General features: G+C 72.5%; 92 protein-coding genes, 1 tRNA gene and 2 pseudogenes (2 of these 95 cut by a window edge). 58 read left to right on the forward strand and 37 right to left on the reverse strand.

Going from position 1 to position 115,343, the window contains the following annotated elements; all coding sequences use genetic code 11:
* Both ABZ822_RS11515 and ABZ822_RS11520 read left to right on the forward strand, forming a co-directional pair.
* Positions 1–2,300, forward strand: the 3' portion of a protein-coding gene (locus tag ABZ822_RS11515; RefSeq protein ID WP_360850661.1) for a collagenase. Its footprint begins 73 nt before the window's first position; the window shows 2,300 of its 2,373 coding nt (coding positions 74–2,373); its start codon lies beyond the left edge, outside the window; it ends in the stop codon at positions 2,298–2,300.
* A gap of 250 nt (positions 2,301–2,550) precedes the next feature.
* Complete coding sequence (locus tag ABZ822_RS11520; protein WP_360850664.1) at positions 2,551–2,811, forward strand: hypothetical protein; 261 nt, start codon at positions 2,551–2,553, stop codon at positions 2,809–2,811.
* Between the two features lie 76 nt (positions 2,812–2,887).
* On the opposite strand, the gene ABZ822_RS11525 is transcribed toward ABZ822_RS11520, so the two are convergent.
* A complete protein-coding gene (locus ABZ822_RS11525; protein ID WP_360850667.1) occupies positions 2,888–4,093 on the reverse strand; it encodes a CaiB/BaiF CoA-transferase family protein in 1,206 nt (401 codons plus the stop codon).
* Positions 4,094–4,164: 71 nt separating this feature from the next.
* A complete protein-coding gene (locus ABZ822_RS11530; protein WP_360851415.1) occupies positions 4,165–5,358 on the reverse strand; it encodes a type ISP restriction/modification enzyme in 1,194 nt (397 codons plus the stop codon).
* 559 nt (positions 5,359–5,917) lie between these two features.
* Between ABZ822_RS11530 and ABZ822_RS11535 the strand changes: the two genes are divergently transcribed.
* Positions 5,918–7,816: a propionyl-CoA synthetase gene (locus tag ABZ822_RS11535; protein ID WP_360850670.1), complete on the forward strand. Its 1,899-nt coding sequence runs from the start codon at positions 5,918–5,920 to the stop codon at positions 7,814–7,816.
* 35 nt (positions 7,817–7,851) lie between these two features.
* Here ABZ822_RS11535 and ABZ822_RS11540 read toward each other — a convergent pair whose 3' ends face one another.
* Both ABZ822_RS11540 and hmgA read right to left on the reverse strand, forming a co-directional pair.
* Positions 7,852–8,598 (reverse strand): GntR family transcriptional regulator, encoded by a 747-nt coding sequence (locus ABZ822_RS11540; RefSeq protein ID WP_360850673.1) that lies wholly within the window; start codon positions 8,596–8,598, stop codon positions 7,852–7,854.
* A gap of 30 nt (positions 8,599–8,628) precedes the next feature.
* Entirely contained in the window at positions 8,629–9,972 is a 1,344-nt protein-coding gene (hmgA, locus tag ABZ822_RS11545; RefSeq protein WP_360850676.1) for a homogentisate 1,2-dioxygenase, read from the reverse strand.
* 143 nt (positions 9,973–10,115) lie between these two features.
* Between hmgA and ABZ822_RS11550 the strand changes: the two genes are divergently transcribed.
* The 4 genes from ABZ822_RS11550 (at position 10,116) to ABZ822_RS11565 (ending at position 16,527) form a co-directional block, all read left to right on the forward strand.
* Complete coding sequence (locus tag ABZ822_RS11550) at positions 10,116–10,700, forward strand: TetR/AcrR family transcriptional regulator (protein WP_360851418.1); 585 nt, start codon at positions 10,116–10,118, stop codon at positions 10,698–10,700.
* 180 nt (positions 10,701–10,880) lie between these two features.
* Entirely contained in the window at positions 10,881–13,175 is a 2,295-nt protein-coding gene (locus tag ABZ822_RS11555; protein WP_360850678.1) for a molybdopterin oxidoreductase family protein, read from the forward strand.
* A gap of 195 nt (positions 13,176–13,370) precedes the next feature.
* Positions 13,371–14,885, forward strand: a complete 1,515-nt coding sequence (locus ABZ822_RS11560) for a citrate:proton symporter (RefSeq protein ID WP_360850681.1) — start codon at positions 13,371–13,373, stop codon at positions 14,883–14,885.
* Positions 14,886–15,207: 322 nt separating this feature from the next.
* Positions 15,208–16,527: an MFS transporter gene (locus ABZ822_RS11565; protein ID WP_360851421.1), complete on the forward strand. Its 1,320-nt coding sequence runs from the start codon at positions 15,208–15,210 to the stop codon at positions 16,525–16,527.
* Here the strand turns inward: ABZ822_RS11565 and ABZ822_RS11570 are convergent.
* Positions 16,505–17,452, reverse strand: coding sequence for a cyclase family protein (locus ABZ822_RS11570; protein WP_360850683.1), 948 nt, complete (start codon positions 17,450–17,452; stop codon positions 16,505–16,507). The two genes, ABZ822_RS11565 and ABZ822_RS11570, sit on opposite strands and share 23 nt — an antisense overlap.
* Before the next feature lie 265 nt (positions 17,453–17,717).
* Here ABZ822_RS11570 and ABZ822_RS11575 point away from each other — a divergent pair, with 265 nt between their 5' ends.
* On the forward strand, positions 17,718–20,408 hold the full coding sequence (locus ABZ822_RS11575) for an FUSC family protein (protein ID WP_360850685.1): 2,691 nt from the start codon (positions 17,718–17,720) through the stop codon (positions 20,406–20,408).
* 30 nt (positions 20,409–20,438) lie between these two features.
* Here the strand turns inward: ABZ822_RS11575 and ABZ822_RS11580 are convergent, their stop codons facing one another.
* Positions 20,439–20,693 carry a hypothetical protein gene (locus tag ABZ822_RS11580; protein WP_360850688.1) on the reverse strand — a complete coding sequence of 85 codons (255 nt, stop codon included), beginning with the start codon at positions 20,691–20,693 and terminating at the stop codon, positions 20,439–20,441.
* A gap of 367 nt (positions 20,694–21,060) precedes the next feature.
* Between ABZ822_RS11580 and ABZ822_RS11585 the strand changes: the two genes are divergently transcribed.
* Positions 21,061–22,479, forward strand: coding sequence for an aldehyde dehydrogenase family protein (locus ABZ822_RS11585; RefSeq protein ID WP_360850691.1), 1,419 nt, complete (start codon positions 21,061–21,063; stop codon positions 22,477–22,479).
* A gap of 57 nt (positions 22,480–22,536) precedes the next feature.
* The gene (locus tag ABZ822_RS11590; RefSeq protein ID WP_360850694.1) at positions 22,537–23,616 is read left to right on the forward strand and encodes a Zn-dependent alcohol dehydrogenase; all 1,080 of its coding nucleotides are present in this window, start codon (positions 22,537–22,539) and stop codon (positions 23,614–23,616) included.
* Positions 23,617–23,865: 249 nt separating this feature from the next.
* Here ABZ822_RS11590 and ABZ822_RS11595 read toward each other — a convergent pair whose 3' ends face one another.
* Entirely contained in the window at positions 23,866–24,522 is a 657-nt protein-coding gene (locus ABZ822_RS11595) for a TetR/AcrR family transcriptional regulator (protein WP_360850697.1), read from the reverse strand.
* A gap of 99 nt (positions 24,523–24,621) precedes the next feature.
* On the opposite strand from ABZ822_RS11595, the gene ABZ822_RS11600 reads away from it, so the two are divergent.
* A complete protein-coding gene (locus tag ABZ822_RS11600; RefSeq protein WP_360850700.1) occupies positions 24,622–25,773 on the forward strand; it encodes an acyl-CoA dehydrogenase family protein in 1,152 nt (383 codons plus the stop codon).
* Between the two features lie 193 nt (positions 25,774–25,966).
* Complete coding sequence (locus tag ABZ822_RS11605; protein WP_360851424.1) at positions 25,967–26,602, forward strand: TetR/AcrR family transcriptional regulator; 636 nt, start codon at positions 25,967–25,969, stop codon at positions 26,600–26,602.
* 73 nt (positions 26,603–26,675) lie between these two features.
* Here the strand turns inward: ABZ822_RS11605 and ABZ822_RS11610 are convergent, their stop codons facing one another.
* On the reverse strand, positions 26,676–27,137 hold the full coding sequence (locus tag ABZ822_RS11610; RefSeq protein ID WP_360850703.1) for a MaoC family dehydratase: 462 nt from the start codon (positions 27,135–27,137) through the stop codon (positions 26,676–26,678).
* Between the two features lie 109 nt (positions 27,138–27,246).
* Between ABZ822_RS11610 and soxR the strand changes: the two genes are divergently transcribed.
* Positions 27,247–27,708, forward strand: a complete 462-nt coding sequence (gene soxR, locus ABZ822_RS11615; RefSeq protein WP_360850706.1) for a redox-sensitive transcriptional activator SoxR — start codon at positions 27,247–27,249, stop codon at positions 27,706–27,708.
* A 102-nt stretch (positions 27,709–27,810) separates the two neighbouring features.
* Here soxR and ABZ822_RS11620 read toward each other — a convergent pair whose 3' ends face one another.
* The 4 genes from ABZ822_RS11620 to ABZ822_RS11635 form a co-directional block, all read right to left on the reverse strand.
* Positions 27,811–29,256, reverse strand: coding sequence for an amidase (locus ABZ822_RS11620; protein WP_360850709.1), 1,446 nt, complete (start codon positions 29,254–29,256; stop codon positions 27,811–27,813).
* 156 nt (positions 29,257–29,412) lie between these two features.
* Positions 29,413–29,547 (reverse strand): hypothetical protein, encoded by a 135-nt coding sequence (locus ABZ822_RS11625; RefSeq protein ID WP_360850711.1) that lies wholly within the window; start codon positions 29,545–29,547, stop codon positions 29,413–29,415.
* Positions 29,544–30,935, reverse strand: coding sequence for an OFA family MFS transporter (locus tag ABZ822_RS11630; RefSeq protein ID WP_360850714.1), 1,392 nt, complete (start codon positions 30,933–30,935; stop codon positions 29,544–29,546). The genes ABZ822_RS11625 and ABZ822_RS11630 overlap by 4 nt, the downstream gene beginning before the upstream one ends.
* 265 nt (positions 30,936–31,200) lie before the next feature.
* Positions 31,201–31,806, reverse strand: coding sequence for a hypothetical protein (locus ABZ822_RS11635; protein ID WP_360850717.1), 606 nt, complete (start codon positions 31,804–31,806; stop codon positions 31,201–31,203).
* 289 nt (positions 31,807–32,095) lie between these two features.
* Between ABZ822_RS11635 and ABZ822_RS11640 the strand changes: the two genes are divergently transcribed.
* From ABZ822_RS11640 to ABZ822_RS11665, 6 genes are all read left to right on the forward strand, one after another.
* Positions 32,096–34,942, forward strand: a complete 2,847-nt coding sequence (locus ABZ822_RS11640) for a penicillin acylase family protein (RefSeq protein WP_360850720.1) — start codon at positions 32,096–32,098, stop codon at positions 34,940–34,942.
* Between the two features lie 387 nt (positions 34,943–35,329).
* Entirely contained in the window at positions 35,330–35,920 is a 591-nt protein-coding gene (locus ABZ822_RS11645; protein ID WP_360850723.1) for a sigma-70 family RNA polymerase sigma factor, read from the forward strand.
* A gap of 193 nt (positions 35,921–36,113) precedes the next feature.
* Entirely contained in the window at positions 36,114–36,581 is a 468-nt protein-coding gene (locus ABZ822_RS11650) for a hypothetical protein (protein WP_360850726.1), read from the forward strand.
* A 158-nt stretch (positions 36,582–36,739) separates the two neighbouring features.
* Positions 36,740–37,486 (forward strand): zf-HC2 domain-containing protein, encoded by a 747-nt coding sequence (locus tag ABZ822_RS11655; protein WP_360850729.1) that lies wholly within the window; start codon positions 36,740–36,742, stop codon positions 37,484–37,486.
* Positions 37,487–37,606: 120 nt separating this feature from the next.
* Entirely contained in the window at positions 37,607–38,515 is a 909-nt protein-coding gene (locus ABZ822_RS11660) for a TIGR01777 family oxidoreductase (RefSeq protein ID WP_360850732.1), read from the forward strand.
* Between the two features lie 111 nt (positions 38,516–38,626).
* Positions 38,627–39,970: a CAP domain-containing protein gene (locus ABZ822_RS11665; protein WP_360850735.1), complete on the forward strand. Its 1,344-nt coding sequence runs from the start codon at positions 38,627–38,629 to the stop codon at positions 39,968–39,970.
* Positions 39,971–40,090: 120 nt separating this feature from the next.
* Here ABZ822_RS11665 and ABZ822_RS11670 read toward each other — a convergent pair whose 3' ends face one another.
* Positions 40,091–41,398 carry a DUF1343 domain-containing protein gene (locus tag ABZ822_RS11670; protein WP_360850738.1) on the reverse strand — a complete coding sequence of 436 codons (1,308 nt, stop codon included), beginning with the start codon at positions 41,396–41,398 and terminating at the stop codon, positions 40,091–40,093.
* Between the two features lie 155 nt (positions 41,399–41,553).
* On the opposite strand from ABZ822_RS11670, the gene ABZ822_RS11675 reads away from it, so the two are divergent.
* From ABZ822_RS11675 to ABZ822_RS11685, 3 genes are read left to right on the forward strand one after another with little or no spacing between them, the layout of a single operon-like run.
* Positions 41,554–42,306, forward strand: coding sequence for an SDR family oxidoreductase (locus ABZ822_RS11675; RefSeq protein ID WP_360851427.1), 753 nt, complete (start codon positions 41,554–41,556; stop codon positions 42,304–42,306).
* The gene (locus tag ABZ822_RS11680) at positions 42,303–43,958 is read left to right on the forward strand and encodes an AMP-binding protein (RefSeq protein ID WP_360850740.1); all 1,656 of its coding nucleotides are present in this window, start codon (positions 42,303–42,305) and stop codon (positions 43,956–43,958) included. The genes ABZ822_RS11675 and ABZ822_RS11680 overlap by 4 nt, the downstream gene beginning before the upstream one ends.
* A gap of 53 nt (positions 43,959–44,011) precedes the next feature.
* Positions 44,012–44,605 (forward strand): TetR/AcrR family transcriptional regulator, encoded by a 594-nt coding sequence (locus ABZ822_RS11685; protein ID WP_360850743.1) that lies wholly within the window; start codon positions 44,012–44,014, stop codon positions 44,603–44,605.
* Between the two features lie 146 nt (positions 44,606–44,751).
* Here the strand turns inward: ABZ822_RS11685 and ABZ822_RS11690 are convergent, their stop codons facing one another.
* From ABZ822_RS11690 to ABZ822_RS11715, 6 genes are all read right to left on the reverse strand, one after another.
* Entirely contained in the window at positions 44,752–45,966 is a 1,215-nt protein-coding gene (locus ABZ822_RS11690) for an acyl-CoA dehydrogenase family protein (RefSeq protein ID WP_360850747.1), read from the reverse strand.
* 6 nt (positions 45,967–45,972) lie between these two features.
* On the reverse strand, positions 45,973–46,995 hold the full coding sequence (locus ABZ822_RS11695; RefSeq protein ID WP_360850749.1) for a phosphotransferase family protein: 1,023 nt from the start codon (positions 46,993–46,995) through the stop codon (positions 45,973–45,975).
* Between the two features lie 187 nt (positions 46,996–47,182).
* Positions 47,183–47,707 carry a gluconokinase gene (locus ABZ822_RS11700; RefSeq protein WP_360850752.1) on the reverse strand — a complete coding sequence of 175 codons (525 nt, stop codon included), beginning with the start codon at positions 47,705–47,707 and terminating at the stop codon, positions 47,183–47,185.
* A gap of 218 nt (positions 47,708–47,925) precedes the next feature.
* The gene (locus ABZ822_RS11705; RefSeq protein ID WP_360850755.1) at positions 47,926–48,291 is read right to left on the reverse strand and encodes a DUF202 domain-containing protein; all 366 of its coding nucleotides are present in this window, start codon (positions 48,289–48,291) and stop codon (positions 47,926–47,928) included.
* Entirely contained in the window at positions 48,291–48,710 is a 420-nt protein-coding gene (locus ABZ822_RS11710) for a DUF202 domain-containing protein (protein WP_360851430.1), read from the reverse strand. The genes ABZ822_RS11705 and ABZ822_RS11710 overlap by 1 nt, the downstream gene beginning before the upstream one ends.
* A 99-nt stretch (positions 48,711–48,809) precedes the next feature.
* Positions 48,810–49,334 carry an NUDIX domain-containing protein gene (locus tag ABZ822_RS11715; RefSeq protein ID WP_360850758.1) on the reverse strand — a complete coding sequence of 175 codons (525 nt, stop codon included), beginning with the start codon at positions 49,332–49,334 and terminating at the stop codon, positions 48,810–48,812.
* A gap of 173 nt (positions 49,335–49,507) precedes the next feature.
* On the opposite strand from ABZ822_RS11715, the gene ABZ822_RS11720 reads away from it, so the two are divergent.
* The 6 genes and pseudogenes from ABZ822_RS11720 (at position 49,508) to ABZ822_RS11745 (ending at position 57,813) form a co-directional block, all read left to right on the forward strand.
* Complete coding sequence (locus ABZ822_RS11720; RefSeq protein ID WP_360850760.1) at positions 49,508–51,184, forward strand: FAD-binding dehydrogenase; 1,677 nt, start codon at positions 49,508–49,510, stop codon at positions 51,182–51,184.
* A gap of 346 nt (positions 51,185–51,530) precedes the next feature.
* On the forward strand, positions 51,531–52,481 hold the full coding sequence (locus ABZ822_RS11725) for a hypothetical protein (protein ID WP_360850763.1): 951 nt from the start codon (positions 51,531–51,533) through the stop codon (positions 52,479–52,481).
* Between the two features lie 69 nt (positions 52,482–52,550).
* The gene (locus tag ABZ822_RS11730) at positions 52,551–54,098 is read left to right on the forward strand and encodes an APC family permease (protein WP_360850766.1); all 1,548 of its coding nucleotides are present in this window, start codon (positions 52,551–52,553) and stop codon (positions 54,096–54,098) included.
* Between the two features lie 220 nt (positions 54,099–54,318).
* Positions 54,319–54,984 (forward strand): molybdopterin-dependent oxidoreductase, encoded by a 666-nt coding sequence (locus ABZ822_RS11735; protein WP_360851433.1) that lies wholly within the window; start codon positions 54,319–54,321, stop codon positions 54,982–54,984.
* Positions 54,968–55,648 (forward strand): annotated as a pseudogene (locus ABZ822_RS11740) (cytochrome b/b6 domain-containing protein); the annotation flags it as partial. The gene ABZ822_RS11735 and the pseudogene ABZ822_RS11740, both read left to right, overlap by 17 nt.
* A gap of 326 nt (positions 55,649–55,974) precedes the next feature.
* Positions 55,975–57,813 (forward strand): AMP-dependent synthetase/ligase, encoded by a 1,839-nt coding sequence (locus ABZ822_RS11745; RefSeq protein ID WP_360850769.1) that lies wholly within the window; start codon positions 55,975–55,977, stop codon positions 57,811–57,813.
* A gap of 72 nt (positions 57,814–57,885) precedes the next feature.
* On the opposite strand, the gene ABZ822_RS11750 is transcribed toward ABZ822_RS11745, so the two are convergent.
* The gene (locus tag ABZ822_RS11750) at positions 57,886–60,258 is read right to left on the reverse strand and encodes a phosphoketolase family protein (RefSeq protein WP_360850772.1); all 2,373 of its coding nucleotides are present in this window, start codon (positions 60,256–60,258) and stop codon (positions 57,886–57,888) included.
* A gap of 136 nt (positions 60,259–60,394) precedes the next feature.
* Entirely contained in the window at positions 60,395–60,715 is a 321-nt protein-coding gene (locus tag ABZ822_RS11755) for a chaplin (RefSeq protein ID WP_360850775.1), read from the reverse strand.
* Between the two features lie 619 nt (positions 60,716–61,334).
* Between ABZ822_RS11755 and ABZ822_RS11760 the strand changes: the two genes are divergently transcribed.
* The 9 genes and pseudogenes from ABZ822_RS11760 (at position 61,335) to ABZ822_RS11800 (ending at position 72,652) form a co-directional block, all read left to right on the forward strand.
* Positions 61,335–62,333 carry a DUF3344 domain-containing protein gene (locus ABZ822_RS11760; RefSeq protein WP_360850778.1) on the forward strand — a complete coding sequence of 333 codons (999 nt, stop codon included), beginning with the start codon at positions 61,335–61,337 and terminating at the stop codon, positions 62,331–62,333.
* Between the two features lie 115 nt (positions 62,334–62,448).
* Complete coding sequence (locus ABZ822_RS11765; protein WP_360850781.1) at positions 62,449–63,699, forward strand: glycosyltransferase; 1,251 nt, start codon at positions 62,449–62,451, stop codon at positions 63,697–63,699.
* Positions 63,696–65,309 (forward strand): exopolysaccharide biosynthesis polyprenyl glycosylphosphotransferase, encoded by a 1,614-nt coding sequence (locus tag ABZ822_RS11770; RefSeq protein WP_360850784.1) that lies wholly within the window; start codon positions 63,696–63,698, stop codon positions 65,307–65,309. The genes ABZ822_RS11765 and ABZ822_RS11770 overlap by 4 nt, the downstream gene beginning before the upstream one ends.
* Before the next feature lie 2 nt (positions 65,310–65,311).
* Positions 65,312–66,607 (forward strand): annotated as a pseudogene (locus ABZ822_RS11775) (O-antigen ligase family protein); the annotation flags it as partial.
* Positions 66,608–66,930: 323 nt separating this feature from the next.
* Entirely contained in the window at positions 66,931–68,790 is a 1,860-nt protein-coding gene (locus ABZ822_RS11780) for a lipid II flippase MurJ (RefSeq protein WP_360850787.1), read from the forward strand.
* Positions 68,780–69,526: a polysaccharide deacetylase family protein gene (locus ABZ822_RS11785; RefSeq protein ID WP_360850790.1), complete on the forward strand. Its 747-nt coding sequence runs from the start codon at positions 68,780–68,782 to the stop codon at positions 69,524–69,526. Before ABZ822_RS11780 ends, ABZ822_RS11785 begins: the two co-directional genes overlap by 11 nt.
* Positions 69,527–69,546: 20 nt before the next feature.
* Entirely contained in the window at positions 69,547–70,749 is a 1,203-nt protein-coding gene (locus ABZ822_RS11790; protein ID WP_360851436.1) for a glycosyltransferase, read from the forward strand.
* Between the two features lie 8 nt (positions 70,750–70,757).
* A complete protein-coding gene (locus ABZ822_RS11795) occupies positions 70,758–71,450 on the forward strand; it encodes a lipopolysaccharide biosynthesis protein (RefSeq protein ID WP_360850793.1) in 693 nt (230 codons plus the stop codon).
* Positions 71,447–72,652: a GNAT family N-acetyltransferase gene (locus ABZ822_RS11800; protein ID WP_360850796.1), complete on the forward strand. Its 1,206-nt coding sequence runs from the start codon at positions 71,447–71,449 to the stop codon at positions 72,650–72,652. The genes ABZ822_RS11795 and ABZ822_RS11800 overlap by 4 nt, the downstream gene beginning before the upstream one ends.
* Positions 72,653–72,809: 157 nt before the next feature.
* Here the strand turns inward: ABZ822_RS11800 and ABZ822_RS11805 are convergent, their stop codons facing one another.
* On the reverse strand, positions 72,810–73,982 hold the full coding sequence (locus tag ABZ822_RS11805; protein ID WP_360850800.1) for a glycosyl hydrolase: 1,173 nt from the start codon (positions 73,980–73,982) through the stop codon (positions 72,810–72,812).
* Between the two features lie 114 nt (positions 73,983–74,096).
* Here ABZ822_RS11805 and ABZ822_RS11810 point away from each other — a divergent pair, with 114 nt between their 5' ends.
* From ABZ822_RS11810 to ABZ822_RS11825, 4 genes are all read left to right on the forward strand, one after another.
* Positions 74,097–75,380, forward strand: a complete 1,284-nt coding sequence (locus tag ABZ822_RS11810) for an ATP-grasp domain-containing protein (protein ID WP_360850803.1) — start codon at positions 74,097–74,099, stop codon at positions 75,378–75,380.
* A gap of 89 nt (positions 75,381–75,469) precedes the next feature.
* Positions 75,470–76,666 carry an NAD(P)-binding domain-containing protein gene (locus tag ABZ822_RS11815; RefSeq protein ID WP_360850806.1) on the forward strand — a complete coding sequence of 399 codons (1,197 nt, stop codon included), beginning with the start codon at positions 75,470–75,472 and terminating at the stop codon, positions 76,664–76,666.
* A 174-nt stretch (positions 76,667–76,840) separates the two neighbouring features.
* Positions 76,841–77,758 carry an MBL fold metallo-hydrolase gene (locus ABZ822_RS11820; RefSeq protein WP_360850809.1) on the forward strand — a complete coding sequence of 306 codons (918 nt, stop codon included), beginning with the start codon at positions 76,841–76,843 and terminating at the stop codon, positions 77,756–77,758.
* A 39-nt stretch (positions 77,759–77,797) separates the two neighbouring features.
* Positions 77,798–78,526: a GPP34 family phosphoprotein gene (locus ABZ822_RS11825; protein ID WP_360850812.1), complete on the forward strand. Its 729-nt coding sequence runs from the start codon at positions 77,798–77,800 to the stop codon at positions 78,524–78,526.
* A 113-nt stretch (positions 78,527–78,639) separates the two neighbouring features.
* On the opposite strand, the gene ABZ822_RS11830 is transcribed toward ABZ822_RS11825, so the two are convergent.
* Positions 78,640–78,727 (reverse strand) — tRNA-Leu (locus ABZ822_RS11830).
* Positions 78,728–79,062: 335 nt separating this feature from the next.
* On the opposite strand from ABZ822_RS11830, the gene ABZ822_RS11835 reads away from it, so the two are divergent.
* The 3 genes from ABZ822_RS11835 to ABZ822_RS11845 all read left to right on the forward strand — a co-directional run bounded on the left by ABZ822_RS11835 (position 79,063) and on the right by ABZ822_RS11845 (position 81,765).
* On the forward strand, positions 79,063–80,382 hold the full coding sequence (locus ABZ822_RS11835; protein ID WP_360850815.1) for a M20/M25/M40 family metallo-hydrolase: 1,320 nt from the start codon (positions 79,063–79,065) through the stop codon (positions 80,380–80,382).
* Positions 80,383–80,667: 285 nt separating this feature from the next.
* The gene (chpH, locus tag ABZ822_RS11840) at positions 80,668–80,901 is read left to right on the forward strand and encodes a chaplin ChpH (RefSeq protein WP_360850818.1); all 234 of its coding nucleotides are present in this window, start codon (positions 80,668–80,670) and stop codon (positions 80,899–80,901) included.
* 135 nt (positions 80,902–81,036) lie between these two features.
* A complete protein-coding gene (locus ABZ822_RS11845; protein WP_360850821.1) occupies positions 81,037–81,765 on the forward strand; it encodes a chaplin in 729 nt (242 codons plus the stop codon).
* 93 nt (positions 81,766–81,858) lie between these two features.
* On the opposite strand, the gene ABZ822_RS11850 is transcribed toward ABZ822_RS11845, so the two are convergent.
* Positions 81,859–82,047 carry a DUF5703 family protein gene (locus tag ABZ822_RS11850; protein WP_360850825.1) on the reverse strand — a complete coding sequence of 63 codons (189 nt, stop codon included), beginning with the start codon at positions 82,045–82,047 and terminating at the stop codon, positions 81,859–81,861.
* Between the two features lie 47 nt (positions 82,048–82,094).
* On the opposite strand from ABZ822_RS11850, the gene ABZ822_RS11855 reads away from it, so the two are divergent.
* On the forward strand, positions 82,095–82,805 hold the full coding sequence (locus ABZ822_RS11855; protein WP_360850827.1) for a hypothetical protein: 711 nt from the start codon (positions 82,095–82,097) through the stop codon (positions 82,803–82,805).
* Between the two features lie 313 nt (positions 82,806–83,118).
* Here ABZ822_RS11855 and ABZ822_RS11860 read toward each other — a convergent pair whose 3' ends face one another.
* Positions 83,119–85,569 (reverse strand): helix-hairpin-helix domain-containing protein, encoded by a 2,451-nt coding sequence (locus tag ABZ822_RS11860; protein ID WP_360850830.1) that lies wholly within the window; start codon positions 85,567–85,569, stop codon positions 83,119–83,121.
* Entirely contained in the window at positions 85,566–86,549 is a 984-nt protein-coding gene (locus tag ABZ822_RS11865) for an aldo/keto reductase (RefSeq protein WP_360850833.1), read from the reverse strand. The genes ABZ822_RS11860 and ABZ822_RS11865 overlap by 4 nt, the downstream gene beginning before the upstream one ends.
* 139 nt (positions 86,550–86,688) lie before the next feature.
* Here ABZ822_RS11865 and ABZ822_RS11870 point away from each other — a divergent pair, with 139 nt between their 5' ends.
* The gene (locus ABZ822_RS11870) at positions 86,689–87,741 is read left to right on the forward strand and encodes an LLM class F420-dependent oxidoreductase (RefSeq protein WP_360850835.1); all 1,053 of its coding nucleotides are present in this window, start codon (positions 86,689–86,691) and stop codon (positions 87,739–87,741) included.
* Positions 87,742–87,907: 166 nt separating this feature from the next.
* Here the strand turns inward: ABZ822_RS11870 and ABZ822_RS11875 are convergent, their stop codons facing one another.
* On the reverse strand, positions 87,908–88,531 hold the full coding sequence (locus tag ABZ822_RS11875) for a hypothetical protein (protein WP_360850838.1): 624 nt from the start codon (positions 88,529–88,531) through the stop codon (positions 87,908–87,910).
* A 260-nt stretch (positions 88,532–88,791) separates the two neighbouring features.
* Between ABZ822_RS11875 and ABZ822_RS11880 the strand changes: the two genes are divergently transcribed.
* Positions 88,792–89,580, forward strand: coding sequence for a ferritin-like domain-containing protein (locus tag ABZ822_RS11880; RefSeq protein WP_360850841.1), 789 nt, complete (start codon positions 88,792–88,794; stop codon positions 89,578–89,580).
* 79 nt (positions 89,581–89,659) lie between these two features.
* On the opposite strand, the gene corA is transcribed toward ABZ822_RS11880, so the two are convergent.
* Positions 89,660–90,655 carry a magnesium/cobalt transporter CorA gene (gene corA / locus ABZ822_RS11885; protein ID WP_360851439.1) on the reverse strand — a complete coding sequence of 332 codons (996 nt, stop codon included), beginning with the start codon at positions 90,653–90,655 and terminating at the stop codon, positions 89,660–89,662.
* A gap of 64 nt (positions 90,656–90,719) precedes the next feature.
* On the opposite strand from corA, the gene ABZ822_RS11890 reads away from it, so the two are divergent.
* From ABZ822_RS11890 to mshC, 4 genes are all read left to right on the forward strand, one after another.
* Positions 90,720–91,421, forward strand: coding sequence for a histidine phosphatase family protein (locus tag ABZ822_RS11890; protein ID WP_360850844.1), 702 nt, complete (start codon positions 90,720–90,722; stop codon positions 91,419–91,421).
* Between the two features lie 175 nt (positions 91,422–91,596).
* Positions 91,597–92,190: a DUF3090 domain-containing protein gene (locus tag ABZ822_RS11895; protein WP_360850846.1), complete on the forward strand. Its 594-nt coding sequence runs from the start codon at positions 91,597–91,599 to the stop codon at positions 92,188–92,190.
* Positions 92,151–92,984: an SCO1664 family protein gene (locus tag ABZ822_RS11900; RefSeq protein WP_360850849.1), complete on the forward strand. Its 834-nt coding sequence runs from the start codon at positions 92,151–92,153 to the stop codon at positions 92,982–92,984. The genes ABZ822_RS11895 and ABZ822_RS11900 overlap by 40 nt, the downstream gene beginning before the upstream one ends.
* Positions 92,985–93,249: 265 nt before the next feature.
* The gene (mshC, locus tag ABZ822_RS11905; RefSeq protein WP_360850852.1) at positions 93,250–94,479 is read left to right on the forward strand and encodes a cysteine--1-D-myo-inosityl 2-amino-2-deoxy-alpha-D-glucopyranoside ligase; all 1,230 of its coding nucleotides are present in this window, start codon (positions 93,250–93,252) and stop codon (positions 94,477–94,479) included.
* Positions 94,480–94,655: 176 nt separating this feature from the next.
* Here the strand turns inward: mshC and ABZ822_RS11910 are convergent, their stop codons facing one another.
* From ABZ822_RS11910 to ABZ822_RS11935, 6 genes are all read right to left on the reverse strand, one after another.
* The gene (locus ABZ822_RS11910) at positions 94,656–95,780 is read right to left on the reverse strand and encodes a PAC2 family protein (protein WP_360850854.1); all 1,125 of its coding nucleotides are present in this window, start codon (positions 95,778–95,780) and stop codon (positions 94,656–94,658) included.
* A 289-nt stretch (positions 95,781–96,069) separates the two neighbouring features.
* Entirely contained in the window at positions 96,070–96,738 is a 669-nt protein-coding gene (locus ABZ822_RS11915; RefSeq protein WP_360850857.1) for a FadR/GntR family transcriptional regulator, read from the reverse strand.
* A 291-nt stretch (positions 96,739–97,029) separates the two neighbouring features.
* Positions 97,030–98,640 (reverse strand): glycerol-3-phosphate dehydrogenase/oxidase, encoded by a 1,611-nt coding sequence (locus ABZ822_RS11920; protein ID WP_360850860.1) that lies wholly within the window; start codon positions 98,638–98,640, stop codon positions 97,030–97,032.
* A gap of 3 nt (positions 98,641–98,643) precedes the next feature.
* Positions 98,644–100,167 (reverse strand): glycerol kinase GlpK, encoded by a 1,524-nt coding sequence (gene glpK, locus ABZ822_RS11925; protein ID WP_360850863.1) that lies wholly within the window; start codon positions 100,165–100,167, stop codon positions 98,644–98,646.
* 44 nt (positions 100,168–100,211) lie between these two features.
* On the reverse strand, positions 100,212–100,994 hold the full coding sequence (locus ABZ822_RS11930) for an MIP/aquaporin family protein (RefSeq protein WP_360850866.1): 783 nt from the start codon (positions 100,992–100,994) through the stop codon (positions 100,212–100,214).
* Positions 100,995–101,330: 336 nt separating this feature from the next.
* A complete protein-coding gene (locus ABZ822_RS11935) occupies positions 101,331–102,095 on the reverse strand; it encodes an IclR family transcriptional regulator (RefSeq protein WP_360850869.1) in 765 nt (254 codons plus the stop codon).
* A gap of 243 nt (positions 102,096–102,338) precedes the next feature.
* On the opposite strand from ABZ822_RS11935, the gene metH reads away from it, so the two are divergent.
* The 3 genes from metH (at position 102,339) to ABZ822_RS11950 (ending at position 108,812) form a co-directional block, all read left to right on the forward strand.
* Positions 102,339–105,848: a methionine synthase gene (metH, locus tag ABZ822_RS11940; protein ID WP_360850872.1), complete on the forward strand. Its 3,510-nt coding sequence runs from the start codon at positions 102,339–102,341 to the stop codon at positions 105,846–105,848.
* A 256-nt stretch (positions 105,849–106,104) separates the two neighbouring features.
* A complete protein-coding gene (locus tag ABZ822_RS11945; RefSeq protein WP_360850875.1) occupies positions 106,105–106,809 on the forward strand; it encodes an HAD family phosphatase in 705 nt (234 codons plus the stop codon).
* A 398-nt stretch (positions 106,810–107,207) separates the two neighbouring features.
* Positions 107,208–108,812 carry an ABC transporter substrate-binding protein gene (locus tag ABZ822_RS11950; protein WP_360850878.1) on the forward strand — a complete coding sequence of 535 codons (1,605 nt, stop codon included), beginning with the start codon at positions 107,208–107,210 and terminating at the stop codon, positions 108,810–108,812.
* A gap of 210 nt (positions 108,813–109,022) precedes the next feature.
* Here ABZ822_RS11950 and ABZ822_RS11955 read toward each other — a convergent pair whose 3' ends face one another.
* Both ABZ822_RS11955 and ABZ822_RS11960 read right to left on the reverse strand, forming a co-directional pair.
* A complete protein-coding gene (locus ABZ822_RS11955; protein ID WP_360850881.1) occupies positions 109,023–109,694 on the reverse strand; it encodes a response regulator transcription factor in 672 nt (223 codons plus the stop codon).
* A gap of 29 nt (positions 109,695–109,723) precedes the next feature.
* The gene (locus tag ABZ822_RS11960) at positions 109,724–110,890 is read right to left on the reverse strand and encodes a PD-(D/E)XK nuclease family protein (RefSeq protein ID WP_360850883.1); all 1,167 of its coding nucleotides are present in this window, start codon (positions 110,888–110,890) and stop codon (positions 109,724–109,726) included.
* Positions 110,891–111,044: 154 nt separating this feature from the next.
* Here ABZ822_RS11960 and ABZ822_RS11965 point away from each other — a divergent pair, with 154 nt between their 5' ends.
* The 3 genes from ABZ822_RS11965 to ABZ822_RS11975 all read left to right on the forward strand — a co-directional run bounded on the left by ABZ822_RS11965 (position 111,045) and on the right by ABZ822_RS11975 (position 114,065).
* A complete protein-coding gene (locus ABZ822_RS11965; protein WP_360850886.1) occupies positions 111,045–112,241 on the forward strand; it encodes a site-2 protease family protein in 1,197 nt (398 codons plus the stop codon).
* 101 nt (positions 112,242–112,342) lie between these two features.
* The gene (locus ABZ822_RS11970; protein WP_360850889.1) at positions 112,343–113,248 is read left to right on the forward strand and encodes a tRNA (adenine-N1)-methyltransferase; all 906 of its coding nucleotides are present in this window, start codon (positions 112,343–112,345) and stop codon (positions 113,246–113,248) included.
* Between the two features lie 226 nt (positions 113,249–113,474).
* The gene (locus ABZ822_RS11975) at positions 113,475–114,065 is read left to right on the forward strand and encodes a hypothetical protein (RefSeq protein WP_360850892.1); all 591 of its coding nucleotides are present in this window, start codon (positions 113,475–113,477) and stop codon (positions 114,063–114,065) included.
* 22 nt (positions 114,066–114,087) lie between these two features.
* Here the strand turns inward: ABZ822_RS11975 and ABZ822_RS11980 are convergent, their stop codons facing one another.
* Positions 114,088–114,390, reverse strand: a complete 303-nt coding sequence (locus ABZ822_RS11980) for a ferredoxin (protein ID WP_360850894.1) — start codon at positions 114,388–114,390, stop codon at positions 114,088–114,090.
* Between the two features lie 243 nt (positions 114,391–114,633).
* On the opposite strand from ABZ822_RS11980, the gene arc reads away from it, so the two are divergent.
* On the forward strand, positions 114,634–115,343 hold the 5' end (the start) of the coding sequence (gene arc, locus ABZ822_RS11985; RefSeq protein ID WP_360850897.1) for a proteasome ATPase. The gene runs 1,057 nt beyond the window's last position; 710 of the gene's 1,767 nt are visible here — the first part of the coding sequence; the start codon lies at positions 114,634–114,636; its stop codon lies beyond the right edge, outside the window.

A 115,343-nucleotide genomic window follows, 5' to 3' on the forward strand; every position in this document is an offset into this window, starting at 1 on the left:
AGACCTCACAGGCCGTCACCCCGCAGGCTCGCCCGCGGACCGGCCCTCAGGAACCGTCGCGGACCGCACCCGGCGATGCCGGCGGACGGACGGGAGCCCCTGACACCGGAGCCCCCGGCGCCAACCGGTTCGACGAAGTCGAACGCCTCGCCAAGGCCCCCGGAACCAGCGCCCGTTCAGCCCCCGCCCCCAGCGGCATCACCGAGAAGGGCCGCATCCCCGGCCCGCGGACACCGAAGACACCCAAGGGCGCCGCACACGCCGCGTCGGCCGTCGCGCCCTGCACCCTCGACGGCATCACCGGGCTCGGCCCCGAACAGCTCGCCGACTTCCTCGCCGATCCCGCCGTCACCGCCGACGGCTGTCTCCGCGACCTCATCTGGACCTGGGACGCGCGGCTCGCGCCCGTCATGTCCGACGCCCACGTCCAGGCCGTCGCACGCCGCATCTCCACGCTCGCCCCGGCCCACAACGGGAAGAACGGCAGCCACCTGTACGAGATGTTCACCTATCTCCACGCGGTGGCCTACCACGACTTCTCACGCGACGAGATCGACGTCACGGACCCGCCAACCGTCGACGCGATGCGCAAGGCGGTGCAGGCATTCGGGACCGCCGCCCGGACCTTCGACGTGACGCGCACCAACGCCGACACCCTGCGCGAGGCGCTCTACGCCGCCAGCTCGCCCGGGCTGCGCCAGCACCAACTCGCCCTGATCAAAAAGGTGCTGGCCACCATGGACAGCTACCACACCGACACCAACCGGGACCCGGCGTGGGCCGGCGCCGCTCTGGCCGGGCTCTCCGTCAACTACCTGGGCGTCTACCCGGGCAACAACGACACGGCCTTCCACACCGCCGTCGCGGGCGACGCCTCGTACCGCGGCGCCTTCAAGGCGTTCGCCGGCTACACCCACCTCAAGGGCACCGACAACGCCTGGGTGGTGCGCGACGCGCTGGGCGAGTACGGCCGCTTCGGCCAGGTCGAGGCGCTGAAGGACGGTGTCGTCCGCGACCTCGGCCCCCTCCTGGCCGCGGCGAAGCGGAACTTCGGCGAGGGCAGCGAGCCGTGGGGGAAGGTCGTCTCCTGGCTCATCTTCTTCGAGGCCTGCAAGCCGTACAGCGTGTGCAAGGAGGACATCGAGAAGCGGATCTTCCCGCACACCTACGTCTACGACAACGGCGCCATCAAGGTCCGCACCGCCCTCGACCGGGCCACCGTCGACCAGCTCTACTACGCGAGCAAGCAGGTCAAGGCGCAGTTCCACCGCGTCGTCGGCAGCCAGGAGCCGCTGGCCGGCGACACCAACACCACCCTCACCATCGTGCTGTACGCCTCCCGCAAGGACTACGAGATCTACCAGCCGCTGCTCACCGGGCTGAGCACCGAGAACGGCGGCATGTACATCGAGCGCGGCGCGACCTTCTACACCTATCAGCGGCGCGTGCCCCAGGACTCCAGCCTCACCCTGGAGGAGCTGTTCCGCCACGAGTACGTGCACTACCTCAACGGCCGTTTCGCCGTACCCGGCTACTTCGGCGAGGGGCCCTGGTACACCGGCGACCGCACCACCGCGATGGACGAGGGCACCGCCGAGTTCTTCGACGGCTCCACCCGCGAAGACGGCATAGCCGTCCGCAAGTCCCTGGTGCGCAGCATCATCGAGGACACCGCGGACGGCGGCCCGCGCATGACGGTCGACCAGCTCCTGCACGCCACCTACGACGGGGACGGCTTCCGCTTCTACGCCTACGCCGGCACGTTCTACGAGTTCGTCTGGCGCGAACACCCCTCGCTGCTCCAGGAGATGTACCGCCACCTGCGCGCGGACGACCCCACGGCCTTCGACGCCTGGCGCGACCGTCTCGGCCGGGACGCCGCCCTGCAGCAGGGCTACGACGCCTTCCTCGACGAGCACATCCCCAAGGTCGACGACCTCTTCGTCCCGGACACCCGTTTCATCCCGAACGACGCGCTGCGCTTCGCCCGCCCCGACGAGGTCCGGACGGCCTTCGCCGCCGCGACCGCGAACACCCCCGTCTGCAAGGACGACAGCGGCGCGGACAAGCCCCGCTTCACCTGTACGGGCCGGATCACCGCCAACCTCTCCGACTCGGGCGATCCGAGTCAGGTCTTCACGGACATGTCCGAAACCGTGGACCACTTCATCCTCGACCGCACCAGACCATCGGCAACCAACTTCGAGGACATGAACTGCTCCTTCGGGCCCGTTGAGATCTGGGACACAGGGAAGGCCGGCAGTTCCGCCTTCAGCTGCGAGGGGCCGCTGCGCCGCTGAGCCGCCGCGTGCGCCCGTCCTCGTGACGGTGCCCCGGAGCGGGGCCCTCTCTCACAAGGGCAGGGCCCCGCTCGACCGTGCATGATCGGGTCCGCGCCGAACTGGTCGTTCCCGTACGGCGGTTCGGTCCTGAAGCGTCAACACCCTTGCCGGGAAGGTGAATCCGTGCGCCGTGGATGCGCGGGTGACGTGACGGGACGGTAGGGTTAATCTGCCCGGGCCGGGTGCCCTCGTTTGGGTGGGGAGTCTCATGGAACAGATAGCAATGCACAGCAGGGCCCGCGTACCTGCGATCAAATGCGGAAGCAGCGCGTCCAGTACGCGTCTCGACCGCCATCTCGCCGTGCTGTCCGGCCCTGCCGTGCCGCAGCGCGAGGCGGAGGAAGCCACGCTGCTGATGCGCGAGATAGCGTCGCACGACGTGCAGCGCTCCCGGACGAGCCGGAGTGCGCGGGTGAAGCTGTTCGCGCCGCTGCGCCGGCTGCGCCGCTCGCTGTTCGGCAACCACTGACGCTCTTCGCTCCCCACCCAGGCCGCCGGCAGCCGTACCCGTCGGCCTGGGTCCCGCGGTGGTCGCCCCGAGGCCCTCAGGCGACCACACCGTCCCGGCGCAGCGCGCTGACCTGAGCGTCCGTCATCCCCAGGGCGCGCAGCAGCGCGTCGGTGTGCTCCCCGAGGCCCGGCACGCCACCCTCTCGCGGATCCTCACCCCCGGGCAGGGTGATCGGCGGCACCAGCGTCTTCAGCGGCCCCGCCGGTGATCCCGTCTCCTGCCACCGGTTCCGGGCGGCGAGCTGCGGATGCCCGGCCAGTTCCGCCACCCCGTTCAGCCGGGCGCAGGCGATGCCCGCCCGTTCCAGCCGTCCGATCGCCTCCTGGGCCGTCAGCCGGGCCAGTGCCTCCCCGACGGCCGCGTCCGTCCCCGACCGGTTGCGGGTGCGGGCCACATTGGTCGCGAAGTCCGGATGCTCCGCCAATTCCGGCCGCTCCAGCACCTGTTGCGCCAGGCGGGCCCACTCGCGGTCGTTCTGCACCGACAGCAGCACCAGCGGTCCGTCCGCCGTCGGATAGGCGTCGTACGGGGCGATGACGGCGTGCGCCACCCCCGTACGCGCGGGCGGGCGGCCCCCGTACATCCCGAAGTACAGCGGATGGCCCATCCATTCGGCGAGCGCGTCGAACATCGAGACCTCGACCGGGCCGCCGCGGCCGGTGGTGCCGCGCCGCAGCAGCGCCGCGAGCACCCCGGAGAAGGCGTACATCGCCGCGGCGATGTCGGCGGCCGGGATCCCCGCCTTGACGGGCTGCTCGGGCGTTCCGGTGACCGACACGAGCCCGGCCTCGCACTGCACGAGCATGTCGTACGCCCGCTTGTGCGCGTAGGGGCCGTCGGGCCCGTAGCCGGAGACGTCGACGGCGACGAGCCGGGGGTGGCGGGCGCAGAGCGAGGCCGCGTCCAGACCGAGCCGGGCCGCCGCGCCCTGGGCGAGGTTCTGCACGAAGGCGTCGGCATCAGCGAGAAGGCTGCGGAGGATGTTCAGGCCGCGCTCGTCCTTGAGGTCGAGCGCGATCGACTCCTTGCCGCGGTTGGCCCACACGAAGTGCGAGGCGAGTCCGTGCACGGCGGTGTCGTAGGCCCGCGCGAAGTCACCGCCGTCCGGCCGTTCCACCTTGATCACCCTGGCCCCCAGGTCGGCGAGCTGCCGGGTGGCGAACGGGGCGGAGACGGCCTGTTCGACGGCGACGACGGTGATCCCGTCCAGGGGGAGCGGCTGGGGCGCGGTGTTGTTCATGACCACGGTCCTACCCTTTCGGGCCCCGCGCCCGCCACGGGGCACCGCCCGGCGCGGCGGCCGGCCGGCTCTCAGAGCAGCGCGAACTGGCCGTTCGGGCCTTCCTCGTGGTGGTCCAGGACCGACGCCGGGCGGTGGGCCGCGGCGGGTGCAGGGAGGACACCCGCGCGGCGCAGGTCCACCGCCGTCGTCCGCGGACCGCCCGCCAGCCGGGCGGCCAGCGCGGCGCGCTCCGGCCGCAGTTCGGCGATCAGCGCCAGCACCGTGATCAGCTCCAGCAGCTCGGAGGTCCACTCCTGCGGCCAGGCGGCGGGCCGTACGGTGTCCAGCGAGCCGGGCGTCGCGGGCGCGGTCCGCAGGTCGAACCACCGCTCCAGCACGCGGACCCCGCCGGCGTGGAACTCCCATGCGGCGGCCGGCACGGGGGAGATCCGGCCCGAGCCGAGGTGGAGCGCCTCCTCCTCCGGGTCGTGGGTGAGGGTGCCGGGAAGGGCCCGCAGATCCGGTGGGACGGCGGCCCGGACGTACGGCCGTCTGCCGCCCGGGAGTTTGGGCCGCTCACCCGCCGATGCCGCGCACCGCGCGCCGTAGGTGTGCAGCCACAGCAGCCGGCGGCCGAGGGCGACACCGGAGCGCCACACGTCCGGGTCGGCCGTCAGCGGCACGGCGACGCCTTCGGGGCGGCGGCCGGAGACGGCGGCCACCCACGCGAGGACGTCCTCCGGCGAGACCGGGAGGCCGAGGCCGTCGGCTAGATGGTCCAGCAGGCCCGGGGCCAGATTGGGTTCGCGGCCGCCCGGACGGCGGTGGAGCGGGCGGATGCGGCCGGGACGGCCCGCGGGCGACCGCCCGTCGGGCAGCAGTGCGGAGAAGACCAGCGACGGGCCCGCATCGTGCGGCACATGGCCCGGTTCCACGGCGAAGATCTGGTGCTCGTCGGCGACCCGCCACAGTTCGGGCCGCGCCACGTCGATCAGCCGGTGGTCGGGGATCAGCCACTGCCGGTCGAACGGGCCGTGCAGGACCCGGACCGGCTCGGGGCAGGCGCCGCTCTCCGCGGCGACCGGCCCGGTCGGGGCGGTGTGGCCCGGGAGTTGGGGCACGGCGACATGCACCGTACGGGCGCGGGTCCGCTGGAACAGCGCCTCGCGCGCGGCCGCGTCCGGGGCGCGCAGCAGCGCGTTCCACCGGGCCTTGAGGGAGGCGGGGTCGGGGGCGAGAGGCCACCCGCGCCCGGTGCGCAGCGGCGCGACCGACCACGGCATGAGGTCCGCGAGGAGCGGCGCGTCGTGCGGCGGTGTGACGTCATGGGCCGACGCGGCGGCCCGGGCGGGCGGTGCCTGCCGGGCCCGCGGGACGTGGCGGGCCGGTGTGCCGTCGGGAGCCGGTGCGTTGTCGCGGTCAGGTGACATGCCGGGAGCGTCGGGGTCCTGCGGGGCGCCGGGGGTGGTGTCGCTGCCGGGGGACGGTGTGAGGTCCCGTGTCCCGTCCCGCTCCGCCATCACGCGGTCGTCCTCCCCGGTGGCGGCCGATCCGGCCACCGCCTCGCCCCGTCGCGTCGTCCGCATCGTACCCGTGGCCCCGCGCCTCCGAGGCCGTGTCTTCTGGGGTAGCCGGGGTGGGGCACCTCCCAGCGGTAGCTGGGGTGGGGTACCTCCCGGCGGCCCACGACCTGGTCGCGCCGAGCCTCCGGGACCGTTCTCCCCGGCGGCGTGCCCGAGTCGTGCCCGAGTGGGACCGGAAACGGATCGAGCGGTGCGCGTCACGGTCCCGGACGACCGAGGTGGGCCACACTGAGGGAAACCGATGGATCAGGAGCTTGACGTGGCACGTTACGAGGACGCCCACCGCACCAGCCTGAGCGACCCCGACGGGTTCTGGCTCCGGGCCGCGGAGGCGATCGACTGGGAGCGGCCGCCGACACGGGCGCTGGACGCCTCGAACCCGCCCTTCCACCGCTGGTTCTCCGACGGCCGCCTCAACACCTGCCACAACGCGCTCGACCGCCACATCGACGCCGGCCACGGCGACCGTACGGCCCTGATCCACGACTCGGCCTACACCGGCGAGCGGCGTTCCTTCACCTACGCCGAACTCCGGGACGAGGTCGCCCGGTTCGCCGGGGCGCTGCGCGGTCTGGGCGTCGGTGCCGGCGACCGTGTCGTGATCTATCTGCCGATGGTGCCGCAGGCCGTCGTCGCGATGCTCGCCTGCGCACGGCTCGGGGCGGTGCACTCCGTGGTCTTCGGCGGGTTCGCGCCCAAGGAGCTGGCCGCGCGCATCGACGACGCCCGGCCCAAGGTCGTCCTCTCCGCCTCCTGCGGGATCGAGCCGGGCCGCATCGTCGAGTACAAGCCCATCGTCGACGAGGCGCTCCGGCTGTCCGCGCACCGGCCGGACGCCGTCGTCGTCCTGCAGCGCGAGCAGGCCCACGCGGACGTCGGCACGCAGGAGACGAGCTGGGAGGAGCTGGACTGGGACGAGCTGACGGCCGGCGCCGAACCGGCCGACTGCGTGCCCGTGGCGGCCACCGACCCGCTCTACGTCCTCTACACCTCCGGAACGACCGGCCGCCCCAAGGGAGTCGTGCGTGACAACGGCGGCCATGCCGTCGCCCTGGCCTGGTCGATGTCCGCGATCTACGACATCGGCCCGGGCGACGTGTGGTGGACGGCCTCGGACGTCGGCTGGGTCGTCGGCCACTCCTACATCGTCTACGCGCCCCTGCTGATCGGCGCGACCACCGTGCTCTACGAGGGCAAGCCCGTCGGCACCCCGGACGCGGGGGCGTTCTGGCGGGTGATCGCCGAGCACGGTGTGAAGGCGCTGTTCACCGCCCCGACCGCCCTGCGCGCCGTGAAGAAGGTCGACCCCCGGGCCGAACTCCTCGCCGGGCACGACCTCAGCGGCTTCCGCACCCTCTTCCTGGCGGGCGAGCGGCTCGACCCCGAGACCTACCAGTGGGCCACGGACACCCTCGGCGTCCCCGTCGTCGACCACTGGTGGCAGACCGAGACGGGCTGGCCGGTCGCCGCCAACCTCCGCGGACTGGAGCCGATGCCGATCAAGGCCGGCTCCCCGACGGTGCCCGTCCCCGGCTACGACATCCGCATCCTCGACGAGACCGGCAAGGAGGTCGAGCGCGGAGGCGAGGGCGCCATCTGCATCCGGCTGCCGCTGCCGCCCGGCACGCTGCCCACCCTCTGGGGCGACGACGAGCGGTACGTGGACTCCTACCTGTCGCGCTTCGACGGCTACTACCTGAGCGGCGACGGCGGTTACATGGACGAGGACGGCTATCTGTTCGTCATGGGGCGCATGGACGACGTCATCAACGTGGCCGGACACCGGCTGTCCACCGGCTCCATGGAGGCCGTGCTCGCCGCGCACCCCGCCGTCGCCGAGTGCGCCGTGATCGGGGTGGAGGACCGGCTCAAGGGCCAGGTGCCGCGCGGACTGGTCGTGCTCAAGTCGGGGGTCGACACCGACCCGGAGCGCCTGCGCGACGAACTCGTCGCGGCCGTGCGGTCCGAGATCGGCCCGGTCGCGGCGTTCAAGGACGTCGACGTCGTGGCCGGTCTGCCCAAGACCCGCTCGGGCAAGATCCTCCGGAAGTCCATGCGGTCGATCGCCGAGGGCCGCGAGGAGCCGGTGCCCTCGACGATCGAGGACGCCTCCGTGCTCGACGCGCTGCGTCCGGTGCTGCGCCCCGGTAGGGACTGAAGGGTGCGCCCCCGGCACGGACCGGAGGGCACGGACTACGCGTCGAGCGTGACCGTGAACGAGAAGCGGTCGCCCCGGTAGTGGATGCGGGCGACGTCCACGACGCGACCCTCGTCGTCGTACGTCACGCCCGTGTAGTGCAGGATCGGGCTGAGCAGCGGCACGCCGAGGAGGCGTGCGGTCTCCGGGTCGGCCAGCCGCGCCTCGACCGTGTCCGTGATACGGCTGATCGTCACGCCCACCACGTCACGCAGCACCTTCGTCATCGGCCAGCGGGTCAGATCGTCGAGGTCGATGCGGTCGGCGAGACCGGGGAGCACCACGTTCTCGGCCCAGTTGGTCGGCTCGCCGCTGCTGCCGTCGCAGCGCAGCCGCCGGTACCGCATCACCTCGTCCGCGCCCGGGAAGTGCTCCGCCAGCTCCGCCGGTACGGGTGCCCGGCCGTGGTCGAGCACCGTGGCCGTCTCGCCCGACTGCTGGGCCACGATGGCGTCCACCGAGCCCAGCAGCCGTACGGGAGCGCCGGGGCGAGCGGTCGGCTCGATGAAGGTGCCGCGCCGCCGGTGGCGGCTGATGAGCCCCTCCGCCTCCAGCTCCTTGAGCGCTTGGCGCATGGTGAGCACGCTCACGCCGTAGTGCTCCGCCAGGCTGCCCTCGGTGGGCAGCCGCAGCGGCGCGTCCGGGCGGCGCCCCAGTATCGAGGCGCGCAGGGACTGCGAGACCTGGTACCACAGCGGCAGTTTGCGGTTCAGGACGAGCGAGTCGGGGGCGAAGGCGGTCACGGTGGCTCCGCTGGTTCTCGGGCGGCCGTGCTACGGACGGAAGTTCCGCTGCAGACCCTGCCAGACGTCGTCGTAGCCCTGCTGCAGATGGCCGGCCGACATCGCCTGCCCGGTGGCGGTCACCGGCCAGCGGGTCTCGAACATGAACGCCAGGCCGTCGTCGATCTTCTGCGGCTTCAGCTCGGCGGCGCTCGCCTTGTCGAACGTCTCCCGGTCGGGCCCGTGCGCGGACATCATGTTGTGCAGGGAGCCGCCGCCCGGGACGAAGCCCTCGGCCTTGGCGTCGTAGGCGCCCTCGATCAGGCCCATGTACTCGCTCATCACATTGCGGTGGAAGTACGGCGGCCGGAAGGTGTCCTCGCCGACCAGCCAGCGGGGCGCGAAGACCACGAAGTCCACGCCCGCCAGGCCCGGGGTGTCGGAGGGCGAGGTCAGCACCGTGAAGATCGACGGGTCCGGGTGGTCGTAGCTGATCGTGCCCATCACATTGAAGCGGTGCAGGTCGTAGACGTACGGCAGGTGGTTGCCGTGCCAGGCGACGACATCGAGCGGTGAGTGGTCGTACGTCGCCGACCAGAGGTTGCCGCAGAACTTGTTGATCACCTCGACCGGGCCCTCGGTGTCCTCGTACGCGGCGGTGGGCGCGAGGAAGTCGCGCGCGTTGGCCAGGCCGTTGGCGCCGATGGGGCCGAGGTCGGGGAGCGTGAAGGGCTGCCCGTAGTTCTCGCAGACGTAACCGCGGGCGGCCGGTGCGCCCTCCTCCTCGGCGTCGAGCAGTTCGACGCGGAAGCGGACGCCGCGCGGGATCAGCGCGACCTGGCCGGGCTCCACGGCCAGCATGCCGAGCTCGGTGCGCAGCAGCAGCCCGCCCCGCTCGGGGACGATCAGCAGCTCGCCGTCGGCGTCGGAGAAGACCCGGTCGGTCATGGAGCGGTCGGCGGCGTAGAGGTGGATGGCCATGCCGGTCCGCTGCGTCACGTCGCCGTTGCCGCCGAGGGTCCACAGTCCGTCGACGAAGTCGGCGGGGGCGTCCGGCTCGGGCAGCGGGTTCCAGCGCAGCCGGTTGGGGTCGGGCACCGTCTCGGCGAACGGCGCGGAGCGCAGCGCGCCGTTGCCGATGCGCTGGAACCGCGGGTGGGCGGCCGAGGGGCGGATGCGGTAGAGCCAGGAGCGGCGGTTGTGGTGGCGCGGCTCGGTGAACGCGCTGCCGCTGAGCTGTTCCGCGTACAGCCCGAGCGGTGCGCGCTGGGGCGAGTTGCGGCCCGTGGGCAGGGCCCCCGGGATCGCCTCCGAGCTGTGCTCATTGCCGAAACCCGAGAGATATGCCAGCCCTTCGGCCGTCTTCCTCGCCTGCTCGCCGCCCGTGCCGCTCATGCGTGCTCCCGCCGCTCAACGATTCCTATGTCAGACCATAGGAATCACCGGGAGGGTGCGTCAACGAGGCGGCGCGGCATGATGGGGCCGTGCACCCGCAGACAGAGCAGACAGAACAGCAGTCCGGCCCCTCCCTGCGGCGCATGCCCGTCCAGCGGCGCAGCGCCGACCGCCTCGCCCGCATCCTCGACGCCTGTGCCGAAGTCCTGGACGAGACCGGCTACGAGGACCTCAGTACGCGGGCCGTCGCCGTACGCGCCGGCGTGCCCATCGGATCCGTCTACCGCTTCTTCAGCAACAAGCGCGCCATGGCCGATGCGCTCGCGCACCGCAATCTGGACGTCTACATCGCCCGCGTCGCGGACGCGCTGGACGCCGAGGGGGCGGTCGACTGGCGGCGTGCGATGGATCTCGTGCTCGAGGTCTATGTCGGCATGAAGAAGGACATGCCGGGCTTCGCGCTGCTCGACTTCAGCGTGCCCGCCCCGGCCGGCCGCCCGCCGGGCGGCGCCAACCCGCTGGTCGCGGAACGGCTCTGCGCGCTCCTGGCGGAGCCGCTCGGCCGCAGCGCCGACGACGAGGATCTGATGCGGGTGTTCGTGGTGTGCGTCGAGGCGTCCGACGCGCTGCTCCAGCTGGCGTTCCGCAACACCGCTACCGGCGATCCGGCGATCATCGCCGAGACGAAGGAGCTGCTGCGCGCCTATCTCGCGCGCGTCCTCGACTGAGCCCGGCCCGGGCGCGCCATCCCTTCGCAGCAGGGGGGCGATGCCCGTTTCCCCGGTCCTCCGTTGGCATGCGGCCTCTTGGCCGGTCGCGCGACTGACAGGATGCCAACCGGTCGGTATGGTCCCTCGTGACGCCGTCGCCGCCGCGGTGGCCTGCCGACGTCCCACCGGGAGGGACCCATGTCCGAGACCGCCGGCCGTACCGCTCTGCGCATCTGCCCGCTCTGCGAGGCCACCTGCGGACTCACGCTGACGATCGACGGCGATGACCGCGTCACCGGCGCCCGCGGCGACGGGGACGACGTCTTCAGCGCCGGTTTCATCTGCCCGAAAGGTGCCGCTTTCGGAGAACTCGACGGCGACCCGGACTGGCTCACCGGGCCCCTCGTACGCCGGGGAGGGCGCCTGGAGGAGGCGAGTTGGGAGGAGGCGTTCGACGCCGTGGCCGCCGGGTTGCGTCCGCTGATCGAGCGGGACGGGCCCGACGCGGTGGCGGTCGTCCTCGGCAATCCCAACGTCCACACCATGGCCGGGGCGCTCTATCCGCCGCTGCTCCTCGGTGCCCTGCGCAGCCGCAACCTCTACACCGCCAGCACCGTCGACCAAATGCCCAAGCACGTCTCCAGCGGCCTGCTCTTCGGCGATCCCTTCGCCATCCCCGTACCGGACCTCGACCGCACGGACCATCTGCTGCTGATCGGCGCCAATCCGCTCGACTCCAACGGCAGCCTGTGCACCGCCCCCGACTTCCCCGGCCGCCTCAAGGCCCTGCGCCGCCGCGGCGGGACCCTCACCGTCGTCGACCCGCGCCGCACCCGTACGGCCCGGCTCGCCGACCGGCACGTGGCCGTACGCCCCGGCGCCGACGCCCTGCTCCTCGCCGCCCTCGTCCACGTCCTCTTCGAGGAGGGCCTGACCACCCTCGGCGCACTGGAGGGGCACGTCGAGGGCGTCGACGACGTCCGCGCGCTGGTCGCCGTGTTCACGCCCGAGGCCGTCGCGGAGGCGTGCGACGTGACGGCGGAGGAGATCCGTACGATCGCCCGCGAACTCGCCGGGGCCACGACCGCCGCCGTCTACGGCCGGGTCGGCAGCTCCACCGTCGAGTTCGGCACGCTCGCCAACTGGCTGGTGGACGTGCTCAATACGCTCACCGGCAACCTCGACCGGCCCGGCGGCGCGATGTTCCCGCTCGCCGCCACCGCCCGCGCGCCGCGGCCGGCCCCCGGCCTCCGGCACGGGGGACCCCAACCGGGCAAGGGCTTCGCGCTCGGCCGCTGGCACAGCAGGGTCAGCGGGCACCCCGAGGTCAAGGGCGAGTTCCCGCTGTCCGCGCTCGCCGAGGAGATCGACACCCCCGGCGAGGGCCGGGTGCGTGCCGTGATCTCCGTGGCGGCCAACCCCGTGCTCTCCGCGCCCGACGGCGACCGTCTCGACCAGGCGCTGAGCGGCCTCGACTTCATGGTCAGCGTCGACCCCTACCTGAACGAGACGTCACGCCATGCCCACGTCGTCCTGCCCCCGCCCCGGCCCTCGCAGGCGGCGCACCACGACTTCGCCTTCAACAACTTCGCCGTCCGCAACCAGGCCCGCTACACGCGTGAGGCGGTCGCGCTGCCCGACGACCGTCCCGACGAGTGCGAGATCCTGGCCCGGCTGGTGCTGTGCGTGAGCGGACTGCACGGCTCCGCCGGGCCCGCCGACGTCGACGCCATGGCCGTCGACACCCTGCTCGGCAAGGCGGTCGCCGACCCGCACTCGCCCGTCCACGGCCGGGACCCGGGCGAGCTGTCCGCCCGGCTCACCGGCCGGACCGGCGCCGAGCGGCGGCTCGACCTCATGCTGCGCCTCGGGCCGTACGGGGACGGCTTCGGCGGCGCGGGAGTCCCGCACGCCGGGAGCCAGGGGAGGGGCGGACTGAGCCTGGAGAAGCTGCTCGCACATCCGCACGGCATCGACCTCGGTGCGCTCGACTCGCGTATCCCGGAGGTCCTGCGGACCCGCAGCGGCAAGGTCGAGCTCTGCCCGGCGCCGATCGCCGCCGATGTGCCCCGGCTGCGCGCCGCACTGTCGGAGCGGCCGTCGGGGCTGCTGTTGGTGGGCCGCCGCCATCTGCGGTCCAACAACAGCTGGATGCACAACGTCCCCGCCCTCAGGGGCGGCAGCAACCGCTGCACGCTCCAGATGCACCCCGACGACGCGGCCCGGCTGGGCCTCGCCGACGGCAGTCCCGCACGCGTGAAGGGGGACGGCGGGGAGCTGCTCGTCCCGGTCGAGGTCACCGACGCCGTACGGGCCGGGGTGGTGAGCCTGCCGCACGGCTGGGGGCACGACCGGCCGGGGACGCGCCTCGCGGTCGCGTCCGAGGACGCCGGGGTCAACGTCAACCAGCTCCTCGACGGCACGCGTCTCGATCCGCTGTCCGGCACCGCGGTGCTCAACGGGTTTCCGGTGCAGGTGGCTTCGGCGGGGTGAGGGCAGGTGGCCTCGGCCGGATGAGGACCGCGGGCGCGGGCGCGACCGGTCCCGAAGTCAACGTACCGCTGTGACCTGGGCTTTTGCGCTTATTGCTCACGCCTTCGGGTCTTGCTGCGGCAGAAATGCGCCACCTACGGTCGTCCGGACCGCCGAACCCCACGGTGGAGTTCACGGGCGAACGATAGGTGTCTCATGCTGACAATCCTCGGATTCGTCATGATTGCCGCCTTCCTGGCGTTGATCATGACCAAGAAGATGTCCCCGATGGCTGCGCTGGTGCTGATACCCGCGCTGTTCTGCGTCCTCGTGGGCCAGGGCGCCCAGCTCGGGGACTACGTGCTCAAGGGCATCGGCGACCTGGCGCCCACGGCCGCCATGCTGATGTTCGCCATCGTGTACTTCGGCGTCATGATCGACGTGGGGCTCTTCGACCCGATCGTCCGGGTCATCCTGCGGTTCTGCAAAGCCGATCCGATGCGCGTCGTGGTGGGCACCGCGATTCTCGCCGCGATCGTCTCGCTCGACGGCGACGGCTCCACCACCTTCATGATCACCGTCTCCGCTTTGCTGCCCCTCTACAAGCGGCTGAAGATGAGCCTCGTGGTCATGACCGGTGTCGCGGCCACGGCCAACGGCGTCATGAACACCCTTCCCTGGGGCGGCCCGACCGCGCGCGCCGCCACCGCGCTCAAGCTGGACGCGGGCGACATCTTCGTCCCGATGATCCCGGCGCTGGCCGTCGGTCTGCTCTTCGTCTTCGGTCTCTCCTACGTCCTCGGGCTGCGCGAGCGCAGGCGGCTCGGCGTGCTCACGCTCGACGAGGACCGTGAGCCCGGTGCCGTCACCGCCGTCGAACCCGCCCCGCTCGAGGGGGAGTCCGAGCAGGTCCTCGTCGGTGCGGGTGCGGGTGCGGGTGCGGGCGCGGGCGCCGCGGCGCGCACCGGTACCGGCGGTGGCTCCGGGGTCCGGCTCGCGAAGGGCGGTTCCGACTCCGGCACGGACGCGGACGGGGATGCGGACGCGGACGGCGGGAAGGGCCCCGGCTCCGGATCCGCCGGCCACGGGTCCGCGGTGCTCGACCCGGACCGCCCCACGCTGCGGCCCAAGCTCTACTGGTTCAACGCCGCGCTCACCGCGGCCCTCATCACCCTGCTGGTGCTGCAGACCCTGCCGATCCCCGTGCTCTTCCTGCTGGGCGCGGCCATCGCCCTGACGGTCAACTTCCCCCACATGCCCGACCAGAAGGCCCGTATCGCCGCGCACGCGGACAACGTCCTCAACGTCTCCGGCATGGTCTTCGCCGCCGCGGTGTTCACCGGCGTCCTCACCGGTACGGGCATGGTCGAGCACATGGCGCGGGCGGTCGTCGACGCGATCCCCGACGGCATGGGCCCGCACATGGGCCTCGTCACCGGCCTGCTGAGCATCCCGTTCACATACTTCATGTCCAACGACGGGTTCTACTTCGGCATCGTGCCGATCCTCGCCGAGGCCGGTGCCGCGCACGGCGTCGCACCGGTCGAGATCGCCCGCGCCTCGCTCATCGGCCAGGCCCTGCACATGTCGAGCCCGCTCGTCCCCGCGGTCTACGTGCTCGTGGGCATGGCCGGGGTCGAGTTCGGCGACCACACCAGGTTTACGGTGAAGTGGGCGGCGCTCACGTCGGTGGTGGTCCTCGCTGCGGGCCTTCTCTTCGGCATCATCTGACGGCCCCGGCGCCGTCCGGCCGTCCGGAAGGGGCGCGCCGGGCGGTGGCGAGGGGACGGCGCCAGGAGACAGCGACGACCAGCGTGTGAGGAAGCGCGTGTGACGACGAGAGGGTGACGGCGGGACCGCGACGGCACGTGCGCGGCCCGTGAGCGGCGCCGGGAACGGCGCGGACAGGAGCGGCCGGACGGTGCCGGGAACGGCACCGGAAACGGACGCCGACGACGACCGGAAACACAGGACCGTGACCATCGCAGGGCCCGGCAGGGGCTGGCTCATCCGCCTGGTCATCGCCTTCGCGTTCGCGCAAGGGGCGGTGTCCATGGCGCGGCCCGCCGTCTCCTACCGGGCCCTCGCCCTGGGCGCGGACGCCCGCGCCGTCGGTGTCATCGCGGCCGTGTACGCCCTGCTGCCGCTGTTCGCCGCCGTGCCCCTCGGACGCCGTACGGATCATGGCCGGTGCGCGCCGCTGCTGCCGGTCGGTGTGGCCCTCATCGCCGCCGGCTGCGCGCTGAGCGGATCGGCGACCTCCCTCGCGGCGATGGCCGCCTGGAGCGGCGTGATGGGCCTGGGCCATCTGGCGTTCGTCATCGGCGCGCAGAGCATCGTGGCCCGGCAGAGCGCACCGGCCGAACGGGACCGCAACTTCGGCCACTTCACCATCGGCGCCTCCCTCGGCCAGCTCGTCGGTCCCATCGCGGCGGGGCTGCTGGTCTCGGGGCACGCAGGGGCACTCGCCCGTACCAGCGCCACGGCCCTGCTCGCCTCGGCCGCCGTCGCGGCCTTCTCCTTCACGGCGCTCTGGCGCATCGAGCGGCGCGCCGCGCTGCCCGCACGGGAGGAAGCCACGCGGGCGCAACGGGTTCCGGTGCACCGCATCCTGCGCACGCGGGGCGTCCCGGCCGGGATGTTCACCAGCCTCGCGGTCCTGTCGGCGACCGACATCCTCACCGCGTACCTCCCGGTCGTCGGCGAGCACCGGGGCATCGCCCCGGCCACGATCGGGCTGCTGCTGAGCCTGCGGGCCGCCGCGACCATCGCATGCCGCCTCGTCATGACCCCGATGATCCGGCTCCTGGGCCGTACGGCGCTGCTGGTCGTGAGCTGCCTGGCCGCGGCGCTGCTGTGCGCGGGCATCGCCGTACCGCTGCCCGCCTGGGCACTGGGTGCGCTGCTCGCGGCGCTGGGGTTCTGTCTGGGCGTGGGGCAGCCGCTGTCGATGACCACCGTGGTGCAGGCGGCTCCGGAGGAGGCGCGCAGCACCGCGCTCGCGCTGCGGCTGACGGGCAACCGCCTCGGCCAGGTCGCCGCCCCCGCAACGGCCGGTCTGGTGGCGGGAGTTGCCGGTACGGCGGCACCTTTCGGCATGCTGGGCGTGCTGCTGCTCCTCGCGGCGGGCACCGCGGCCCGGCCGCTGCGACGCGGCCCCGGCGCCGGGCGGGCGGACGGCGATACGGGTCACGCCGCGGGGGAGGGGCCGCGCACCGCCGCGGGGCAGGGCCCGCCCGTCGCACCGGGCCGGGAACGGGAAGCCGATTCGGAACGGGAAGCCGATGCGGACCGGGGCGGGGCTTCGGGCACGGGCGGGGCCTCGTGCCGAGGCCGGGACGGGAACCGGGCTACAGAATCGCGATGGGGTTGACCGGCGACCCCGTGCCGCCCGGCAGCCGCAGCGGCGCGACGACGCAGAGGAACGACCAGCGCCGCTCCGCCTCGCACAGCGGCACGAGATCCTCGAACTGCAGGTAGTCCAGCAGGTGCACACCCAGCGCGTGCACGGCCAGCACGTGCACGGGATAGCCCACGTCCACGACCAGGCCCGGCGCCACGTCGCTGTTGCTGTCGCTGCCCAGCACGGCCACCCGGCGTTCGGCCACGAACTCCGCGGCGCCGGGGTGCAGTCCGGCACGGGTACCGGCCCACGGCCCCAACTCGTCCCGCCGCCTGCGGTGTCCGGTCCGTACGAGCAGGATGTCGCCGCGCCCGACCCGTACGCCCTGGGCCTCCTCGGCGGCGGTGAGTTCGGCCGCCGTCACATGGTCACCCGGCTCCAGCCACGGGACGCCGCGCAGCCGCGGGATGTCGAGCAGGACCCCGCGGCCCGCGATGCCGTCGCGGGCCGTCTCGACCGTGAGCCGTTCGGCACCGGCCTCGGTGACCGTGGCCGCGGGCACGCCGCCGTGCAGCGTGCCGTCGTAGATGACGTGGCAGAGCGCGTCGAGATGGCTGTCCGCGTCGCCGTGCACGTTCATCGCGAAGCGGTCCCGCGCGAAGGCCAGGCCGGGACCCGTGTCCTGTGCGGCCCAGGCGGTCATCTCGTGGCGTCCGGGGTCGGGGTCGTCGGGCCCGGGACGGGTCTCCACGGGAGCGGCGAGGGTGACGGTGCGCCCGCTCCGTACCTCGGCGGCGGCGGCCCGCACCTCGTCCGGGCCGATGTACGTGAGGGCGCCGCGCGGCCCGTCCGCTCCCTGCCGGGCGGCACGCTGCCGCAGGTCCGCGAACAGCGCGTCGAACCCGGACGCGCTCGAGGCCGCCGGCCCGTCGGCCGGTGTCGCATGAGCGGTCATCGCGGCTCCGGTGTCGCATGAGCGGTCATCGCGGTTGTAGGGGTGCCGGCGGTCACCGCGGTCGTGACCGTCCTCGCTCTTGGGGCGGTCGTGGCGGAGTGGCTGGGCACCGAGGTCATGGCGATCTCAGCGTCGCACGGAGCCGCTGTGCCCGCTCGGCCGCGGGGCGACCCCGCCCGGCCTGCCGCTCTCCGGGGCGCCGCGCGGGTCCCGGCACGGCGTGCGAGTCTGGTTCTGTGCCCCGGCGGCCATGGGGGGTGACCTGATGCCCGGCGGGATCCGCCTGCCGCGACTGCGCGGCCCGGTTCTGCCGTCGTTCCGGCGTGCGCTGCGGATCACGATCGCGGCCAGCACCGCGTTCTCCCTCTGCCGCCACGCGATCGGCAACGACGTCATGGCGATCTACGCGATCTTCGGCGTGATCGCTCTCGGCGCGCTCTCGCAGGTCCCCGGGCCGCCCTTGCGCCGCGCGCGGACCCTGCTCGTCGCGCTGCCCGCCGCCTACGCCCTCGTCGCCGCCGGAACGCTGCTCGCGGTCAACGCGTGGGCCGCGGCGGCCGGGATGTTCGCGGTCGGCTTCCTCGTCACGTTCTCCGGAGTCGGCGGGCCGCGCTTCGTGGGCGTGGCCGCGGGGCTGCAGCTCTTCTACATGCTGGCCTGCTTCCCGCCGTACGAGCCCGGGACCCTGGACGCCCGCCTGGTCGGCGTCACCGTCGGCGTCGGGCTGCTCATCACGGCCGAACTGCTGCTCTGGCCGGATCCGGCGCCCATCCCGTACGAACGGCGTCTCGCGGAGGCCGCGGGGACGGTCGCGGCGTACGTGGACCTGGTGGCGGGGCAGCTCGACGGGGCAGCCGCCGGGGATCGCGGACGTTCCCCGCCTGGTGCCATCGACGAGCGGGGACGTTCCGGGGAGGCGAAGGAATCAGGCGGCCCGGAAGGGGAGCCGGCCCACCCGGGGCGGCAGGGCCAGCAGGATCCGACCGGCCTGCACGGGCCACAGGCCCTGAAGGGGGCGGAGGCGGCGGCGCGCCGCTGCACGGAGGCCATCCGGCCCTCGCGCCTGCCGCAGCCGGAGCGGCCGGTGTCGCCCAGCGCCAAGGACCGGGCGCTGAGTCAGGCGGGCGCGGCCACCCGGTTCGTCTTCGAACAGGTCCAGGGCATCGCGGCCGTGGAGGCGGCGCGGCCGGTGCCGTTCCCGGGCGCCGCCGACCTGCTGCGGGAGGCCGCGCGGACGATCCGGGCGGCCGGACGCGCCCTCGCGCGCCGCGGGGCGATGCCGCCGGATCTCGACCACCTGGTCGCCTGCATCCACACATTCCAGACGGCTCGGACGACGCGGGACCGTGCCCCGGCCCAGGCACCGTCCCGAGCCGAGGCTCAGTCACCTTCGGAGGCGCAGTCACCGTCCGATGGCGCGGTCCCGTCCCGTACGGTGCCGGACCCTGATACGACCGGCCGTACCGAGGCCGGTCCTGCTGTCGGTGTCCCCGCCGACACGGCCCTCCCGGCCGCCGACACGGGTACCGAGCGGCTCCGCCGCGGCGCCATGGCCCTCCAGTCCGCCGAGGGCGTCCGCCTCCTGGCCATCGGCGTACGGATCGCGGTCGGGGCGCCCGTACCGTCCGATCCCACGCCGCGAGGGGAGCGGCCGGGCCCCTTCTGGTTCGCGTACGCCCCCGTGACCGCGCTGTGGTGGCGGCGCTTCCGGGCCAGCCTCACCCCGCGCTCGGTCTCCTTCCAGAACGCCGTACGCGTCGCGGTCGCCCTGGCGCTGGCCCGGCTGATCGCCGGGCAGCTCGACCTGGCGCACGGGTTCTGGGTCCTGCTCGCCACCCTGAGCCTGATGCGGACCTCGGCCGCCGACACCCGCACCAATCTGCGCCCGGCCTTCACCGGCACCCTCGCCGGCGCCGTGGCGAGCGGACTCCTCCTCTTCTTCGTCGGCGACAGCCCGAGGTTCTACGAGGCGGCGATGCCCGTGGCCCTGCTGGTCGCCTTCACCCTCGGCCCGGTCCTCGGCCTGGCCTGGATGCAGGGCCTGTTCACGCTGGCGATCGCCACGATCTTCACGCAACTCGCCACTGCCAACTGGCAGCTCGCCGAGGCGCGGTTCATCGACATCGTGACGGGCGGGATCGTCGGGGCCGTCATCGGTCTGCTCGCCTGGCCCCGCGGCGGCGCGGGCGAGTTGAGACGCGCGGCGGCGTCCTTCCTGCCCGCGGCCGCGACCGCCGCCCGTGAGACCGTGGCCGTGCTCACCGGCACCGGACATCCCGAAGGGGCTCTGCCGCGGGCGCGGCACGCGATGTTCCTGGCCGATGCCGCCTACGCCCAGTACCAGTCGGAGCGGCCAGACCCGCGCATGCACGCGGTGGACTGGCAGACGGCGATGCTCGCGGGCTACCGCATGGTGTGGGGCGGGCAGTCGCTGCTGCTGAGCTGCCCGCCCGGCTGTCTCGCTCCGTGGCCGCGCCCGGCCACGCAGCTCCAGGACGCGGCGGACAGTCTGCGCTCGGCGTACGACGACCTGGCCGGTCGTCTTCGCACGGGCACCGCGCCGTTGGACGGCGACGGCCCCGGCCGTCCGGAGCGCCGTGACGTGAGGCAGGCGCCGGACGCGGCCGCCGACGCGTGCGCGGAACAGCCAGGAGCGGAACAGCCAGGCACGGAACGTCCGGGCACAGGTTCGGACGCGGAAGGTCTGGGCCCGGAACGGCCCGGCACGGACCCGTTGCCGGGCAAGGGCGTGCCCCTGCTGGCCGACCCCAGGCACGACATCGCGGCGGCCATCCCCTCCGCGCAGGGGCGGCTGTTCGCCGCGGACATCGAGGTCTGGCTGACCGCCCTCGCCAACGACCTCGACCGGATCGAGTCACCACCCGACGCCGACGCCGACGCCGACGCCGACGCCGACGGAGACGGAGACCGCACGGCGCGGCTGCGCCGCCGGTAGCCCCCGCCCATCGCTTCATCAACTCATCTCTCACTGCGATGCGTTGATGGCGAACAGCCCTCCCGACGGATCGCGGAGTACGGCCTGCCGGCCTATGCCTGTGCCCTCCGCCGTCTCGGCGGGGAACACCACCCTCCCGCCGTGCGCGGTGGCGGTCGCGACCGCCGCGTCGCAGTCCTCCACCGCGAAGTACGGGACCCAGCCGTCGACATCCCCCAGCGCCGCACCGGCATCAGCACCCCGGGCGCCCGCTCCCGTCCGCGCCGGGGCGGCGGGCGGTCGCATGAGTCCGCTCTCATGATCCGCACGACCACGTGACACCGTGACACCGTGTACGTGTGAACCGCGTGATCCGTCCGTCCTGCCGGCCCGTCCCGGGGTCGAGTGAGGCCGGTCGTTGCCGCTGTGCCGTGTGATGCCGAGCATGGCAGGGGGCACTGACAATCGAGGTGGCGTGACGGGGCCCACGCGCCCCGCCCTGGCGGCGAAAAACTACCGCCGCTAGTTTGGGCGGAGCCGTGCGGAGCTTCGCCGGGTCGTCCGTGCCCGGGTCGTCCGTACGACAGCTGTACGGAGCCTCGCCCGGAGCATCCGTACCCGGAACCGGCCCGGCCCGGCCCGGAGAACGCCCGACTGCGCGGGAGGAAACGCGATGAAGGCCCACGACGGCATGTACATCGACGGGGACTGGCGGCCCTCCGCCGGGACCGCCACGATCGAGGTGGTGAACCCGGCCGACGAGCAGGTCATCGCCCAGGTGCCGGCCGGAACCGCGACGGACGTCGACGCCGCGGTGGCCGCCGCCCGTTCCGCCTTCCCCGGCTGGGCGGCCACGGCACCGGCCGATCGCGCCGCGCGCCTCACCGCTCTGCGCGACGCCCTCGCCGACCGCCGTGACGAGATCGCCGAGACCGTGACCACCGAACTCGGTGCGCCGATCGGCTTCTCGCGGAAGGTGCACGCGGATCTGCCGATCGCCGTCGCGGGCAGCTACGCCGAACTCGCGGCGGAGTACACCTTCGAGGAGAAGGTGGGGAACTCGACCGTTCTGCACGAGCCGGTGGGTGTCGTCGGCGCGATCACTCCCTGGAACTACCCGCTGCACCAGATCGTCGCGAAGGTCGCCCCCGCCCTCGCCGCGGGCTGCACCGTGGTCCTCAAGCCCGCCGAGGACACGCCGCTGGTCGCCCAGCTCTTCGCGGAGGCCGTGCACGAAGCGGGGCTGCCCGCCGGGGTGTTCAACCTGGTGACCGGCCGGGGCCCGGAGGCCGGACAGGCCCTCGCCGAGCACGACGGCGTGGACCTGGTCTCCTTCACCGGCTCGACGGCCGTCGGCCGCCGGATCGGCGCGCTCGCCGGGGGAGCGGTCAAGAGGGTCGCCCTCGAACTCGGCGGCAAGTCCGCCAACGTCGTCCTGCCGGGCGCCGATCTGACCCGGGCGGTCAAGGTCGGCGTCGCCAACGTCTTCGCCAACTCGGGCCAGACGTGCAGCGCATGGACCCGCATGCTGGTGGACGCGGACCGGTACGAGGAGGCGGTCGCCCTCGCGCGGGAGGCCGCGGCCAAGTACGTCCCCGGCGACCCGGACGACGAGGGCAGTCGCCTCGGCCCGGTCGTCAGCGCCAAGCAGCGCGACCGCGTCCGCGGCTACATCGAGCGCGGCGCCGCGGAGGGCGCCCGCGTCGTCGCGGGCGGCCCGGACGCCCCCGAGGGCCGCGAGCGGGGCTACTGGGTCCGCCCGACGGTCTTCGCCGACGTCACCCCCGAGATGACCATCGCCCAGGAGGAGATCTTCGGCCCGGTCATCGCGATCCTGAAGTACGAGGACGAGGACGACGCGGTGAGGATCGCCAACGGGACGGTGTACGGGCTCGCGGGCGCGGTCTGGTCGGAGGACCAGGACGAGGCGGTGGCGTTCGCCCGGCGCCTGGACACCGGTCAGGTCGACATCAACGGCGGCCGTTTCAACCCCCTCGCGCCGTTCGGCGGTTACAAGCAGTCGGGCGTGGGCCGCGAACTGGGCGCCCACGGCCTGGCCGAGTACCTGCAGACGAAGTCGCTCCAGTTCTGACACACCGGCACCACGAGGCCACGCCGTGCCCAACACCCGTACCCCGAGGGAGAATCCGTGATCCGCGCCGCTGTTCTGCCCGCCGTCGACGCGACGCTGGAGCTGCGGGAGATCGATCTCCCGCGGCCCGGCCCCGGCCAGGTGCGGATTCGGCTCGCCGCGGCCGGGGTGTGCCACTCGGACCTGTCGTTGTCCAACGGCACGTTGCGCCAGCCCGTCCCCGCCGTGCTCGGTCACGAGGGCGCGGGCACGGTCACCGCGGTCGGCGAGGGCGTCACGTCGCACGCACCCGGTGACCGGGTGGTCCTCAACTGGGCGCCCTCCTGCGGTGATTGCCACTACTGCGGGCTCGGTGAGCCCTGGCTGTGCGCCAACGCCATGGCGGGCGCCGCCGTCCCGTACGCACGGACCGCGGAGGGCCAGGACCTCTATCCCGGGCTGAGCAGCGCGGTCTTCGCCGAGGAGACCGTCGTCTCCGCGCGCGCGGCCCTGCCCCTGCCGGACGGTGTGCCGCTGACGGACGCCGCCCTGCTGGGCTGCGCCGTCCTGACCGGATACGGCGCGATCCATCACGCGGCGCGGGTGCGCGAGGGCGAGTCCGTCGCGGTGTTCGGTGTCGGCGGTGTCGGCCTCGCCGTGATCCAGTCGGCCCGGATTGCCGGAGCGGGACGGATCGTGGCCGTCGACGTCTCCGACGCCAAGGAGGAGTTGGCGCGCAAGGCGGGCGCCACGGACCTCCTGGTCTCCGCCCCCGACACGGCCAAGCGGATCCGGAAACTCACGGGCGGACACGGCGCCGACGTCGCCGTGGAGTGCGTGGGCCGCGCGGAGACCATTCGCACCGCCTGGGACGCGACCCGCCGCGGCGGCCGGACCACGGTCGTCGGCATCGGCGGCAAGGACGAGCAGGTCTCGTTCTCCGCCCTGGAGATCTTCCACTTCGGCCGTACCCTGTCCGGCTGCGTCTACGGCAACTGCGACCCGGCCAGGGACCTTCCGGTGCTCGCCGGGCACATCCGCGCCGGGCGGCTGGACCTCGCGGGCATGGTCACCGACCGGATCGGTCTTGACGGCATCCCGGCCGCCTTCGAAGCGATGCTCGCGGGCCGCGGCGGCCGCACGCTCGTCGTCTTCTGACGCGCCCCCTCGGAACCCCTTTCCCGGGTCCTCCTCGGCTGCTCCCGATGTGATCGGGGGCAGCCTGAGTGAGGCGCTCAGGCATGAGTCGTGAACGATGACCTGTTCGCATTCCAAGGTCACCTGCCGAGCTCCGACCGGCAGGGGGCCTCGCCCGCGTCAACGCCTGTCTGCTGACGGGGAGTTGCCGACCGACCCCGTCCCGCGCGCGTCCGGACCGGCGGGCCGGGCATCCGGACGCCGCAGCGGTCAGCTCACGCGCACCTGCTCGTACTGGAGGGCCAGCCCGTCCACCAGCGCCGTGAGGCCCGTCTCGAACGCGCCCTCGTCCACTTGCTGCTGATGCTCCGCCAGCAGGTGGGCCTGGCCCAGGTGCGGGTAGTCGGCAGGGTCGTACGCGGTCGCGTCGTCGACGAAGCCGCGGGCGAAGGAGCCCAGTGCCGAGCCCGCGACGAAGTAGCGCATCAGTGCGCCGATCCTCGTCGCCTGCGCGGGCGGCCAGCCCGCGCCGACCATCGCCCCGAAGACGGCGTCCGCCATCCGCAGCCCGGCGGGACGGCGGCCGGGGCCGCGGGCGAGGAACGGGACGATGTTGGGGTGGGCGGCGAGGGCAGCCCGGTACGAGCGCGCCCAGGCCAGCAGCGCCGCCCGCCAGTCCGCCACCGCGTCCCGTCCTGACTCGGCCTCGAACATCGACAGGTCGACCTGGCCGACGACCGTGTCGGCGACGGCGTCCAGGATCTCGTCCTTGACCGTGAAGTGGTTGTAGAGGGACGGGCCGCTCACCCCCAGCTCCGCGGCCAGCCGCCGTGTCGACACCGCGTCCAGCCCCTCCGCGTCGATCAGCGCCAGGGCTGTCTCCACGATGCGGTCGCGGCTGAGCAGGGGCTTGCGGGGGCGGGCCATGCGGCACATAGTAGAGGCCGCCCCACGGAAACTAGCAGTGCTAATTAACGTGGGTGCCCGCGGAACCCATGGCCCCGAGATTCACGAAAGGTGCGCGCCGTGAACCTTGAGCTGTCCGAGGAGCAGGACGCCGTCCGCCGGCTCGCCCGGGACTTCACCGACCGCGAGATCGTCCCCCACGCGGTCGCGTGGGACCGGGCCGAGAGCGTCGACCGCGGCATCGTGAAGAGACTCGGCGACCTCGGCTTCCTGGGGCTGACCGTGCCCGAGGAGTTCGGCGGCTCCGGCGGGGACCACCTCTCGTACGTCCTGGTCACGGAGGAACTCGGCCGTGGCGACTCGGCGGTGCGCGGGATCCTGTCCGTCTCGCTCGGCCTCGTCGCCAAGTCGATCGCGACCTGGGGGACCGACGAACAGCGGCGGACCTGGCTGCCGGGGCTCTGCTCCGGGGAGGCCGTCGGCTGCTTCGGCCTCACCGAGCCCGGTACCGGTTCCGACGCCGCCCACCTCACCACCCGCGCGGTCCGCGACGGCGGCGACTGGGTCCTCGACGGCACCAAGATGTTCATCACCAACGGCACCTGGGCCGACGTCGTCCTGCTCTTCGCCCGCACGGGACAGGAGCCCGGGCACCGGGGCATCAGCGCTTTCCTCGTCCCCACGGACACACCCGGCCTCTCCCGCCGTGAGATCCACGGCAAGCTCGGACTGCGCGGCCAGGCCACCGCCGAGTTGGTCCTGGAAGGCGTCCGCGTCCCTGCCTCCGCCCTGATCGCCCCCGAGGGCAAGGGCTTCTCCGTGGCCATGTCGGCCCTCGCCAAGGGCCGGATGTCGGTCGCGGCCGGCTGTGTCGGGCTCGCCCAGGCGTGCCTCGACGCGGCGGTGCGGTACGCGGGGGAGCGCGAGCAGTTCGGCCGCCCGATCGCCCAGCACCAGCTCGTCCAGGAGCTGATATCCGACATCGCGGTGGATGTGGACGCCGCCCGGCTGCTGACCTGGCGGGTCGCGGACCACATCGAGCGCGGACTGCCGTACGCCACCGAGTCCTCGGTCGCCAAGCTCTACGCCAGCGAGGCCGCCGTGCGCTGCGCCAACAACGCCCTGCAGGTGTTCGGCGGTTACGGCTACATCGACGAGTACCCCGCGGGCAAGCTGCTCCGGGACGCCCGGGTGATGACCCTCTACGAGGGCACCAGTCAGATCCACAAGCTGCTGATCGGACGGGCGCTGACCGGCGCGTCCGCGTTCTGACATCCCGGAACCGGACTGCCCGTTCTCCCGCGGTCCGGCCGTTCCCCCGACCACGCCCCCCGTTCCCGGGCGCGCACTCTTCGGCAGGTCCGGCGCGCCACCCGGCCCCCTAAGCGCTTGCTCAGGTTCGGAGGTATGGTGTTCGTCCTGCCGGCGGAGGGCCCGCCGGGCGGAGGAACGGGGCGTGCGGGCGATGGGCACCGAGGCGGAGAGGGCGGCCGGTGAGCGGGCCGAGCAGTGGGAGGACGTCGCTCCCGACGCGGCCAGGCGGCTGGTGATCGCCGCCGTCGAGGCCTTCGCCGAGCGCGGCTATCACGCGACGACCACCCGCGACATCGCGGGCCGCGCGGGCATGAGCCCCGCCGCCCTCTACATCCACTACAAGACCAAGGAAGAGCTGCTCTACCAGATCAGCAGCGTCGGACACCGCCTCTCGCTGCGCATCATGGAGGAGGCCGCGGCCGGTAGCGGCAGTCCCGCCGAACGCCTCGGCACCGCCGTCCGGTCCTTCGTCCGCTGGCACGCCGAGCGCCACACCACCGCCCGAGTGGTCCAGTACGAGCTGGGCGCGCTGGGGGAGGAGCACTACGCGGAGATCGTCGGGCTGCGCCGTGAGGTCGACTCCACGGTGCGGTCGATCATCCAGGACGGTGTCGACGCGGGCGACTTCGACGTCCCCGACATCCCCGGGACGTCGCTCGCCGTGCTGTCGCTCTGCATCGACGTGGCCCGCTGGTTCAACCCGGAGGGCCGGCGTACGCCCGACGACGTCGGGAGGCTGTACGCCGGCCTGGTCCTGCGCATGGTCGGGTCGGCCGGGACGGGCTGAGGTCGCCGCGTGAGCCGGGCGGCGTGGGCTTCCCGCAGGAAGCCGGATCCCCGGACGTCCTGACCGTGAGGCCCTACAGGTAGAAGCGGCTCACCGTCTCCGCGACGCACGCCGGCTTCTCGGAGCCCTCCCGCTCCACCGTCACGCTCGTCGTGAGCTGCACCCCGCCCTCGACCTCCGTGATCCCGGCGATCTTCGCGGTGGCGCGCACGCGCGAGCCGACCGGCACCGGCGAGGGGTAACGGACCTTGTTCGAGCCGTAGTTGACGCCCATCCGCACGCCGTCGACGCGCATGAGCTGCGGTACGAGCACGGGAAGCAGCGACAGCGTCAGGTAGCCGTGGGCGATGGTGGTGCCGAACCGTCCGGCGGCGGCCTTCTCCGGGTCGACGTGGATCCACTGGTGGTCACCGGTCGCGTCCGCGAACAGGTCGATCCGCTTCTGGTCGATCTCCAGCCAGTCGCTGAATCCGAGCTGTTCGCCCACCGCGGACCGCAGTTCGTCCAGCGATGAGAAGACCCGTGGTTCCGCCATCTCCATGACCTCCCGTGGCCACCATGCGTACTAAGCGGTTGCTCAGCAGTGCCAGCATGGTTCCGTGGAGGGCTTCTGTCAACGCGTCGCCGACGTAGGGTGGGGACCTGTGCCGCAGATTCCCCACTCCGTGTCCGAACTCACCGTCGGCCAGCTCTCCGCGCGCAGCGGGGCAGCGGTGTCGGCCCTGCACTTCTACGAGAACAAGGGCCTGATCAGCAGCGCGCGCACCTCGGGAAACCAGCGCCGCTACACCCGTGACACCCTGCGCCGGGTCGCGTTCATCCGCGCGGCACAGCGCGTCGGCATCCCGCTCGCCACCATCCGCGACGCCCTCGCCGAACTCCCCGACGAGCGCACCCCGAACCGCGAGGACTGGGCTCGGCTCTCCGAGGCCTGGCGCTCCGAGCTGGACCAGCGCATCCAGCAGCTCAACCGGCTGCGCGACCATCTCACCGACTGCATCGGCTGCGGTTGTCTGTCGCTCGACAAGTGCGTGCTCTCCAACCCCGACGACCGCCTCGGCGAGGGCGGCGAGGGGTCGCGTCTGATGGTGAAGGGCACCGGCTGACGTAACCGGCCCCGGCGCGGTGCCGGAAGACCGTCCGTGCCGGGTTCGTGCGACCGCCCCCGCACCGGGCCGGGGATGACCCGGCCCGGGCGCTGCGGACCGTCACCAGACGGCGGGCCGCCTCCCCGCCCAGGGGCGGGCCTCCTCCAGTTCCGCGGAGAGGGACAGCAGCGTCGTCTCCTCCCCGTACCGGCCGCCCAGCATGACCCCGATCGGCAGCTCCTCGTCGGTCCAGTGGAGCGGGAGGCTGACGGCCGGCTGGCCGGTGGCGTTGTAGAGCGGGGTGAAGGGGGTGTAGGCGGCGAGGGCGGTGAACTCGGCGTCCGGGTCCTCGTCGTTGCGCAACTGGCCCACCAGGGCCGGTGGTTGGGCGAGGGTCGGGGTGAGGATCACGTCGTAGCCCGTCCCGGGGGTGAGCAGGGCGTCCGCGATGGTCTGGCCGAGCACACGGAAGGTGTGCAGGGCTTCGGCGTAGCTCGTGCCCGAGACCGTGGCGCCGCGCTCGCGCAGACGGCGGGTCAGGGGCAGCAGCAGGCTCTCGGTCCCGGGCGGGACCGGCCGGCTGAGGGCGTTCACGTTCCACACGGAGGTGAAGGCGCGGCCCACGCTGTCGTCGACGGGCAGCTCCAACTCGTCCACGTGATGGCCGAGTTCGCGCAGCAGGCCCGCGGTGGACTCCGCCGCCGCACGGCAGTCGGGGTGCAGTTCCACACCGGGAACGGGCGGTGTCAGCAGCAGGACCACGCGCAGCGGCCCCGCGGGGTGGCGGCGGGCGGCCGCGAGGAAGGTCTCGCCCGCGGGCAGGGACGGCGCGCCGTACGGGTCGCCCGGCATCGGCCCGGCGAGCGCGTCGAGCAGGGCCGCCGCGTCCGCGACCGTACGGGCGATGGGGCCCGAGGTGGCGAGCCCGCTCACGTCGTGCAGGACCGGGCCCCCGCTGACCCGTCCGCGGCTCGGCTTGATGCCGAACAGGCCGCACACCGACGACGGGATGCGGATCGAGCCGCCGCCGTCGCTGCCGTGCGCGATCGGTGCCAGGCCGCCCGCGACGGAGGCGGCCGCCCCGCCGCTCGACCCTCCGGCCGACCGCTCGAGATCCCAGGGCGTACGGGCGGGAGGTGCGAGCCGGCCCTCGGTGTAGCAAGGGAGGCCGAACTCGGGGGTGTTGGTCTTGCCGAGCATGATGGTGCCGGCGGCGCGGAGCTTGGTGACCACGTGGTCGTCGGTGTCCGGGATGTGATCCGAGAACGCCTCGGATCCGTAGGTGCAGCGCACGCCGGCCACCGGGTTGAGGTCCTTCACCGGGACCGGCACACCGTGCAGCGGCGGCAGATCCCCGCCCTCCTCGCGGGCGGTCCGCGCCGCGCTCTCGGCCTCGGCGGCCTGTTTGCGGGCGATGTCGGCGGTGACGGTGATGAACGCCCCCAGGTCCGCGTCCAGCCGGTCGATCCGCGCCAGGTAGTGCTCGGTGAGTTCCACCGGCGAGAGCTTCCCCCGCCGGATCATCTCCGCCTGCTCCAGCGCTGTCAGGTCGTGCAGCTCGGCCATGCCCGTCCGTCCTCTCGGCGACTGAGGCGCATCGTCGCACTTCAGGCGAGCGGCGGACCAGACCGCGCCGGGAGGTCTCACGCGCGGAGCGCGCCCCGCCACCGCACAGGCCGGTGCGCCCGGTCTCGACCCGTGCCGGCCGGTTCCCGGCCCGCGTCAGCCCGTGAAGAGCTGCCGGAGCTTGAGCACCAACTCGTACACGCCGTACGCGAACGGGCCGCCGACCCAGAGCCAGGTGATCACCATCAGCGGGCGCCGCCCTCCGGCCTCCCGTGCGCTCGTGTCCGTCATGACGACGCCTCCTCGGACGCGGCGGGGGAGCGGCGGGCCTCGGGCGCGGGCTCCGGTTCGTGGTGGCGGGGGTGGACCGGCCGGACCAGTTCGTTGGCGACGAAGCCGACCACCAGCAGGCTGATCATGACGTAGAAGGACGTGGTGTACAGGTCGGGCCCGGAGTGGCCGGCCGATTCCTGTGCGTCCGCGATGGCGTTGACGATCAGTGGTCCGAGGACCCCGGCCGTGGACCAGGCGGTGAGCAGCCGGCCGTGGATGGCGCCGACCTGGAACGTGCCGAAGAGGTCCTTGAGGTAGGCCGGAACCGTCGCGAACCCGCCGCCGTAGAAGGACAGGATGACGGCCGCGCAGATGATGAAGAGCGGCTTGGAGGTGTCGCCCATCAGCGCGATGGCGAGGTACATCAGGGTCCCGGCGCCGAGGTAGAGCCGGTAGATGTTCTTGCGTCCGACCAGGTCGGAGGTGGAGGACCAGACGATGCGGCCCAGCATGTTGGCGAGGGAGAGCAGACCGACGAACCCCGCCGCCGCGGTGACCGTGACCGGGGTGCCGGTGCCGGAGAAGAAGTCGGTGATCATCGGGGCGGCCTTCTCCAGAATGCCGATCCCCGCCGTGACGTTGGTGCACAGGATCACCCACAGACACCAGAACTGCGGTGTCCGCAGGGCGTTGCGGGCCGAGACCTGTCCCGTGGTGACCAGGGGGCGGGCGGCCTCCGCGGCGGGTTCCCACCCCTCGGGCCGCCATCCGTCCGCGGGGACCCGGACCAGCGCGACGCCCATCGTCATGAACACCGCGTACGCAACTCCCATGACGAGGAAGGTCCGTGCGATGCCGGAGGTCTCCGTCCCGAAGGCGGAGAGCAGTCCCGTGGACCAGGGCGAGGCGATGAGCGCGCCACCGCCGAAGCCCATGATGGCGATGCCGGTCGCCATGCCGGGGCGGTCGGGGAACCACTTGATGAGCGTCGAGACGGGCGAGATGTAGCCGATGCCGAGCCCGATGCCGCCGACGAAGCCGTAGCCGAGCACGATCAGCCAGTACTGGCCGGCGGCGGCGCCCAGCGCGGAGATGAGGAAACCGGAGGAGAAGCAGAGGGCGGACACGCACATCGCCCAGCGAGGCCCGTTCCGCTCCACCAGCGTGCCGCCGAAGGCCGCGGACAGGCCGAGCATCACGATGGCGAGCTGGAACGGCAGCGCCGATGCCGTGCCGGACAGGTCCATCGAGCTCTCGAGCGGAGGCTTGAAGACGCTCCAGGCGTAGGCCTGCCCGATGGCGAGGTGGATGGACAGCGCGGCGGGCGGGACGAGCCAGCGGCTCCAGCCGGGCGGGGCGACGGTACGGGAGCGGTCGAGGATGTCCGGAACGAGGCGCGGGGACATGCGGTCACCTCCGACGCGGTCGGGACGAGGGCGGCGTCGGCGAGGAGTTCGGACCGCGTCGCCCCGGGACCGTACAACGTTCATCCATCTCTGAACAGGCCCGCCGCAAGGGCTTTCCGCCGCGTTCGTCAGGCCGTCGGCCGCAAACGGCACCGGCCCCTCGCCGCCGATCCTGGGCGGGCGATGGGCCGGTGTCCGGGTACGTCGTGGAGCGGCCGGCGGCGGGGGCCGGCGGTGGTGGTCCTGCGGGGCGGGGAGCCGGAGTTCAGGAGACGAGGGCGGCTCTCCGCGATCTTCTGGCGGACAGCAGCGCCTCCGGCGTCAGCACCCCCTCGGGCACGACGATGCCGCAGGTGGTGCAGACGGGACCCGAGCCCGGGTGGTGGCCAAGCCCCCAGCGCCAGTCGAGGCCGTCCTCCGCGCAGACCGGGCAGACGGACCGCGGGTCCGACTCCAGAGCGGCCACCAGACTGCGGACGACCACGGGGAGAGGGGAGGTGGGATGGTGCAGGGGGTCGTCGCACCACGCGACGCCGTACCCGCCCCAGGTGCGCCGATGCCAGTCGTCCAGGGGTCCGGGTTGGCGCATTCCGGCGTGCTTCTCGCGCCGGCGCCGTTCCGCGAACCTCACGTCGTAGGCGAGCCATTCGGTGCGTGCCTCTTCCAGTTCTGCCATCGCGGCGACGAGCCGCTCCGGGTCGGGCCGCCGGTCGCTGGTGCCGATTCCGGCCCGGGTGCACAGGTGGTGCCAGGTCGCCCTGTGACCGTACGGGGCGAATTTCTCCAGGCACTTGCGCAGGGCGGTCCGCCGCTGCTGGGTCGCAACCCTCGGGTCGCGCACGTGATCGGCGAGGCTTCTGAATCCGGCCATCTTCCTTGCCACCTCCGTGACTCGTCCTTCGGCGTTGAGGCGATAAGGGATGGACGAACGGGAGCGCGAAATGGATCCAATCGAACACTCTGACGAACGCATATCCGGCCATGGGGGTCTCGTTCGCGGCATTTGTTACGACTTGGGTCAGATGTTTGTGGAGATCTCAGGGAAGTTGACGGCTGCTCACCTTTCATCTTCCGGTCTTCTTGAACCGGCGGTAACCTCCGGCCACCGTCTTGGGATCCGTCCTTCCACCGTCTTGGGATCCGTCCTTGGAGGAGCAGGAATGCGATTGCGCACCCCACGCGTCACCGCCCTGCTCGCGCTGGTCACCGGACTGGTCGCGCCTTTGCCGCCGACCGCCGCGACCGCCGCAGAGCCGAGCAGCTCATCCGTCGCCGCCACCGACTACTGCGGGAGTCAGTGCTCCGACATCCTTCCGCCGGGCGAGAACGGCAACGCCACGCTCGTCGAGATCCTGGCCCACCGGGTCTTCGGCACCCGCCCCGCACACAGCTCCGACCAGCTCGGCCCGTACAACGCCCTGGTCGCCGGACAGGACTCCCTGACCGACGAGAAGCTGAACCAGTTCTTCAACGACGCCTCCTTCGGCGTCCCCCAGGACCAGGTCGCCTCGGTCACCAAACCGCGCGCGGACGTGACGATCACCCGCGACAAGAAGACCGGTGTCCCGCACATCCAGGGCACCACGCGGGAGGGCACCGAGTTCGGCGCCGGATACGCGGCCGGGCAGGACCGGCTCTGGATCATTGACCTCTTCCGGCACATCGGCCGCGGGCAACTCACGCCCTTCGCGGGAGGCGCCGCCGCCAACCAGGGTCTGGAGCAGCAGTTCTGGCCGCTCGCCCCGTACACCGAGAAGGATCTGCAGGCCCAGATCGACCGGATCATCGCGACCGGCGGCGAGCGCGGCAAGCAGGCCATGGCGGACGGGCAGGCGTACATCGACGGCCTCAACGCGTACCGCGAGAAGTCCAAGAGCGGGCGATACTTCCCCGGTGAGTACGTCCTCACCGGCCACGTCGACGCCATCACCAACCACGGCGAGATCGAGCCCTTCAAGCTCACCGACCTCATCGCCCTCGCCTCCGTGGTCGGCGGCCTCTTCGGCAACGGCGGCGGCGGAGAGGTCGAGTCGGCGCTCTCCCTGCAGGCCGCCCAGCAGAAGTACGGCGTCGCCGAAGGCACGAAGGTGTGGGAGTCCTTCCGGATGCGCAACGACCCGGAGGCCGCACTCACCGTCCACGACGGGGAGCGCTTCCCGTACGCGGGCAAGCCCGACGACGCGCGCGGCACCGCCATGCCCGACGCCGGGTCGGTCACGCGCGAACCGCTGGTGTTCGACCGCACCGGGGCCGCGAAGAGCGGTGCGGCCAGGAGCGGCGGCGCGGCGAAGGGCACGGTGCCCAGGGATCCGGTGAAGGCGCCGAAGAAACTCCGGCCGCTGCAAGGCATGTTCGACGACGGCGTGCTCCCCGGCGATCTGTTCTCGAGCCCGCGGCGCGGCATGTCCAACGCCCTGCTCGTCTCCGGCAAGCACACCGCGAGCGGCAACCCGGTCGCCGTCTTCGGGCCGCAGACCGGCTACTTCGCGCCCCAGCTGCTGATGCTGCAGGAGCTCCAGGGACCCGGCATCAGCGCCCGCGGTGCCTCCTTCGCGGGCATCGGGATGTACATCCAGCTCGGCCGCGGCCAGGACTACGCGTGGAGCGCGACCTCCGCCTCGCAGGACATGTCCGACACCTATGCCGTCGAGTTGTGCGAACCCGACGGCTCCGCCCCGGACAAGGACTCCACGCACTACCGCCACCACGGGGCCTGCAAGCCGATGGAGAAGCTGGAGCTGCGCAACGCGTGGAAGCCGTCGCTCGCCGACTCCACCGCCGCCGGCTCGTACCGCATGCAGGTGTACCGCACCGAGTACGGCACGGTGACGCACCGCGCCACCGTCGACGGCAAGCCCGTCGCGTACACCCTGCTGCGCTCCACCTACCGTCACGAGGCCGACTCGATCATCGGCTTCCAGATGCTCAACGACCCCGGCTACGTCAAGGACGCGAAGTCCTTCCAGCGCGCGACCGAGCACATCGGCTACGCCTTCAACTGGTTCTACGCCGACTCCCGCGAAGCCGCGTACTACAACAGCGGCCTGAACCCCGTACGCGCCGACGGCGTCGACCCCTCGCTGCCCGTGCGGGGCGAGAAGACCTACGAGTGGCGGGACTTCGAGCCGGCCGCCAACACCGCCGCGTACACCCCGCCCGAACAGCACCCGCAGTCCGTCGGGCAGGACTACTACATCTCCTGGAACAACAAACAGGCGCTGGACTACTCGTCCGCCGGATTCGGCAACGGCTCGGTCCACCGCGGCGATCTGCTGGACGACCGCGTCGGGAAACTGGTGGAGTCCGGCGGCGTGACCCGGGCCTCGCTCACGCGCGCCATGGCGGACGCGGCCGTCGCCGATCTCCGCGGCGAGGAGGTGCTGCCCGAACTGCTGAAGGTGCTCCGCAGCAAGCCGGTCACCGACCCGCAACTGGCCGAAGCCGTCCAGAAGCTGGAGTCCTGGCGGGACGCGGGCGCCGAACGCCGCGAGACCTCCGCCGGATCGCGCACCTACCGCCACCCCGACGCCGTACGCATCATGGACGCCTGGTGGCCGCTGCTCGTCGAGGCCGAGTTCAAGCCGGGCCTCGGCGCCGGGCTGTACGACGCGCTGCGCGCCAATCTGCCGGTCGACGAGGCCCCCTCGGCGGGCCACGGGCCCACGGGGGCGCACGCGGGCTCCTCGTTCCAGTTCGGCTGGTGGAGCTATGTCGACAAGGACCTCCGCCAGGTACTCGGTGAGCCGGTGAAGGGACGGCTCGCGAAGACCTACTGCGGCAACGGCGATCTGTCCGCCTGCCGCGACAGCCTGCTGACGAGTCTGAAGCGGGCCGCCGCCGAGCCGGCGAGCGAGGTCTACCCCGGCGACGCCTCGTGCAAGGCGGGCGACCAGTGGTGCGCCGACGCGATCGTGCACCGCGCGGTCGGCGGCATCACGCACGACGCCGTCCACTGGCAGAACCGGCCGACCTTCCAGCAGGTCGTGGAGTTCCCCCGGCACCGCTGAGGCGTGTGCGCACGGTCAGGGCCGCCCGGGGTGACCGCCCCGGGCGGCCCTGACGCGTTCCCGGCCGGGGTCGCCGCGGACGGCCGGAGACCGGCCCTCGAGCCGCATCGGCCGGGGGAGTTCCCCCCGCTCCGCACGGCGCCGTGAACCGGTACGCAACGTCGCCCGTATCTGCTCAACGACGGCACTTCCCACGCACCCGGTCCGCGCCCGTCAGCCATGCGGCCTGCCCTGATGTGTGGACGAGCCCGTCACCAGGGCTTGTCGGCGGCGGCAAGTCCACGACAAGACCTCACCAAGAGTCACTCCCGATCGTGGGGGTGTCGTGTCTCCGCGCGAGACCCGGCACCACCCCCACAGACGATCGATGGACGAGGACTCCGCCGCATGAGGCAGCGAACGGTCGAAGAGGCCAGGCCGACGGGAAAGGACGCGCCCGCGCGCGGAGCGACCGGGAGCGTTCCGGAGCCGCAGGCGGACGAGGTCTTCATCAGAGCGCTCTTCGCGAAGCACGGCGCCGTGCTGCTGCGCTTCGCGACCAGCCTCCTCGACGGTGACACGCACCGGGCCGAGGACATCGTCCAGGAGGCCGTGCTGCGGGCCTGGCGCCACTCCGGCGTCCTGGACCCGACGGCCGAGTCCGTCCGCCCCTGGATGTTCACGGTCGTACGGAACCTCGTGATCGACGGCCACCGGTCCAAGCAGGCGCGCCCCATGGAGTCCGGTGACGCCGCGCTCGTCGAGGTCGCGATGCCGGACGACATCGAGCAGACGCTGACCGCGATGCTCGTCCTGGAGACGATGGAGGCCCTGGCCCCGCACCACCGCGAGGTCCTGCTCCACATGCACTACCTCGGACGGAGCGTCGCGCAGACGGCGCAGGAGCTGAACGTGCCGCCGGGGACGGTCAAGTCCCGTACGTACTACGCGGTCCGGGCCCTGCGCGAGGCGCTCGAAGCCCGCGGGATCACCGCCTGACCGGTCGCCGGTCTCCCCGTACGCGACACCGGAGAAGCACCCGCACGCGACACCGGAGAGGCACGGCGGCGGACGCGGTCACGGGGCGAGTGACGAGCCGGCCCGCCCACCGCGAACCGCCGTTCCCTCCACGGCCGCCCGAGCCGCCCCCGCCGCTCGGCCGGCACGTCCTGAGCACGAAGGAAACGGAACTTTGCGCAGATTGATCACCCTCACGATCCCGGCCCTCGCGATACCCGCTGTCGCGCTCGGTCTGGTGCTCGCCCGCGCGCAGGGGGATCCGCCCCCGCGACCCGCCGAGACCGGGGGACACCGGACGATCGAGGTCGGCCAGACCTGTGCCTCCCTGCGGGAACGGGCCGAACTCTCCTGCGGCACGGCCGCGTTCGGGGACACCCGCTTCAACTGCGAGGGCGTGGACATCGGGCGGTGCCCGCTCACCCGGTCGGTGTCGGTCCGCAACACCGGCCGGACCCCGGTCACCCTCATCGTGGTCAGCGGCCCGCGTCAGGGCGAACGCCATGAGTCCGCACGCAAGCCCCTCGCGTCCGGCCAGGAGGCACGGCTGCGCCCGGGGTCGGGGGACCGCCTCCTCTACGACATCGTCGTCCGGGCGGAGGGAGACGGCCGCGGCAGCATCCGGATCCTGCGCGTCGCGTGACCCGGAGGGCCGGGCCGCCACCGCACCCGGAACCGGCCGCGCGCACGAGCGCCACCGGCCGAGGTGAACCGACCCCGACGGGCGTACGTCACCCCGGCAGCAGAGACTCGGCGCACGCGAGGAGCACCTGACATGACGACACATGGCGAGCTGACGCCATGATCCCGGCACCGGAGCACGATCCCGAACACCTCGGATCGCTCGTCGCCCATGCCTGCGGAGCACTGGACGACGAGGACGGCCGGGCCCTGGAGGAACACCTCTCGACCTGCGCGTCATGCAGCTTCGAGCTGGTCGAACTCCACGGTCTGCGCGAGCTGCTGGACCTGGTGCCGTCCGATCTCGTACGGGCCGCGGGGCCGCCGCCCCCGGTGAGCGAGCCGCTGGTGCGGCGGACGATCCGCGCGGCGCGGGGCAAGCGGGCGACCCGCCCGTCCCCGGGCACGGCCCGGCTCGCGGCGGCCGGTGCCGTCACGGCCCTCGCCCTGTGCGGCGGCATCGTCATCGGGCAGAGCATCGAGCCCCACGCCGGCCCGTCGGAGACCATCGGGTCGGCGGCCGAGAAAGCCACCGGCGCGGACGTCTCCACGTCATCGGTGCGGGGCGCCGCGGGAGTCGACGCGCGGACCGGTACCCGCATCGTGGTGAAGGTGACCGCGGCCGGGGACCGGGTCCGCCTCGGCGCCTCGGTGACCGGCGTCCCTGCCGGGGTGATGTGCCGTCTCGTGGTCGTCGGGTGGCACGGGGCGCGCGAGACCGCCGCGAGCTGGCGCGCCTCCGCCTCCGGTGAGAAGGACGTCGGCGAGATCGACGGACGGGCCTCCATGAATCCGGACGAGATCAAGGCCGTGGAGGTCCGGACCGCCGACGGACGCAGGCTGGTGTCGGTGCCCGTGCCCGCCTGACGGGCGGACACCTCCGGAGAGCAGCTGTCCCCCTCGTTCCGGGACGGCCCCCGGCACCGTCCGCACGTCGGTCACGGCCTACGCTGCAGGCAGGGGAGGTCGGCACGGCAAGGAGGCACGATGAAGGTCGTACTGGCGGGCGGCTCGGGCGCTCTGGGGCGGCGCATCGCCGCCGACCTGACCGAGCACGGCCACGAGGTCGTCGTCCTCACCCGGTCCGCGCGCCCCGGCTTCCCGTACCGCCAGGCCGTCTGGGACGGCCGGTCGGCCGGCCCGTGGGCGGCCGAGCTGGAGGGTGCCGCGCTCGTCAACCTCGCCGGGGAGCTGGTCGACCGCAGGCCCACCCCGGCCAACATCGAGCTGCTGACCCGCTCCCGCGTCGACCCGACCACCGCACTGGCCGACGCCGCGGCCGGCCTGGCCAAACCACCGGAGGTCTGGGTGCAGATGAGCACCCTGGCCATCTACGGCGACGGCGGCGAGGCCCTGCTGGACGAGCACGCGCCCCCGGCCGACGGTCCGCCGCAGATGGCCGGAGTGGCGCGCGCGTGGGAAGCGGCCGCCGAAGGGGCGCCCGCCGGGCGGCAGGTGGTGCTGCGCACCGCGGTCGTCCTGGACCGCGACACCCCGGCGCTGGACCGTATCGCCGGACTCGCCCGCTGGGGCCTGGGCGGCCGGATCGCCGACGGCCGCCAGTGGATGAGCTGGCTGCACATCGACGATCTGCTCGCCGTGATCCGGCTGGCGCTGACCGACCCGGGACTCACCGGCGTCCTCCACGCCACCAGCCCGAACCCCGTCCGCAACGCCGACCTCATGGCGGCACTGCGGGACGTACTGCACCGGCCCGCCGCCCCGCCCACCCCGGCGTGGCTGGTCCGCGCGGGAGCCCTGCTGCTGCGGACGGACCCGGCGCTCGCGCTCACCGGGCGCCGCTGCGTGCCGGCACGGCTGACCGAGCACGGCTTCACCTTCCGCCACGCCGACCTGCGGCCTGCGCTCGAAGACCTCCTGCGGCGGACCGGCTGACGACCCGGGACGTGGCATCCGACTCCGTTTCATGCTCCGTACGGCGCAGTGGAGTTGCCCGATCGGACGACGAGGCATGCGACCCCCCTGCCCCTCCGGTACGCATGGGTCATGGACTTCCACACCGGCCCTCAGCGGCCTCTCCGAGTTCGCCCGCGCCGTGCGCGCGGCAGGGGCGGAGCGCGGCTGCGGTTCGTCGTGCCCGCCGCGGTTCTCGCAGCGACTCTGGGCCTGCCCGCGGGCAGTGCCTGGGCCGACACCGATCCGCCGCCGGCCGCGGTAGGCGGCGACGAGCCGGGCCTGCACGGCGCTCCGGGCCGGCCGGACGGGGCCGGGCAGCCGGACGGTTCCGGCGAGGCCGACGTGACCGGTGCGGGACACGACGGCGCGGGGGACGACCGGCCCCCGGAGGACGGGTCGACCTCCCATGAGTGGACCTGGGCCCGGATGGACGAGATGGACCAGGCGCCCGGCCGCATGCCGCCCCGTGGCCAGGCACCGGAGTCCGATGCTCTGCCGGGTCGGGACGGGCCCTCCGAGGAGCAGGCGCAGCCCTTCGCGCAGCACGAGCAGCCCCCGGAGCCGCAGACGCTGCCTGCCGAGCCCGGTGCCCCGGAGCCCGTGGTTCAGCAGCCGTCGCAGCCGATGTCCCAGGAGCCGCAGATGCCCCAGTCGCGGCCCGAGAACGAGACGCAGCACGCGCAGCCGCAGTCGCGGCCCGTGCAGCAGGACTCCCCGGCAGCTGTCGAGGACCAGCCGACGGACCATCAGGATGCCGACCACCGGCCCCCGGCGGAGGGGCCCGCCGAGGTCCCGGCCGCCGGCGTCGAGCCGCCGCGCGAGCCCGAGCGTCGCCCGTCCGCGCGGCCCAAGTCGCCGCGGGAGCACGAGCGCCGTCCGGCCGCGAAGCCGAGGACGCCACGCAAGCACGACCGTCCGTCCACCCGTCCCAAGAGCCCCCGCGCCGCCGTCCAGAACGGCGGGACCACGTCCGCCGCCACAGGCGCCGAGGCGCCCGCGAAGGCCGGGACGGGCCAGGCGAAGCCGAAGACCGGAGTGCTGCGCAGCGCGGCCCGCCAGGTGGTCCGGCTGATCAACGCCAAGCGCACCGCGGCCGGTTGCCGGCCGCTGCGCGTCAGCCGCAAGCTGTCGCAGGCCGCCAAGGGCCACGCCGACGACATGGCGAAGACCGGCAAGCTGTCCCACACCGCCCCCGACGGCTCGCGCCCGAGCACCCGCGCGGCGCGCGCCGGGTACGGCGGCTGGTCCGCGATCGGGGAGAACATCGCCCGCGGCCAGCGGAGCCCCGCCCAGGTCACGCAGGACTGGATGAACAGCCCCGGACACCGGGCGAACATCCTCAACTGCGGCTACAAGGAGATCGGCGTCGGCGTCCGCGAGAGCGAATCCGGCGGCCGCTGGTGGTCCCAGAGCTTCGGGGCCCGGCGCCGCTGACCCGGCGCCGTCGATCCGGCGCCGATGACCCGCGCCGCGCGCCCGGGGAGCCCGGCCCTCCGGGGCCGGACTCCCTTTCGCAGCGCTCGTCGAGCGGGGTCCGCCGTCAGCGGGCCCCGCTCAGCGGTACCGCAGGTACTTCTTCCGCACGGCCCGGAACTCCGCCAGCCGTTCCCGCCAGGCCCGGACGACGTCGTCCGTGTCCGCCCCGTCGTCGATCATCGTGCGGACGGTCGCCGAGCCCGTCAGCTTGTCGATCCACTTGTCCTCGCGCCAGGCGAAGCCGCTCCACACACGCTTCGCGGTGACCAGTAGCCCGATGCCGGTGCGCACCGGGTCGTACGCCGCCCGGTCGTGGACGTGGAGCTGCACACCGCCGACCGTCTTGCCCTGGAACTTCGAGAACGTGGGCGTGAAGTACGCCTCGCGGAAGTGGACGCCCGGCAGGTCCAGGTCGCCCGCGGCCTCGGCCCACCGGCGGTCGATGCCTTCCGCGCCGAGCAGTTCGAACGGGCGGGTGGTGCCGCGCCCCTCGGACAGGTTGGTGCCCTCGAACAGGCAGGTGCCGGAGTAGACGAGGGCGGTCTCTGGCGTCGGCATGTTGGGGCTGGGCGGCACCCACGGCAGCCCGGTGGTGTCGAAGAAGTCGTCCCGCCGCCATCCGGACATCTCCACGATCTCCAGATCGGCCGCACGCCCGGCCGCCGACGGCACGAACTCCGCGTTGAACAGCAGCGCCAGCTCGGCCACCGTCATTCCGTGCGCCTGGGCGATCGGCTCGCGCCCGACGAAGGTGGCGTACGCCTTGTCGAGCACCGGCCCGTACGCGTTGCGCCCCGTGACCGGGTTGGGCCGGTCCAGGACGACGACGCGCTTGCCTGCGAGCACCGCCGCGACCATGCAGTCGAAGAGGGTCCAGATGTAGGTGTAGAAGCGCGCGCCCGCGTCCTGGATGTCGAAGACGACGGTGTCGACGCGCGACTCGGTGAAGATGTCGGCCAGCGCCTGGCCGCTCTTCTGGTAGGTGTCGAAGACGGGGAGCCCCGTCGCTGGGTCGTCGTAGCGTCCCTCGGACCCGCCGGCCTGGGCCGTGCCGCGGAACCCGTGCTCGGGGCCGAAGACGGCGGTCAGATTCACCCGGTCGTCGGGGTGCATGACGTCCACGATGTGGCGGACGTCGGCGGTGACACCGGTGGGATTCGTCACCATGCCCACGCGCTGCCCGTCCAGCAGGCGGTAGCCGGAGGCCGCCAGCCGGTCGAAACCCGTACGCACGCGTCCCCCGCCGCCGCCCGGGGTGTACGCGCTTCCGCCGTGCATCCCCTCGGCCGCCGATGCCGGACTCACCCCGGCCGCGAGGGCACCCGCGGCTCCGGTGGCGGCCAGCAGTCTCCGTCTGGACAGATTCGATTCCGCAGAAGTCGACATGTCCGCGCACGCTAGCGCCCCCGGGCGCCCGGCGGAACGACCCCGGCACACCCCGGGGCCCTCTTTCGCACAACATACCGACTGGTTAGTCTGTTGCCGGTCGAGCCGCGCTTGAGCCGAGTCGAAGGAGCCGCGACGTGAACGACGGAAAGACGCTGGAAGATGCCGGAGTCGTCGTCACCGGAGCCGGGGGAGGGATCGGCGCGGCACTCGCCCGCCGGTTCGCCACGGAGGGTGCCCGGGTCGTCGTCAACGATCTGAACGCGGACAAGGCCAAGGCCGTCGCCGAGGAGATCGGCGGCACCGCGCTCCCCGGCGACGCGTCGGCCGTCGTCGCCGACGCCCGCGACGCGCTGGGCGGCACCGTCGACGTCTACTGCGCCAACGCCGGTCTCGCGTCGGGCGGGAACGAGGACGCGGACGAGGACGTGTGGGCCGCCGCCTGGGACGTCAACGTCATGGCCCACGTCAGGGCGGCCCGCGAACTCGTCCCCGCATGGCTCGAAAGGGGCCGCGGGCGCTTCGTCTCCACCGTCTCGGCGGCCGGGCTGCTCACCATGATCGGCGCGGCACCGTACAGCGTGACCAAGCACGGCGCCCTCGCCTTCGCCGAGTGGCTCTCCCTCACCTATCGCCACCGGGGCATCGACGTGCACGCGATCTGCCCGCAAGGCGTGCGGACCGACATGCTGACCGCGGCCGGCAGCGCGGGCGAGATCGTGCTCGCACCCACCGCCATCGAGCCCGAGGACGTCGCGGACGCCCTGTTCGACGCGATGGCCGAGGGCCGCTTCCTCGTCCTCCCGCACGCCGAGGTCGCCGGCTTCTACGCGGCCCGCGCCAGTGAGAACGACCGCTGGCTCGCCGGGATGAACCACATCCAGCAGAAGTGGGAGGCCGCCCGGTGACCTCCTCCCTCTACGCCGCCCAGCCCTGGCTGTCCCTCCTCACCGACGCCCAGCGCGCCCCCTCCACCCCGCCCGAGACCGTGCTGCACGCCTTCCGCGACCGGGCGCGCTCCCGGCCCGATGCCACCGCGCTGGCCTACTTCGACGGGCGGATCAACTACGGCGAGGCCGACGCGCTCTCCGACGCCCTCGCCGGACACCTCGCCGAGCGCGGCTTCGCGCGCGGCGACCGCCTGGCCGTGGTCCTGCAGAACGTCCCGCAGTTCGCGCTGGCGGTGCTCGGCGCGTGGAAGGCGGGCGGGACGGTCGTCCCGGTCAACCCGATGTACAAGGAGCGGGAGGTCGCGCACGTCCTGGCCGACGCCGAGGTGACCGCGCTGGTCTGCGCGGACCGGGCCTGGGAGTCGTATCTGCGCGCCACCGCGGAGGGCTCACCCGTCCGGATCGTGCTGACGACCAGTGAGTTCGAGCTGCAGACGCGGAACGACGAACGGGTCCTGCGCGGCGAGCGGATACCGCTGCCCGACGGTGCGGAGGACCTGCTGGAGGCCGCCCGCCGCGGCGCCCCCGCCCCCGCCGGCCGGGAGCCCTCCGCCGGCGACATCGCGCTGATCAGCTACACCTCGGGCACCAGCGGCACCCCCAAGGGCGCCATGAACACCCACGGCAACATCGCGTACAACGCGGAGCGCCAGCGCACCGGCCTCGATCTGCCCGAAGGATCCACCTACTTCGGCCTCGCCCCGCTCTTCCACATCACCGGCATGGTCTGCGAGCTGTGCGCCTGCCTCGCGAGCGGCGGCACGCTCGCCCTCGCCTACCGCTTCGAGCCCGGAGTCGTCCTGGACGCCTTCGCCGAGCACCGGCCCGCGTACACCGTCGGCCCGTCCACGGCCTTCATGGCCCTGGCCGCCCACCCCGCCTGTACGCCGGACCACTTCGCCTCCTTCTCGATGATCTCCTCGGGCGGGGCTCCGCTGCCGCCCGCGCTGGTGGAGAAGTTCCGGGCGGGCTTCGGCCCGTACATCCGCAACGGGTACGGGCTCACCGAGTGCAGCGCGCCCTGCGCCAGCGTCCCACCCCAGCTCGAGGCCCCGGTCGACCCGGCCTCCGGCACGCTGTCCGTCGGTGTGCCCGGCCCCGACACGGTGGTGCGGATCGTGGACGACCAGGGCCAGGACGTGCCGTTCGGGGAACAGGGCGAGATCGCGGTCCGCGGCCCGATGGTCGTGCCCGGCTACTGGCGTCGCCCGGAGGCCGGCGCCGAGGCCCTCCCGGACGGTGAGCTGCGCACCGGCGACATCGGCTTCATGGACGAGCAGGGCTGGTTGTACGTCGTCGACCGCAAGAAGGACATGATCAACGCGTCCGGCTTCAAGGTGTGGCCGCGCGAGGTCGAGGACGTCCTCTACACCCATCCGGCGGTGCGGGAGGCGGCGGTGGTCGGCGTGCCGGACGCCTATCGCGGCGAGACGGTCAAGGCGTACGTCAGCCTGCGCCCGGGAGCCGCGGCGGAACCGCAGGAACTGGCCGCGTACTGCAAGGAACGGCTCGCGGCATTCAAGTATCCGCGCGATGTGGAGATCCTGCCGGAGCTGCCGAAGACGACAAGTGGGAAGATCCTCCGGCGGGAACTGCGTTCCCGCGCATGACGCGCACGACCGGCCGGAACGCGCCGGTGACGAACGAAAGGCGGGTGGCGGCAATGGCCAGAACGACGGACGGAGACGGCGGCCCCGTCCCGCAGCGGCTGCTGGCCGCCGCCACCCGCCTCTTCGCGGAACGCGGCTACGACCGGACCTCCGTGCAGGACATCGTCGAGGCGGCCGGCGTGACCAAGGGCGCGCTGTACCACTACTTCGGTTCCAAGGACGACCTGCTGCACGAGATCTACGGTCGTGTGCTGCGGCTCCAGCAGGAGCGGCTGGACGCCTTCGCGGACGCCGACGCCCCGGTCGAGCAGCGGCTGCGCGACGCGGCCGCCGACGTCGTCGTGACCACCATCGACAACCTCGACGACGCGTCGATCTTCTGGCGCTCCATGCACCACCTGAGCCCGGAGAAGCACAAGCAGGTCCGTGCGGAGCGGCGGCGCTACCACGAGCGCTTCCGCGCGCTGATCGAGGAGGGCCAGGAGAGCGGTGTCTTCAGCACGGCGACACCGGCGGACCTGGTGGTGGACTACCACTTCGGGTCGGTGCACCACCTGTCGACGTGGTACCGGCCGGCGGGCCCCATGACGCCCCACCAGGTGGCGGACCACCTGGCGGACCTCCTGCTCCGCGCCCTGCGGCCGTAACGCCCGCCGCGGCGGGCGCCCCGCGACGCCCCCGTACGTTTCGCGCCGCCGCGGACGGGATCACCTCCCGCCCGCGGCGGCGCGTCGTGCGTCCCCGCGGCAGCGCCCGCACGCGCCCGCACGCGCCCGCACGCGGCTGCGCGTGACTACATGTGGCGCTTCAACTCGCGGCGCGCCAGCGACCGTTGGTGGACCTCGTCCGGGCCGTCGGCCAGGCGGAGGGTGCGCGCTCCCGACCACAGCTCCGCGAGCGGGAAGTCCTGGCTGACGCCACCCGCGCCATGGAGCTGCACCGCCTTGTCGAGGATGTCGACGACCGTACGCGGTGTCGCGATCTTGATGGCCTGGATCTCCGTGTGCGCGCCCTTGTTGCCGACCGTGTCCATCAGCCAGGCCGTCTTCAGCACCAGCAGCCGGAGCTGCTCCACCGCCACCCGCGCGTCCGCGATCCACTCCTGCACCTGGCCCTGGCCGGCCAGCGGCTTGCCGAACGCCGTACGGGACACCGCCCTGCGGCACATCAGCTCGATCGCCCGCTCCGCCATGCCGATCAGCCGCATGCAGTGGTGGATCCGGCCCGGGCCGAGGCGGGCCTGGGCGATCGCGAAGCCGCCGCCCTCCTCACCGATCAGGTTGGACGCCGGGACGCGGACGCCGTCGAAGACGACCTCGGCGTGCCCGCCGTGGAAGTGGTCCTCGTAGCCGTAGACCTGCATGGCGCGCCGGACGTCGAGGCCGGGGGTGTCGCGGGGTACGAGGATCATCGACTGCTGGCGGCGGATGTCCTCGCCGTCCGGGTCGGTCTTGCCCATGACGATGAAGATCCGGCAGTCGGGGTTCATCGCGCCGGAGATGTACCACTTGCGCCCGGTGATGACGTACTCGTCGCCGTCCCGCTCGATCCGGGTCTCGATGTTCGTCGCGTCCGAGGAGGCCACCTCGGGTTCGGTCATCGCGAACGCCGACCGGATCTCGCCGGCGAGCAGTGGCTCCAGCCACTGCTTGCGCTGCCGCTCGTCGCCGAACTGGGCCAGCACCTCCATGTTGCCGGTGTCCGGCGCCGCGCAGTTCAGGGCCGTCGGCGCCAGGTGCGGGCTGCGGCCGGTGATCTCGGCCAGCGGCGCGTACTGCAGATTGGTCAGCCCTGCCCCGTACTCGGAGTCGGGCAGGAAGAGGTTCCACATGCCCTGCGCGCGGGCCTCGGCCTTCAGCTCCTCGAAGACCGGCGGTGTCAGCCAGGGGGAGGCGAGCTGAGCGTGCTGCTCGTGCGCCACGGCCTCGGCGGGGTACACGTGCTCGTCCATGAAGGCGAGGAGCTTCGCGCGGAGTTCCTCGGTGCGGGCGTCGAATGCGAAGTCCATGGCTGCTCAGCTCTCCTGGAGGGTGGTGAGGCCGTTGTCGATGAAGACGGGGACGAGTTCGCCGATGCGGTCGAAGCCCGCGCCGACGGTCTGCCCGAGCGTGAAGCGGTAGTGGATGCCCTCGAGGATGACCGCGAGCTTGAACCAGGCGAACGCCTCGTACCAGGAGACGGCCGAGACGTCGCGGCCGGAGCCCGCCGCGTACCGCTCGATCAGCTCGCCGGGCTCCGGGTGCCCCGGTGCGCCCGCGGTCGTCGAGACCGGGGAGTGGGGGACGTCGACGCGGCGGCTGTACATCACCAGCAGCCCGAGGTCGGTCAGGGGATCGCCGAGTGTGGACATCTCCCAGTCGAGAATGGCGCGGATCCGGTCGTCCCCGTCCACCAGGACGTTGTCGAGGCGGTAGTCGCCATGGACGACCGTGGGGGCGGGGGAGGTGGGAAGGGCACGGCCGAGGGCGGCGTGCAGCTCGTCGATGCCCGGCAGTTCACGGTTGCGCGAGGCGTCGAGCTGCTTGCCCCAGCGGCGGAGCTGCCGGTCGAGGAAGCCCTCCGGGCGCCCGAAGTCCCCGAGCCCCGCCGACTCCGGGTCGACCGCGTGCAGGCCGACGAGCGTGTCGACCAGGCCGAGGACCACCTCGCGCGTGCGCGATGGCCCCAGGCGCGACAGCTGCCCCGCGGTCCGGTACGGGGTGCCCTCCACGAACTCCATGACGTAGAACGGCGACCCGATGACGGACTCGTCCTCGCACAGCAGCAGCGGCTCGGGCACCGGCACGTCGGTGGGGTGCAGCGCGCTGATGACGCGGTGCTCACGGCGCATGTCGTGCGCGGTGGCGAGGACGTGCCCGAGCGGCGGCCGGCGGACGACCCAGCGGGACGTGCCGTCGGTCACCCGGTACGTGAGGTTCGACCGGCCGCCCTCGATCAGCTCGGCGCCGAGCGGCCCCCGGACCAGCCCGGGGCATGCGCGGTCCAGGTGGCCGCGCAGCCGCTCCAGGTCGAGTCCGGGCGGGTGATCGTTGCTCATCGGGCACTCTCCTCCGTGGGGAGACGGTCATCGTCTGCCCCACATCATGCCGACCAGTCGGTATGTAGTCCAGTGGGTGCCCGGACCGCCCATCCTCGCCGCAGGCCCGCCTCCGCTCAACACCGCCTTGCGGAAGCGCCGGATCCGCAGGCCGCGCCCGCTGGAGCGGCGGGGCTCGTACGAGCTGTCAGGAGGGGAGGGCGTCCCGTGCCAGGGCCGTGGTCTCCTCGACCGTCCCCTCGATCGGGACCGAGGCCCCGCGCTCGTCCTCGCCCAGCGGCTCCAGATCGGCGAACTGCGTCCGCAGCAGCCGCGGCGGCATGAAGTGGTCCTTGCGGTCCGCCAGGCGGTGGGCGATGAGTTCGAACGAGCCGCTGAGATGGACGAAGTACGCGGACGGCGCCGCCTCCGCCAGCCGGTCGCGGTAGGACCGCTTGAGCGCCGAACAGCTCACCACCCCGCCGGTGGTGGCGTGGTGGGCGAGCCAGTCGCCGATCCCGTCGAGCCACGGGACCCGGTCGGCGTCGTCCAGCGGTTCGCCGTCCGCCATCTTCGCGACGTTCTCGGGCGGGTGGAAGTCGTCGGCCTCCGCGTACGGGACGCCCAGCTCCCCGGCGAGCCGCTCGCCGATCGTCGTCTTGCCCGAACCGGAGACGCCCATGACGACGACCAGGGGCGCGGTGCGTCGCGTACGGCGTCGTTGCGTGGCCATGGACACCTCTGGCGCTGTCGTCGTCGTCCGGGAGCCGCGTCCGTTGTCTGCGGAAGCGTTCCGTCCGCCCAGGCTAGTCCGCGCTTCGTGACTCCGCGCCGCCGCCACCCCGCGGCCTCCCGGCACCCGGGCCGGGGGTGCGACCTGCGGACCGGGCCAACTTCTGGGCTCCGGGCGGGCGGGTGGGCGGACCCGGGCCCGCTCCTCCGACTCCTCCGTCAGGCGGCGACGGCGTGGGCGGCCGCCCCCACGACCGCCAGCGCGATGACGCACCACGCGGCCGCGGCGGCCGTACGGGCGGACAGCGCGGGCGGCCGCCGCGCGTCCAACGCCCGCATCCGGCGGTGCGCCACCGCCAGGAACGCCAGCAGCAGCGGCGCGCCCACCGCCACCGTCACTGCCGTCCCCACGGGCCCCGCGCCGTGCAGCAGCTCCCGCGCGGCGAGCAGTGCGGCCGCCACGTACGTCAGGGTCGTACGCCGCCACGCCAGGCGTGTGCGCTCCGGCTGCAGACCCGGATCCCGCCCGGCGTCCGCGTCCCGCTCGCCGCGCCCGGTGCCCTCGCCGCGTGCCGCGGGTGCCATCAGTCCGCCCAGCCCGCGGCAACGGCGACGACCATCACCACCGCCACCGCGGCGATCGCCAGCGCCAGCAGGGAGGGGAAGCGGGAGACCGGCAGGTCCTCGCCGCGCCGCATCGCGCGCTCGCAGCGCACCCAGTGGTGGACGGCCCGTACGGCGCACAGCGCGCCGACCGCGAGGAGCACCAGGGCGAGCGTGACCCGGAGGGTTCGGTGCAGGTCCGGCAGGAACTGGGAGACCGCGAAGCCGCCCGCCAGGAGTGCGAGGGCCGTGCGCAGCCAGGCCAGCAGCGTGCGCTCGTTCGCCAGCGAGAACCGGTAGTCGGGGGTCTCGCCCTCCTCGGCGATCCGCTCGGGCGCGAACCACAGGCGTGCCCCCGCGGCGGCCGCCCGCACCTTCCCGGGCAGAGCCTTCACGGACATGATCACGGTCGGCACCCTACCCGCAGGGCCGGCCCCACCCGGGGGACCCACCGGACCTGCCCCTGTGCGCGGGGCCACCGGACCGTCGCCCCCGTAGACCTACCGCCGCCACTCCTGGAGCCTTCGGTACGCCTCCAGCCCGTCCGGCACCCAGCTCCACCGCGTCAGCCGCTCCGCCAGCTCCTCGTCGGTGAGGAAGGTGTGCCAGGCGACCTCATCGGCCTGGGGATCGACCGGCTGCGTGCAGCGCACCTCGTGGACGGCGCTCCACCACGTCCGCCCGGGTGCCTCGTAGAGGAACGTGAACAGTGGTACGGGCTGCGGCAGTCCGGAGACGCCCAGCTCCTCCTCGGCCTCGCGCAGCGCCGCCTCCGCGTAGGTCTCGCCCGCGCCGACCACCCCGCCGACGAACATGTCGTACAACGAGGGGAAGACCAGCTTCTCCGCTGTCCTGCGGTGTACGAAGATCCGGTCCCGGGCGTCGCGCGCGAGGACGAAGACGCAGCGGTGCCGCAGGTTCCGTGCGTACGCCTCGCCGCGCGGCGCCTGCCCGACGACGCGGTCCGCTTCATCCACGATGTCCAGCATTTCGCCTGCGGAGCGCGGTTCCTGCTGATCGGTCATGGCCGTCATCCAAGCAGACCCTGCCGCGCCGAAGCCGTCCCCCGCCGTCGGACGGACCGTGGTCACCTGGGTCCGGGAGGTTGACGCGGTGTACGACTGTCCAGAAGATCGTACGCAGCAGTAACCCCAGTGACCGGCCGACCGGCTGCCACGCCCCGACGAGGACGGAACCGATGGCTTACGACGCTGATGTGATCGTGATCGGAGCGGGGCTGGCGGGACTGGCCGCCACCGCCGAACTCGCCGACGCAGGCCGCCGGGTGATCCTGCTCGACCAGGAGCCCGAGGCGTCGATGGGCGGGCAGGCGCACTGGTCCTTCGGCGGGCTGTTCTTCGCCGACTCGCCGGAGCAGCGCCGGATGCGAATCCGCGACAGCCGCGAACTGGCCCTGCAGGACTGGCTGGGCACGGCCGGGTTCGACCGCGTCGAGGACCACTGGCCGCGCCGCTGGGCCGAGGCGTACGTGGACTTCGCGGCGGGCGAGAAGCGGTCCTGGCTGCACGGGCAGGGCGTCCGGTTCTTCCCGGTCGTCGGCTGGGCCGAGCGCGGCGGATACGGCGCGACCGGGCACGGCAACTCCGTGCCCCGCTTCCACATCACCTGGGGCACAGGTCCCGGGCTGGTCGAGCCGTTCGAGCGGCGCGTGCGGGCCGGTGCCTCGCGTGGCCTGGTCGATCTGCGCTTCCGCCACCGGGTCACCGGACTCACGCGCACGGCCGGAGCGGTGGACACCGTGAGCGGCGAGGTGCTGGCGCCCAGCGACGCGTCGCGCGGCGAGGCGAGCAACCGCGAGGTCACCGGATCCTTCGAACTCCGGGCCCAGGCCGTCATCGTGACCTCGGGCGGCATCGGCGGCAACCACGACCTCGTACGGAAGAACTGGCCCGAACGCCTCGGGACGCCGCCGCGGCACATGCTCTCGGGCGTGCCCGCGCACGTGGACGGCGAGATGCTCGGGCTGGTCGAAGGCGCGGGCGGACGCATGATCAACCGCGACCGGATGTGGCACTACACCGAGGGCATCGAGAACTGGAACCCGATCTGGGCCAAGCACGGCATCCGCATCCTGCCCGGCCCGTCCTCGCTCTGGTTCGACGCCCGCGGGCGCCGCCTCCCGGTGCCGCTGTTCCCCGGCTTCGACACCCTCGGCACGCTCGAGCACATCATGACGACCGGCTACGACTACACGTGGTTCGTGCTGGACCAGCGCATCATCGGCAAGGAGTTCGCGCTCTCCGGCTCCGAGCAGAACCCCGACCTGACGGGCCGCAGCATCCGCGGCGTCGTCGACCGGGCGCGCTCCGACGTCCCGGGCCCGGTCAGGGCGTTCATGGACCACGGCGCCGACTTCGTCGTGGAGAAGGATCTCCCGGCGCTCGTCCGCGGCATGAACGCGATCACCGAGGAGCCGCTGATCGACGAGGCCGAGCTGCGCCGCGAAATCGTCGCGCGCGACCGGGAGATCACCAACCCGTTCACCAAGGACCTCCAGGTGATGGCCATGCGCGGGACCCGTAACTACCTGGGCGACAAGCTCATCCGGACCGCGGCGCCGCACCGCATCCTCGACCCCAAGGCCGGCCCGCTGATCGCCGTACGACTGCACATTCTCACCCGCAAGTCGCTGGGCGGGCTGGAGACGGATCTCTCCTCCCGTGTCCTGGAAGGCGATTCGGCCCCGGGCGCGGCCGGCCAGGAGCCGCTGCCGGGTGTGTACGCGGCGGGGGAGGCGGCCGGGTTCGGCGGCGGGGGCGTGCACGGCTACCGTGCGCTGGAGGGCACGTTCCTCGGCGGCTGCCTCTTCTCCGGGCGTACGGCGGGCCGGGCGGCGGCGAAGGCCGTCGGCTGACCGCACGGCACCCCTCGTCCGCGATCGGCGCGGCGCGTCCACCGAGGGCCGTGCGAGTGCCCCGGCCGTCGCCAGATGTCTAGACCGGGCTACGATCGTCTGCCGTCCGGGAAGCGCCCTGGTCACCGGCGGTGACCGTGCCAACGGTGCGGCGCGCCCGGCCGGTTGGGGCGCGCGGGCGCCTCCGGTCGGCCTTGACGCGGACCAGTGACTACCGGTTTGCTGTGCGTGATCATTGGGACGATGGGCGGGGCACGACCGGCCCCGCCGGACCACCATCGTCGTGACTGCGCGAAGACGCCCCAGCGGGGCAGAAAGTGGCGTGCGCCGTGGAGGAAGCTCGCGGATGACTCCCCCTCCACCTCCCCTCGGCCGGACACGGCAGAGGGTCGGCCTGAGCTTCGACCCCGCATTCGACGACACCGATCTCTCCAAGGCGCGCGACTCGCTCGCCCACGGGCGGTGGGGCGAGGCCCGGTCGTTGCTCGCCAAGACCGGTGACGACTGGGAACGCCGCGGTCACCGGCTCGTCGTCCTCGGTGAGATGCCCACGAGCGTGGCCTGGGCCGAGGACTGGCTCCTCGCGGAGCCCGACAGCGCCTGCGCCTCCGCCCTGTTCGCCTGCGCCACCGTCTCGCGGGCGCTGCGCGGCAAGGCCCACCCGGACCAGGCGCGTGACGCGTGCCGGCGTGCGGCGCGCGTGGCGCCCGCCGACCCGACGCCCTGGCTCGCGCTGCTGATCCTCGTCCGCCGCACCGGTACGGACGAGGAGCGGCTCCAGGTCTTCGACCAGGTGCGCGGCCGCCACCGCGACCACCACCACGCCCACCACCTGATGACCGCATGCCTGGCGGAGCGTCAGCAGGGCGACCGGGACGACCCGTTCCACGAGGTGTACGACTTCGCCGCCTGGGCCGCGGAACAGGCCCCGGCCGACTCCCCGCTCGCCGTGCTGCCCGTGGTCGCGCACACCGAGCGCTACCGCGTCCTCGCCCGGGCCGGGATCGAGCCCTCCGACCCCGCGCGCTCCGCGCACTGGACCACGCGCAGGGCGCGGCAGGCGATGAAGGCCGCCTTCGACTGGTGGCTGGAGTGGGAGGCGGAGGACCACCCCCGCAGGACCGTGGACCTCAACTACCTCGCCCAGGCCAAGGTGTACGAGGGGCGGCTGGCCGAGGCGGCCGCCCTGTTCAACCGGATCGGGCCGCACGCGACGACCGTTCCCTGGTCGTATCCCGACCGCGACCCGAAAAAAGCATTCCGCGCCGCGCGCCGTGCCGCACTCGGCTCGGCGTAGCGCCCCGGCCCCCGGCTCCGCACGAGACCGCCGACGCCCCGCTCACCTCCCACGGAAGGACGCCCCCGCATGCTGACGGGCAACCGCACCGAGATCAGCACGTTCAAAGGCCAGGACAGAGCGCTGCGCGCCGACCGGATCGGGATGGCGGGGCTGTTGCTGTCGGTCCTCGCGGCCAGTGCGCCCCTGATGGTGGTCGCCGGTGTCATGCCCACCACATACGCCGTGATGGGCATCGTCGGACAGCCGCTGCTGTTCGTCATCCTCGGGGTCGTCCTGGCGCTCTTCGCCTTCGGCTACGCGGAGATGGGCCGCCACGTCCACAACGCGGGCGCGTTCACCGCGTACATCGCCCGTGGGCTCGGCGGTACCGCGGGGGCCGGCGCGTCGGTCGTGGCCCTCGTCGCCTACAGCGCCATGCAGGTCGGCGTGTACGGCATCTTCGGCTTCGAGATCGCCGGACTGCTCGCGGACCACTTCGACCTCACCGTCGCCTGGTGGATCCCGGCCCTGGTGGGGGTGGCGCTGATCGCCGTCCTGGGCGGGCTGAAGATCGACCTCAACGCCCGGGTACTCGGCGTCCTGTTGCTCATCGAGGTCGTCATGGTCCTCGTCTTCGACATCGGCGCCGTCGCCGACCCCTCCTCCCAGGGCCTGTCCCTCGACGCCTTCGACCCCGGCACCCTGACCGGCGCCGGGCTCGGCACGGCCCTCGTCTTCTGCATCGCCGCCTTCGTCGGATTCGAGCAGTCGCCGGTCTACGCCGAGGAGACCAGCCGCCCCCAAGTCGTCGTCGCCCGCGTGGTGTTCCTCGTCGTCGCCTTCGTCGCCGTCTTCTTCGCCCTGAGCTCCTGGGCGCTCTCCGTCGCCGCGGGCCCCGCGCGGATCGTGGGCACCGCGCAGGACGCGGGCCCGGGGCTGCTGTTCGCCCTCACCGAGGCGCGGCTCGGCGCGGGCTTCACCGACGTGCTGCACTTCTTCTTCGTCACCGGCATGTTCGCCTGCCTCCTCAGCTTCCACAACGTCGTCGCCCGCTACGCCTTCGCCATGGGCCGCGAAGGGCTGCTGCCCTCGGCGTTCGGCCGCACCAGCCGGACCAGCGGCGCCCCCGCGTACGGCTCCCTGCTGCAGACCGCCGTCTCCTTCCTCGTCGTCGTCGCCTTCGCGGTCGCCGACGACAAGCCGGCGGGCGATCCCACCGCCCCCGTCCTGCAGTTGTTCACCTGGATGGGCAACGTCGGCGCGCTCGGCGTCATCGTCCTGCTGGTGGCCGCCTCCGCCGCGGTCATCGCCTTCTTCGTCCGGCGCGGCGCGGCGCGCGTGCAGGCATGGCGCATCGCCGGCTCGGCCGTCTCCGGCGCCGCCCTCGTGGTGATCATGGTGTACGCGGTGAAGGACTTCGACGTCCTGCTCGGCGCGGACCCGGACTCGCCGATGCGCTGGATCCTGCCCGGCATCATCGGGGCGGCGGTCGTCGTCGGTGTCGGCTACGGCCTCGTCCTGCGCAGCGTCAGGCCGCAGGTGCACGCGCGGATCGGGCTGGGCAACGAGGCGTTCCAGCTCGAGAAGGCGGCGGAGTCCGCCTCGGCCCGAAGGGAGCCCGAGGCGGCGGGGTGAGCCTCGGACGCGCTGCGCTGTTCGCCGGGCGCGGGTGAGGCGGCCGGCCCGGAGGAGATGACGGAAGTCTGACGGCCACCGGGAATCGCTGGCCCTCGGCGCGCCGTAGTGCTCGAATCGAGGGGTGACCACCGACAACACCCCCGCAGAGGGCGCGGCGGCGGACGAAGCGGGCGAAGACGGCCGCGGCACACCCGTCGGCCGCCGTCTCGTCCTCGGCATGCTCGGCCTCGGCGCGGCCGGAGTCGCGGCCGGGCCGTCCCTCCAGTCCGGGCTCGACGCCGCGCTCGGCGCCGCCGCGGAGAAGGACCCGACAGGTCTGACCGGTCTCGTTCCCGGCGCCGGCGGATTCCGCTACTACTCCGTCGCCGCCTCCGTCCCGCGCCGCGGCGAGCGGGACTACCGCCTGACCGTCGGCGGCCTCGTCGACCGTCCGTCCCGCTACCGCCTCGCCGACCTCCGCGCGCTGCCGCAGGACCGCATGGTGCGCGACGTCCAGTGCGTCACGGGCTGGCGCGTACCCCACACTCCGTTCACAGGCGTACGCCTCTCCCGGCTGCTCGACGCGGCGGGCGTACGCCCCGAGGCGAACGCCGTCCGCTTCACCTGCTTCGACGGCACGTACAGCGAGAGCCTCACCCTCCAGCAGGCCCGTCGCGCCGACGTCCTGGTCGCGCTCACCCTGCAGGACAAGCCGCTGTCGCATGCGCACGGCGGCCCGGTACGCCTCTACGTCGCCCCGATGTACTTCTACAAGTCGGCGAAATGGCTCTCCGGCATCTCCCTCACCCGCGAGGTGCGCCCCGGCTACTGGGAGCAGCGGGGCTACGACACCGACGCCTGGGTCGGACGGTCGAACGGACGTGACGATGCCCCGACCGCCTGACCCGCCCGCCTCCGCCGCACCCTCCCCGTCCCCCTCGCCGTCCGCCGTGGCCTCCGGCCCTGCCGGGCCCGCCTCCGCCGGACGCGTCCGCCGCTTCACCCGCGCCGAGCGCTGGGTCCACCGGGCCACCGCCGCCCTCATGGGCGTCTGCATCGTCACCGCAGGCTGTCTCTATCTCCCCGCGCTCGCCCAACTCGTGGGCCGCCGCGCCCTGGTGGTGACCGCCCACGAGTGGTCAGGACTGCTGCTGCCCGTGCCCTTCCTCCTGGGGCTCGCCTCCCGCGCCTTCCGCGGCGACGTGCGCGTGCTGGGCCGCTTCGGCCCCCACGACCGCCGCTGGCTGCGCGCCGCGTTGCGCCGGGACCACCGCCACGCGTCGCGCCCCGCGGGGAAGTTCAACGCCGGGCAGAAGCTCTACGCGTCGTACGCCGCCGGGGCCGTGCTGGTCATGCTCGGCACCGGGCTGCTGATGTGGTTCACCGGTCTCTCCCCGCTGGCGTGGCGCAGCGGCGCGACGTTCGTGCACGACTGGCTCGCGCTCGCTCTCGGCGCGGTGGTCCTCGGGCACATCGGGAAGGCTCTCGCGGATCCGGAGGCCCGGCGCGGCCTGCGCACCGGAAGCGTGGACGTGCGCTGGGCCCGCCGTGAACACCCGCTCTGGCGCGCCCCCGACGACGAGAGCGCGGAGCCGGGTCCGGCACCGGCGTCCGTATCAGCATCCGGACCGGCATCCGGACCCGCATCCGAACCGGCGTCCGGATCCGTATGGGCACCCGGACGCGTATCGGCATCCGGACCGGAATCCGAACCGGCGTCCGGAACGGCACTCGAACCGGGCTCCGTCCACCGTCCGCAAGGTGGCAAACCCACATAGTTCCCGCCCGAGTTGTGGACCCGCCTCTATGCAGCCGGGTGACCAGCGGGTAGCTTTCCTCCGCCACCATTTGGTGGAGCACGACGGCACGCCACGTGCCCGGGCAAGGAGGCGCTGTGCGCGAACTCGGCCTTCCTCCCCTGGTGGAGTCCCTCAAGGTGGGCGGCCTCGCGGACGCTCTGTTCGAGAACGCGGAGCGGGCCCCGGACCTGCCGCAGTTCTCGCGGCGGGCGGACCTCCGTTCCACGGACTGGACACCGGTCACGGCCGCCGAGTTCCGTCAGGAAGTGGTGGCCGTCGCCAAGGGCCTGATGGCGGACGGCATCCGCTTCGGCGACCGCGTCGCGCTGATGTGCCGCACCCGGTACGAGTGGACGCTGTTCAGCTTCGCCGTCTGGTCCATCGGCGCCCAGCTCGTGCCCGTGTACCCCACCGCGTCCTCCGAGCAGGTCCACTGGATCCTCTTCGACTCCAAGGCGACGGCCATCGTCGTCGAGCACGAGGACCAGGTGATGACCGTCGGGGCGGTCTGCGACGGCCTCCCGCTGCGCCGCATCTGGCAGGTGGACGCCGGGTGCGTGGCCGAGCTGACCGAGCGCGGCCGCGTCATCGCCGACACGCTGCTGCACCACCGGCGGTCGATGGTGCAGCCCGAACTGGCCGCGGCCATCACGTATACCTCGGGCACCACCGGCCGCCCCAAGGGCTGCGTGATCACGCACACCAACCTCGCGATCGACTGCGACACCCTCCTCACCGGCTGGGGCTCGCTGCTGGCCGACCCGGGCGTGCAGCCCTCCGTCCTCGCCTTCCTGCCCCTGTCGCACATCTACGGTCTGATGATGCAGGTCGCCTGTGTCCGCGGCGGCGTCCGTCTCGGCCACCAGCCGGAGGTCGCCACCGAGACCCTGGTCCCCGCCCTCCGGTCCTTCCAGCCGACCTTCATCTACGCCGTGCCGTACGTCTTCGAGAAGATCTACCACCGGGCGCGCAGGACCTCGGAGGAGCTGGGCCGGGTCGAGCTGTTCGACAAGGCGGTCGAGGTGGCCGTCCGGTACGCGGAGGCCATGGAGCGCCGGGCCCTGGGCACCGGCACCGGCCCGAGCCCGTCCCTGCGCGTCCAGCACGCCCTCTACGACCGCACCATCTACGAGCGGATGCGGGCGGCGCTCGGGGGCCGCGCCCGGTACGCGATGTGCGCCGGGTCGGCCCTCGACCGGAACCTGGCCCTGCTGTTCGCCGGTGTCGGCATCACCATCTACGACGGCTACGGGCTCACCGAGACCTCGGGCGGCGTGACGGCCCAGCCGCTGGGGCGCGTACGGTTCGGCACCGTCGGCCGCCCGCTGCCCGGTTGCGCCGTCCGCATCGCCTGGGACGGCGAGATCCTCGTCCGCGGCGACCAGGTCTTCGCCGGGTATCTCGACGACCGGGCGGGCACCGAGGCGGTGCTGCGGGACGGCTGGCTCCACACCGGCGACGTCGGAACTCTCGACGACGAGGGCTACTTGACCATCACCGGGCGCAAGAAGGACATCATCATCACCAGCGGCGGCAAGAGCGTGGCGCCCGCGATCCTGGAGGAGCGGATGCGCGCGGGCCCGCTCGTCTCGCAGTGCCTGGTGGTCGGCGACAACCGGCCGTTCATCAGCGCCCTGATCACGCTGGACCCCGAAGCCGCCGACCACTGGCGCCGGTTGCACCGCAAGCAGCACCTGGACGCGCGCGCCCTGGCGGCCGACGAGGAGTTGCGCGAGGAGATCCAGCGGGCCGTGCTGTCGGCCAACTCCGCCGTGTCCAGGGCCGAGTCGATCCGGGCGTTCGAGATCCTGCCGACCGAGTTCAGTGCGGCCGACGGGCTGATGACGCCGTCCCTGAAGCTGCGCCGGGCCGCCATCGTGAAGGCGTACGCGGCCGAGATCAACCGCATGTACGCGTCCCGGCCGCCCGGTTGACGTCCGCGCGGAACCGGACCGGGCGGGCATCGCCTCCCGGCCTGCGCCCGCGAGTCATCCGCGCCACGCGCCTCAGCCCGACCAGGTCCAGTCCGCGACCTCGGGCAGGTCCGTGCCGTGCTCCCGCACCCAGGCGTGGTGGCGCTCGCGGGCGTCCGCCATGGCCTGGCGTACGCCGACGGCGCGGACCCCGAGGCCGGGCACGCGGTCGATGACGTCCATCACCAGCCGGAAGCGGTCCAGGTCGTTGCGGACCACCATGTCGAACGGCGTGGTCGTGGTGCCCGACTCCTGATAGCCCCGTACATGGAGCTGGGCATGCCCGTTGCGGCGGTAGGCGAGGCGATGGATCAGCCACGGGTAGCCGTGGTACGCGAAGATCACCGGCCGGTGGCGGGTGAACAGCGCGTCGTACTCCGCGTCCGACATCCCGTGCGGGTGCCGGTCCTGCGGCATCAGGGCCGCCATGTCGACGACATTGACCACGCGGACGCCGAGATCGGGCAGGTGGTGGCGGAGCAGCCCGGCGGCGGCCATGACCTCCTGGGTCGGCACGTCCCCGGCCGCGGCGAGCACGACGTCCGGTTCCCGCCCGGTGTGCTCGCTGCCCGCCCAGTCCCAGACCCCGGCGCCGCGCGCGCAGTGGGCGCGGGCGTCCTCCAGGGAGAGCCAGTCGAAGCAGGGCTGCTTCCCGGCCACGACGACGTTCACGTGGTCCTGGCTGTGCAGCACGTGTTCGGTGACCGCCAGCAGGGTGTTGGCGTCCGGCGGCAGATAGACCCGTACGACGTCGGGACTCTTGTTGAGGACGTGGTCGACGAAGCCCGGGTCCTGGTGCGAGAAGCCGTTGTGGTCCTGGCGCCAGACGTGCGAGGTGAGCAGGTAGTTGAGGGAGGCGATCGGCCGCCGCCAGGGCAGCTTCTCGGAGGACTCCAGCCACTTGGCGTGCTGGTTGACCATCGAGTCGACGATGTGCACGAAGGCCTCGTAACTCGCGAACAACCCATGACGCCCCGTCAGCAGATAGCCCTCGAGCCATCCTTGGCAGAGATGCTCGGAGAGAACCTCCATCACCCGTCCGTCGCGCGCCAGGTGCTCGTCGGTGCCGAGCGTGGCGGCCCGCCAGGCGTTGCCCGTTGCGTCGTACACCGCGCCCAGCCGGTTGGACGCGGTCTCGTCCGGACCGAACAGCCGGAAGTCCCGGCGTTCCGCGGTGTCCCGCAGGATGCGGGCGAGGAAGGAGCCCAGCACCTTGGTCGGTTCGTGCGTCGCCGCACCGGGCTTGCCGACGTGGACCCCGAACTCCTCCAGGCGCGGCGTCGGCAGCTTCCGCAGCAACGTCCCGCCGTTGGCCCGGGGGTTCGCGCCGAGCCGGGCCGTGCCCTCGGGGACACAGGCGAGCACCTGGGGCGACGGCCGGCCCTCGTCGTCGAACAGCTCCTCGGGGCGGTACGAGCGCAGCCAGCGCTCCAACTGCCTCAGGTGTTCCGGGTTCTCGCGGACACCGGCCAGCGGCACCTGGTGCGAGCGCCAGGTGCCTTCGACCGGCAGTCCGTCCACCTCGGCCGGTCCCGTCCAGCCCTTCGGCGTACGGAGCACGATCACCGGCCAGCGCGGCCGCTCGGTCACGCCGTCCTCGCGGGCCGCGCGCTGGTTCTCGGCGATCCGGTCGAGGGCGTCGTCCATGGCGCGGGCCATGGCCTGGTGCACGCGCATCGGGTCGTCCCCCTCGACATGGAGGGGTTCGTGGCCGTATCCGCGCAGGAGTTCGTCGAGTTCGCGCTGGGGGAGACGGGCGAGGACGGTGGGGTTGGCGATCTTGTAGCCGTTGAGGTGCAGCACGGGCAGCACCGCTCCGTCGTGCACCGGGTCGAGGAACTTGTTGGAGTGCCAGGACGCGGCCAGCGGCCCGGTCTCCGCCTCGCCGTCACCGATGACGCAGGCCACGAGCACACCGGGGCTGTCCAGGGCCGCTCCGTAGGCGTGCGCGAGCGAATAGCCCAACTCGCCGCCCTCGTGGATGGATCCGGGGACGTCGGGCGCCACATGGCTGGGCATTCCGCCAGGGAAGGAGAAGCGGTGGAACAGGCGCCCCATGCCCTCCGCGTCCCGCCCGACGTCCGGGTAGGTCTCCGAGAAGCTGCCGTCCAGCCAGGAGTTGGCCATGACGGCGGGTCCGCCGTGCCCGGGGCCCCAGACGCAGATCGCGTCCAGACCGCGGTTTTGGATCACCCGGTTGAGGTGGGTGTGGACCAGGTTCAGCCCCGGTGCCGTCCCCCAGTGGCCCAGCAGCCTGGGCTTGATGTGCCGTGCGGTCAGGGGCTCCCGCAGCAGTGGATTGCCCAGCAGATAGATCTGCCCCGCGGAGAGATAGTTCGCCGCCCGCCAGTGGGCGTCGAGGGCGGCGAGTTCCTCCTCGGCCGGTTCGGAGCGGTCGGTGGCCATCAGTCCTCCGTACAAAGGGAACCGCGGACCCGTTGCGCGTTCCACGGCCGCGCCACATCATGCGGACGGGCCGCAACATGCGTGCGGGGCCGCCGGATTGCTCCGGCGGCCCCGATGCGCGTTACGGCTCGAAGCGTCAGCCGTTGTGGCAGACGTTGCCGATTGCCGGGCTGAGGCCGGTGAGGCCGCCCAGCCCGAGCGTGTTGCCGCAGAAGTTGATCGGAGCGTTGATCGGGAGCTGCACGACGTTGCCGCTCAGAAAGCCGGGAGAGCCGATGGCGACGGCTTCGGCGATGGCGTTGTTGCCACCGTCGTGGTCATCGTCCTTCCACTGCTTGCTCGCGTGCTTGCTGTGGCCCGTGTAGCCGCTGTCCTGGGCCATTGCGGCGCCCGCACCGCCCACGACGAGTGCGCAGCTCGCAACGGTCAGCGTGGCAGCCCTGGCGATTCGCTTCATCACCATTTTCCTTTCGGGTTGGGAATGGTGGTTTTCCCCGTACAGTCCGATCCGAGCATCGATTCACCAGATGGTCACCCGATGAGATCATTCGGGGCGCTGTGCCCATCATGAGCACGAAACTCGGGATTCGGCGCGTGGGGTTCTGCTGATCGGGGGGCTGCGGCGGATCCGCGGCGTGGGAGACCTGTGCCGGAGTGCGGTGAAAGGGGCACGGGCGGCGGGGCGTGTCGCGGACGAGGAAGGCGGAGGCCGCATGCACCGCGAGTTCCGGCTCTTCCCTGGGTCCGGCGCCGGCGGCGACCCCTTTCGGAGCAATTCGGCCTTTCATCATTACGGCGTAATGGCAGCCCACCGGGCCCGCCGTGCCGGGCAGTTCGCATATTTCCCGGGCCGCGGATCCGGGTCCGAATGGATGATTACCCGCTCGGCGTATTCGCGCGCGTCTGCCGTGATTTGGGGCATATTGATCTGCGATCGTCTGCGCCGGACCTATCGTGCGGAAATCGGAGGAGCAGTCATGCGGGTTAATCTGGGCCGTGGCGGCCGTTACGCACTCTGTGCGTTGTCGGCAGTGGCCGTGGCGGTCGTGCTGCCGCAGTCACCGGCTGTTCCAGCCGTGAAAGAGGCAAAGCAGGTCCCCTTCGTCGAGCGCTACCGCGCCGTCCAGCACGGCGGAATCGTGCGGGCCGCGAATGCCTCGGCCACCTGTGCGTCGGCGGTCACCAAGACCTCCGTCTCCTGTGCGCAGGTCCAGAAGGGCAGCGCCGGGCGCAACAACAACTACGAGATGACGTACATCGACGTCGACAAGGACCCCAACACCTACAACTCCAGCCGCGCCGAACTGCGACTGCCCAAGAACGCCACCGTGACGTACGCCCGCCTCTACTGGGGCGGGAACCTGCTGGCGGGCGAGCAGAAGCCGGCCAAGGACAACAACCGGGTCCTGTTCGCCGAACCGGGCGGCGAGTACAAGCAGATTCTCGCCGACACCACCATGGGGCACCGTCTCGCCGAGGGCGCCGACGCCTACGCCGCCTCGGCCGACGTCACCGACATCGTGCGGGACAGCAGCCCCGGCGCCTACACCGTCGGGCAGATCAACATCGCCAAGGGCCACTCCAAGCCCGGCACCTACGGCGGCTGGACCCTGGTCGTCGCCTACTCCGACCCCAGCGCCCCGCTGCGGACGCTCTCCGTCTGGGACGGCTACCAGACCGTCAACGAGGCCCGCCCCGACTTCTTCCTGGAGATGGAAGAGCTGAACGTCCCGGCCAAGGGCAAGGGCAGCCTCGGGGTCGTCGCCTACGACGGGGACCGGGGGCTCGGCAGCAACGCGCTCGGCGTCGCCGCCGACGACTCCAAGAAGCCCGTGACGCTGAGCAATGCCGCCAACCCGGCCAACGACGCGATGAACTCCACCATTTCCACCAACGGCAAGTCCGACACCGGACGGAAGCCGAACCACGTCAACACCCTCGGCGTCGACTCCGACGTCTTCAACGTGACGTCCGCCCTCAAGTCGGGTGCCGAGGATCTCACCGTCGGCTTCGGCAGCAAGGACGAGGGCTACCACCTCAGCGCCCTCTTCCTCCAGGCAGACGCCCGCCGCTGACGGCGAGCCCGGCCCACACCCCCGGCGGTCGCGAGACCGCCGGGGGCGAGCACCCCCGGCGGCTCTCGTCGCCGGGGCTTCGGATTCCATCCGGTCCGTGTACGGGGAGCAGCGCGTGCCGCAACACAAGCGTGAAGGACGCCGGTTGACGGTGCTGCACATCTCCCAGCCCGTCGACGGAGGCGTCGCCAGGGTCGTCACGGACCTGGTGCGCAGCCAGACCCGGGCGGGCCTTCGCTCCCTCGTCGCCTGTCCGTCCGGCGGTGTCCTCGGCGAGGCGGCCGCGGAGGCCGGGGCCCGCGTCCTGCCCTGGCACGCCCGGCGCGAACCGGGGCCCCACCTTCCGATGGAGACCCTGCGGCTGTCCCGCCTCATCCGGCGGACCTCCCCGGACCTCGTGCACGCGCACAGCGCCAAGGCCGGTCTCGCCGCCCGGCTGGCCGTACGCGGCCGTATCCCCACCGTCTTCCAGCCGCACGCCTGGTCCTTCGAGGCCGTCGGCGGGACGGCTTCCGAACTCGCCCTGTACTGGGAGCGGTTCGCCGCCCGATGGGCCACCCGCCTGCTGTGCGTCAGCGAGGACGAGCGGCGGCGCGGCCACGACGCGGGCGTGACCGGCCGGTGGGCCGTGATCCGTAACGGCGTGGACACCGAGCACTTCCGCCCCGCGGACCGAGCCGCCCGCGACCGTGCCCGGTCCGGCATCGACGCGCTCCGCTGCCTGCCGCCGGACACGCTGCTGGTGGTCTGCGTCGGCAGGCTCTGCCGGCAGAAGGGCCAGGACGTCCTGCTGCGCGCCTGGCCCGGCGTCACCGGCCAGGTCCCCGGGGCCGTACTCGCCCTCGTGGGGGACGGGCCGGCGGGGGAGGGGCTGCGTCAGGAGGCGCCCCAGCAGGTCCTGTTCGCAGGTCCCACCACCGACCCCGCCGCCTGGTACGCGGCCGCCGACCTGGTCGTCCTGCCCTCCCGCTGGGAAGGCATGGCGCTCGCCCCGCTGGAGGCCATGGCCTGCGGGCGTCCCGTCGTCATGAGCGAGGTGACGGGTGCGCGCGAGAGCCTGCCGCCGCGCCACGCCGCCCGCGGACTCGTGCCGCCGGAGGATCCCGGCGCCCTCGCGCGCGCCATGACGGACCTCCTGCTCAACCCCCGGCTGCGCGACACCCTCGGCGCCCAGGCGCAGGAGCACGTACGCGGAGCGCACGACGTGCGGGCGACGGCCGACGCGGTGGCCCGTCTGTACCGCGAACTCCTCGGGCCCGCCCGGGCCGTTCCCCGGACGCCGGACGGCGCACCGCCGCCTCCAGGCCGCGATCCCCACGAACGACCCGGCCCGTCCCCCGAGACCAGGGAGCACAGCAGGCGATGACCACGGACAACGCAGGGGTGTCGAATCCCGGGCGGGTCGTGTCCCTGCTCGGAGCGGCAACCCGCCAGGCACCGCCCGTCTTCGCACCGCTCCGCCCCTTCCGAGGCCCGGCTCCGGCCGGGCAGCGGACCGCTCCGCTGGTCGGGCGTCTCGCCGCCGGGCTCGCGGCCGTCGACTGTCTCGCGGTCGCCGCCGCGGCGCTGCCACTCGGCAGGCCCGGCCCGGCGGCCGCCGCCGGCGGCGTCGCGCTCGCCGTGCAGGTGCTGCTGTGCGCACGCGGAGGTCTCTACCGGCCCGGCCCGACGGCGACCGCGCTCGACGAACTGCCCCGGATCATGGGGTACTCCGCGATCGCCTGGTGCATGGCGGTCGCTGTCCTGGCAGGCGTACGGGCGGGACAGACGCCCGGCTGGGCCGTGTTGCTGGCCGTCGTCGCCGCCGACGTCGTGGTGGCCGGTCTGTGCCGGGGCGTGCTGCTCGCGGCACGGCGCAGAGGACGGCGTACGCGCCCGCACTCCGCGCTGGTCGTGGGCGCCGACCCTTCGGGCCGCCGGGTGGCGGGAGCGCTGTACGAGCGCCCCGAGTACGGCATGCGCCTGGTCGGTCTGGTCGGGCGCGCCCCGGCGCCCGTGGTGGACCGCGTCCCCGCCCCGGACGGCAACCGGGCCCTGGAGAGGGAGCAGGGCCGCGACCTCGGCTGTGGTGTCGGCCGCGACCTCCGCCGTGAGGCCGACCGGGAACCCGCTGCGGTACCGCTTCCCACGGGTGAGCTCCCCGTGCCCGTCCTCACCGCCCACGAGGACGTCGCCCGCGCCGTCATCCAGAACACCGTGCAGGACGTGATCTTCACCCGGAGCCCCTGGGACGACCCGTACGACGCCGCCCTGGTCCGGCTCTTCGCCGAACTCGGCTGCACCGTATGGCTCGTTCACGGTGACACGGCCGCCGACGCAGGACCGCGGCGCCCCGGCGGACCCGAGCACATCTGGGGCTTCGCCTGCCAGCGCCTGGAGTCGCCTCCCCGCCACCGCCTCGGCATCCTCGGCAAGCGCGTCCTCGACGTCGTCATCGCCGCCGTCGCCCTCCTGGTCGCTGCACCGGTGATGCTGGCCTGCGCCCTGGCCGTACGGTGGTCCGACGGCCCCGGGGTGATCTTCCGTCAGGAGCGGATCGGCATGGCCGGGCACCCGTTCACGGTGCTGAAGTTCCGGACGCTGTGCCCCGCCAGCGAGCAGGAGTCGGCCACCCGCTGGAACGTCGCCGGTGACGCGCGGATGAGCCCGGTCGGCAACCTGCTGCGCCGTACCTCCCTGGACGAGCTGCCGCAGCTCTGGAACGTGCTGCGCGGCGACATGAGCCTCGTCGGCCCACGGCCCGAACGCCCCTACTTCGTAGGGAAGTTCAGCGCCATGCACCCCGGATACGCCGCCCGCCACCGGATGCCCGTGGGCATCACCGGCCTCGCCCAGGTCCACGGTCTGCGCGGCGACACCTCGATCGAGGACCGTGCCCGGTTCGACAACCACTACATCGAGACATGGTCCCTCTGGCAGGACGTCCGGATCCTGCTGCGCACCGCGGGCTCCCTCTTCCGTCTCGGGGGGAGCTGAGCATGACGACGGCGCCGATCGCACTGAACCCCGTCCGCGCGCGGCTCCGGCTCGCCTGGCGCGCCCTGCCCGCCGCGGCCACCGTGCTGCTCCTGTGCGTGCCGGCGGGACCCGACGACCGTACGGTCACGCTCGCCGACGCCGCATCGGCCGTCCTCGTGGCGGCCTGCGCGATCGCCCTGCTCTGCGACCGGCGGCGGACGCTGCCCCGGGCGGGCGTGGCGATCCTTGCCGCGCCGATGGTCGGCTTCGCCGTGGCGACCGCCGCGTCCCGCGACCCGATGGCGAGCCTGCCGGGATTCGTGCGCTACGCCCAGGTGTTCGTCCTCGTCCCCGCGGCCGTGGCGCTGCTGCTGCGCTCCCGCCGCGACTTCCGGTGGGTGGCGGGCGCGGCCGTCCTGACCGCGCTGGGCCAGGGCGCCGTCGGGGTCCACCAGTACCTCACCGGCACCGGCGCCTCGTACGCGGGACAGGACATCCGGGCCGTCGGCACGTTCGGTCCCGTGGACGTGATGGGCATGGCGACCGTCGTCGCCTTCGGCACCGTCCTCGCGCTGGCCCTCGGGCTCGGCGCCCCCGCGGACACCCCGCGCCGCTTCCGGATCGCCGCCCTGGCCTGCGCCGGTGTCCTGCTCGTGCCGCTCGTCTTCTCCTTCAGCCGCGGCTCCTGGCTGTCCACCGCGGTCGCCGCCGCCGTGGTGCTGCTGCTCGCCGGACTGCGGATCGCGATGAGCGCCCTGGCCGTGTTCATCGCCTCGCTCGTGGTGCTGGTCGGCGGGGTCGGCGTCGGGTCCGCTCTCATCGGCGAACGGCTCACCAGCATGACCGAGGTGGCCGGTGCGCCCGACCGCTCCGTCACCGACCGGTACGCGCTGTGGGACGCCGCCGTCACCATCTGGAAGGACGACCCGGTGACGGGCGTCGGCATCAAGGGCTTCCCCGTCCACCGCGACGCCAACGCGTCGCTGGGGCTGTCGTCCAGCAGTGACACGGCGGGCGCGGGCCACGAGTTCCGGCGCGAACCGCTGCTCTCGCCCCACAACATGTATCTGCTCGTCCTCAGCGAGCAGGGGCTCGTCGGCATCACCGCCGTCGTCGGAAGCTGGTCCGCGCTGCTCGTCCTCGCGTACCGCAGGCTGCGCCGTGCCCGGCGGGCCGGGCTGCCGTGGGAGTGCGGACTGGCCGCGGTGGGGGTCCTGATCTATCTGCTCTCCGACTTCGTGTACGGCGACATCGGCGGTCCCTCGACGGTCCTGACCGCGGTGATGCTGGGGCTCGCGGCCTGGTGGGCGCTCTCGCCCGCGGCAGTCGCCCCGCTTCCGGCGGGCCACACCGCGCTTCCGCCGGACCGCACGCCGGTGAAGGCGGTCCTCCCCGGGCCGTCCGCCCCTGACCAGGCCGGCCCCGAAACAGCCTCCCCGAACGAAACAGTGCCTTCTGCAGGACCGGCACCCGCGGCCGAACCCCCCGTACGTGCACCGGCGGTCGCTCCCGCCCCCCCGCCCCGTACCGAGGTACGGGCGCGGACGTCCGATACGGCCCCCAGGGCGGCCCCCGTCATGAAGGCCGCACCGGCGAAGCCCGACGGCTCCCCGCGGCCGGGCACCCCGGCGAGCCGCAGATGACCGACGCCTCCGCCGTAGCGCAGTCGACAGCCGGGAGGCCGCCGCAGACGGTGGCCGGCCCGGCGGCGCCCCCTGCGCCTTCGCGCGGAGCGGCGCCGCCCGGCCCGCCTCCCCAGCGCGGCGGTTCGGAACGGTTCATCGTCAGGGCCGCCGCCGTCACCGCTGCTTTCACCGCCGCCGGGGCTCTTCTCGGCCTGGGGCGCGACCAGTTGGTGGCCGGCCTGTTCGGTGCGGACCAGGAGACGGACTCCTTTCTGGTGGCGTGGACCGTGCCCGAGATCGCGGCGACGCTGCTGATCGAGGACGCGATGGCGCTGGTGATGATCCCCGCGTTCAGCCTGGCGCTCTCGCGGCGGGCCGCCCGCATGGCCGTGGCCCGTGTCCCGGAAGCGCCGGACGTCGCCATGAGCGCGGGCGCAGGCGTGGAACGGGACCGGACTTCCGGAGCGGACCCCGTCGGCCGGCTCGTCGCCTCCACAGCGCCGCGGCTCTGCATCGCCCTCACCTGCGTCGCCGGCCTTCTCGCCCTCGCCGCGCCCCAGTTCGTACGGCTCTTCGCGCCCGGACTGCCCGATCCCGCCCTCGCCGTGGACTGCACCCGGCTCACCGCCGTCACGGTCCTGACCTTCGGCATCGCCGGGTACTTCAGCGCGGCCCTGCGCGCCCACCGGTGCTTCCTGCCGCCCGCCGCGATCTACGTCGCGTACAACGTCGGCATCATCGCCACGGTGCTGCTGATGCACACCCTCTGGGGCGTGCGTGCCGCTGCGGCCGGGGTCGCCGTCGGCGGTCTCCTCATGGTGCTCGTCCAGGCGCCCGCGTTCCTCCGGCAGGTGCCCGTCCGCCTACGGAACCGGCGGGCGGCCCGCACCGGCCGGGCTCCTGCCGCGGCCCGCACCGGCCGGGCCCCGGTGGAAACGGCACCGGCCGCCGGATCCCGTACGGGCGGTGACGAGCCGGAACAGGACCGGCGGGCCGCCGCACGGCGGGCACTGCCCCCTGTCCTCGCCGTCCTGGCACCCGTCGCCCTCTTCGCCCTCGGCCGCCAGTCCCAGGTCCTGGTCGAGCGCTACCTCGGCTCCTCACTGCCCTCCGGCGCCATCTCGCACCTGAACTACGCGCAGAAGGTCGCCCAAGTCCCCATGACCCTCTCGCTGATGGTCGTCACGGTCACCTTCCCCCTCGTCGCCCGTGCCATGGCCGACGGCGACAAGGACCGGGCCCGGCGGCGGGTCGAGCGCGACATCACCCTCGCCGCGCTGCTGGTGCTCCTCGGCGCCGCGTACGTCATCGCCTACGCCCCCCAGCTCATCCAACTCCTCTTCCAGCGCGGGGCCTTCGAGGCCTCGGACACCGCCGCGACCGCCTCGGTCATGCGGGTCTACGCGCTCGGGCTGCTCGGCCACAGCCTCACCGGAGCCCTCATCCGGCCGTTCTTCTCCATGGCACGGCCCACCTGGGACCCCGCGGCGGCCATGGCCATCGGCCTGCTCGTCACGATCAGTTGCGCCCACGCGGCCATCGTGCCCTGGGGCGTCCACGGCATCGCCGCGGCCAACGCCGCCGGCATCACCGTCACCATGCTGCTCCTGCTCTTCGGCCTCGGCCGCCAGGGCATCGACATCGACATCCGGCGGGTCACCGGCGGCCTGGCCCGGCTCGCGCTCGCCGCCGCGGCGGCCGTGGCCGCGGGCTGGGCCGTCGCACCCCTCGTTCCCACCGCCCTCGGCACGGTCGCGGCCGGCGCTCTGGTCGTCCCGGCCGCCTTCACCGCCGCGGCCTTCGCCGTACGGGCGCCCGAAGTCCCTCTGCTGATCTCGTCCGCGAAACGGAAGCTGCGCCGACATGCCCGCTGAACCCTGGCTGCTGATGTACCACTCCGTGACCGGCTACACGGAGGACCCCTACCGGATCACCGTCACCCCGGACCGGCTGCGCCGGCAGTTCCGCTGGCTCGCGGCACGCGGCCTGCGCGGCGTCGGCGTCGCCGAGCTGCTGCGCGAGCGCGGCGCAGGGCGCGGTTCCCGACTGGTCGGCCTCACCTTCGACGACGGCTACGCCGACTTCACCGCGAACGCCGTACCGCTGCTGCGCGAACACGGCTTCCGCGCCACGGTGTTCGTCCTCCCCGGGCGGCTCGGCGGCGACAACGCCTGGGACCCCCTCGGACCCCGCAAGCCCCTGCTCACCGATGAGGGCGTCCATGCCGCCGCCGTCGCCGGCATGGAGGTCGGCTCCCACGGCATGCTGCACGTCTCCCTCCCCGAGGCCGACGACGCCACCCTCCACGAGGAGACGGCGCGCAGCCGCGAGCTGCTGCGCGAGATCACCGGCCGTCCCGTGGACGGCTACTGCTACGCGTACGGGCACGTCGACGCCCGCGCCGCCGCCGCCGTGCGCTCCGCCGGCTATTCCTACGCCTGCGCCATCGACCCCGGACCGCTCACCGGCCCGTACGCCCTGCCGCGCATCCACGTCGGGGACCAGGACACCGCCCTGCGCCTGACCGTGAAGCGGCTGCTGCACCCCGTACGACGGCGGGCCGTGCCCGTCGAGACCGCAGGCGCGGTGACCGCCGGGGCCGGACGATGAGAGTGCCGGGACGAGCGCCGCTGCGGGTGCTCCACGTCATCACCGGCCTGGGGGCAGGCGGAGCGGAACAGCAGCTCCGGCTGATGCTGCGTCACCTTCCGGTGAGGTGCGACGTCATCGCGCTCACCAACCCCGGCGCCGTGGCACAGGGCATCGTCAGCGACGGCACGCGCGTCCTCCACCTCGGCATGGACGGCAACCGCGACCTGTCCGCCCTGCCCCGGCTCGTCACCGCCATCCGCGCCGGGCGCTACGACCTGGTCCACACCCACCTCTACCGGGCCTGTGTCTTCGGCCGCGTGGCCGCGCGCATGGCCGGGGTCGAGGCCGTGCTCGCCACGGAACACTCGCTCGGCGCCACCTGCATCGAGGGCCGTCCGCTCACCCCCGGCACCCGCGCCCTCTATCTCACGACCGAGCGCCTCGGCTCCGCCACGGTCGCCGTCTCCGCCACCGTCGCGGACCGGCTGCGCGCCTGGGGCGTGCCCCGCGAGCGCATCGAGCTGATCCCCAACGGCATCGACGCCAGGCACTTCCGCTACGACCCCACCGCCCGCGCGACCGCCCGGGCCCGTCTCGACTTCCCCGAACACGCCTTCGTGGCAGGGGGAGTCGGCCGGCTCGTCCCGGGCAAGCGGTTCGACATCCTGCTGCGGGCGGTCGCCGAACTCCCGGAGGCCCGGGTGCTGCTCGTCGGCGAGGGACCCGAACGCGGCTCCCTGGAACGGCTGGCCGTACAACTCGGCATCGAGCGGCGCGTACGGTTGCTCGGCGAGCGCGACGGCGCGGTCGAGTGGAGCTCGGACCGCTCCGCCGACATCCCCGGACTCCTCGCCGCCATGGACGTGTTCGTCTCCCCGTCCTCCGAGGAGTCCTTCGGACTCGCCGTCCTCGAAGCGCTCGCCGCGGGGCTGCCCGTCCTGCACGTCACCTGCCCGGCGATCGACGAACTGCAGGCCGACGAGGCACCGGGGGCCCGGCGCATCGCCCTCGGCGTGGCGCCCCTCGTCGCCGCGCTCGCCGAGGCGCTGAACGAGCAGAGGAACACCGGTGCCCGCCGGCTGCCCGCCCCGCCGGCCGTCGCCCGCTACGACATCGCCCGCAGTGCCGAGTTGCTCGCCGACCTCTACGAACGCACCGCCGCCGCCCGTCACAGGGGCGGCTGGGGCGCGTTCCCCAGCCCGTACCACCACGCCCTCGCCGTCTCCCGACCGAAAAGGTGACCGCCGCCATGACCACCGACACCGCAGTGGCCGCAGCCCCGGCAGCAGCAGAGCGCCCGGACCCGAGCCCGTCCGCCCGGCTCCTCGCCCTGTCCCGGCGCCTTCCTCCCTGGTGGCCGCTCGTCCTGTGCGTACTGCTCGGCACGATCGCGGGCCTGGGCTACGGGGGCCTGCGGACACCGAACTACACCGCCACCAGCTACGTGGTCGTCAACCCCGAGCGCGGCGCCGACACCGCGACAGCCCTGGGCTTCGCGCACGCCTACGGCCGTGTCGTCACCAACGCCGCCGTGCTCGCCGACGCCCAGGCCGCCACCGGCATCCCGGCCAACGAGCTCCGCAACCGCGTCCAGGCCGTGACCTCCCCCGACGCGCCGATGATCGAGATCGTCGGCAGCGACGCACGGGCCGGCAAGGCGGCGAGCAACGCCAACGAGGTGGCCCGCGCGCTCACCGCGTACGCCAACGCCTCCGCCACCAGCACCGGCGTACGGCTCTCCCTGCTCTCCAAGGCACCCGTCCCGACCGCCCCCGCCTCGCCCTCGGTCTGGATCGCCGGTGCCGTGGGTGCTTGCGCCGGCGGGCTCCTCGGCTGCCTGCTCCTGCTCGTCAAGCCCTCGGGGCGCCGCCGCTCCGCCGCGGTGGTTCCCGCGCCGGCAGCGCCCGCGGCGGCGCAGCCGGCGCGGGAGGCCACACCGTGACGGCGGATACCACCGCGGCACCGCCCCGGACTCCCGCGTCCGCCACCGGGCTGACGGTGCGGCTCTGCCGCGACCCGGACCGCTTCGCCTCCCTGGGGCCGGAGTGGGACCGGCTGCACCGGCGGTGCCGCACCGCGACCCCGTTCCAGACGCACGCCTGGCTCCACTCCTGGTGGCTGTCGTACGGCACGCCGGGGCGGCTGCGGCTGCTGCTGGCCTACCGGGGGAACCGCCTCGTGGGCGCGGCGCCGCTGATGATGACGTACCGTCCGCTGCCCGCACTCGTCTTCATCGGCGGCGGCATCTCCGACTACCAGGACGTGCTGATCGACGACGGCTGCGCGGGCGCCGCGGCGGCCGGACTGGCCGGGGGACTGCACCGGGCCGCGCGCAGGTCCGTCGTCGACCTGCGCGAGGTGCGGCCGGGTGCCGCTGCCGAACGCGTCGTCCAGCTCTGGCGGGGACCGGAGAAGCGGCTCGAGGACTCGATCTGTCTCGAACTGCCCGGTCTGCCCTTCGACGCGCTGATGGGCCGGCTGCCCGGCCCCGCGGCGCGCAGGTCGCGGGCCAAGGTGCGCAAGCTCGACGCGGTCGGTATCGAGTACCGCGGCGTGCCCGAACCCGAAGTGCCCGAGGCCGTCCTCGCCATGCTGCGGCTGCACCGCCTCCAGTGGCAGGGCCGCGGGGTGACCCCGGAACACCGCAGGCCGCGTTTCGCCGAGCATCTGGTGCGCGCCGTCGGGCAGATGGCGACCACCGGCGACGCGGTCGTCACCGAGTACCGGCGGGGGAGGCAGGTGGTCGCCATCGATGTGACGCTGACCTCCCCGGACCTCGCGGGCGGCTACCTCTACGGCGCGCACCCCGATCTGCGGGCGGCGAAGGCCGACATCAACACCATGCTGCTGCGGCACGACGCCGACCTGGCGGCCGAGTCCGGCCGCGGTGTGCTGAGCCTGCTGAGGGGCGACGAGCAGTACAAGCACCACTGGCGGCCGACCGCCGTCACCAACCAGCGCCTTCTGCTGGCGCGGGAGGAGATGGCCCCGGCGCTGCGGCTGTACGCCGGCCGGATCGCGGGGCGCGAGCTGCTCGCCGAGGAGGCCCGGAGCCGCTTCCCCGCCCTGCTGATGTGGCGGAGCAGGCTGAACGACTGGCGTGCGGTCCCGGGGCGCGGGACCGGCCGGCACCCGTCGTCGTAGGAACCGCCCGCTCGCCACGGCCGGTGCGTAGTCCCGGCCGCAGTCCCGGCCGCGATGTCCGTCGCGGCGGCGGTCGCGGCGACTGTCGCGGAGCCGGAGCCGGAGCCGGAGCCGTCCGGCCGGTCCCGCGCCGACGGCGACCCGGCGGGCGCCGCCCTCAGCGCTTCGGCCAGTCGAAGCGGACGCACATGTCGCGCCGGCCGAGCAGCGACTCGCCCCACGAACCCAGGTTCAGCTGCATGCAGTCCGCCTCCCGCTCCCGCCCGTCCTGCTCCCGCCCGTTCTGCTCCCGCGCGTCCCGTCCCGTGAACTGCTGATGCCGGAAGATCCGCGACGCCTTCGGATTCGTCCCGCACCTCCAGATCCCGTGCGGGCAGTAGTCCGTGATCGTGTGGTAGGCGGGCGGGTGTTCGGCGATCCAGTCCAGCATGCGCCGCATGTATTCGGCGTTGTCGCCGTTGCGGAAGAGTCCCCATTCCGGATAAGAGATGGGCTTGTTGTGCTCCTTCGCGAATTCCACCTGGTCCCGCAGGCCCATCCGCTGGTTGATGTGCTCGTCGAAACTCCGCCCCGGCGGCTGGTCGTAGGAATCCATTCCGACGATGTCGACCACGTCGTCGCCCGGATAGCACTCGGTCCACGGAATGGCGTCCTCGCCGCGACTGGGCGCGAAATCGAAACGGAAACGCTGACCGGGAACCGCGCGCATCGTGGTGACGATCCGCCGCCAGTACGCCCGCCACGCCTCCGGATGCGGCGCGCACCGGCTGGTGTACGTGATGCCGTTCATCTCCCAGCCCAGTACGATCACCGTTTCCGGGACGCCGAGCCCCACGAGCCGGTTCGCGAGCCTACGGAAGACGTGGTCGAACTCGCCCCCCGCACCGCGCTCCAGCAGCTCGGCGACCTCCTCGTCGGGGATGCCCTCCTCGTTGCGCTCGAGCATCGGGACGTTCAGTACGAACAGGCGGTCCGAGTCGGCGCGGCGCCATCGCGCCCAGGGCTCCAGCAGTCCCGGGCTCCCCTCGAGGTCCGCCCAGCGGTTGCCGGGGAGGTAGGTGTGCCCCACCCGCATTTCCGAACCGCCCAGCCATTGCTGCATGGCCGTCATATGGGAAACACCCTCGGGCCCGGACCCCAGAAAGGCGCCCCACGGCACACCCGGAACCGGTTCCATCATCGGCACGTTCTCGTCGAAGGGAACACTGCCGGCCGATTCCGGGAGCGCCGGATCGGCGCCCGGATCCCCGGTCGCGGTCCCGGCGAGAAGAACTCCCACGGCGACCGCACCGAGGCATGATACGGCCAGCCTCCGAGGATGGCGCAACATCTGCTACTCCTTCCGGCGTGCAACCAGCGCGGCATGCATACCCGCCGCATGCAATTGGGACGTATTCCGGAGAATTCCATCGCTCGCACGGCCTATTGATCCCGAAGGGGAGCAGTGCACCACCGAAATCTCACGTGCCCCGCGCCGCGTCCCGACCTCGACACCGATGTGCCGGCGCTGCTGATCCGTCTCGACCAGAACCCGTTCCATCACGGAACCCTGGGGGCCGTCAGATCGCTCGGTCGTGCTGGGATCGAGGTGCACACGCTCGTCGAGTCGCCGGCGAGCCCGGTGAACCGGTCGCGTTACGTCCACCGGGCCCACCGCTGGCCCTCCGGCGGACCGTCCACCGCACGTCTGTACATGACTCTCTGTCAGGTCGCGGAGCGGATCGGGCGACGGGCCGTGCTCGTCCCGATGGACGACGTCAGCGCCATCGTCGTCGCTGCGCTCGAAGAGCGGCTGGCCGACTCGTATCTGATGGCTGGTCAGCCTCCTGGCCTGCCCGAGCGCGTCGCCGACAAGGCCGAACTCGCCCGGGTGTGCCACGCCACCGGCGTGCCTCACCCGACCACCGTCATCCCGGAGAGCGCGGACGAGGCCGCCGACGCGGCGGCCGGACTCGGGACCCCCGTCGTGGCCAAGTGGAGCAGGCCGTGGCTGCTGCCCCGCGCCACCGGACTGCGCAGCACCACCCTGGTCCACACCCCCGACGAGGCCCGCGCGCTTTTCGAGCAGAGCGGCCGGGCCGGCAGCAGACTGCTGCTGCAGCGGCACCTGGCGGGCGGCCGCGACACGGACTGGTTCTTCCACGGCTGCTTCGGCGAGGGAGCCGTCTGCCTGATCGGCGGAGCGGGCCGCAAGGAGCTGTCCTGGCCCGTGGGGACGGGACTCACGGCGGTCGGGACCTGGCTCCCCAACGACGAAGTGGAGGCCACGTCACGGAAGTTGGCCGAGCGGCTCGGCTACCGCGGCATCCTCGACCTCGACTACCGGCGCGACCACGCCACCGGCACGTATCACCTCCTCGACTTCAACCCGCGCCCCGGCGCCCAGTTCCGGCTGTTCACCGACGGGGCCGGCCTGGACGTCGTACGGGCGCTGCACCTGGATCTGACGGGGCGGCAGGTCGAGGTGCCGCTGCCACAGCCGGGGCGGGTCTTCGTCGCGGAGAACTACGCCCTGCTCTCCGGCATGGCGACGGCCGCCGCGACCGGTCCGCGGATCCGGACCCGTCGGGGGCGGACCAGGCGTCTCTACCGCAGCCCCGAGACGGCCTGGTTCGCCTCCGACGACCCCGCCCCGTTCGCCGCCATGACCGCCGCCTGGCTGGGGCGCGGCGGCATGAAGGGACTGCGCCGGCTACGGCCGCGGCCCACCATCGTCGCGGCTCTGTGACCCCGGGCCCACGACCCTCCACGCGTACCACCGCGAGGGCGGCAAGCCCTCACGACGATCGCTTCATGACAAGAGAGCGGGAACCATCCATGTACGACCTGGTTGTCGTCGGCGCAGGCCCCTACGGACTGTCGATCGCTGCCCACGCGGCCGCGACCGGACTGCGGCTTCGCGTGCTCGGCCGTCCGATGGCCTCATGGCGGGACCACATGCCGCCGGGCATGTTCCTCAAGTCGGAGCCCTGGTCCTCGAATCTGTCCGACCCGACCGGCGACCGCACGCTGTCCGCGTACTGCGCCTCCCGCAACCAGCCCGCCGAGCACGGCACGCCGATCCCCATCACCACGTACACCGACTACGGCATGTGGTTCGCGCAGAACGCCGTCGAGCGGATCGACGAGCAGACCGTGACCTCCGTACGCCGCAGCGGCGGCGGCTACGTGGTCACCACCGAGGACGGCGAGGCCATCCCCACCAGGACGGTCGCGCTCGCGGCCGGCGTCATGCCCTTCGTCAGCCACCCGGAGCCGCTCACCGCGCTCCCGGAGGGACTCGCCTCGCACAGCAGCCACCACAGCGACCTCTCCCGGTTCAAGGGCAAGGACGTCACCGTGATCGGCGCCGGACAGGCCGCCCTGGAGACCGCGGCCCTGCTGGCCGAGGAGGGCGCAACCGCCCGGGTCGTGGCCCGCGCGGGGCGCCTCAACTGGAACACCCCGCCGCAGCCGCTCGACCGCAGCCTGCTGCGCTCGCTCCGCGACCCGCACTGCGGGCTCGGCACCGGCTGGCCGAGCTGGGTCTGGTCCGAGATCCCGTGGGCGGTCCGCCGACTGCCCGGGCCCACGCGCGTCCGCATCGCGGCGACGGCTCTCGGCCCCGCGGGCGCCTGGTGGCTGCGCGACCGCCTCGAGAGCGCCGTACCCGTCCTGCTCGGTCACCGGCTCCGCGCGGCGTCGCCGTCGTCGGGCGGTGTGCGGCTGGACCTCACGACACCCGCGGGCGCGCGGACCGCTCTGGAGACCGAGCACGTCATCGCCGCCACCGGCTTCACCCCGGACCTTGCCCGGCTCGACCTGCTCGACCGGGGGATCAGGGACGGGCTGCGACGGGTGGGCGGCGGTCTCGCCCCGGACCTCAACAGCCGGTTCGAGTCCTCGCACCCCGGCCTCTTCTTCGCGGGCCTGCTGACGGCGCCCTCGTTCGGCCCGGCGATGCGCTTCGTCTACGGGGCGACGTTCACCGCCCAGCGGCTGGTGCGCGGAGTGCGGCGCAGGGTCGGTACCTGATACGCAGTCAGGGGGCGCGCGCTGCGCGGGCTGTCCGGCGGTGGACTGGGCCACGGGCCGCGGAACGGGGGATCATGCCCTCGTCCCGCGGCCCGTCGCATCACCGGACGGACCCCGGCAGCCGTCCGCGTACGCCGCCCCCTGACCGAAGTCGCCGTCCCCCAGGAGGAGTTCATGATCACGCCCGATGCCAAGCTGGAGGAAGTCGCCGACGGGGTGTTCGCCTACCTCCAGCTCCCCGGGAGCTGGTGCCTCAACAACGCCGGTTTCCTGGTGGGTTCGCCCGGCACGGAGACCGTCCTCATCGACACCGCGGCCACCGAGATGCGGGCGCGGGCGCTGCGCGACACCGTGGTCGCGACCGCCGGACGCATGCCGGGCGTGCTCGTCAACACCCACCACCACGGCGACCACACCTACGGCAACCACCTCTTCACGCCGCACGCCCGCCTGATCTCCCACCCCCGCTGCCGCGAGGAGATCCTGCGCAACGGCGTCGACCTGCCCGCGCTCTGGCCCGACGTCGAGTGGGGCGACATCGTCGTCGCGCCGCCCACGACGACCTTCACCGACCGCCTGACCCTCCACACACCCGCGTACGACATCGAGCTGATCCACCCCGGTGTCGCCCACACCGCCGGCGACACGGCCGTATGGCTGCCCGAGCAGAAGGTGCTCTTCGCGGGCGACCTGATCTTCTCCGAGGGCACCCCGTTCGTCTTCATGGGCTCGGTGCAGGGCTCGATCGCGTCCCTCGCTCTGCTGCGCGAACTCGGCGCGGAGACCGTCGTCCCCGGACACGGCCCGGTCTGCGGCCCCGAGGTCTACGACACCGTGGAGCGCTATCTGGCCTGGGTCCTGCGCCTGGCCGAGGAGAGCCGGGCGGCCGGGATCGGCCCACGCGAGGCGGCGCTGGAGGCGGACCTCGGGGAGTTCGCCGCGCTGGGCGAGTCCGAGCGGCTGGTGATGAACCTCCACCGGGCGTACGCGGAGCTCGCCGGCGTGCCGGGCGGCGACCCCCTCCCGTTCCCCGCCGCTCTGGCCGACGCCATCGCCTGCAACGACGGCCTTCCGCCGGTGTGCAACGCTTGACCGACGCCTGACCGGCCGGAGGCGGACAGCGCCGCGCCGGTGCCCGTCCGTTCGCCGTCCACCGGCCGGCCCAAGGAGCCCGTCATCGAGCCGTACCGGGGCACGCTGCCCGAAGAACTGCTGCTGCTGGCCCACGATCCGGTCACCGGACGGGAGTTGAGCCGCACCCCGTACATCGGCTACGGCGTGGCCGCCGCGGTCCTCGTCGAGCTGGAACGGGCCGGGCGGATCCGTGAGGACCGCGGTCGCCTGTCCCTGGTGGACCCCACTCCGGTCGGGATCCCGATACAGGACTGGGTGCTCGACGTGCTCGGCCGCCTGGGCGCCGGCACGGGGCGGGGCGTCGGTGCGCGGGGCTGGATACGCGACGCCGGACACAGCTTCGTCGATCTCTACCTGCGGGACCTCATGGCATGCGAGGCGCTGCGCCGCGAACGGCGCCGGATGCTCGGCGTCTTCCCGTACGACCGGTACCCGGTGGGGGCGGTCGACTGGACGACCCCGGTGCGCGGGCGTGTGGACGGTGCGGCCCGTTCGGGCCAGGCCGACCTCGGTACCCGCCTGCTCGGGGCGTTCGCCGCGGCGACCGGTGTCGACGACGCTCTGTACCCGGGCTTCGTGGCCTTCCCCCTGCGGCGCACGCTGAACGGCTTCGCCCGCGAGCACTGGGCCCCCGCGGTCGTCCAACGGCTGGTGGACAGCGACGAGTCGGCCCGCTCCCGGCGCATCAGCTTCGGCTCCAGCGGGGGCGACGGCGGCGGCGACTGACGGCCGGACTCCCGGGAAGGACGGGCCCCGCGGTGCACGGCACGACCGTGCACCAGGGGCCAGTTCCGGACGCCGACGAAGAAGGACCCCAGCTGATGCTGGGGTCCCATCTGTGGTGTCCGAGGGGGGACTTGAACCCCCACGCCCGATAAAGGGCACTAGCACCTCAAGCTAGCGCGTCTGCCATTCCGCCACCCGGACAAGGTGCTCGGCGTCCGGCCCGTGGCCGTTCCGACGGGGAAAACCATAGCAAACATCGGGCGGTGCTCGATCACCCGGTCGGCCGGGCGGCACCCGCGGACGCGCGTTGCTCGGACGGCGGGCGAGGCGGCGCGGCGGGCGACCGATGGGACACCGCGGGCTGACCCGGGCTGTGCGGTGGGGCGGCCTGGCGCCCGACGTGCTGTGACGGGCGCATGACGGCGGTATTGCGGCCTTGGGATGCGGCGCCGCGCGGGGGAGTATGGCCGTGGACCCCGCGTGGGTGCCGGTCCTCCGGGTCCGGTGCCCGCGGCAGCGAACCACGAGGAGGCAGCGTGAGTGAGTCGAGGCCGGCCCCCGCCGGTGAGGACGAGGTCGTCGACCTGTGCCGGGACCTGATCCGGATCGACACCAGCAACTACGGCGACCACTCGGGCCCCGGCGAGCGCGCCGCCGCTGAATACGTCGCCGAGAAGCTCGCCGAGGTGGGGCTCGAACCCAAGATCTTCGAGTCGCACCCGGGCCGCGCTTCGACGGTCGCGCGCATCGCGGGCGAGGACCCGTCCCGGCCCGCGCTGCTCATCCACGGTCACACCGACGTCGTCCCGGCCAACGCCGACGACTGGACGCACCACCCGTTCTCGGGTGAGATCGCGGACGACTGCGTCTGGGGCCGCGGAGCCGTCGACATGAAGGACATGGACGCGATGACGCTCGCGGTCGTACGGGACCGGCTGCGCAGCGGCCGCCGCCCGCCGCGCGACATCGTCCTCGCCTTCCTCGCCGACGAGGAGGCGGGCGGGGTCTACGGGGCGCGGCATCTCGTCAACGAGCACCCGGACCTTTTCGAGGGCGTGACCGAGGCCATCGGCGAGGTCGGCGGCTTCTCCTTCACGGTCAACGAGAACCTGCGGCTCTACCTGATCGAGACCGCCCAGAAGGGCATGCACTGGATGCGGCTGACCGTGGACGGCACCGCAGGCCACGGCTCGATGACCAACAGCGACAACGCCATCACCGAACTGTGCGAGGCCGTGGGGCGGCTCGGCCGCCACAAGTTCCCGGTCCGGGTGACCAAGACCGTGCGGTCGTTCCTCGACGAGCTGTCCGACGCGCTCGGCACACCGCTCGACCCGGAGGACATGGACGCGACGCTCGCCAAGCTCGGCGGCATCGCGAAGATCATCGGAGCGACGCTGCGCAACACCGCGGCCCCGACCATGCTCGGCGCGGGCTACAAGGTCAACGTCATTCCGGGGCAGGCGACGGCCCATGTCGACGGCCGTTTTCTGCCGGGGCACGAGGAGGAGTTCCTCGCCGACCTCGACCGGATCCTGGGCCCGAAGGTCAAGAGGGAGGACGTGCACGCCGACAAGGCGCTGGAGACGAGCTTCGACGGCGGGGTCGTCGACGCCATGCAGTCGGCGCTCCGGGCCGAGGACCCCATCGCCCGGGCCGTGCCGTACATGCTCTCCGGTGGTACGGACGCCAAGTCCTTCGACGACCTCGGCATCCGCTGCTTCGGCTTCGCTCCGCTCAAACTGCCGCCCGAGCTGGACTTCGCGGGCATGTTCCACGGCGTGGACGAGCGCGTTCCCGTGGACGGTCTGAAGTTCGGCGTCCGCGTTCTGGACCGCTTCCTCGACTCCTGCTGATTCCTCGGCTCCTGCTGAGCGGCGAGCGGACCGGACCGGCTCCGAACCGGAACGGGAGGGGATCCGGATCCGATCCGGATCGTCCACGGGTCGGTCCGAGCACGACCGAGCAGCGGCCGTGTGTGCGAATTCTTGTCCGCTGAAACGATAATCCGGCGATCTCAGATTCGTACGGTTCTCACTGGAAAGAGTGAACGCCCACACGGCCCCGTGGCCGAGTTCCCCCTTCCTCGTTACAGGCAGTGCGGTCCCGGCTGGGACCGCGTTTGCCAACAAGGAGGAAGAATGATCAAGAAGGTCGTCGCTGTCGCGGCTGCCACCGGCGGTCTCGTGCTGGCCGGCGCAGGGATGGCGGTTGCGGACTCCGGTGCTCAGGGTGCTGCGCTGCAGTCCCCGGGTGTCGTGTCCGGCAACACCGTCCAGGTGCCCGTGCACGTGCCGGTGAACGCCTGCGGCAACACGGTCTCCGTGATCGGGCTGCTGAATCCCACCTTCGGCAACGCGTGTGTCAATGCGTGAAGTTGTGCCGCACTCGTGAGGGTGTGATCCCAGGCCCCGGAGTGCACTCCATGTACTCCGGGGCCTGGGAATTGGCGAGCGGGCATTCGCCCGTGAGCATTTCCGAATGGCGATAGGCAGCAGGGGAGCGAACCTATGCGAAAGGTCGCGAGAAAGAGTCTGATCACCGTCGCGGCAGCCAGTGGTGTGCTGGCTGTGACCGGTGGTTACGCGTACGCGGATGCGGACGCACAAGGTGTTGCGCGGAACTCTCCGGGCGTCGGATCCGGTAACACGGTCCAGGTGCCCGTGCACGTTCCGATCAACGTCTGCGGCAACACGGTCAACGTCGTGGGGCTGCTGAACCCGGTCGCGGGCAACAGCTGTGCCAACATCTCCCGCGGCAACGACGGGTCGAACGGTGGCGGCAGCGGTTCGTCGGCCCAGGGTGGCAGCAGCAACTCGCCGGGCGTCATCTCCGGCAACTCGGTGCAGGTGCCGGTCGAGGTTCCCGTGAACGCCTGCGGCAACAGCATCGGCGCCGGAGCCGGCAACGCCGTGACCGGCAACAAGTGCGCCAATGCCTCGGACGACAAGCCCGACGAGCCCGGCAACCCGGGTGAGCCGGAGGAGCCGAACGAGCCGAGCAACCCGTCCGAGCCGGACGACGAGGACAAGCCGACCCCCGGCAAGCCGGGTGACGAGGGCGGGTCCGAGGTCAAGCCGTCGACGGAGCACAAGCCGCAGGGCAGCTCCGTCAAGGGCACGGAGGAGCTGGCCGAGACCGGTGCCGGCACGCTGGCGGCCACCGGTGCCGCGAGCGCCGCGATGCTGCTCGGCGGCGTCGTGCTCTACCGCCGCGCGCGGACCGCGTCCCGGTCCTAGGACTCAGGGACCGGTTCGGACCGGTACGCAGTACGGAGCGGGCCCCGCAGACGCGGGGCCCGTTTCGCATTCACTGTGCGTCACAGCGTGGGTTCACCAGGTGGCACGCGGCTGCCGGATGATCCGGCGGCGCAGACGTACGCGACGGCTGCCGTCAGGATTCAGCCGCAGCCGGTCCAACTCCCAGTGCCCGTACTCGGCGTGGTCGGTCAACAGGCGCGTGGCAGCCTTGCGGGAGACCCCGCGCGGCACGTACACATCGCGAAATTCATATTCCGGCATCGAATCTATTGTGCGGGTAGTGCCCGAGTACGGATAGCGTCTGCACTATGTCTGATGCTGCGCAGCCGACCGCTGCCGAGGTACGCGCCGCCGCCGAGGCGGTCAAATCCGCGCTGGACCGCCACCTCGACGCGGTCGAGAGGCGGTCGGGAGACGACGATCCCGCCGTCTACACGGCCTTCAACGAGCTGGCCGCGGCGGCCGAGACGTACGACGAGCTGCTGTACGAGGCCTATGACGAGGTCACCCCCTTCGAGATCCCGGGCGACGGGTCGATGCCCGCCTACACCGGGCCGGAGGAGCCGAGCGCGATCAGTGTGCTGATCCGCCGGGACTACACGGTCACCGAACCGCAGCGACTGCTGTCCCAGGCGCAGCGGGTGGCCGACCTCGACCCGGACGTGGAGCTGGGCGGCTCGGGGAAGAACGGATCCGAGGGCGGGGCGGGAGCGGGCGTCCACGCCGCGCTCGGCGTGCTCTTCGGGGAGTACGAAGCGGACGAGATCGCGTCCCGGCACAAGGAGTTCGGCCTGGAGGAGGGCGACTCCACACTCTGGGTGGCCGCGGCCGACGAAGCCTCGGACCCGGGGGAGTGGCTGAACGCGCCCTTCGACCAGGCGGATCCGGAGGCGGTCGTCTGCCGCTTCGACGTCAGCGCGGTCTTCGACGACGAACTCGACGACGAGGACGACGAAGAGGACGAGGACGACGAAGAGGATGAGGACGACGAGCTGGAGCCGCTCGACTCCGAGCGGTAGGCGGTCTCGCTCCTTCACTCCTTCCGGTCACGCTTGTCGGTGGGCCGCGCCCGGCGCACGGCGGGTAGCAGCGGCCAGGGGGTCACTCCGCCGTGGCCGATGCATGCCAGCGCCGTCCCCCGCGTCCCGCGCGGGGTGATCATGTGCCGCTCAGCGGTGCCTACTCCGTACGGGTGCCTGCTCGTGCCGAGGACGGGGCAGCGGTCGGCCGGTCATGAGACGCGCGGCGCCGATGCGGGACAGGGATGCCGATGGGCGGCGGTGCCGATGGGCGGCGGTGTACGCCGACCGGCGATCACCGCCGCTGAGGAGTTCACACGGCCGGGGGCGCGCCGGCCCGCAGCAGTGCACGCAGCCGGGTCGTGCGCTCCTTGACCGGTACCTCGGCGACCGCACGGGGCAGCGCCCCTTCCGTGCCCTGCACCACCGACAGATGCCGCTCACCCCGGCCGAACGCGGTGTAGACCCAGGACCGGGTCAGCGTCCGGGCCGCGTCACCGGGCAGGACCACGACCGCCGCCGGCCAGCGCAGGCCCGCCGCCTGGTGCGCGGTCAGCGCCCAGCCGTGGCGTACGGTCTCGCTCACCCGCTCGCGCTCCACGAGGAGCGGCGCACCCGCGCAGTCCAGGTGGAGCCCCTGGGCGTCGGCGGTGACCACGGTGCAGGGCAAAGTCCGGCCGGGCGTCGGCGTATAGGCCACGCGGTCGCCCGGATCGAAGCCGCCGAACCGGCCAGGGCCTGGATTGAGCCGCTCCTTGAGAGCGGCGTTCAGGGCCCGCGTGCCTGCCGCGCCGCCGTGCCCCGGGGTGATCACCTGGGTGTCGTCGGCGGCCACGCCGATGGCGCGCGGCACCGAGTCGGCTACCAGCTGGACGGTGCGGTGGACCGCTTCGCCGGCGTCACGCACCGGGACGATCACCACTTCCTTGTCCGGTGCCTCCACCTCGGTCAGTTCGCCGATCCCGATGCAGGACACCAGTTCGCCGATGGGCCCCGGGTCCGGCGTACGGGACGCGATCTGGGGGCAGGTGCGGGCCGAGAGGAGATCGGCGAACACCTTTCCGGGACCGGCCGACCACAGCACGCCGGGGTCTCCGCTGAGGACCAGCCGTGCGCCGTCGGGCAGCGACTCCACGAGCATCGCCGCGGACTCCACATCGAGCTGCGGTGCGTCCAGCACGGCCAGGACGTCGAGGGCGAGGGCGCCGTCCGCGTCCCGGCCCGGCCCCTCCGCACCCGCCAGCAGCCCGGCCACGGTGACGGCCGCAGGACCCGGTGACTGCTCCTGAGCCCCCTCCAACTCCCGCTCGGGGCCGGGCAATCCGCCGTCGGCAGCAGGGGCCGATACGGCGTCCAGGAGCTCTTGGAGGCGTCGGCGGCCGTCCTCGGTGTGCGCCGCGGCGTAGGCCCTGAGGCCCAGCGCCCGGGCCGCCGCCACCACGGCGGCGGGCTCCGCCCGGGCCGCCTCGCCGCCGGTGTGGGCGACGAGCCCGTGCCCTGCGACCGCTTGCAGCAATTCGGCGGCGGAAGGGGAGGGCGCGGACCGAGCGGCGGCCTGCCACGCGTCGGCGGACGGCGCGGCCGAGGACGCCGATGCGCCTGCCTCCTCCGCGCCGGAAGCAGAACCGGCTTGCGGCACAAAGGTGTTGACCAGTCTCGCGAGCCCGTCGGCCAGACTCTCCTCGGCGAGCGCGAACCGGTCCAGCCCCACCAGCACCTGTACGGGCCGCTCTTCGCCCTCCTCGTCCTGGGACGCCGCCTGGGCCGGTGCCGAACCGGGGGTGTCCAGCGCGTCCTGGAAGACCAGCACCCCGCCGTCCGCGACGGCCGTCCGCAGCGCGGTCTCCGGGTCCGGTACCGACCGCTGGGCGAGAGCCGAGGTCAGCGCCGCGGGCTCCAGCGCGGTGTGTCCTTCGAGGGCGGCGCGCTCCAGCAGCCAGTGGACGAGCGCTTGGGCACGCCGGTCGTCGGCCGGGCCGCAGTCCGCCCCGAGCAGCGCCCGGGCGAAACCGTCGGCCTGCTCGGGCCGCACCCCGGGAACCGCGAGCAGCTGCCACGGGTCCTCACGCAGCGCCTGGGCCGCGCGCTCGCCGAGGACATCGAGCACCTTGTCCGCCAGTGCGTCGGGTGCGCCGCCCGCGTTCAGCACCTCGCGCACCGTCGCGCTCCGGGCCGGCCGCTCGGCGGGCGGCAGTCCGGCCGCAGCGGGGTGCGGTGCCGCGGGTGCCGGGCGCCCGCTCATGCCGTCCGACGGACTGCCGCCTCCCTGCGCGGGGCCGGGCCCGCCCGGCCCGGGCGCGGTGCTCCCCGGTCCCTGGGCCGCCTGGCCGCCCGCTCCGGCGGCGGGCGCTCGCGCGGGACCCGACGCCCGACCCGGAGTGCTCGCTCTCGCCGGTCGGCCCGCTTCGGCGAAGAACGACGCGGCCGAGCGCTCACCGCTCTCCACCGCCCGCACAGCCGCGGCGAGCCGGTCCACGGCGGCGGGCCTCCCGGGCCCGCCCTCCCCGTCGGCCGTTCCGCCACGGCCCCCCGCATCCGCACGGCTCCCCGCACCGGCCGCCGGGTCCGGGTGCTCCGGGCCGTCCGGGCGCGCCTCCGCCGCCCCGCCGGACGGGGCGTCGGCGCGCGATGCCGCGTCCTGCTGCCCTGCGGCCGGCTGATCACCGACAGGCTGATCACCGGTCGGCCGGTCACCGCCCTCCTGCCCGTCGCCCGGGCGGTCGGGCGTCCGCGCCGGTTCGTCTGCGCGGCGGTCCGTGGTCACAGCGTGCTCCAGTCCTGGTCGGGATAGCGGTGCAGCGGCGCCGATACGTCGTCGAGCGCCTGACAGATCTCGTCCGGAAGCGTAAGTGCCTCCACTGACAACGCCGCTATGAGCTGCTGTGCGTTCCGCGCGCCGACGATCGGGGCCGTCACCCCCGGCCGGTCGCGGACCCACGCGAGAGCCACCTCCAGCGGGCTGGTGGCCAGGCCGTCCGCCGCCGTGGCGACCGCGTCGACGACGCGGCCCGCCGTGTCGTCGAGATAGGGGGCGACGAACGCGCCGAGGTCGGGCGAGGCACCGCGCGAGTCGGCCGGCGTCCCGTGCCGGTACTTGCCCGTCAGCACACCCCGCCCCAGGGGAGAGGACGGCAGCAGCCCGATACCCAGGTCCAGCGCCGCGGGCAGCACCTCCCGCTCCACCCCCCGCTGCAGCAGGCTGTATTCCATCTGCGTGCTCGCCAGCCGGGTGCGCACCCCGGGCGCGGCGAGCTGCCAGGTCGCGGCCTTGGCGAGCTGCCAGCCACAGAAGTTGGACACCCCGGCATAGCGCGCGCGGCCGCTGCTGACCGCGATGTCGAGCGCCTGCAGCGTCTCCTCGAGCGGCGTCCTGTGGTCGAAGGCGTGGATCTGCCAGAGGTCCACATGGTCCGTGCCGAGGCGCTCCAGGGACGCGTCGAGTGCGGAGAGCAGATGGCCGCGCGAGCCGTCGAAGCGGCGGTCGGGATCGGGGACGCTGCCCGCCTTCGTCGCGATGACGAGATCGCGGCGCGGCACCAGGCCCTCCAGGAGCTGCCCCAGCAGATACTCGGCGCCCCCGTCCGCGTACACATCGGCCGTGTCCACCAGTGTGCCGCCGGCCTCCCAGAACGCCTTGAGCTGGTCGGCGGCGTCGTGCTCGCCGGTGTCCCGCCCCCAGGTCAGGGTGCCGAGCCCGATCCGCGATACGCGCAGTCCCGTACGGCCGAGGTGCCTCTGCTCCATGGGGCCTGACACTACTGGCCCGGCCGCGGCCCGATGCGGCCTGTGGACAACCGCGCACAGAACCCGGCACTGACGGATCCGGGGGTCGCGCGCTAGAGTCCGCGGAGCAGGTACGTTACTGATCGGTAAGGGGAGCGGCATGCGGCTCGGGATCAACCTCGGCTACTGGGGCGCCGGAATGGACGCCGACAACCTCGCGGTCGCCCGCGAGGCCGACAAGCTCGGCTATTCCGTCTGCTGGGCGGCGGAGGCGTACGGCTCCGACGCGCCCACGGTGCTCGCCTGGGTCGCCGCCCAGACCGAGCAGATCGATGTCGGCTCCGCCATCTTCCAGATCCCCGCGCGAGCCCCCGCCATGACCGCCATGACGGCCGCCACCCTCGACTCCCTCTCCGGGGGCCGCTTCCGGCTCGGCCTCGGCGTGTCCGGCCCGCAGGTCTCCGAGGGCTGGTACGGCGTCAAGTTCGACAAGCCGCTCGCCCGCACCCGCGAGTACGTGGAGATCGTCCGCAAGGCGATGACCCGTGAGCGCCTGACGCACGAGGGCGAGCACTGGACCCTGCCGCTGCCCGGCGGTCCCGGCAAGCCCATCAAGCTCACCGTCCACCCGGAGCGCGAGCACATCCCGCTCTACATCGCCGCCATCGGCCCCAAGAACCTCGAGCTGACCGGCGAGATCGCGGACGGCGCGCTCATCCTCTTCTGCGCGCCCGAGCACGCCGAGGAGACGGCGATCAGCCACATCCGGACGGGCCGCGAGAAGGTGGGCAAGACGCTCGAGGGCTTCGACGTCGTCCCGACCGTGCCCATGGCCGTGGGCGACGACGTGGACGCCCTGGCCGACCTCTTCCGCCCGTACACCGCGCTCTACGTCGGCGGCATGGGCAGCGCCAAGCAGAACTTCTACAACAAGCTGGCGCAGCGCATGGGGTACGAGAAGGAGGCCGCCGAGATCCAGGAGAAGTTCCTCGGAGGCGACAAGGAGGGCGCTGCCGCGGCCGTGCCGAAGCAGCTCATCGACTCCACCACGCTCCTCGGCTCGGTCGAGCGCATCGCCGACCGTATGCAGGCCTACGCCGAGGCGGGCGTCACCACCCTGTCCCTCGCGCCGGCGGGCTTCACCCGTGAGGAGCGGCTGACGTCGCTCCGCGCGGGTGTCGAGGCGCTGGAGCGCGCGGGGCTGGCCGAGTAGCCGCCGAGGAGAGAAGCGTGGACGCGGCCCGGTGGCCGGGATCGAGAACCCGCCCACCGGGCCGTTCCCGTGTTCCCGTACGCCACCGGAACGCCCTGTGCCACCCTGAGGGCGGAAGTCCCGTGCGCCGTACGGGACTTCCGGTCAGGATCGGGTTCCGCCGGCGTCAGCCCGGGACCAGACGCCCCATCAGCCGTCCGAACGCGATCAGCCTGGCTATCTGACCCGCGCCTCCGTCGTCGAGCGACTTGCTGAAGCGGAACGCCTCCGGCCTGAACCGGGCCGTAGGCAGCGGCGTTTCGGGGTCGGGGCCGGGCACCGTGTTCATCTCGTGCGGCGTGCCGGTCGCCAGCACCACATGCACCCCGCGGTCGATCCTGCGGCCCGACGCGTCGCGCCCGACCAGCGTTCGCATCCCCACATGACGGATCGAGGCCAGCGGCAGTACCTGCACCGAGGAATCCAGGATCGTGCCGTCCGGGGCGTCCTCGTCCGCCAGTTCCTCGCTGTGCCACAGGATCAGCCGCCGCCCGTCGCAGACCGCGGCCTCCTGCCAGACCGATGTGCCCGCCTCGGACAGGTCCACGACCCGCTCCAGTGTGAATCCGCGGACGCGGTGCCGCCCCAGGACTCCGGCCATCGCATCGAGCGCGACATCCGCGTGCAGGAAGTAGGCACGCGCCGCATCGTCCAGACGTTCGTACGGCGACCAGTCCGAGCTCGCGGGTCCCAGGCGACGTGGTGCGGGACGGCTCTTCGCTGCTCTGCTGAACTTGCCCACCGGTGTCACAACCCCCTCCAGGCTCGGAATCACCCTACCCAGAGGTGGCGGGGGAGAGGCTGAGAGGTTTCCGCGGCCGTGGTGGGGGCTCGGGGGTCTTCCCCGCCACGGCCGTCACAGAACACAACGCGGAGGCGCCCCGGGGGTTACGCATCCCGGACGGACTTCTCCGCTCCTCCTTTCGGCCGAGTGCGCCGGCCGTCGTGTTGCCGGACGTCCCGCACCCCCTTTGACTTTGCCCTGCGGACGCCCGTACGGAGGTGGCATTGATGCTCTCGGCCCGAAGCCTGTTCCAGGAGATCCTCGACAACGACGACTCGTTCCGGCTGTTCTGCTCCATCGCGGCGAGTGGCGAGTCGCAGGGCGGCTGGGAGAACGCGCGGATCGCAGCACTCGTCCCGGACTCCCAGCGCCGTCTGGGGCCCAAGATCGTCCGTCACGGCGCGGACGAGGACAAGCACGGGCGCATCTTCAACGCCCTTCTGCGCAAGCGCGGTCTGGAGCCGGTCGAGGTGCCGCCCGAGGCCGACTACACCATGCTCCTGGAGCAGCAGGGCATCGGGCTGGCCCACGACAAGCTCCGCGCCGACGAGCCGCTGAGCGAGTACGACATCGTCGCCTACCTGGCGCACAGCCGGGTCACCGAGCAGCGCGCGTCCGAGCAGATGCAGCTGCTGCGCAAGCACTTCGCCGACCACCCCGACCTCGGCCGCGCGGTCAAGATGATTTCCAGCGACGAGGACAACCACCTCGCGTACTGCCACGAGGAGTTGCTGCGCCTCGCCGCCGCGGGCCACGGCCGGAGGATCCAGCGGATCCTGCGGCAGAGCGCGATGGCCGAGATCCGGGTCTACCGCGACGTCAGCCTGGCCTTCATGACGCAGATGGGCCGCATCCTGGGCTGGTCCGGGCCGAAGATCGCCGTGCTCAGGGCCGGGATCCACCTGGTCCATCTCTACGAGCGGTTCTTCGGCTGGCGGCGGATGGTGACGCTGTCCATGCCGGAGCGGCGGGACGCGCTGGGCGGCCCGGCGACGCCGGCCCCCGAGTTCGCCTGAGGCCCCTGCCCGCGCCAGGGGGGACCCTCGTCCGTGCCTCGGGAGCCCCCGCGCCCGTACCCCGGGGCCCCGTGCCCGGTCACAGCCAGCCGCGCCGCTTGAACAGCCGGTACAGCCCGATCACCACGACCGCCATGAGCGCCACCGCTGCCGGATAGCCCCACACCGTGTGCAGCTCCGGCATGTGCTCGAAGTTCATGCCGTAGATGCCAGCGATCGCGGTCGGCACCGCGACCATCGCCGCCCAGGCCGAGATCTTCCGCATGTCGTTGTTCTGCCGTACGCCCATCTGCGCCAGGTGTGCCGAGAGGATGTCCGAGAGCAGACGGTCGAAGCCCTCGATGTACTCGCCCGCGCGCGTCAGATGGTCGGAGACGTCCCGGAAGAACGGCCGGGCGTGCTCATGGACGAACGGCACCCCGGTCCCGGAGAGCCGCGCCATCGGCTCCGTCAGCGGCCCCACGGCCCGGCGGAACTCCACCACCTGCCGCTTGAAGTGGTAGATCCGCGCCGCGGTGGTGCCCGTGTCCCCGCCACCCGTCGGCGCGAACACGTCCGCCTCCAGTCCGTCCAGGTCGAGCTGGAGTTCAGAGGCGACGTCGATGTAGTCGTCCACGACGGCGTCGCTCACCGCGTACATCACCGCGGTCGGGCCGTGCTTGAGGACCTCCCGCTCCGCCTCCAGACGCGTCCGCACCTGCGCGAGCGGCGAGCCCTCGCCGTGCCGGACGGTGACGACGAAGGAGTCACCGACGAACACCATCAGCTCGCCCGTGGTGACGGCGTCCGTGTCCTCGTCGTACATGACCGGCTTGAGCACCAGGAAGAGGGAGTCGTCGTACACCTCCAGCTTCGGCCGCTGATGCGCCTTGAGCGCGTCCTCGACGGCCAGCGGGTGCAGCCCGAACTCGGCTGTCACCAGAGCGAACTCCTTCTCCGTCGGCTCATGGAGACCGATCCAGAGAAAGGAGTCGCCCTCGGCGCGGGCCTGGGCGAGGGCGTCGGAGAAGTCCGCCGGACCCTCGGTGCGGCGGCCGTTCCGGTAGATGGCGCAGTCCACGATCACGCAGCGCATTCTCCCCCGGAGCCCGGCGAAGTGCACGGGCCCCCGGGTTGCGCGAGCCCGTAGGGTGGCAGACATGCCCACGCTGATCCTCGTCCGGCACGGCCGTTCCACCGCCAACACCGCGGGGGTGCTCGCCGGCTGGAGCCCGGGTGTCGCCCTCGACGAGCGCGGCGCGGCACAGGCCGCGGCGCTGCCCGCGCGGCTGGCCGGTCTGCCCCTGGCGGCCGCCGTCACCAGCCCCCTGCAGCGCTGCGAGGAGACGCTGCGGCCGCTGCTGGACACCCGGCCAGGGCTGCCGCTGCACACCGAGGAGCGGATCGGCGAGTGCCACTACGGCTCCTGGACGGGGCGCAAGCTGGCGGAGCTGGCGGACGAACCGCTCTGGACGACGGTCCAGCGCTACCCGTCGGCCGCCGAGTTCCCGGGACCCGACGGCGAATCCGTGCGCGCGATGCAGGCGCGCGCGGTGGACGCCGTACGGGAGTGGAACACGCGCATCGAGGCCGAGCACGGCGCCGACGCCGTCTACCTGATGTGCTCGCACGGCGACATCATCAAGTCCCTCGTCGCCGACGCCCTCGGCCTCCACCTGGACCTCTTCCAGCGGATCTCCGTCGAGCCCTGCTCGGTCACCGCCATCCGTTTCACCCCGGTCCGGCCCTTCGTCCTCCGGCTGGGCGACACCGGCGACTTCCGCGCGCTCGCCCCGGACGGAGGCGCTGCCCCGGGTGCGGAGGGCGACGCCGCGGTGGGCGGTGCCACGGGCGCACCGTGATCGTCGGGCGCAGTAGGGTGGACGGGCTGCGGTGCGGGTACGCGGGACCTGCGCACCCGCGTTTGCCGAGATCCACCGACCGGAACAGACCGTTCGACCCCTTCAGACCATGCAGACCGTTCGGATCACAGACGCCGGACAGACTCCGCAGCGACGACAAAGAGGAGAGCAGGACGTGGCCCGTCAGGTGTACCTGTACGACCCGCCGGACCGCTTCGTCGCCGGTACGGTCGGGCTGCCTGGCCGCCGGACCTTCTTCCTCCAGGCCACCGCGGCCGGCCGGACGACCACCGTCGCCCTTGAGAAGACCCAGGTCGCCGCACTCGCCGAGCGGATCGACGAGCTGCTTGACGAGGTGGTGCGGCGCACCGGGGGCAATGCGCCCGTGCCTGCCGTGGCCCCTGCGGAACTCGCCGACGCCGAACCGCTCGAGGTGCCCGTGGAGGAGGAGTTCCGGGTCGGCACCATGGCGCTCGCATGGGACGGCGAGGAACAGCGCATGATCGTCGAGGCCCAGGCACTCGTCGAGCTGGAGGCCGAGACCGAGGAGGACCTCGCCGAGGCCGAGGAGCGGCTGCTGCAGGACGAGGAGAACGGCCCGCCGATGCTGCGCGTCCGGCTCAGCGGGCCCCAGGCCAGAGCGTTCGCCAAGAGGGCGCTGGAAGTGGTCAACGCCGGCCGCCCGCCGTGCCCGCTGTGCAGCCTGCCGCTCGACCCGGAAGGACATGTATGTCCGCGCCAGAACGGATACCGCCGCGGGGAGGCCTGACGGAGGACTCCGCGGTGTGCGAACTGCTCGCCGAGGGTGAGCTGGCCGTGCGCGGACGGATCCGGGAGGCGTCGAACGCGGTCCTCTACTGCGCCGTCGAGCTGGACGGCCGCAGCGCCGCCTGTGTCTACAAACCCGTCGCCGGTGAGCGTCCGCTGTGGGACTTCCCGGACGGGAACCTGGCGCGGCGCGAGGTGGCGGCGTACGAGGTCTCCCGCGCCACGGGCTGGGACCTGGTGCCGCCGACGGTCCTGCGCGACGGCCCGTACGGCGAGGGCATGTGCCAGCTCTGGGTCGAGGCGGACCCCGCCGAGGAACTGCTCGCGCTCGTCGAGGGCGAGGAGGCGGGGGAGGGGTGGAAGGCCATCGGCTTCGCCGAGGTCCCCGGAGGCGGGGCGGCGCTGCTCGTGCACGCGGACGATCAGCGGCTGCGGCGGCTCGCCGTCCTCGACGCCGTGATCAACAACGCCGACCGCAAGGGCGGGCATCTGCTGCCGACGGTGGACGGACGGCTGTACGCGATCGACCACGGCGTGACGTTCAACGCCGAGGACAAGCTGCGCACGCTGCTGTGGGGATGGGCGGGGGACGCGCTCACCGACGACGCGGTCGAGGTGCTGGGCCTGCTCGCGGCCGGCCTCGACGGCGAGGGGGCGCTCGCCGCCCGCCTGGCCGGCCTGATCACCCCCGAGGAGCTGGACGCCGTACGGACGCGTGTCGCCGCCCTGCTGCGTACGGGCCGCCACCCGGAGCCGAGCGGGGCCTGGCCCGCCATTCCCTGGCCGCCGGTCTGAGCCGGTCCGCTTCCGTACCGAGCCTTCTCCGGGGCCGTCCTGCTTCCGGACCGAGCCTTGTCCGGGGCCGTCCCGAATCCGGACCGAGCCGCGTCCGAGGCGACCCGAATCCGGTCCGCTGCCGGTTCCGCATCGGCCACTGCTGTGCCCGCCGGCGGTCGGTCCCCGAGCAGCACGGAGGGGCCCGCGGGCGCAAGAGTGTCCATCCGGCCAAGCCCGCAGGTCCGGTTCGTGTGAGGATCCGACATCCGGTTAGGCTCAAGGCATGCATGCCTGGCCCGCTTCTGAGGTTCCCGCCCTGCCCGGCAGAGGCCGCGACCTCCGGATCCACGACTCCGCGACCGGGAGCCCGATCACCCTCGACCCCGGTCCCGTCGCCCGCATCTACGCTTGCGGCATCACGCCGTACGACGCCACCCACCTGGGGCACGCGGCGACCTACAACGCGTTCGACCTCGTGCAGCGCGTGTGGCTCGACACCAAGCGGCAGGTTCACTACGTCCAGAACGTGACGGACGTCGACGACCCACTCCTCGAGCGTGCCCAGCGGGACGGCGAGGACTGGACCGAGCTCGCCGAGCGCGAGACCTCCCTCTTCCGCGAGGACATGACCGCGCTGCGGATGCTCCCGCCCCGCGAGTACATCGGCGCGGTCGAGGCCATACCGGGCATCGTTCCGCTCGTCGAACGGCTCCGTGACTCCGGCGCCGCCTACGAACTCGACGGGGACATCTACTTCTCCGTCGAGTCCGACCCGGCCTTCGGCGCGGTCTCCGGGCTCGATGCCGAAACGATGCGGCACCTCTCCGCCGAACGCGGCGGGGACCCGGAGCGCCCCGGCAAGAAGAACCCGCTCGACCCGATGCTGTGGATGGCCGCCCGTGACGGCGAGCCGAGTTGGGACGGCGGCACCCTCGGCCGCGGACGGCCCGGCTGGCACATCGAGTGCGTCGCCATCGCGCTCGACCATCTGGGCATGGGCTTCGACATCCAGGGCGGCGGGTCCGATCTCGCCTTCCCGCACCATGAGATGGGCGCCTCGCATGCCCAGGTCGTGACCGGCGAGCACCCGTTCGCGAAGGCGTACGTCCACGCCGGGATGGTCGCCCTCGACGGCGAGAAGATGTCCAAGTCCAAGGGCAACCTGGTCTTCGTCTCCGCGCTGCGCCGTGACGGCGTCGACCCGGCCGCGATCCGCCTCGCCCTGCTGTCGCACCACTACCGCGACAACTGGGAGTGGACGGACGCCGATCTCGACACGGCGGTCGAGCGGCTCGCCCGGTGGCGTTCCGCCGTCTCACGGCCCGACGGGCCGCCCGCCGAGGGGCTCCTGGACGAGGTCCGCGAGGCCATGGCGAACGACCTCGACGCGCCCGCCGCGCTCGCCGCCGTCGACCGCTGGGCGGCGCGCCAGGAGGCCGAGGGCGGCACGGACGAGGGCGCGCCGGGGCTCGTGTCGCGCACCGTCGACGCACTGCTGGGCGTGGCTCTCTGACGCCCTGACACATCCGCACCGGAACACACGGCTCGGGGCGCTCCTTCACCGAAGGAGCGCCCCGATGCGCTTGCTGTGAGCGGGACTTCGCCCGCCCGCCGACGGTGAGGCCCAGCCCGTGCGGCCCCGGCCCGTGAATCCGCGGCCCGTGAATCCGCGGCCCCTGGGCCCGCGGCCTATTCGTCCTCGGTGGCCGGGCCCGGACCGGAGCCCGGGTCCGAGGCGTCCTCGGAATCCGCCGAGCCCGCCGAGTCGGCCGCACCCGAAGGCCCCGTGGAGTCCGGGGAATCGGTGCCGTCCTGCTCATCGCCCCGTGACGAGGGCTTCGACGGCCGCGTACGCCCACCGGAGCTGTCGCGGGAGGTGTCCCGCAGATACGAGCCCCCGTCGCGCGCCTCCGGCGTCGTGCCGCTCTCCGTCGCATGACCACCCGGGCCGCCCGCGGGCCCCGCGCCCGGCTGTCCGTCGCGCCGCCGCAGGTATCGCTCGAACTCGCGGGCGATGGCCTCGCCGGAGGCCTCCGGCAGCTCGGCGGTGTCGCGGGCCTCCTCCAGCGACTGCACGTACTCGGCGACTTCGCTGTCCTCGGCCGCCAGTTGGTCCACCCCCACCTGCCAGGCCCGTGCGTCCTCCGGGAGTTCGCCGAGCGGGATACGGATCCCGATCAGGTCCTCGAGGCGGTTGAGCAGCGCGAGCGTGGCCTTGGGGTTCGGCGGCTGGGAGACGTAGTGCGGGACGGCGGCCCACAGGCTGACCGCGGGGACGCCCGCGTGCGTGCACGCCTCCTGGAGGATGCCGACGATGCCGGTCGGTCCCTCGTACCGCGTTTCCTCCAGGTCCATCGTCCTGGCCAGGTCCGGGTCCGACGTGACGCCGCTGACCGGGACGGGGCGGGTGTGCGGGGTGTCCCCTAGCAGCGCTCCGAGGATCACCACCATCTCCACGCCGAGTTCGTGCGCGAAACCGAGGATCTCGTTGCAGAAGGAGCGCCACCGCATGCTCGGCTCGATGCCTCTGACGAGCACCAGGTCGCGGGGCTTCGCGCCCCCGACCCTGGCCACCGAGAGCCGTGTGGTGGGCCAGGTGATCTTACGGACCCCGCCTTCGAGGAAGACGGTGGGCCGGTTGACCTGGAAGTCGTAGTAGTCCTCCGCGTCCAGCGCGGCGAAGACCTCGCCCTTCCATTCCCGGTCCAAGTGCCCGACCGCGGTGGAGGCAGCGTCACCGGCGTCGTTCCAGCCTTCGAACGCGGCCACCATGACCGGGTCGATCAGCTCGGGAACCCCCTCGAGCTCGATCACCCAGCGCCTCCTTCCGACCGGCGGACGTCCGTGCGGATCGCCCCCGGCTGCCGATCCATTGCGTGCGTGCCCAGCCTACGGCCAGACCGGGGGCCCTCCGCAGCCCCCGCGCGCACGCGCCCATTGATTCATCCGAGCTGTAGCCTGCCCATTTCCGCGCCACCTCGCACGGTGTGGGGCGAACCCCGTCATACATCGGATGACTTCCGGAGATCCGATGTCTGTGAGCCCGGGCGTACGGACGGTTCCGTCGTGGCGCCGCCGGGGTCCGGACCGGCACCCCCGCGGCTCACCCCGCCGCGCGGAGCCACTGCTCCGCGCCGGCGACATGCACGGTCGCCCAGGACCGCGCGGTCTCGGCGTCCCGGTCGCGCAGGGCGGTCAGGATGGCCCGGTGCTCGTGCAGCGCCCGGTCCACCCCCTCCTGGTCGGCCGCCCGCCAGATACGGGCCCGGGCGGCCCGGCCGGACAGCCCCTCCAGCAGCGCGCAGAGCACGGAGTTGCCGCCGGCCCGCGCGATGCGCCGGTGGAACTCCAGGTCGCAGTCGGCCAGTTCCTCCACCGAGGACGCCGGGCCGAGCGCGTCCAACTGGGCACTCAGCTCGTCGAGTTCGGCGCCGCCGATCCGCCCGCCGGCCAGTGCGGTCGCCGCGGGCTCCAGGATGCGGCGGACGGCCAGGAACTCCAGCGCCGTGTCGTCGCGATGGATGTCGACGACGAAGCTCAGCGCCTCCAGCAGGAGTTGGGGCGCGAGACCCGTCACGTACGTGCCGTCGCCCTGGCGCACGTCCAGGACGCGGACCAGGGCGAGGGCGCGGACCGCCTCCCGCAGGGAGTTGCGCGACAGGCCCAGTTCCGCGGCCAGTTCGCTCTCCTTCGGCAGCCGGTCGCCGGGCCGCAGCTCACCGGAGACGATCATGCTCTTGATCTTGTCGATCGCCTGGTCGGTGACGGCCATGGCGCCCTCCTGCGTCAGACATCGGATGTCTGTCTCCCAGTATGGCCCGGCAATATGGCCCGGACTCGTCGTCCGACATGGCCGGCTCTCATCGCCCGATGGCCGGGCGGTGACGGTGGACGCGATGGTGGACGCCGACGCCGTAAGGGGCGGCCCCCCATGGTGCCGCCCCTTACCCCTTCCTGCGTCCCGGCCCGCGCGGGCCGGAAGATCAGCGTCCTCGCGCCGGATCAGTCCTCACGCGCCGGATCGGTCCTGGCGCTCCGGGTTCGGCCGTCGTGCCCTGGGAAATCAGCCGTCCTTGCGCTCCAGCAGGTCCTTGACCCGTGCCTGCACGTCCTCGCTGTCCAGACCGCGGATCGTCAGCGTCGTACGGCGCCGCAGCACGTCGTCGACCGTCTCCGCCCACTCGTGGTTCCGGGCGTAGACCACCTGCGCCCAGATCTCAGGACCGTCGGGGTGGATCCGCTCGCCGAGCGCCGGGTCCTCGTTGGCCAGCCGGGCGATGTCGAATGCCAACGAGCCGTAGTGCGTGGCCAGATGACGGGCCGTCAGCGGGTCCATCCGCACGCCGGGTTCGCGGTCCACCAGCAGGCGGTGCGCCACGGCGTTGGGGTTGGCGATACCGGGCAGCGGCTGCCGGCGTACGAGGCTGGAGACCGGCTCCATGTCCTCGTTGAGCGGCGTCCCCGGCAGCTTGGCCAGCTTGTTCATGACCGTGCGGCCGATGTGGCGGTACGTGGTCCACTTGCCGCCCGCGACCGACAGCATCCCGCCGCGCCCCTCGGTCACGACCGTCTCGCGCTTGGCCTGCTCCACACCGCCGGGACCGCCGGGCAGCACTCGCAGACCCGCGAACGCGTACGTCATCAGGCTGGGGTCCAGATGTTCGCCGCGCACCGAGAACGCGGCCTCGTCCAGGATCTGCTGGATGTCGGACTCGGTGGCGCGCACGTCGGCCGGGTCGCCCTCGTACATCTCGTCTGTGGTGCCCAGGAGGAGCTGGTCCTCCCAGGGGAGGGCGAAGGTGATGCGGTACTTGTCGATCGGCGTCGCCATGGCGGCCTTCCAGGGCGCCTTGCGCTTGAGGACGATGTGCGCGCCCTTGGAGAGCCGGATGCTGGGGGCGGCGTTCTTGTCCTCCAGCTTCCGCAGGTGGTCCACCCACGGCCCGGTCGCGTTGAGCACCACGCGGGCGTCGACGCCGAACTCGGTCCCGTCCAGGCGGTCCTTGAGCTCCGCCCCGGTGACCCGGCCGTGCGTGAAGCGCAGCCCGGTGACCTCGGCGTGGTTGAGGACGACGGCACCCGACTCGGCGGCCGCGCGGACCGTCATGACGGCGACGCGCGAATCGTTCATCTGGTGGTCGTAGTAGACCGCTACGGCCTTGAGATTGTCCGTCCGCAGACCGGGGTTGTTCGCCTGGGCCTTGGCGGGGGATATCACCTTGCCGACGCCGTCACCGAATGCGGACAGCGCCGAGTAGGCGAACACGCCCGCCCCGAGCTTGGCGGCGCCGACCGGACCGCCCTTGTAGACGGGCAGGTAGAACGTGAGCGGATTGACCAGGTGCGGGGCCACGTCCTTGGCCAGCACCCGCCGCTCGTGGTGGTTCTCCGCCACCAGCTTGACCGCGCCGGTCTGCAGGTAGCGGAGACCGCCGTGGACGAGCTTGGAGGAGGCGGAGGAGGTGGCGCCGGCGAAGTCGCCGGCGTCCACCATCGCCACCCGCAGCCCGGACTGCGCGGCGTGCCAGGCCACCGAGGTGCCCAGGATGCCGCCGCCGATGACCAGGAGGTCGTACGTGGCCCTCGAGAGCCGGTCCCGGGTCTCGGCGCGGCCGGGGTTCGAGCCGGCAGCCGGGTGCGTCCCGAGGCTCGGGACGCTCTGCAGGGTGCTCATGTCTTACTCCTCGTCGTCGATCCAGCCCATGGTCCGCTCGACGGCCTTGAGCCAGTTCTTGTACTCGCGGTCGCGGACGTCCGCGTCCATACGGGGGGTCCACTCCGCCGCCCGGCGCCAGTTGGCGCGCAGCGCGTCGGTGTCCGGCCAGAAGCCGACGGCCAGACCGGCGGCGTAGGCGGCGCCGAGGCAGGTGGTCTCGGCAACCATCGGGCGCACCACGGGTGCGCCGAGGAAGTCGGCCATGGTCTGCATCAGCAGGTTGTTGGAGGTCATGCCGCCGTCGACCTTGAGCGCGGTGAGTTCGACGCCGGAGTCCTTGCGCATCGCGTCGACGATCTCGCGGGTCTGCCAGGCGGTGGCCTCCAGCACGGCACGGGCGAGGTGCGCCTTGGTGACGTAGCGGGTGAGGCCGGCGATGACACCGCGGGCGTCCGAGCGCCAGTAGGGGGCGAACAGACCGGAGAAGGCCGGGACGAAGTACGCGCCGCCGTTGTCGTCCACCGAGCTCGCCAGGGTCTCGATCTCGGCGGCGGTGCTGATCAGGCCCATCTGGTCGCGCATCCACTGCACCAGCGACCCGGTGACGGCGATGGAGCCCTCCAGCGCGTACACCGGCTTCTCGTCACCGATGCGGTAGCCGACGGTGGTGAGCAGCCCGCTGTAGGAGTTGATGACCTTGTCGGCGGTGTTCATCAGCAGGAACGTGCCGGTGCCGTACGTGGACTTGGCCTCGCCCTCGGAGAAACAGGTCTGGCCGAAGAGCGCCGCCTGCTGGTCGCCGAGCGCCGAGGCGACCGGCACGCCCTCCAGGACGCCCTTCGCCGTGCCGTAGACCTCGGCGGAGGAACGGATCTCCGGCAGCAGAGCGGCCGGGACACCCATCGACTCCAGGATCTTGTCGTCCCACTGCATGGAGTGCAGGTTCATCAGCATGGTGCGGGAGGCGTTGGTGACGTCGGTGACGTGCACGCCGCCCTGGGTGCCGCCGGTCAGATTCCAGATGACCCAGGAATCCATGGTCCCGAAGAGGATCTCGCCGCGCTCGGCGCGCTCCCGCAGCCCCTCGACGTTGTCGAGCAGCCAGCGGATCTTCGGTCCGGCGAAGTAGGAGGCGAGGGGGAGCCCGGTCTCGCGGCGGAACCGGTCCTGGCCCACGTTGCGGCCGAGTTCCTTGCACAGCGCGTCGGTACGCGTGTCCTGCCAGACGAGCGCGTTGTGCACCGGCTCACCGGTGGCCTTGTCCCACAGGACGGTCGTCTCGCGCTGGTTGGTGATGCCGATCGCCTGGATGTCGCTCTTGGTCAGACCGGCCTTGCTGAGGGCGCCGGCGACGACCTCCTGCACGTTGGTCCAGATCTCGGCGGCGTCGTGCTCCACCCAGCCCGGCTTCGGGAAGATCTGCTCGTGCTCCTTCTGGTCGACCGAGACGATCCGGCCGTCCTTGTCGAACACGATGCAGCGGCTGGAGGTCGTGCCCTGGTCGATGGCGGCGATGAACGGACCCGTGGTGTGGGCGTCGGTCACGGTGTTCTCCTGGAGTGGTCTCGAAGGATCGGGAGGCTCGGGGATCAGGCGAAGGCGAGCTCGTAGACGAGGCCCGCGAGGGCGCCGCCGAGGAGCGGGCCGACGACCGGGATCCATGCGTAGCCCCAGTCGGAGCCGCCCTTGTTCGGCAGTCGCAGCAGCGCGTGCACGATACGCGGGCCGAGGTCGCGGGCCGGGTTGATCGCGTAGCCCGTGGGGCCGCCGAGCGAGAGGCCGATGCCGACGACGGTGAGCGCGACGATGAGGATGCCGGTGCCGGAGACGGCCAGGCCCTTGGTGAGACCGGTGGTGAGGATCAGGAGGACGAGGGTCGCCGTGCCGATGATCTCGGTCATCAGGTTCTGCGCCGGGTTGCGGATCTCCGGGCCGGTGGAGAAGACGCCGAGGACGGGACCGGCCTCCGGAGCGGCGCTCTTGTCGACGAGGCCCTCCTCGTCCTTTCTGCCGACGATCTCGGAGTCGGTGAGGTGGGCCTGGAACTGGCCGGCGTACGCGAGCCAGGCGAGGAAGGCGCCGATCATGGCGCCGAGCATCTGACCGGCGAAGTAGACGGGGACGTCGCCCCATTCGCCGCTGGTGATGGCGATGCCGAGGGTGACGGCGGGGTTGAGGTGGGCGCCGGAGAGCGGGGCGGATATGTACGCGCCGATGAGAACGGCGAAGCCCCACCCGAAGGTGATGGCGAGCCAGCCGGCGTTCAGCGCCTTCGAGCGCTTCAGGACGACGCCGGCGACCACGCCGGCACCGAGCAGGATGAGTACGGCGGTACCTATGGTCTCGCCGAGGAAGATGTCGGAGGTGGACACCGGCGACTCCTTGTCCTTCGTCCAGGGGAAGGCGGGCCGACGGGGTCCCACCCGCATGCCCGCGCCCTCGGGTGAGGGCGGTGGGCCGGTCCGCTTCCGCGGCACACAATAGCGAAGTTATCGGCTGGTGTTCGACAATGCCGACCGGCGAACGGCAGTTTTCTTCACCGCCACTACCGCGTCAATAGGGGTGTCACAGCAACTTCGATCCGTTGTCCAAGCGTGACCGCGAGGAGCGAAACGCCTGATGGCGGAGCGTGGACGGGGGTGGGCGGAGCGTGGGCGACGGCGACGCGCGGGCACGGGTGCACGCCTGGCTCCGGGGGTGGTGGGGCGTCAGAAACGGCCGGCGCCCAGGTCTCGTGAGACCGCGCGTGCGCAGTCCCGTACCGCCGCGACCAGCGTCTGTCGCAGCCCGCCGTCCTCGCAGACCCGCTCCACGGCACCGGTGACGGCGACCGCGCCCACCGGCATGCGCCGCCGGTCGTGGATGGGTGCGGCGACCGAGGCCACGCCCTCCCAGGTCTCCTCGACGTCGGCGGCCCAGCCCCGCGCACGGGTGAGGTCCAGCACGCCCTCGAAGTCCTCCAGGCCGGTGACCGTACGGGCCGTGTACGACTTCCGGGCGCCCTCGGCCGCCTCGCTGTGCGCCACCGGGTCGTAGGCCGAGAGGACCTTGCCCAGCGCCGTGCTGTGCAACGGCTGCATGGCGCCGACCTCCAGCACCTGGCGGCTGTCGTCGGGGCGGAAGACGTGATGGACGATCAGGACGCCCTGCTGGTGCAGAACGCCCAGGTAGACGCTCTCGCCGCTGGAGCGGGCCAGGTCGTCCGTCCAGACCAGGGCGCGGGCCCGCAGCTCGTGGACGTCCAGATAGCTGTTGCCCAGGCGGAGCAGTTCGGCGCCGAGCTGGTAGCGGCCGGAGGCCGGGTCCTGCTCGACGAACCCCTCCTGCTGCAGCGTGCGCAGAATGCCGTGCGCCGTGCCCTTGGCGAGCCCCAGTGCGGCCGCCACATCGGACAGTCCGAGCCTGCGCTCGCCACCGGCGAGCAGCCTCAGCATCGCAGCCGCTCGCTCGAGCGACTGGATCGTCCGGGCCATCGGGCAACCTCCTCCAAGCACAGGATTCGACAATGCTGAACACTATCGGCCTTTGCCGACCTGGGGGTACCACCCGGCGTGTCCGTCTGCGCGGCGTGATCTCACCCATCCGGCCCGTACCGGTGCTGTCCGCCTCGTGGAATACCCCGAGCCCGGCACGTCGCCGACAGTTACCCTGGCGGCGTGCGCCCTCCCACCGGGGGGCGCAAAGCCGACAGCCGTCGCACTCCAGGGAGCGTCTCCATGGCCTCGTACGAGCCATCGTCCGCCGTCACCGACCGGGCCCGAGCACTGCGGGAGGCGCTCGCCTCCCGCGTCGTCGTGGCCGATGGGGCCATGGGCACCATGCTCCAGGCGCAGGACCCGACGTTGGAGGACTTCCAGCAGCTCGAAGGCTGCAACGAGATCCTCAACGTCACCCGCCCCGACATCGTGGCCTCCGTGCACGAGGAGTACTTCGAGGCCGGCGTCGACTGCGTCGGAACGAACACCTTCGGCACCAACTACGCCGCGCTCGCCGAGTACGACATCGCCGAACGGATCTTCGAACTCGCCGAGGCGGGCGCCCGGATCGCCCGCGAGACCGCCGACACGTTCACGGCGCGCGACAGCCGCGACCGCTGGGTGCTGGGCTCCATGGGCCCGGGCACGAAGCTGCCGACGCTGGGCCACGCGCCGTACACCGTGCTGCGCGACGCGTACCAGCAGAACGCCGAGGGGCTGATCTCCGGTGGCGCCGACGCGCTGCTGGTCGAGACGACCCAGGACCTCCTGCAGACGAAGGCGTCCGTCATCGGCGCCCGCCGTGCGCTGGAGGCGCTCGGTGCCGACCTGCCGCTGATCTGCTCGGTGACCGTCGAGACGACCGGCACCATGCTCCTGGGCTCGGAGATCGGTGCCGCGCTCACTGCGCTGGAGCCGCTGGGCATCGACATGATCGGGATGAACTGCGCCACGGGCCCGGCGGAGATGAGCGAGCACCTGCGCTACCTCTCCCGCCACTCGCGCATCCCGCTGTCGTGCATGCCGAACGCCGGCCTCCCCGTCCTCGGCAAGGACGGCGCCCACTACCCCCTCACCGCCGGCGAACTGGCCGACGCCCAGGAGACTTTCGTCCGCGAGTACGGGCTCTCCCTCGTCGGCGGCTGCTGCGGTACGACCCCCGAGCACCTGCGGCAGGTCGTCGAGCGCGTCCGCGACATGACGCCGACCGAGCGCAGCCCGCGCCCCGAGCCCGGCGCCGCCTCGCTCTACCAGACCGTCCCGTTCCGCCAGGACACCTCCTACCTGGCGATCGGTGAGCGGACGAACGCCAACGGCAGCAAGAAGTTCCGCGAGGCCATGCTCGAAGGCCGCTGGGACGACTGCGTGGAGATGGCCCGCGACCAGATCCGCGAGGGCGCCCACCTGCTCGATCTCTGCGTGGACTACGTGGGCCGCGACGGCGTCGCCGACATGCAGGAGCTGGCCGGCCGCTTCGCCACCGCCTCCACCCTGCCGATCGTGCTCGACTCCACCGAGGTCGACGTGATCCAGGCGGGCCTGGAGAAGCTGGGCGGCCGCGCGGTGATCAACTCGGTCAACTACGAGGACGGGGACGGCCCGGACTCGCGGTTCGCCCGTGTCACCCGGCTCGCCGTCGAGCACGGTGCCGCGCTGATCGCCCTGACCATCGACGAGGAGGGCCAGGCCCGCACCGTCGAGAACAAGGTCGCCATCGCCGAGCGCCTGATCACCGACCTCACCACCAACTGGGGCGTGCACGAGTCGGACATCCTCATCGACTGTCTGACCTTCACGATCTGCACCGGCCAGGAGGAGTCCCGCGGCGACGGCATCGCCACCATCGAGGCGATCCGCGAGCTCAAGCGCCGCCACCCGGACGTCCAGACCACGCTCGGCCTGTCCAACATCTCGTTCGGCCTCAACCCGGCCGCCCGCATCGTGCTGAACTCCGTCTTCCTCGACGAGTGCGTCAAGGCGGGCCTGGACTCGGCCATCGTGCACGCGAGCAAGATCCTTCCGATCGCCCGGCTCGACGAGGAGCAGGTCAAGGTCGCCCTCGACCTCGTCCACGACCGTCGCAGCGAGGGCTACGACCCGCTGCAGAAGCTCATGGAGCTCTTCGAGGGCGCCACCGCCAAGTCGCTCAAGGCCGGCAAGGCCGAGGAGCTGGCTGCCCTCCCGCTGGACGAGCGCCTGCAGCGCCGGATCATCGACGGCGAGCGCAACGGCCTGGAGGCCGACCTCGACGAGGCGCTGGAGTCCCGTCCCGCGCTGGACATCGTCAACGACACCCTGCTGGCCGGCATGAAGGTCGTCGGTGAGCTCTTCGGCTCCGGCCAGATGCAGCTGCCGTTCGTGCTGCAGTCGGCCGAGGTCATGAAGACGGCCGTCGCCCACCTCGAACCGCACATGGAGAAGTCCGACGACGAGGGCAAGGGCACGATCGTGCTCGCCACGGTCCGCGGCGACGTCCACGACATCGGCAAGAACCTGGTCGACATCATCCTGTCCAACAACGGCTACAACGTCGTCAACCTGGGCATCAAGCAGCCGGTCTCGGCCATCCTCGAGGCCGCGGAGGAGCACCGCGCGGACGTCATCGGCATGTCCGGCCTGCTGGTGAAGTCCACCGTGATCATGAAGGAGAACCTTGAGGAGCTGAACCAGCGCAAGCTGGCCGCCGACTTCCCGGTGATCCTCGGCGGCGCCGCCCTCACCCGCGCGTACGTCGAGCAGGACCTGCACGAGATCTACGAGGGCGAGGTCCGCTACGCCCGTGACGCCTTCGAGGGTCTGCGCCTGATGGACGCCCTCATCGCGGTCAAGCGGGGCGTACCCGGCGCGACCCTGCCCGAGCTGAAGCAGCGCCGCGTCCCCAAGCGCGACCTGGCGGTCAGCGAGCCCGACCCGGACGAGGGCGCCGTACGGTCCGACGTGGCCACCGACAACCCCGTCCCGGAGCCGCCGTTCTGGGGCACCAAGGTCGTCAAGGGCATCCAGGTCGCGGACTACGCCTCGTGGCTCGACGAGGGCGCCCTGTTCAAGGGCCAGTGGGGGCTGAAGCAGGCCCGTACCGGCGACGGTCCCTCGTACGAGGAGCTGGTGGAGAGCGAGGGCCGGCCGCGGCTGCGCGGCTGGCTGGACAAGCTGCACACCGAGAACCTGCTGGAGGCGGCCGTTATCTACGGCTACTTCCCCTGCCACTCCAAGGGCGACGACCTCATCCTCCTCAACGAGGACGGCTCGGAGCGGACGCGCTTCACCTTCCCGCGCCAGCGCCGCGGCCGCAGGCTGTGCCTGGCCGACTTCTTCCGCCCGGAGGAGTCCGGCGAGACCGATGTGGTCGGGCTGCAGGTCGTCACGGTCGGGTCGAAGATCGGTGAGGCGACGGCCGAGCTGTTCGCCGCCGACTCCTACCGCGACTACCTGGAGCTGCACGGCCTCTCGGTGCAGCTCGCCGAGGCCCTCGCCGAGTACTGGCACGCGCGGGTCCGCGGCGAGCTGGGCTTCTTGGGCGAGGACCCGGCGGAGATGGAGGACATGTTCGCGCTGAAGTACCGCGGCGCGCGGTTCTCCCTGGGCTACGGGGCCTGCCCCGACCTGGAGGACCGGGCGAAGATCGCGGAACTGCTCCAGCCGGAGCGGATCGGGGTCCAGCTCTCGGAGGAGTTCCAGCTCCACCCGGAGCAGTCCACCGACGCGATCGTGATCCACCACCCGGAGGCGAAGTACTTCAACGCCCGCTGAGGTACGAGTCCCGGCCGCCGAGGCGGCGGGCCGGGCAAGGCCCGGAGACGGCCGCTGAGGCGCTGTTTCCGGGCTCGGCGGCCCCGCTCCGGGGTGTGCCGGAGGTTTCTCCTGTGGCCCGCGAGGGAAGAAAGAACGCTCCGTAGTCAGGATCGTCGTACAATGGTCGGTCCGGTGCAGGCCGGTCGGCGCCCTTCCGGGGGCGGCGGCCGGCCAATTTGTCCCTCAGGGGGCAACCACGAGGAGAGGAGCACGGATGACCAGCATCATCCCCGCACTCGACGACCCCCGGCCCGCCGAGGGCTCCGCCCTGCAGGCCGTGCTCCTCGACATGGACGGCACCCTCGTGGACACGGAGGGTTTCTGGTGGGAGACGGAGGTCGAGATCTTCGCCGAGCTCGGCCATGTGCTCGGCGAGGAGCACCGTGAGGTGGTCGTCGGCGGCCCCATGACGCGCAGTGCGTCCTATCTGATCCAGGCCACGGGCGCCGACATCACCCTTCCGGCCCTGTCCTTCCTGCTCAATGCGCGGTTCGAGGAGATGGTGGACCGCGGCGTGCCCCTGATGCCGGGGGCCGACCGGCTGCTGGCCGAGCTGGCCGAGCACCGGATCCCTGCCGCCCTGGTCTCCGCCTCGCACCGGCGGATCATCGACCGGGTGCTCAAGTCGATCGGCCCGGACCACTTCGCCCTGACCGTCGCGGGTGACGAGGTGGCGCGGACGAAGCCGCACCCCGACCCGTACCTGCTGGCCGCTGCCGGGCTCGGCGCCGACCCCGCCCGGTGCGCCGTCGTGGAGGACACCGCGACCGGCGTGGCGGCTGCCGAGGCCGCGGGCTGCTGTGTGGTGGCCGTGCCGTCCGTCGTCCCGATCGAGCCCGCCGAGGGGCGCGTCGTCGTCCCGTCGCTCGAGGACGTGACCCTGCCCTTCTTGCGGAGGCTCGTCGCCGGAAGGGGCTGAGCCGGGCGCCGTCCGGCGTCCTGGTGTCCTGGCGTGCGTACGGCCATGATCACCCTGACGACAGGAGCCCTCTGGGCGTTCGAAGTCAGAGCGTGACGTTAATCACATGCCGCGGCGTCGACAGTATTGCGGTGATCTGATCCCTGCGGGCCCCAAGGGTCTGCGCGCGCACCCATATGTCCCCATTGGCGGGCTCTTGCGTGTTTCGCTTTCCGGCCCGGACGGGGGGCCGCCGACGCCCGTTATCGATGCGTGATATGGCCTCAACTTCGTTGTGTTCCAGCCTCTCTGGCCCTGCGCACTAATCTCGTCGCGAGAACCTTTGACGCATCCCTGTGACCAGCAGCCACACCTCGGTATGGTCCGGGGATCGACGCATCCGCAGGAGACCGCCGACGATGAATCGCAAGACCTTGGTGATGCCGGCCGTACTGGGTCTGCTGGCTCCCGTTCTCGCAGCGTGCGGCGGTTCGGACGAGGCGAGCGGAGACGGCAAGCCCATCGTCATAGGCACCACGGACGCCTTCGTCTCCACCTCGGACTACCCCGCCCCCTTCGACCCGGCCCTCGCCTACGAAGCGGGCGCGTGGAACATCCTGCGCAACACCTTCCAGACGCTGATGGCGCTGCCCCGCTCGGGCGGTGACCCGGTGCCCGAGGCGGCCGAGAAGTGCGGCTTCTCCGACCAGAAGAACGAGTCGTACCGCTGCACCCTGCACGGCGGCATGAAGTTCGCCAACGGCAACGACCTCACCTCCGAGGACGTGAAGTTCTCCGTCGAGCGCACCCTGTCGATCAAGAACCCGAACGGCCCGGTCTCCCTGCTCGCCAACATCGACACGGTCGAGACCCCGAGCGACACCGAGGTCGTCTTCCACCTCAAGTCGCCGGACGCCACCTTCCCGCACAAGCTGGCCACCCCGGCCGCGGCGATCGTCGACAAGGACTCCTACGACGGGACGAAGCTGCGGGAGGGCTTCGCGATCGACGGCTCCGGCCCGTACACGATCGATACCCAGGAGGAGAAGGGCGAGGTCGTCTCGGCGGTCTTCAACAAGAACCCCAACTACCGGGGCAATCTCAAGCTGAAGAACGACAAGGTCGAGATGCGCTTCTACTCCGACTCCGGCGCCATGGAGAAGGCCCTGCAGAAGGGCTCGATCGACCTGATGACACGCACCATGTCGCCGGACCAGGTCGACCGGCTGGAGCGCGGCAGCTCCGAGAACATCGAGCTCAAGGAGATGCCGGGCCAGGAGATCCGCTACCTGGCCTTCGACACCAACGACTCGACCACCGGCAAGAAGGCCGTACGCCAGGCCGTCGCGCAGGTGGTGGACCGCCAGGCCCTCGTGCGTGACGTGTACGAGCGCACCGCCGAGCCGCTCTACTCGATCGTCCCGTCCAGCGTCGGCTCGCACGTCAACTCGTTCTTCAACAAGTACGGCGACCCGGACGTGACCGAGGCCCGTAAGACGCTGCGCGAGGGCGGCGTCGACACCCCGGTGGAGCTCAACCTCACCTACACCACCGACCACTACGGCTCCGCCACCGCCAAGGAGTTCAAGACGCTCCAGGCGCAGCTCAACCGCAGCGGCCTGTTCGACGTGTCCGTCAAAGGCGTGCCGTGGAAGAAGTTCCGCCCGGCCCAGTCCAACCGGGAGTACGCGGCCTACGGCATGGGCTGGTTCCCGGACTTCCCGGACCCGGACAACTTCATCGACCCGTTCTTCGCCAAGGACAACTTCCTCAACAGCCCGTACCGCAACGACACGATCCGCACCCAGCTGATCCCGCAGACGCGGCAGCAGGCGCAGCGGACCGCGGCGGCCGAGGACTTCGAGAAGGCGCAGGACATCGTGGCCGACGACGTGCCCGTGCTGCCGCTGTGGCAGGGCAAGCAGTACGTGGCGGCGCGCGACGACATCACCGGTGTCGAGTGGGCGCTCAACTCCTCGTCGGTGCTTCAGCTCTGGGAGCTGAGCCGGGGGATCGGCGCCTGACGGCGCGCGGCGACCGCCGCACACGCAACGCGGAAAGCGCCCCCGACGGGACTCCGTCGGGGGCGCGTTCGTCGTACGGCGATCGGTGCGGGACGGCGTACGGCGTTGCGCGCGGGGCGTCGTAGGTCGCTCCGCTGCGGCGGCCTACGGCGTCCCGCGTAGGGCGTACGGTCCTCCGCGTCCGCGCCGTGACGGCCGGGGGCGGGCGAGTCACTGCGCGCCGGGGCGCACCAGTCCGCTCTCGTACGCGTAGACCGCGGCCTGCACCCGGTCGCGCAGGCCGAGTTTCGTCAGGACGTGCCCGACGTGCGTCTTGACCGTCGTCTCGCTCACGAACAGCTCCGCCGCGATCTCCGCGTTCGACAGCCCTCGCGCGACCAGTTTGAGCACCTCGACCTCGCGCTCGGTGAGGGTGCCCAGCGTGTCCGGCATCGGCTCGTCGCCCGACGGAAGCTGCCCGGCGTACTTGTCGAGCAGCCGCCGGGTGATGCTCGGCGCCAGCATCGCCTCGCCCGCGGCCACCACCCGGATCGCCTGCACCAGCTCATTGGCCGGGGCGTCCTTGAGCAGAAAGCCGCTGGCTCCTGCCCGCAGCGCCTCGACCACGTACTCGTCGAGGTCGAACGTGGTCAGCACCAGCACCTTCGCGGGGCCGTCCCGCCCGGGGCCGGTGATCTGGCGGGTGGCCTCGACGCCGTCCATCCGCGGCATCCGGATGTCCATCAGCACCACGTCGGGCTGCAGGGCCCGCACCTGGTCCAGCGCCTGCAGGCCGTCGCCCGCCTCGCCGACGACGGCGAGATCCTGCTCGGCCTCCAGGATCATCCGGAAGCCCGTGCGCAGCAGCGGCTGGTCGTCGACCAGGAGAACGCGGATCGCCACAGGGCACCTCGTATTCGTCGGCGGTTGAGCTAGGCCTGCTCCATTCTGCCCTGCACCGGAATCACGGAGAGCGGGTAGGGCGGGGGAGTGCCCCCGAACTCGGGGCAGACGGCCTGGTGGTCGCACCAGTCGCAGAGCCTGCTGCGCCGCGGCCGCCAGTCGCCCGTCTCGGTCGCCCGCTTGATCGCCTCCCACAGCGCGTGCAGCTTGCGCTCGACGGCCCGCAGGTCGTCCTCGACCGGGTCATATGTCAGGACGTCGCCACTGCCGAGGTAGACGAGCTGGAGGCGGCGGGGGACCGTCCCGCGCAGCCGCCACAGCACCAGCGCGTAGAACTTCATCTGGAACAGCGGGCCGGAGGCGTACTCGGGGCGCGGCGCCTTGCCCGTCTTGTAGTCGACGATCCGTACGTCTCCGGTCGGCGCCACGTCGACCCGGTCGATGATGCCGCGGAGGGTCAGACCGGACTCGAGCTCCGTCTCGACGAACAACTCCCGCTCGGCGGGCTCCAGACGCGTCGGGTCCTCCAGCGTGAACCACCGCTCCACGAGCCGCTCGGCCTCGCGCAGCCACTGTGCGAGGCGCTCTCCGGGGCCCGGGCCGGTGGACGCGTCGGGGGCGCCTGCCTCCGTGGCTGCCGCATCGCTGCCGGCGTCGCCGCTCTCCGCCGCCGCCGGTTCCCCGCCGCTCCGGTCCGCCGCCGCGTCCCCGTCGCCGCCCCTGCTGCCGCCGTCCGCCGCGTTCCCGCCCGTGCCCTCGCCGCCGTCCGCCGGCTGCGCCGCGCCGAACAGCTCCGCCGCCAGCTCCGGACGGGCCTCCAGCAGCCGCTCCCACTCGCCCGCGACCATCGACCGGGCCCTCTGCGCCGTACGCTCCACCGCCGGGTCGTCGAAGAGCCGCTCCAGCACGGCGTGCACCAGCGTGCCGCGCGTCGCCGCCTCGCTGGGCTTCTCCGGAAGCCGGTCGATCACCCGGAAGCGGTAGAGCAGCGGACACGTCATGAAGTCCGAGGCGCGCGACGGCGACAGCGACGCGCGCCGCGCCGCGCCGGAGCCCTCACCCCCGGACTCCTCGCCGGGTTCCTCGCCCGGCTTGACGACTCCGGGCTCCACGGCGGCGGGGTCGCCGCCCGGGGCCACGGCCGCGGGCTCCTCGCCGGGAGTCTCCGTGCCGGGCGTATCGGTGCTGGTTCCCATGGCTCACGACCCTATGACCCGTCACTGACATCAAGCCGCATACCATCGACGTCAGAAGCCCTCGCACCGCATGATCGTGGGATCGCACGAAGCCGACGCGCAGCGGAGCCAGGGCCGGAACGGGCGGTTTCAACACGAGGGGACACCTGACACCGTGGACGAGAGCGGCGAGAGCGGGAAGCCGCAGCGCCCCCGCGAGAGCGGCGGCGGTCTCCTGATGGGCCGTCCTTTCGGCGTGCCGGTCTATGTCGCTCCGAGCTGGTTCCTGGTCGCCGCCCTGATCACCTGGGTGTTCGGCGAACAGCTCGAGCGCGTCCTGCCCGAACTCGGCGGCCTCCGCTACCTCGTCTCGCTGTTCTTCGCGGTCGCCTTCTACGGTTCCGTGCTCGTCCACGAGCTGGCCCACACGGTCGCCGCACTCCGGTTCAAGCTGCCGGTGCGCCGTATCCAGCTCCAGTTCTTCGGCGGGGTGTCGGAGATCGAGAAGGAGTCCGAGACCCCCGGCCGGGAGTTCGTCCTCGCCTTCGTCGGGCCGCTGCTCTCGCTCGTCCTCTCGGGCGTGTTCTACGTCGCCATGCAAGCGGTCGAGCCCGGCACCGTCCCCGGTGTGCTGCTCGCGGGCCTGATGATCTCCAACCTGATCGTGGCCGCGTTCAACCTGCTGCCCGGTCTGCCGCTCGACGGCGGCAGGATGCTGCGCGCCGTGGTCTGGAAGATCAGCGGCAAACCCATGACGGGAACGATCGCCGCCGCCTGGACCGGCCGCGCCCTCGCCGTCACCGTCCTGATCGGTCTGCCGCTCGTCACCCAGACGGGGCTGCTCGGCCGCAGCCCCGAGGAGATCAGCGGTCTCGACACCATCACCGACGCCCTGCTGGCCGCCATCCTCGCCGCGATCATCTGGACCGGTGCGGGCAACAGCCTGCGCATGGCCCGGCTCCGCGAGCACCTGCCGGATCTGCGGGCCCGCGCCCTCACACGCCGCGCAGTCCCCGTCCAGTCCGACACCCCGCTCTCCGAGGCCCTGCGCCGGGCCAACGAGGCGGGCGCCCGCGCCCTCGTCGTCGTGGACGGGCAGGGCGAGCCGACGGCGGTCGTCAGGGAGGCGGCCATCGCGGGCGTCCCCGAGCACCGGCGTCCCTGGGTCGCCGTCAGCGGCCTTGCCCAGGACCTGAAGCCCGGCATGCGGGTCTCGGCCGAGCTGTCGGGCGAGGAGCTGCTGGACACCCTCCGGGCCACCCCCGCGACCGAGTACCTGGTCGTGGAGGAGACCGGCGAGATCTACGGGGTGCTGTCCACGGCCGACGTCGAGCGGGCCTTCGTCGCGGCGATGGCCCGGCCCTCGTCGTAGGCCCGGAGGAGCGCGGGCGCACCCACCTCCGTCCGCCGGTCGCGTGCGCGGCCGGGCACCGTGGGTGCTGGGGCCACCGACCCGCCCGGTACCCTGGTCGCATGTCCGAACCGACCGGTGCCGCCCGCCGTCGCGGGCCCTTCCAGGTCGGGGACCAGGTCCAGCTCACCGACCCCAAGGGACGCCACTACACCTTCACGCTCGAGGCAGGGAAGAGCTTCCACACCCACAAGGGAGCCTTCCCCCACGACGAGCTGATCGGTGCTCCCGAGGGCAGTGTTGTCCGTACCACGGGGAACGTCGCCTACCTCGCGCTGCGTCCCCTGCTCCCCGACTACGTCCTGTCCATGCCGCGCGGCGCTGCCGTGGTCTACCCCAAGGACGCGGGGCAGATCCTGTCGATGGCCGACATCTTCCCCGGCGCGCGCGTCGTCGAGGCGGGGGTGGGCTCGGGATCGCTCAGCATGTTCCTGCTGCGCGCCGTCGGCGACCGGGGCATGCTCCACTCGTACGAGCGCCGGGCGGACTTCGCCGAGATCGCCGCCCAGAACGTCCGCCGCTACTTCGGCGACGAGCACCCCGCGTGGCAGCTCACCGTCGGCGACCTCCAGGACAATCTGTCGGACACGGACGTCGACCGCGTCATCCTCGACATGCTCGCGCCGTGGGAGTGCCTGGAGGCCGTCTCCAAGGCCCTCGTCCCCGGCGGCATCCTCTGCGCGTACGTGGCCACCACGACCCAGCTCGCGCGCACCGTCGAGGAGATCCGCGAACACGGCACGTTCAACGAGCCGACGGCCTGGGAGACCATGGTCCGCACCTGGCACGTCGAGGGCCTGGCCGTGCGTCCCGACCACCGGATGATCGGCCACACGGGCTTCCTGCTGACCGCCCGCCGTCTCGCGGACGGCGTCGAGCCGCCGCTGCGCCGCCGCCGACCCGCCAAGGGCGCGTACGGCGAGGACTACACGGGTCCGGGCAGCGGCAGCGCCTCACGGTCCGAATGAGCCGTCCGGCCGGGCACCGCCGCCGGAACCGGACGCGTCGCTGAGCCGCCCATCCGTCAGGCACACAACACCCAAGCGCCGCCGCCGACTTCCCTCGCGGGAGGCCGGCGGCGGCGCTGTACGGAGACGCGCGGTACGCGTGGGCCCCGGTCGTTCCGGACGGGTGTGACATGTGGCACGATGCTGGCCACCCCCGTCGCCTCAGCTTTCACAGGAGACACCCCGCGTGCAGCCCTCGGCCGGCCCGGACCTCCCGCACACCCGCACCCGCCCGGTGCACTGGATCGCCACCGCCGCGGCGCTCGCCGCTGTCGTGGGCGGCTCGGCGCTGCTGCAGCCGGCCGATGCCGTCGCGAAGCCCCCGGCGGGCGCCTCGGCCCCGGCCCGGGCGGCCGACCCGCAGCCCCGTGGCGGGCCCGACGCGGAGAAGGCGGACTATCCCGTCGACTGCGGGCCGGAGAGGGTGGAGGTCGTCCGCAAGGGCTCGGGGGACCTCGACGGCGACGGCCGCGAGGAGACGGTCGCCGTCGTGCGCTGCACGGCAGGCTTCGGCACCCCGCCCAACGGCATCTACGTACTGGCCCACGCGGCCTCGGGCCAGGGCACCCCGCGGATCGTGGAGACCTTCCTCGACCCGAAGGAAGGCATGAACGTCTCGGACTTCGCCGTCCGCGGCCGTACGGTCTCGGCGACCCTCCTCGGCTACTCGTCCGAGGACGTCCCCAGGTGCTGCCCGGATCAGCAGCGCAAGGTCGAATGGCGGTGGCGGGAGGGGAAGTTCAGGCTCAGCGCCCTCCCCGTCGCGGGGAGTGTGTGACCGGCGACTCAGGGTCGCTTCGTCATTCGGCGTCGGGGCCGTAGACTTCAATCTTGTCCGAAATCCGACGTACATGAATACAGTCGCCGGGACACTCCTTCGCGGAGTCGACGACGTCCTGGAGCAGCGGCAGAGGGACGGGCGTTGTGGCCCCGGGATCCGCGAGGAGTTCGGCCTCTTCACCCTCCGGAGCCGGTCCCTTCACGTAGGCCAGGCCGTCGATGTCGAGCTCGAAGACCTCGGGCGCGTACTGAGCGCAGATCCCGTCACCGGTGCACAGGTCCTGGTCGATCCACACTTCCAGCGCCTCGTTCTGTGCGGACATCTCCCCTGCCGTTCCCTACTTAAGCGGACCAATTGAAGCCAACCCTGACGGGTGTTGACCGACTCGACGATACAACCGCTCGCTTTCGGATGTTGTTGGGTGGGTAAGCCCCCTGGCGTGGGGACGTACGCAAGGGTGAAGATCAGACACACCCCGACCGTCTTTCTGATCTAGGGGTTTCAACCCTCACCTGCACAGGTAGGGTCAGGAAGCGTCCAGCTCCCCTTGGAGGAGGTGAGGACCGTGGCAGCCCACGACGACGACATCAACCGCGGCATCCGGCCCGGACGTGGTCCAGAGGACCCGGCGGGACAGGTTGCCTATCTTGAGCAGGAGATCGCCGTCCTGCGGCGCAAGCTCGCCGACTCTCCGCGGCACACGAGGATTCTCGAGGAGCGGATCGTCGAGCTGCAGACCAATCTCGCCGGTGTCTCAGCGCAGAACGAGCGTCTTGCCAACACGCTGCGTGAGGCACGCGACCAGATCGTGGCCCTCAAGGAGGAGGTCGACCGGCTCGCCCAGCCCCCGGCCGGCTTCGGGGTATTCCTGCAGGCGAACGAGGACGGAACGGCCGACATCTTCACGGGAGGCCGGAAGCTCCGCGTGAACGTCAGCCCGAGCGTGGAGCTCGACGAGCTCCAGCGCGGCCAGGAAGTCATGCTCAACGAGGCGCTCAACGTGGTCGAGGCCATGGAGTTCGAGCGCTCCGGGGACATCGTCACCCTCAAGGAGATCCTCGAGGACGGCGAGCGCGCCCTGGTGCTGGGGCACACCGACGAGGAGAAGGTGGTGCGGCTCGCCGAGCCGCTGCTGGACGCCACCATCCGGCCCGGTGACGCCCTGCTGCTCGAGCCCCGCTCCGGCTACGTCTACGAGGTCGTGCCCAAGAGCGAGGTCGAGGAGCTCGTCCTCGAAGAGGTCCCCGACATCGACTACGACCGGATCGGCGGCCT

This window comes from Streptomyces sp. NPDC047108 (assembly GCF_040643575.1).
Taxonomy (GTDB): domain Bacteria; phylum Actinomycetota; class Actinomycetes; order Streptomycetales; family Streptomycetaceae; genus Streptomyces.

Excerpts from the sequence above, each read along its gene's own strand:
- ABZ822_RS11850 (WP_360850825.1), bottom strand. The coding sequence starts at position 82,047 with ATGCCGGAATATGAATTTCGCGATGTGTACGTGCCGCGCGGGGTCTCC.
- ABZ822_RS11695 (WP_360850749.1), bottom strand. The coding sequence starts at position 46,995 with ATGAGCAACGATCACCCGCCCGGACTCGACCTGGAGCGGCTGCGCGGC.
- ABZ822_RS11560 (WP_360850681.1), top strand. The coding sequence starts at position 13,371 with ATGCTGACAATCCTCGGATTCGTCATGATTGCCGCCTTCCTGGCGTTG.
- ABZ822_RS11970 (WP_360850889.1), top strand. The coding sequence starts at position 112,343 with ATGTCCGAACCGACCGGTGCCGCCCGCCGTCGCGGGCCCTTCCAGGTC.
- metH (WP_360850872.1), top strand. The coding sequence starts at position 102,339 with ATGGCCTCGTACGAGCCATCGTCCGCCGTCACCGACCGGGCCCGAGCA.
- ABZ822_RS11820 (WP_360850809.1), top strand. The coding sequence starts at position 76,841 with ATGATCACGCCCGATGCCAAGCTGGAGGAAGTCGCCGACGGGGTGTTC.
- ABZ822_RS11640 (WP_360850720.1), top strand. The coding sequence starts at position 32,096 with ATGCGATTGCGCACCCCACGCGTCACCGCCCTGCTCGCGCTGGTCACC.
- ABZ822_RS11585 (WP_360850691.1), top strand. The coding sequence starts at position 21,061 with ATGAAGGCCCACGACGGCATGTACATCGACGGGGACTGGCGGCCCTCC.
- ABZ822_RS11880 (WP_360850841.1), top strand. The coding sequence starts at position 88,792 with ATGCTCTCGGCCCGAAGCCTGTTCCAGGAGATCCTCGACAACGACGAC.
- ABZ822_RS11980 (WP_360850894.1), bottom strand. The coding sequence starts at position 114,390 with ATGTCCGCACAGAACGAGGCGCTGGAAGTGTGGATCGACCAGGACCTG.
- ABZ822_RS11780 (WP_360850787.1), top strand. The coding sequence starts at position 66,931 with ATGACCGACGCCTCCGCCGTAGCGCAGTCGACAGCCGGGAGGCCGCCG.
- ABZ822_RS11725 (WP_360850763.1), top strand. The coding sequence starts at position 51,531 with ATGACTCCCCCTCCACCTCCCCTCGGCCGGACACGGCAGAGGGTCGGC.
- ABZ822_RS11635 (WP_360850717.1), bottom strand. The coding sequence starts at position 31,806 with ATGGCCGGATTCAGAAGCCTCGCCGATCACGTGCGCGACCCGAGGGTT.
- hmgA (WP_360850676.1), bottom strand. The coding sequence starts at position 9,972 with ATGAGCGGCACGGGCGGCGAGCAGGCGAGGAAGACGGCCGAAGGGCTG.
- ABZ822_RS11730 (WP_360850766.1), top strand. The coding sequence starts at position 52,551 with ATGCTGACGGGCAACCGCACCGAGATCAGCACGTTCAAAGGCCAGGAC.
- ABZ822_RS11715 (WP_360850758.1), bottom strand. The coding sequence starts at position 49,334 with ATGACCGATCAGCAGGAACCGCGCTCCGCAGGCGAAATGCTGGACATC.
- ABZ822_RS11575 (WP_360850685.1), top strand. The coding sequence starts at position 17,718 with ATGCCCGGCGGGATCCGCCTGCCGCGACTGCGCGGCCCGGTTCTGCCG.
- ABZ822_RS11950 (WP_360850878.1), top strand. The coding sequence starts at position 107,208 with ATGAATCGCAAGACCTTGGTGATGCCGGCCGTACTGGGTCTGCTGGCT.
- ABZ822_RS11915 (WP_360850857.1), bottom strand. The coding sequence starts at position 96,738 with ATGGCCGTCACCGACCAGGCGATCGACAAGATCAAGAGCATGATCGTC.
- ABZ822_RS11855 (WP_360850827.1), top strand. The coding sequence starts at position 82,095 with ATGTCTGATGCTGCGCAGCCGACCGCTGCCGAGGTACGCGCCGCCGCC.
- ABZ822_RS11805 (WP_360850800.1), bottom strand. The coding sequence starts at position 73,982 with ATGTTGCGCCATCCTCGGAGGCTGGCCGTATCATGCCTCGGTGCGGTC.
- ABZ822_RS11565 (WP_360851421.1), top strand. The coding sequence starts at position 15,208 with ATGGCGCGGCCCGCCGTCTCCTACCGGGCCCTCGCCCTGGGCGCGGAC.
- ABZ822_RS11845 (WP_360850821.1), top strand. The coding sequence starts at position 81,037 with ATGCGAAAGGTCGCGAGAAAGAGTCTGATCACCGTCGCGGCAGCCAGT.
- ABZ822_RS11890 (WP_360850844.1), top strand. The coding sequence starts at position 90,720 with ATGCCCACGCTGATCCTCGTCCGGCACGGCCGTTCCACCGCCAACACC.
- mshC (WP_360850852.1), top strand. The coding sequence starts at position 93,250 with ATGCATGCCTGGCCCGCTTCTGAGGTTCCCGCCCTGCCCGGCAGAGGC.
- ABZ822_RS11870 (WP_360850835.1), top strand. The coding sequence starts at position 86,689 with ATGCGGCTCGGGATCAACCTCGGCTACTGGGGCGCCGGAATGGACGCC.
- ABZ822_RS11690 (WP_360850747.1), bottom strand. The coding sequence starts at position 45,966 with ATGGACTTCGCATTCGACGCCCGCACCGAGGAACTCCGCGCGAAGCTC.
- ABZ822_RS11670 (WP_360850738.1), bottom strand. The coding sequence starts at position 41,398 with ATGTCGACTTCTGCGGAATCGAATCTGTCCAGACGGAGACTGCTGGCC.
- ABZ822_RS11935 (WP_360850869.1), bottom strand. The coding sequence starts at position 102,095 with ATGGCCCGGACGATCCAGTCGCTCGAGCGAGCGGCTGCGATGCTGAGG.
- ABZ822_RS11645 (WP_360850723.1), top strand. The coding sequence starts at position 35,330 with ATGAGGCAGCGAACGGTCGAAGAGGCCAGGCCGACGGGAAAGGACGCG.
- ABZ822_RS11665 (WP_360850735.1), top strand. The coding sequence starts at position 38,627 with ATGGACTTCCACACCGGCCCTCAGCGGCCTCTCCGAGTTCGCCCGCGC.
- ABZ822_RS11785 (WP_360850790.1), top strand. The coding sequence starts at position 68,780 with ATGCCCGCTGAACCCTGGCTGCTGATGTACCACTCCGTGACCGGCTAC.
- chpH (WP_360850818.1), top strand. The coding sequence starts at position 80,668 with ATGATCAAGAAGGTCGTCGCTGTCGCGGCTGCCACCGGCGGTCTCGTG.
- ABZ822_RS11710 (WP_360851430.1), bottom strand. The coding sequence starts at position 48,710 with ATGTCCGTGAAGGCTCTGCCCGGGAAGGTGCGGGCGGCCGCCGCGGGG.
- ABZ822_RS11580 (WP_360850688.1), bottom strand. The coding sequence starts at position 20,693 with ATGCGACCGCCCGCCGCCCCGGCGCGGACGGGAGCGGGCGCCCGGGGT.
- ABZ822_RS11525 (WP_360850667.1), bottom strand. The coding sequence starts at position 4,093 with ATGAACAACACCGCGCCCCAGCCGCTCCCCCTGGACGGGATCACCGTC.
- ABZ822_RS11630 (WP_360850714.1), bottom strand. The coding sequence starts at position 30,935 with ATGTCCCCGCGCCTCGTTCCGGACATCCTCGACCGCTCCCGTACCGTC.
- ABZ822_RS11945 (WP_360850875.1), top strand. The coding sequence starts at position 106,105 with ATGACCAGCATCATCCCCGCACTCGACGACCCCCGGCCCGCCGAGGGC.
- ABZ822_RS11755 (WP_360850775.1), bottom strand. The coding sequence starts at position 60,715 with ATGAAGCGAATCGCCAGGGCTGCCACGCTGACCGTTGCGAGCTGCGCA.
- ABZ822_RS11770 (WP_360850784.1), top strand. The coding sequence starts at position 63,696 with ATGACCACGGACAACGCAGGGGTGTCGAATCCCGGGCGGGTCGTGTCC.
- ABZ822_RS11960 (WP_360850883.1), bottom strand. The coding sequence starts at position 110,890 with ATGGGAACCAGCACCGATACGCCCGGCACGGAGACTCCCGGCGAGGAG.
- ABZ822_RS11795 (WP_360850793.1), top strand. The coding sequence starts at position 70,758 with ATGACCACCGACACCGCAGTGGCCGCAGCCCCGGCAGCAGCAGAGCGC.
- ABZ822_RS11705 (WP_360850755.1), bottom strand. The coding sequence starts at position 48,291 with ATGGCACCCGCGGCACGCGGCGAGGGCACCGGGCGCGGCGAGCGGGAC.
- ABZ822_RS11920 (WP_360850860.1), bottom strand. The coding sequence starts at position 98,640 with ATGAGCACCCTGCAGAGCGTCCCGAGCCTCGGGACGCACCCGGCTGCC.
- ABZ822_RS11520 (WP_360850664.1), top strand. The coding sequence starts at position 2,551 with ATGGAACAGATAGCAATGCACAGCAGGGCCCGCGTACCTGCGATCAAA.
- ABZ822_RS11530 (WP_360851415.1), bottom strand. The coding sequence starts at position 5,358 with ATGCCGTGGTCGGTCGCGCCGCTGCGCACCGGGCGCGGGTGGCCTCTC.
- ABZ822_RS11555 (WP_360850678.1), top strand. The coding sequence starts at position 10,881 with ATGTCCGAGACCGCCGGCCGTACCGCTCTGCGCATCTGCCCGCTCTGC.
- ABZ822_RS11570 (WP_360850683.1), bottom strand. The coding sequence starts at position 17,452 with ATGACCGCTCATGCGACACCGGCCGACGGGCCGGCGGCCTCGAGCGCG.
- ABZ822_RS11655 (WP_360850729.1), top strand. The coding sequence starts at position 36,740 with ATGATCCCGGCACCGGAGCACGATCCCGAACACCTCGGATCGCTCGTC.
- ABZ822_RS11865 (WP_360850833.1), bottom strand. The coding sequence starts at position 86,549 with ATGGAGCAGAGGCACCTCGGCCGTACGGGACTGCGCGTATCGCGGATC.
- ABZ822_RS11815 (WP_360850806.1), top strand. The coding sequence starts at position 75,470 with ATGTACGACCTGGTTGTCGTCGGCGCAGGCCCCTACGGACTGTCGATC.
- ABZ822_RS11720 (WP_360850760.1), top strand. The coding sequence starts at position 49,508 with ATGGCTTACGACGCTGATGTGATCGTGATCGGAGCGGGGCTGGCGGGA.
- ABZ822_RS11735 (WP_360851433.1), top strand. The coding sequence starts at position 54,319 with ATGCTCGGCCTCGGCGCGGCCGGAGTCGCGGCCGGGCCGTCCCTCCAG.
- ABZ822_RS11750 (WP_360850772.1), bottom strand. The coding sequence starts at position 60,258 with ATGGCCACCGACCGCTCCGAACCGGCCGAGGAGGAACTCGCCGCCCTC.
- ABZ822_RS11595 (WP_360850697.1), bottom strand. The coding sequence starts at position 24,522 with ATGGCCCGCCCCCGCAAGCCCCTGCTCAGCCGCGACCGCATCGTGGAG.
- ABZ822_RS11685 (WP_360850743.1), top strand. The coding sequence starts at position 44,012 with ATGGCCAGAACGACGGACGGAGACGGCGGCCCCGTCCCGCAGCGGCTG.
- ABZ822_RS11660 (WP_360850732.1), top strand. The coding sequence starts at position 37,607 with ATGAAGGTCGTACTGGCGGGCGGCTCGGGCGCTCTGGGGCGGCGCATC.
- ABZ822_RS11550 (WP_360851418.1), top strand. The coding sequence starts at position 10,116 with ATGCCCGTCCAGCGGCGCAGCGCCGACCGCCTCGCCCGCATCCTCGAC.
- ABZ822_RS11900 (WP_360850849.1), top strand. The coding sequence starts at position 92,151 with ATGTCCGCGCCAGAACGGATACCGCCGCGGGGAGGCCTGACGGAGGAC.
- ABZ822_RS11620 (WP_360850709.1), bottom strand. The coding sequence starts at position 29,256 with ATGGCCGAGCTGCACGACCTGACAGCGCTGGAGCAGGCGGAGATGATC.
- ABZ822_RS11625 (WP_360850711.1), bottom strand. The coding sequence starts at position 29,547 with ATGACGGACACGAGCGCACGGGAGGCCGGAGGGCGGCGCCCGCTGATG.
- corA (WP_360851439.1), bottom strand. The coding sequence starts at position 90,655 with ATGCGCTGCGTGATCGTGGACTGCGCCATCTACCGGAACGGCCGCCGC.
- ABZ822_RS11605 (WP_360851424.1), top strand. The coding sequence starts at position 25,967 with ATGGGCACCGAGGCGGAGAGGGCGGCCGGTGAGCGGGCCGAGCAGTGG.
- ABZ822_RS11610 (WP_360850703.1), bottom strand. The coding sequence starts at position 27,137 with ATGGCGGAACCACGGGTCTTCTCATCGCTGGACGAACTGCGGTCCGCG.
- ABZ822_RS11700 (WP_360850752.1), bottom strand. The coding sequence starts at position 47,707 with ATGGCCACGCAACGACGCCGTACGCGACGCACCGCGCCCCTGGTCGTC.